General features: G+C 71.3%; 100 protein-coding genes and 13 pseudogenes (2 of these 113 only partly in view). 51 read left to right on the top strand and 62 right to left on the bottom strand.

Annotated features, from left to right (window positions below):
- Both ACZ5DS_RS21090 and ACZ5DS_RS21085 read right to left on the bottom strand, forming a co-directional pair.
- On the bottom strand, window positions 1-216 hold the 5' portion of the coding sequence (locus ACZ5DS_RS21090; RefSeq protein WP_468240671.1) for an IS3 family transposase. It extends 198 nt beyond the left edge of the window; the window shows 216 of its 414 coding nt (coding positions 1-216); it begins with the start codon at window positions 214-216; the stop codon falls past the left edge of the window.
- Entirely contained in the window at window positions 183-515 is a 333-nt protein-coding gene (locus tag ACZ5DS_RS21085; RefSeq protein ID WP_468240669.1) for a transposase, read from the bottom strand. The genes ACZ5DS_RS21090 and ACZ5DS_RS21085 overlap by 34 nt, the downstream gene beginning before the upstream one ends.
- 197 nt (window positions 516-712) lie before the next feature.
- Between ACZ5DS_RS21085 and ACZ5DS_RS21080 the strand changes: the two genes are divergently transcribed.
- Entirely contained in the window at window positions 713-1,456 is a 744-nt protein-coding gene (locus tag ACZ5DS_RS21080; RefSeq protein WP_468240667.1) for a transposase, read from the top strand.
- Window positions 1,457-1,899: 443 nt separating this feature from the next.
- Complete coding sequence (locus ACZ5DS_RS21075) at window positions 1,900-2,949, top strand: serine/threonine-protein kinase (protein WP_468240664.1); 1,050 nt, start codon at window positions 1,900-1,902, stop codon at window positions 2,947-2,949.
- A gap of 3 nt (window positions 2,950-2,952) precedes the next feature.
- Here ACZ5DS_RS21075 and ACZ5DS_RS21070 read toward each other — a convergent pair whose 3' ends face one another.
- From ACZ5DS_RS21070 to ACZ5DS_RS21045, 6 genes and pseudogenes are all read right to left on the bottom strand, one after another.
- A complete protein-coding gene (locus ACZ5DS_RS21070; protein WP_468240662.1) occupies window positions 2,953-3,519 on the bottom strand; it encodes an SMI1/KNR4 family protein in 567 nt (188 codons plus the stop codon).
- Window positions 3,516-3,818: a hypothetical protein gene (locus ACZ5DS_RS21065; protein ID WP_468241302.1), complete on the bottom strand. Its 303-nt coding sequence runs from the start codon at window positions 3,816-3,818 to the stop codon at window positions 3,516-3,518. The genes ACZ5DS_RS21070 and ACZ5DS_RS21065 overlap by 4 nt, the downstream gene beginning before the upstream one ends.
- Window position 3,819: 1 nt before the next feature.
- Window positions 3,820-3,951: pseudogene (locus tag ACZ5DS_RS21060) on the bottom strand (IS5/IS1182 family transposase); the annotation flags it as partial.
- A gap of 128 nt (window positions 3,952-4,079) precedes the next feature.
- Window positions 4,080-4,622, bottom strand: coding sequence for an RICIN domain-containing protein (locus ACZ5DS_RS21055; RefSeq protein WP_468240660.1), 543 nt, complete (start codon window positions 4,620-4,622; stop codon window positions 4,080-4,082).
- Between the two features lie 1,012 nt (window positions 4,623-5,634).
- Window positions 5,635-6,243, bottom strand: a pseudogene (locus tag ACZ5DS_RS21050) (transposase); the annotation flags it as partial.
- A gap of 68 nt (window positions 6,244-6,311) precedes the next feature.
- Complete coding sequence (locus ACZ5DS_RS21045; protein ID WP_468240657.1) at window positions 6,312-7,343, bottom strand: polypeptide N-acetylgalactosaminyltransferase; 1,032 nt, start codon at window positions 7,341-7,343, stop codon at window positions 6,312-6,314.
- Between the two features lie 44 nt (window positions 7,344-7,387).
- On the opposite strand from ACZ5DS_RS21045, the gene ACZ5DS_RS21040 reads away from it, so the two are divergent.
- Window positions 7,388-7,816 carry an NUDIX domain-containing protein gene (locus ACZ5DS_RS21040; RefSeq protein WP_468240655.1) on the top strand — a complete coding sequence of 143 codons (429 nt, stop codon included), beginning with the start codon at window positions 7,388-7,390 and terminating at the stop codon, window positions 7,814-7,816.
- On the opposite strand, the gene ACZ5DS_RS21035 is transcribed toward ACZ5DS_RS21040, so the two are convergent.
- Window positions 7,811-8,473 carry an SUMF1/EgtB/PvdO family nonheme iron enzyme gene (locus ACZ5DS_RS21035; protein WP_468240653.1) on the bottom strand — a complete coding sequence of 221 codons (663 nt, stop codon included), beginning with the start codon at window positions 8,471-8,473 and terminating at the stop codon, window positions 7,811-7,813. The two genes, ACZ5DS_RS21040 and ACZ5DS_RS21035, sit on opposite strands and share 6 nt — an antisense overlap.
- Window positions 8,458-9,585 (bottom strand): hypothetical protein, encoded by a 1,128-nt coding sequence (locus ACZ5DS_RS21030; RefSeq protein WP_468240650.1) that lies wholly within the window; start codon window positions 9,583-9,585, stop codon window positions 8,458-8,460. The genes ACZ5DS_RS21035 and ACZ5DS_RS21030 overlap by 16 nt, the downstream gene beginning before the upstream one ends.
- 683 nt (window positions 9,586-10,268) lie before the next feature.
- Between ACZ5DS_RS21030 and ACZ5DS_RS21025 the strand changes: the two genes are divergently transcribed.
- Together ACZ5DS_RS21025 and ACZ5DS_RS21020 are read left to right on the top strand one after the other, a co-directional pair.
- The gene (locus tag ACZ5DS_RS21025) at window positions 10,269-10,838 is read left to right on the top strand and encodes a transcriptional regulator (protein ID WP_468240648.1); all 570 of its coding nucleotides are present in this window, start codon (window positions 10,269-10,271) and stop codon (window positions 10,836-10,838) included.
- Between the two features lie 14 nt (window positions 10,839-10,852).
- Window positions 10,853-11,425, top strand: a complete 573-nt coding sequence (locus tag ACZ5DS_RS21020; protein WP_468240645.1) for an HD domain-containing protein — start codon at window positions 10,853-10,855, stop codon at window positions 11,423-11,425.
- 187 nt (window positions 11,426-11,612) lie between these two features.
- On the opposite strand, the gene ACZ5DS_RS21015 is transcribed toward ACZ5DS_RS21020, so the two are convergent.
- Complete coding sequence (locus tag ACZ5DS_RS21015) at window positions 11,613-13,016, bottom strand: InlB B-repeat-containing protein (RefSeq protein ID WP_468240643.1); 1,404 nt, start codon at window positions 13,014-13,016, stop codon at window positions 11,613-11,615.
- A 637-nt stretch (window positions 13,017-13,653) separates the two neighbouring features.
- On the opposite strand from ACZ5DS_RS21015, the pseudogene ACZ5DS_RS21010 reads away from it, so the two are divergent.
- The 4 genes and pseudogenes from ACZ5DS_RS21010 to ACZ5DS_RS20995 all read left to right on the top strand — a co-directional run bounded on the left by ACZ5DS_RS21010 (window position 13,654) and on the right by ACZ5DS_RS20995 (window position 17,102).
- Window positions 13,654-14,836, top strand: a pseudogene (locus ACZ5DS_RS21010) (helix-turn-helix domain-containing protein).
- A gap of 346 nt (window positions 14,837-15,182) precedes the next feature.
- Complete coding sequence (locus ACZ5DS_RS21005) at window positions 15,183-15,563, top strand: DUF6415 family natural product biosynthesis protein (protein ID WP_468240640.1); 381 nt, start codon at window positions 15,183-15,185, stop codon at window positions 15,561-15,563.
- Window positions 15,564-15,795: 232 nt separating this feature from the next.
- On the top strand, window positions 15,796-15,933 hold the full coding sequence (locus ACZ5DS_RS21000) for a hypothetical protein (protein ID WP_468240638.1): 138 nt from the start codon (window positions 15,796-15,798) through the stop codon (window positions 15,931-15,933).
- Window positions 15,933-17,102 (top strand): rRNA adenine N-6-methyltransferase family protein, encoded by a 1,170-nt coding sequence (locus tag ACZ5DS_RS20995; protein WP_468240635.1) that lies wholly within the window; start codon window positions 15,933-15,935, stop codon window positions 17,100-17,102. The genes ACZ5DS_RS21000 and ACZ5DS_RS20995 overlap by 1 nt, the downstream gene beginning before the upstream one ends.
- 543 nt (window positions 17,103-17,645) lie before the next feature.
- Here ACZ5DS_RS20995 and ACZ5DS_RS20990 read toward each other — a convergent pair.
- Together ACZ5DS_RS20990 and ACZ5DS_RS20985 are read right to left on the bottom strand one after the other, a co-directional pair.
- Window positions 17,646-18,211: pseudogene (locus ACZ5DS_RS20990) on the bottom strand (FAD-dependent oxidoreductase); the annotation flags it as partial.
- A 433-nt stretch (window positions 18,212-18,644) separates the two neighbouring features.
- Window positions 18,645-19,052, bottom strand: a complete 408-nt coding sequence (locus ACZ5DS_RS20985) for a metallophosphoesterase family protein (protein WP_468241301.1) — start codon at window positions 19,050-19,052, stop codon at window positions 18,645-18,647.
- Between the two features lie 227 nt (window positions 19,053-19,279).
- Between ACZ5DS_RS20985 and ACZ5DS_RS20980 the strand changes: the two genes are divergently transcribed.
- A complete protein-coding gene (locus tag ACZ5DS_RS20980; RefSeq protein ID WP_468241299.1) occupies window positions 19,280-19,450 on the top strand; it encodes a hypothetical protein in 171 nt (56 codons plus the stop codon).
- An 8-nt stretch (window positions 19,451-19,458) separates the two neighbouring features.
- On the opposite strand, the pseudogene ACZ5DS_RS20975 reads toward ACZ5DS_RS20980, so the two are convergent.
- Window positions 19,459-19,779 (bottom strand): annotated as a pseudogene (locus ACZ5DS_RS20975) (CBM96 family carbohydrate-binding protein); the annotation flags it as partial.
- A gap of 213 nt (window positions 19,780-19,992) precedes the next feature.
- Here ACZ5DS_RS20975 and ACZ5DS_RS20970 point away from each other — a divergent pair.
- Together ACZ5DS_RS20970 and ACZ5DS_RS20965 are read left to right on the top strand one after the other, a co-directional pair.
- Entirely contained in the window at window positions 19,993-21,327 is a 1,335-nt protein-coding gene (locus ACZ5DS_RS20970) for an MFS transporter (RefSeq protein WP_468240633.1), read from the top strand.
- A 162-nt stretch (window positions 21,328-21,489) separates the two neighbouring features.
- The gene (locus ACZ5DS_RS20965) at window positions 21,490-22,305 is read left to right on the top strand and encodes a TolB family protein (protein ID WP_468240630.1); all 816 of its coding nucleotides are present in this window, start codon (window positions 21,490-21,492) and stop codon (window positions 22,303-22,305) included.
- Between the two features lie 79 nt (window positions 22,306-22,384).
- Here the strand turns inward: ACZ5DS_RS20965 and aspS are convergent, their stop codons facing one another.
- Window positions 22,385-23,707, bottom strand: coding sequence for an aspartate--tRNA(Asn) ligase (gene aspS, locus ACZ5DS_RS20960; RefSeq protein ID WP_468240628.1), 1,323 nt, complete (start codon window positions 23,705-23,707; stop codon window positions 22,385-22,387).
- A gap of 363 nt (window positions 23,708-24,070) precedes the next feature.
- Here aspS and ACZ5DS_RS20955 point away from each other — a divergent pair, with 363 nt between their 5' ends.
- Complete coding sequence (locus tag ACZ5DS_RS20955) at window positions 24,071-24,418, top strand: hypothetical protein (protein ID WP_468240626.1); 348 nt, start codon at window positions 24,071-24,073, stop codon at window positions 24,416-24,418.
- A 723-nt stretch (window positions 24,419-25,141) separates the two neighbouring features.
- Here ACZ5DS_RS20955 and ACZ5DS_RS20950 read toward each other — a convergent pair.
- Window positions 25,142-25,315: a hypothetical protein gene (locus tag ACZ5DS_RS20950; RefSeq protein WP_468240624.1), complete on the bottom strand. Its 174-nt coding sequence runs from the start codon at window positions 25,313-25,315 to the stop codon at window positions 25,142-25,144.
- A gap of 400 nt (window positions 25,316-25,715) precedes the next feature.
- Complete coding sequence (locus ACZ5DS_RS20945; RefSeq protein ID WP_468240621.1) at window positions 25,716-26,150, bottom strand: hypothetical protein; 435 nt, start codon at window positions 26,148-26,150, stop codon at window positions 25,716-25,718.
- Window positions 26,151-26,535: 385 nt separating this feature from the next.
- Between ACZ5DS_RS20945 and ACZ5DS_RS20940 the strand changes: the two genes are divergently transcribed.
- Window positions 26,536-26,931 carry a hypothetical protein gene (locus ACZ5DS_RS20940; RefSeq protein ID WP_468240618.1) on the top strand — a complete coding sequence of 132 codons (396 nt, stop codon included), beginning with the start codon at window positions 26,536-26,538 and terminating at the stop codon, window positions 26,929-26,931.
- Window positions 26,932-27,514: 583 nt separating this feature from the next.
- A complete protein-coding gene (locus ACZ5DS_RS20935; protein WP_468240616.1) occupies window positions 27,515-27,952 on the top strand; it encodes a CHAT domain-containing protein in 438 nt (145 codons plus the stop codon).
- A 376-nt stretch (window positions 27,953-28,328) separates the two neighbouring features.
- On the opposite strand, the gene ACZ5DS_RS20930 is transcribed toward ACZ5DS_RS20935, so the two are convergent.
- Entirely contained in the window at window positions 28,329-30,053 is a 1,725-nt protein-coding gene (locus tag ACZ5DS_RS20930; protein WP_468240614.1) for an acyl-CoA dehydrogenase family protein, read from the bottom strand.
- A gap of 98 nt (window positions 30,054-30,151) precedes the next feature.
- Window positions 30,152-30,724 carry a PadR family transcriptional regulator gene (locus tag ACZ5DS_RS20925; RefSeq protein ID WP_468240611.1) on the bottom strand — a complete coding sequence of 191 codons (573 nt, stop codon included), beginning with the start codon at window positions 30,722-30,724 and terminating at the stop codon, window positions 30,152-30,154.
- Window positions 30,725-31,122: 398 nt separating this feature from the next.
- Here ACZ5DS_RS20925 and ACZ5DS_RS20920 point away from each other — a divergent pair, with 398 nt between their 5' ends.
- Window positions 31,123-32,016, top strand: a complete 894-nt coding sequence (locus ACZ5DS_RS20920; protein ID WP_468240609.1) for a S1 family peptidase — start codon at window positions 31,123-31,125, stop codon at window positions 32,014-32,016.
- A 95-nt stretch (window positions 32,017-32,111) separates the two neighbouring features.
- Here ACZ5DS_RS20920 and ACZ5DS_RS20915 read toward each other — a convergent pair whose 3' ends face one another.
- Window positions 32,112-33,371 (bottom strand): M64 family metallopeptidase, encoded by a 1,260-nt coding sequence (locus ACZ5DS_RS20915; RefSeq protein ID WP_468240607.1) that lies wholly within the window; start codon window positions 33,369-33,371, stop codon window positions 32,112-32,114.
- Window positions 33,372-33,457: 86 nt separating this feature from the next.
- Window positions 33,458-33,742: a hypothetical protein gene (locus ACZ5DS_RS20910; protein WP_468241268.1), complete on the bottom strand. Its 285-nt coding sequence runs from the start codon at window positions 33,740-33,742 to the stop codon at window positions 33,458-33,460.
- A gap of 113 nt (window positions 33,743-33,855) precedes the next feature.
- Here ACZ5DS_RS20910 and ACZ5DS_RS20905 point away from each other — a divergent pair.
- Window positions 33,856-34,413 (top strand): annotated as a pseudogene (locus ACZ5DS_RS20905) (MFS transporter); the annotation flags it as partial.
- 185 nt (window positions 34,414-34,598) lie between these two features.
- Here the strand turns inward: ACZ5DS_RS20905 and ACZ5DS_RS20900 are convergent.
- Window positions 34,599-35,750, bottom strand: a complete 1,152-nt coding sequence (locus ACZ5DS_RS20900) for a glutathione-independent formaldehyde dehydrogenase (RefSeq protein ID WP_468240605.1) — start codon at window positions 35,748-35,750, stop codon at window positions 34,599-34,601.
- 255 nt (window positions 35,751-36,005) lie between these two features.
- Window positions 36,006-36,212, bottom strand: a complete 207-nt coding sequence (locus tag ACZ5DS_RS20895; protein ID WP_468240602.1) for a hypothetical protein — start codon at window positions 36,210-36,212, stop codon at window positions 36,006-36,008.
- A gap of 219 nt (window positions 36,213-36,431) precedes the next feature.
- On the opposite strand from ACZ5DS_RS20895, the gene ACZ5DS_RS20890 reads away from it, so the two are divergent.
- Window positions 36,432-38,270, top strand: coding sequence for a glycoside hydrolase family 15 protein (locus ACZ5DS_RS20890; protein WP_468240600.1), 1,839 nt, complete (start codon window positions 36,432-36,434; stop codon window positions 38,268-38,270).
- A 24-nt stretch (window positions 38,271-38,294) separates the two neighbouring features.
- Here ACZ5DS_RS20890 and ACZ5DS_RS20885 read toward each other — a convergent pair whose 3' ends face one another.
- The 3 genes from ACZ5DS_RS20885 to ACZ5DS_RS20875 all read right to left on the bottom strand — a co-directional run bounded on the left by ACZ5DS_RS20885 (window position 38,295) and on the right by ACZ5DS_RS20875 (window position 45,027).
- On the bottom strand, window positions 38,295-39,632 hold the full coding sequence (locus ACZ5DS_RS20885) for a hypothetical protein (RefSeq protein ID WP_468240597.1): 1,338 nt from the start codon (window positions 39,630-39,632) through the stop codon (window positions 38,295-38,297).
- A 56-nt stretch (window positions 39,633-39,688) separates the two neighbouring features.
- Window positions 39,689-42,424, bottom strand: a complete 2,736-nt coding sequence (locus tag ACZ5DS_RS20880) for a SpoIIE family protein phosphatase (protein WP_468240595.1) — start codon at window positions 42,422-42,424, stop codon at window positions 39,689-39,691.
- Window positions 42,425-42,507: 83 nt separating this feature from the next.
- On the bottom strand, window positions 42,508-45,027 hold the full coding sequence (locus ACZ5DS_RS20875; protein WP_468240592.1) for a SpoIIE family protein phosphatase: 2,520 nt from the start codon (window positions 45,025-45,027) through the stop codon (window positions 42,508-42,510).
- A 237-nt stretch (window positions 45,028-45,264) separates the two neighbouring features.
- Between ACZ5DS_RS20875 and ACZ5DS_RS20870 the strand changes: the two genes are divergently transcribed.
- Window positions 45,265-46,425 (top strand): hypothetical protein, encoded by a 1,161-nt coding sequence (locus ACZ5DS_RS20870; RefSeq protein ID WP_468240590.1) that lies wholly within the window; start codon window positions 45,265-45,267, stop codon window positions 46,423-46,425.
- A gap of 1 nt (window position 46,426) precedes the next feature.
- Here the strand turns inward: ACZ5DS_RS20870 and ACZ5DS_RS20865 are convergent, their stop codons facing one another.
- From ACZ5DS_RS20865 to ACZ5DS_RS20855, 3 genes are read right to left on the bottom strand one after another with little or no spacing between them, the layout of a single operon-like run.
- Window positions 46,427-47,122, bottom strand: a complete 696-nt coding sequence (locus tag ACZ5DS_RS20865; RefSeq protein WP_468240587.1) for a 2-phosphosulfolactate phosphatase — start codon at window positions 47,120-47,122, stop codon at window positions 46,427-46,429.
- Window positions 47,123-47,162: 40 nt separating this feature from the next.
- Complete coding sequence (locus ACZ5DS_RS20860) at window positions 47,163-47,450, bottom strand: YkvA family protein (protein WP_468240584.1); 288 nt, start codon at window positions 47,448-47,450, stop codon at window positions 47,163-47,165.
- Window positions 47,451-47,472: 22 nt separating this feature from the next.
- Window positions 47,473-48,642, bottom strand: coding sequence for a hypothetical protein (locus ACZ5DS_RS20855; protein ID WP_468240582.1), 1,170 nt, complete (start codon window positions 48,640-48,642; stop codon window positions 47,473-47,475).
- Between the two features lie 326 nt (window positions 48,643-48,968).
- On the opposite strand from ACZ5DS_RS20855, the gene ACZ5DS_RS20850 reads away from it, so the two are divergent.
- Window positions 48,969-49,346 (top strand): PadR family transcriptional regulator, encoded by a 378-nt coding sequence (locus tag ACZ5DS_RS20850; RefSeq protein ID WP_468241267.1) that lies wholly within the window; start codon window positions 48,969-48,971, stop codon window positions 49,344-49,346.
- Window positions 49,343-50,359: a hypothetical protein gene (locus ACZ5DS_RS20845; protein ID WP_468240580.1), complete on the top strand. Its 1,017-nt coding sequence runs from the start codon at window positions 49,343-49,345 to the stop codon at window positions 50,357-50,359. Before ACZ5DS_RS20850 ends, ACZ5DS_RS20845 begins: the two co-directional genes overlap by 4 nt.
- Before the next feature lie 15 nt (window positions 50,360-50,374).
- Here ACZ5DS_RS20845 and ACZ5DS_RS20840 read toward each other — a convergent pair whose 3' ends face one another.
- Both ACZ5DS_RS20840 and ACZ5DS_RS20835 read right to left on the bottom strand, forming a co-directional pair.
- Complete coding sequence (locus ACZ5DS_RS20840) at window positions 50,375-51,340, bottom strand: DUF1152 domain-containing protein (protein ID WP_468240577.1); 966 nt, start codon at window positions 51,338-51,340, stop codon at window positions 50,375-50,377.
- Window positions 51,341-51,412: 72 nt separating this feature from the next.
- A complete protein-coding gene (locus ACZ5DS_RS20835) occupies window positions 51,413-52,777 on the bottom strand; it encodes an FAD-dependent oxidoreductase (protein WP_468240575.1) in 1,365 nt (454 codons plus the stop codon).
- Between the two features lie 149 nt (window positions 52,778-52,926).
- Between ACZ5DS_RS20835 and ACZ5DS_RS20830 the strand changes: the two genes are divergently transcribed.
- On the top strand, window positions 52,927-53,988 hold the full coding sequence (locus ACZ5DS_RS20830; protein ID WP_468240572.1) for an NAD-dependent epimerase/dehydratase family protein: 1,062 nt from the start codon (window positions 52,927-52,929) through the stop codon (window positions 53,986-53,988).
- A gap of 44 nt (window positions 53,989-54,032) precedes the next feature.
- Here the strand turns inward: ACZ5DS_RS20830 and ACZ5DS_RS20825 are convergent, their stop codons facing one another.
- A complete protein-coding gene (locus ACZ5DS_RS20825) occupies window positions 54,033-55,655 on the bottom strand; it encodes a C40 family peptidase (RefSeq protein ID WP_468240570.1) in 1,623 nt (540 codons plus the stop codon).
- Between the two features lie 456 nt (window positions 55,656-56,111).
- On the opposite strand from ACZ5DS_RS20825, the gene ACZ5DS_RS20820 reads away from it, so the two are divergent.
- Complete coding sequence (locus ACZ5DS_RS20820; protein ID WP_468241265.1) at window positions 56,112-58,121, top strand: DUF1996 domain-containing protein; 2,010 nt, start codon at window positions 56,112-56,114, stop codon at window positions 58,119-58,121.
- A gap of 67 nt (window positions 58,122-58,188) precedes the next feature.
- Here ACZ5DS_RS20820 and ACZ5DS_RS20815 read toward each other — a convergent pair whose 3' ends face one another.
- Window positions 58,189-58,881 carry a lipoprotein gene (locus tag ACZ5DS_RS20815; RefSeq protein WP_468240567.1) on the bottom strand — a complete coding sequence of 231 codons (693 nt, stop codon included), beginning with the start codon at window positions 58,879-58,881 and terminating at the stop codon, window positions 58,189-58,191.
- A gap of 76 nt (window positions 58,882-58,957) precedes the next feature.
- Window positions 58,958-59,599 carry a class I SAM-dependent methyltransferase gene (locus ACZ5DS_RS20810; RefSeq protein ID WP_468240565.1) on the bottom strand — a complete coding sequence of 214 codons (642 nt, stop codon included), beginning with the start codon at window positions 59,597-59,599 and terminating at the stop codon, window positions 58,958-58,960.
- Between the two features lie 122 nt (window positions 59,600-59,721).
- Here ACZ5DS_RS20810 and ACZ5DS_RS20805 point away from each other — a divergent pair, with 122 nt between their 5' ends.
- A complete protein-coding gene (locus ACZ5DS_RS20805) occupies window positions 59,722-60,180 on the top strand; it encodes a flavodoxin family protein (RefSeq protein ID WP_468240563.1) in 459 nt (152 codons plus the stop codon).
- Window positions 60,181-60,360: 180 nt separating this feature from the next.
- Here the strand turns inward: ACZ5DS_RS20805 and ACZ5DS_RS20800 are convergent, their stop codons facing one another.
- Window positions 60,361-60,780, bottom strand: a complete 420-nt coding sequence (locus ACZ5DS_RS20800) for a nuclear transport factor 2 family protein (protein WP_468240560.1) — start codon at window positions 60,778-60,780, stop codon at window positions 60,361-60,363.
- 154 nt (window positions 60,781-60,934) lie between these two features.
- Between ACZ5DS_RS20800 and ACZ5DS_RS20795 the strand changes: the two genes are divergently transcribed.
- On the top strand, window positions 60,935-61,207 hold the full coding sequence (locus ACZ5DS_RS20795) for a hypothetical protein (RefSeq protein WP_468240558.1): 273 nt from the start codon (window positions 60,935-60,937) through the stop codon (window positions 61,205-61,207).
- On the top strand, window positions 61,204-61,509 hold the full coding sequence (locus ACZ5DS_RS20790) for an acylphosphatase (RefSeq protein ID WP_468240556.1): 306 nt from the start codon (window positions 61,204-61,206) through the stop codon (window positions 61,507-61,509). Before ACZ5DS_RS20795 ends, ACZ5DS_RS20790 begins: the two co-directional genes overlap by 4 nt.
- A gap of 49 nt (window positions 61,510-61,558) precedes the next feature.
- Here ACZ5DS_RS20790 and ACZ5DS_RS20785 read toward each other — a convergent pair whose 3' ends face one another.
- The 3 genes from ACZ5DS_RS20785 to ACZ5DS_RS20775 all read right to left on the bottom strand — a co-directional run bounded on the left by ACZ5DS_RS20785 (window position 61,559) and on the right by ACZ5DS_RS20775 (window position 63,777).
- Window positions 61,559-62,101 carry a GNAT family N-acetyltransferase gene (locus tag ACZ5DS_RS20785; RefSeq protein WP_468240554.1) on the bottom strand — a complete coding sequence of 181 codons (543 nt, stop codon included), beginning with the start codon at window positions 62,099-62,101 and terminating at the stop codon, window positions 61,559-61,561.
- 86 nt (window positions 62,102-62,187) lie between these two features.
- On the bottom strand, window positions 62,188-62,844 hold the full coding sequence (locus ACZ5DS_RS20780) for a GNAT family N-acetyltransferase (RefSeq protein ID WP_468240551.1): 657 nt from the start codon (window positions 62,842-62,844) through the stop codon (window positions 62,188-62,190).
- A 456-nt stretch (window positions 62,845-63,300) separates the two neighbouring features.
- Window positions 63,301-63,777, bottom strand: a complete 477-nt coding sequence (locus ACZ5DS_RS20775; protein ID WP_468240549.1) for an ATP-binding protein — start codon at window positions 63,775-63,777, stop codon at window positions 63,301-63,303.
- Window positions 63,778-64,388: 611 nt separating this feature from the next.
- Here ACZ5DS_RS20775 and ACZ5DS_RS20770 point away from each other — a divergent pair.
- The 5 genes from ACZ5DS_RS20770 (at window position 64,389) to ACZ5DS_RS20750 (ending at window position 67,642) form a co-directional block, all read left to right on the top strand.
- The gene (locus tag ACZ5DS_RS20770; RefSeq protein ID WP_468240547.1) at window positions 64,389-65,264 is read left to right on the top strand and encodes a helix-turn-helix domain-containing protein; all 876 of its coding nucleotides are present in this window, start codon (window positions 64,389-64,391) and stop codon (window positions 65,262-65,264) included.
- Window positions 65,265-65,291: 27 nt separating this feature from the next.
- Window positions 65,292-65,504 carry a DUF397 domain-containing protein gene (locus ACZ5DS_RS20765; RefSeq protein WP_468240544.1) on the top strand — a complete coding sequence of 71 codons (213 nt, stop codon included), beginning with the start codon at window positions 65,292-65,294 and terminating at the stop codon, window positions 65,502-65,504.
- 57 nt (window positions 65,505-65,561) lie between these two features.
- Window positions 65,562-66,377 carry an SAM-dependent methyltransferase gene (locus tag ACZ5DS_RS20760; RefSeq protein ID WP_468240542.1) on the top strand — a complete coding sequence of 272 codons (816 nt, stop codon included), beginning with the start codon at window positions 65,562-65,564 and terminating at the stop codon, window positions 66,375-66,377.
- 99 nt (window positions 66,378-66,476) lie between these two features.
- Window positions 66,477-66,953, top strand: coding sequence for an SRPBCC domain-containing protein (locus ACZ5DS_RS20755; RefSeq protein WP_468240540.1), 477 nt, complete (start codon window positions 66,477-66,479; stop codon window positions 66,951-66,953).
- Window positions 66,954-67,141: 188 nt separating this feature from the next.
- Entirely contained in the window at window positions 67,142-67,642 is a 501-nt protein-coding gene (locus ACZ5DS_RS20750; RefSeq protein WP_468240537.1) for a hypothetical protein, read from the top strand.
- Between the two features lie 85 nt (window positions 67,643-67,727).
- Here ACZ5DS_RS20750 and ACZ5DS_RS20745 read toward each other — a convergent pair.
- A pseudogene (locus ACZ5DS_RS20745) lies at window positions 67,728-67,885 on the bottom strand (glycerophosphodiester phosphodiesterase); the annotation flags it as partial.
- 308 nt (window positions 67,886-68,193) lie between these two features.
- Here ACZ5DS_RS20745 and ACZ5DS_RS20740 point away from each other — a divergent pair.
- Window positions 68,194-68,451, top strand: coding sequence for a hypothetical protein (locus tag ACZ5DS_RS20740; protein ID WP_468240535.1), 258 nt, complete (start codon window positions 68,194-68,196; stop codon window positions 68,449-68,451).
- A 161-nt stretch (window positions 68,452-68,612) separates the two neighbouring features.
- Window positions 68,613-68,828, top strand: a pseudogene (locus tag ACZ5DS_RS20735) (ricin-type beta-trefoil lectin domain protein); the annotation flags it as partial.
- Between the two features lie 82 nt (window positions 68,829-68,910).
- On the opposite strand, the gene ACZ5DS_RS20730 reads toward ACZ5DS_RS20735, so the two are convergent.
- The 3 genes and pseudogenes from ACZ5DS_RS20730 to ACZ5DS_RS20720 form a co-directional block, all read right to left on the bottom strand.
- A complete protein-coding gene (locus ACZ5DS_RS20730) occupies window positions 68,911-70,035 on the bottom strand; it encodes a S8 family peptidase (protein WP_468240533.1) in 1,125 nt (374 codons plus the stop codon).
- Between the two features lie 121 nt (window positions 70,036-70,156).
- Window positions 70,157-70,296 (bottom strand): annotated as a pseudogene (locus ACZ5DS_RS20725) (IS5/IS1182 family transposase); the annotation flags it as partial.
- A complete protein-coding gene (locus tag ACZ5DS_RS20720; protein WP_468240531.1) occupies window positions 70,289-71,470 on the bottom strand; it encodes a PP2C family protein-serine/threonine phosphatase in 1,182 nt (393 codons plus the stop codon). The gene ACZ5DS_RS20720 and the pseudogene ACZ5DS_RS20725, both read right to left, overlap by 8 nt.
- Window positions 71,471-71,627: 157 nt before the next feature.
- On the opposite strand from ACZ5DS_RS20720, the gene ACZ5DS_RS20715 reads away from it, so the two are divergent.
- Window positions 71,628-71,948 (top strand): hypothetical protein, encoded by a 321-nt coding sequence (locus tag ACZ5DS_RS20715; RefSeq protein WP_468240529.1) that lies wholly within the window; start codon window positions 71,628-71,630, stop codon window positions 71,946-71,948.
- On the opposite strand, the gene fae is transcribed toward ACZ5DS_RS20715, so the two are convergent.
- Window positions 71,891-72,478, bottom strand: a complete 588-nt coding sequence (gene fae / locus ACZ5DS_RS20710) for a formaldehyde-activating enzyme (RefSeq protein ID WP_468240526.1) — start codon at window positions 72,476-72,478, stop codon at window positions 71,891-71,893. The two genes, ACZ5DS_RS20715 and fae, sit on opposite strands and share 58 nt — an antisense overlap.
- 173 nt (window positions 72,479-72,651) lie before the next feature.
- Here fae and ACZ5DS_RS20705 point away from each other — a divergent pair.
- Together ACZ5DS_RS20705 and ACZ5DS_RS20700 are read left to right on the top strand one after the other, a co-directional pair.
- Window positions 72,652-72,900, top strand: a pseudogene (locus tag ACZ5DS_RS20705) (aldehyde dehydrogenase family protein); the annotation flags it as partial.
- Window positions 72,901-72,985: 85 nt separating this feature from the next.
- Complete coding sequence (locus ACZ5DS_RS20700) at window positions 72,986-74,218, top strand: MFS transporter (protein ID WP_468241263.1); 1,233 nt, start codon at window positions 72,986-72,988, stop codon at window positions 74,216-74,218.
- 62 nt (window positions 74,219-74,280) lie between these two features.
- Here the strand turns inward: ACZ5DS_RS20700 and ACZ5DS_RS20695 are convergent, their stop codons facing one another.
- The 5 genes from ACZ5DS_RS20695 to ACZ5DS_RS20675 form a co-directional block, all read right to left on the bottom strand.
- Entirely contained in the window at window positions 74,281-75,270 is a 990-nt protein-coding gene (locus ACZ5DS_RS20695; protein WP_468240523.1) for an aldo/keto reductase, read from the bottom strand.
- 174 nt (window positions 75,271-75,444) lie between these two features.
- Window positions 75,445-76,692 carry a cytochrome P450 gene (locus ACZ5DS_RS20690; RefSeq protein ID WP_468240521.1) on the bottom strand — a complete coding sequence of 416 codons (1,248 nt, stop codon included), beginning with the start codon at window positions 76,690-76,692 and terminating at the stop codon, window positions 75,445-75,447.
- On the bottom strand, window positions 76,673-77,020 hold the full coding sequence (locus ACZ5DS_RS20685; RefSeq protein WP_468240520.1) for a DUF742 domain-containing protein: 348 nt from the start codon (window positions 77,018-77,020) through the stop codon (window positions 76,673-76,675). The genes ACZ5DS_RS20690 and ACZ5DS_RS20685 overlap by 20 nt, the downstream gene beginning before the upstream one ends.
- Window positions 77,017-77,424 carry a roadblock/LC7 domain-containing protein gene (locus ACZ5DS_RS20680; RefSeq protein ID WP_468240517.1) on the bottom strand — a complete coding sequence of 136 codons (408 nt, stop codon included), beginning with the start codon at window positions 77,422-77,424 and terminating at the stop codon, window positions 77,017-77,019. The genes ACZ5DS_RS20685 and ACZ5DS_RS20680 overlap by 4 nt, the downstream gene beginning before the upstream one ends.
- Window positions 77,421-79,628 carry a sensor histidine kinase gene (locus tag ACZ5DS_RS20675; protein WP_468240515.1) on the bottom strand — a complete coding sequence of 736 codons (2,208 nt, stop codon included), beginning with the start codon at window positions 79,626-79,628 and terminating at the stop codon, window positions 77,421-77,423. Before ACZ5DS_RS20675 ends, ACZ5DS_RS20680 begins: the two co-directional genes overlap by 4 nt.
- 489 nt (window positions 79,629-80,117) lie before the next feature.
- Between ACZ5DS_RS20675 and ACZ5DS_RS20670 the strand changes: the two genes are divergently transcribed.
- From ACZ5DS_RS20670 to ACZ5DS_RS20635, 8 genes are all read left to right on the top strand, one after another.
- Window positions 80,118-81,008, top strand: a complete 891-nt coding sequence (locus ACZ5DS_RS20670) for a hypothetical protein (RefSeq protein ID WP_468240512.1) — start codon at window positions 80,118-80,120, stop codon at window positions 81,006-81,008.
- Between the two features lie 148 nt (window positions 81,009-81,156).
- Complete coding sequence (locus ACZ5DS_RS20665) at window positions 81,157-82,077, top strand: LLM class flavin-dependent oxidoreductase (protein ID WP_468240511.1); 921 nt, start codon at window positions 81,157-81,159, stop codon at window positions 82,075-82,077.
- Window positions 82,074-82,592 carry a hypothetical protein gene (locus tag ACZ5DS_RS20660; RefSeq protein WP_468240509.1) on the top strand — a complete coding sequence of 173 codons (519 nt, stop codon included), beginning with the start codon at window positions 82,074-82,076 and terminating at the stop codon, window positions 82,590-82,592. The genes ACZ5DS_RS20665 and ACZ5DS_RS20660 overlap by 4 nt, the downstream gene beginning before the upstream one ends.
- Window positions 82,582-83,436: a hypothetical protein gene (locus tag ACZ5DS_RS20655; protein ID WP_468240506.1), complete on the top strand. Its 855-nt coding sequence runs from the start codon at window positions 82,582-82,584 to the stop codon at window positions 83,434-83,436. The genes ACZ5DS_RS20660 and ACZ5DS_RS20655 overlap by 11 nt, the downstream gene beginning before the upstream one ends.
- The gene (locus tag ACZ5DS_RS20650) at window positions 83,433-84,329 is read left to right on the top strand and encodes an ATP-grasp domain-containing protein (RefSeq protein WP_468240504.1); all 897 of its coding nucleotides are present in this window, start codon (window positions 83,433-83,435) and stop codon (window positions 84,327-84,329) included. Before ACZ5DS_RS20655 ends, ACZ5DS_RS20650 begins: the two co-directional genes overlap by 4 nt.
- Complete coding sequence (locus ACZ5DS_RS20645) at window positions 84,326-85,036, top strand: hypothetical protein (protein ID WP_468240501.1); 711 nt, start codon at window positions 84,326-84,328, stop codon at window positions 85,034-85,036. The genes ACZ5DS_RS20650 and ACZ5DS_RS20645 overlap by 4 nt, the downstream gene beginning before the upstream one ends.
- Before the next feature lie 22 nt (window positions 85,037-85,058).
- Complete coding sequence (locus tag ACZ5DS_RS20640; protein ID WP_468240499.1) at window positions 85,059-85,871, top strand: phytanoyl-CoA dioxygenase family protein; 813 nt, start codon at window positions 85,059-85,061, stop codon at window positions 85,869-85,871.
- A 151-nt stretch (window positions 85,872-86,022) separates the two neighbouring features.
- Window positions 86,023-89,397: a pyruvate carboxylase gene (locus ACZ5DS_RS20635; RefSeq protein ID WP_468240497.1), complete on the top strand. Its 3,375-nt coding sequence runs from the start codon at window positions 86,023-86,025 to the stop codon at window positions 89,395-89,397.
- 53 nt (window positions 89,398-89,450) lie between these two features.
- Here the strand turns inward: ACZ5DS_RS20635 and ACZ5DS_RS20630 are convergent, their stop codons facing one another.
- The 8 genes and pseudogenes from ACZ5DS_RS20630 to ACZ5DS_RS20595 form a co-directional block, all read right to left on the bottom strand.
- Window positions 89,451-90,431, bottom strand: coding sequence for an SMP-30/gluconolactonase/LRE family protein (locus ACZ5DS_RS20630; protein ID WP_468240495.1), 981 nt, complete (start codon window positions 90,429-90,431; stop codon window positions 89,451-89,453).
- Window positions 90,432-90,629: 198 nt separating this feature from the next.
- Window positions 90,630-91,088: a hypothetical protein gene (locus ACZ5DS_RS20625; protein ID WP_468240493.1), complete on the bottom strand. Its 459-nt coding sequence runs from the start codon at window positions 91,086-91,088 to the stop codon at window positions 90,630-90,632.
- A 95-nt stretch (window positions 91,089-91,183) separates the two neighbouring features.
- Window positions 91,184-91,960 (bottom strand): polysaccharide lyase family 7 protein, encoded by a 777-nt coding sequence (locus ACZ5DS_RS20620; protein ID WP_468240491.1) that lies wholly within the window; start codon window positions 91,958-91,960, stop codon window positions 91,184-91,186.
- 113 nt (window positions 91,961-92,073) lie between these two features.
- Window positions 92,074-93,281, bottom strand: a pseudogene (locus tag ACZ5DS_RS20615) (carbohydrate-binding protein).
- Window positions 93,282-93,396: 115 nt separating this feature from the next.
- Window positions 93,397-95,568, bottom strand: a complete 2,172-nt coding sequence (locus ACZ5DS_RS20610; RefSeq protein WP_468241261.1) for a glycoside hydrolase family 31 protein — start codon at window positions 95,566-95,568, stop codon at window positions 93,397-93,399.
- A gap of 683 nt (window positions 95,569-96,251) precedes the next feature.
- A complete protein-coding gene (locus ACZ5DS_RS20605; RefSeq protein ID WP_468240489.1) occupies window positions 96,252-96,467 on the bottom strand; it encodes a tautomerase family protein in 216 nt (71 codons plus the stop codon).
- A gap of 26 nt (window positions 96,468-96,493) precedes the next feature.
- The gene (locus ACZ5DS_RS20600; protein WP_468240487.1) at window positions 96,494-97,402 is read right to left on the bottom strand and encodes an SDR family oxidoreductase; all 909 of its coding nucleotides are present in this window, start codon (window positions 97,400-97,402) and stop codon (window positions 96,494-96,496) included.
- A gap of 33 nt (window positions 97,403-97,435) precedes the next feature.
- The gene (locus ACZ5DS_RS20595; RefSeq protein ID WP_468240485.1) at window positions 97,436-98,185 is read right to left on the bottom strand and encodes an SDR family oxidoreductase; all 750 of its coding nucleotides are present in this window, start codon (window positions 98,183-98,185) and stop codon (window positions 97,436-97,438) included.
- 140 nt (window positions 98,186-98,325) lie between these two features.
- Between ACZ5DS_RS20595 and ACZ5DS_RS20590 the strand changes: the two genes are divergently transcribed.
- The 3 genes from ACZ5DS_RS20590 to ACZ5DS_RS20580 all read left to right on the top strand — a co-directional run bounded on the left by ACZ5DS_RS20590 (window position 98,326) and on the right by ACZ5DS_RS20580 (window position 103,316).
- Window positions 98,326-99,198 carry a helix-turn-helix transcriptional regulator gene (locus tag ACZ5DS_RS20590; protein WP_468240482.1) on the top strand — a complete coding sequence of 291 codons (873 nt, stop codon included), beginning with the start codon at window positions 98,326-98,328 and terminating at the stop codon, window positions 99,196-99,198.
- Window positions 99,199-99,463: 265 nt separating this feature from the next.
- On the top strand, window positions 99,464-100,567 hold the full coding sequence (locus ACZ5DS_RS20585; protein WP_468240480.1) for a GNAT family N-acetyltransferase: 1,104 nt from the start codon (window positions 99,464-99,466) through the stop codon (window positions 100,565-100,567).
- 106 nt (window positions 100,568-100,673) lie between these two features.
- Window positions 100,674-103,316 (top strand): WD40/YVTN/BNR-like repeat-containing protein, encoded by a 2,643-nt coding sequence (locus ACZ5DS_RS20580; RefSeq protein ID WP_468241259.1) that lies wholly within the window; start codon window positions 100,674-100,676, stop codon window positions 103,314-103,316.
- A 45-nt stretch (window positions 103,317-103,361) separates the two neighbouring features.
- Here the strand turns inward: ACZ5DS_RS20580 and ACZ5DS_RS20575 are convergent, their stop codons facing one another.
- The 4 genes and pseudogenes from ACZ5DS_RS20575 to ACZ5DS_RS20560 form a co-directional block, all read right to left on the bottom strand.
- Window positions 103,362-103,619 (bottom strand): acetyl-CoA synthetase, encoded by a 258-nt coding sequence (locus ACZ5DS_RS20575; RefSeq protein ID WP_468240478.1) that lies wholly within the window; start codon window positions 103,617-103,619, stop codon window positions 103,362-103,364.
- Between the two features lie 314 nt (window positions 103,620-103,933).
- Window positions 103,934-104,706: pseudogene (locus tag ACZ5DS_RS20570) on the bottom strand (ABC transporter ATP-binding protein); the annotation flags it as partial.
- A 3-nt stretch (window positions 104,707-104,709) separates the two neighbouring features.
- Complete coding sequence (locus ACZ5DS_RS20565; RefSeq protein ID WP_468240475.1) at window positions 104,710-105,225, bottom strand: thiamine pyrophosphate-dependent enzyme; 516 nt, start codon at window positions 105,223-105,225, stop codon at window positions 104,710-104,712.
- 240 nt (window positions 105,226-105,465) lie between these two features.
- On the bottom strand, window positions 105,466-105,714 hold the full coding sequence (locus tag ACZ5DS_RS20560) for a hypothetical protein (RefSeq protein WP_468240473.1): 249 nt from the start codon (window positions 105,712-105,714) through the stop codon (window positions 105,466-105,468).
- On the opposite strand from ACZ5DS_RS20560, the gene ACZ5DS_RS20555 reads away from it, so the two are divergent.
- From ACZ5DS_RS20555 to ACZ5DS_RS20545, 3 genes are all read left to right on the top strand, one after another.
- Window positions 105,704-106,864: an FAD-dependent oxidoreductase gene (locus ACZ5DS_RS20555; RefSeq protein ID WP_468240471.1), complete on the top strand. Its 1,161-nt coding sequence runs from the start codon at window positions 105,704-105,706 to the stop codon at window positions 106,862-106,864. The two genes, ACZ5DS_RS20560 and ACZ5DS_RS20555, sit on opposite strands and share 11 nt — an antisense overlap.
- Before the next feature lie 113 nt (window positions 106,865-106,977).
- The gene (locus ACZ5DS_RS20550; RefSeq protein ID WP_468240468.1) at window positions 106,978-108,789 is read left to right on the top strand and encodes an RICIN domain-containing protein; all 1,812 of its coding nucleotides are present in this window, start codon (window positions 106,978-106,980) and stop codon (window positions 108,787-108,789) included.
- A gap of 48 nt (window positions 108,790-108,837) precedes the next feature.
- Window positions 108,838-109,653, top strand: coding sequence for an inositol monophosphatase family protein (locus ACZ5DS_RS20545; protein ID WP_468240466.1), 816 nt, complete (start codon window positions 108,838-108,840; stop codon window positions 109,651-109,653).
- Between the two features lie 63 nt (window positions 109,654-109,716).
- Here ACZ5DS_RS20545 and ACZ5DS_RS20540 read toward each other — a convergent pair whose 3' ends face one another.
- Window positions 109,717-109,866, bottom strand: coding sequence for a hypothetical protein (locus ACZ5DS_RS20540; RefSeq protein WP_468240464.1), 150 nt, complete (start codon window positions 109,864-109,866; stop codon window positions 109,717-109,719).
- 168 nt (window positions 109,867-110,034) lie between these two features.
- Here ACZ5DS_RS20540 and ACZ5DS_RS20535 point away from each other — a divergent pair.
- Window positions 110,035-110,217 (top strand): annotated as a pseudogene (locus ACZ5DS_RS20535) (coagulation factor 5/8 type domain-containing protein); the annotation flags it as partial.
- A gap of 17 nt (window positions 110,218-110,234) precedes the next feature.
- Here the strand turns inward: ACZ5DS_RS20535 and ACZ5DS_RS20530 are convergent.
- Window positions 110,235-110,983, bottom strand: the 3' portion of a protein-coding gene (locus tag ACZ5DS_RS20530; protein WP_468240462.1) for an acyltransferase family protein. Its footprint extends 451 nt past the window's final position; 749 of the gene's 1,200 nt are visible here — the last part of the coding sequence; the start codon falls outside the window, past its right edge; it ends in the stop codon at window positions 110,235-110,237.

Here is a 110,983-nt window from a genome sequence, read left to right as displayed (position 1 = left end):
CTCCTCGATCTCCTCGGCCAGCTGCTGCCGGCGCACCTCACGCGCGGTCGGCGCGTGGTCGCGCCACTTGTAAAACCACGACTCCGAAACCCCCAGCGCCCGGCAGGCGGTGCGGTACGGAATCTTCTGCTCGGCCGTGCAGTTGCTGATCACCCCGACCGCGACGGCCGGGTCCGCCTCAGCTACTTCACCCACAAGGCCACGAATCGCTTGCACACATCACGTTCCATCTCCAGCTCGCGGATGCGCTTGTCCTTCTCCCTGGCCTCGGCCCGCAGCCGCTCCAGCTCAGCGCGCTCACTCTTCCGCAGCCGACCCCCTGGCGATGGCTCGGCCACCGGCCGGTCCGACGACGGCGACCCGTTGCGCTGCGCTCGCGACACCCAGCTGTGCAGGGTCCCCGGGTGGATACCCAGATCCTCAGCCACTTCCGGAATCAGCTTCCCGGTCTCCGTCACGATCCGTACCGCCCCCTCGCGGAACTCAGCGTCGTAGATGCGCTTCCTGGATGCCATGACCCCCAACTATCCCTCCGGTCACGGTCTCCACAGTAGGAGGGGAACCTCAAGGATCTGGGCGGGCAGGGCCGCAAGCGAAGGATCACTGAGCTTCTTCAGCGTGGCCGCTGATCGGGTGACGGGCGGCGGGTCGTAACGGGCGAGGCCCTTGAGCGAGATGTCTCACGTCTCAACTCGCCGGCCAGGTTGCCTCGTTGGTGACCTATCCTTGCGCACTCGACCTGCCGCACGCACTCGTTGAGTGGGTGACCATGCTGATCGTCACCCGCGAGGGTGACCGCCGCTGCAAGCTCCGCCCCTCCCAGCGGGCCATGGTGGCCCTGGTGTATCTACGCGAGCACACCACCCTCGCCAAGATCGCCGCGGGCTTCCGCATCAGCGAAGCCACCGCCCACGCCTACGTACACAGCGTGACCGCACTCCTGGGGGACAAAGCCCCGTCTCTCACCCGCGCCCTGCGACGGGCCAAGCCGGAGTACGTGGACGGCACCATCGCCGAGTGCGACCGGGTCGGCGACGGCGAACGCGACTATTCCGGCAAGGCCCGACGGCATGGCGTGAACATCCAGGCCGTCACCGGCCCGACCGGCGAGCTGATCTGGTACTCGCCCGCACTGCCGGGCCGCACCGTGGACATCACCGCCGCCCGCACCCACCGCATCATCACCGTGTGTGAACGCCTGAAGATTCCCGTCCTCGCGGACAAAGCCTACGAAGGAGCCGGCGGAACCTTCTGCACACCCTTCAAACGGCACTGCGGCCGCGAGCTGACCACGCACCAGAAGGCCGTCAACCGCGCGCACGCCCGGCTCCGCAGCCCGGTCGAGCGAGCCTTCGCCCAACTCAAGTCCTGGCGGATCTTCCGCCATGCCCGCTGCAGCCCCAACCGCCTGACGTCAATCGCCGCAGCTGTCCTCACCCTGGAGAGGCACCGCTGAAGAGGCTCAGTGAGCAGGCCGTCCAGTTCCGGCAGACGCACGCCGCTGATGGCAGTTCTCTAGGGGGTCGAGGTGTCGCGATGCCGATGTTCTCGCGTTGATGCAGCTCAGCACTGATGCAGCTGAACCTATACAGCGCAACACGTGTGGCGCTATCGCTGGTTCGAGTGGTGGGCTGTGGCTCTTCCCCGTCCGCCACCCAGCGGCAGCCGACCCACGCCGCGTGAGATCGGCGTCCCAGCGCGGCAGGGCCGCCCGTGAGGCATCCAGTGCGCACGATCGAGGTTGCCCTCGGCGCCGACCAACCCGCAGCGTTGCGAAGACGTGCATCCTCACCCGATCAGCATCGCCCAGATGGCCCACCCTGAGCACAGCCGCAAGGCTGGACTGGTGAAAGAGCCACTCGGGCAATGCTGCCTCGTCGACTGAAGCGGAAGGTGAACATGCCGCGACCGGATGATCCCGTGGGCCGGGTAATCGCCGGGCGCTACCGACTGGTGCGCAGCGTGGGAGCCGGCGGTATGGGGCGTGTTTGGCTTGCCCACGACGAGGAATTGGCGTGCGATGTTGCGCTCAAGGAAATCGCCGTGCCGCCGGAGGTTTCGGAGCAGGAGCTGAATGCGCGCATCGCCCGAGCGCGAGGTGAAGCACGGCACTCCGCTCGCCTGCGGAGCAACCCCCACGTGGTGACGGTCTACGACACTGTCGTCGACGGTGGCCTGCCGTGGGTCGTCATGGAGTACGTGTCTGGAGCACAGGACCTTGAGGCCGTGGTCCGCGAAAGCGGAACCCTGTCACCAGATGACACAGCCGGACTCGGCCTGGCGCTGCTCGATGCACTGACTGCGGGCCACCAGATGGGCATCCTGCATCGGGACGTCAAACCCTCCAACGTCCTGCTGACCGCTCCAGAGCCGCAAGGCCCACATCCGGCCCGGGTCGAAAGGGTCCTGCTCACCGATTACGGCATCTCGCTTCAACAGGACGTCGGCGAACTACGGCTCACCACCGCTGCCGGAATCATCGGAACTCCTGGCTTCATGGCACCGGAACGAGCGCGCGGCTCCGAGCCAACGCCAGCATCAGACCTGTTCTCACTCGGTGCCACGCTGTACTTCGCGGTTGAAGGCCGCGGCCCCTTCGACCGGAGCTCCGCAGTAGAAACGCTCGCTGCGCTGCTCACCGAAGACCCCACCCCACCCAGCCGAGCTGGCAGCCTGGCCCCCTTCCTACTGAAACTACTCGCCAAAGACCCCGCGCACAGACTGCGCGCAGACGACGCAGCCCTCCTCCTCCGTCAGCTCACCAGCGAGCCCACCCAACCCCCGCCGCGGACTATCACCGACCTGCCGCGGCCCATCAAGCAACCCTCGACCCCACAACCTCCAACTCGGCCTCCACAGCCAAAACCTTCGCTACGCCCACCGTCACGCAAGAGCCTGGAACGCGTCTGGCCGTTCTGGAACCGTCCAAGAACCTCAGACCGCGTTTGAGATCTACTGGGATGCCAGCCATGCGGTGTACCAAGTGCCGAAGTCTGGTCCTGGGGTCAGACCACCCCAGGAGCGGTCGTCGAGCCACACTTGTCCGGCATTGCTTCCTGTTATGACCAGGCGGGAGAAGGTACCGCAGCCCATCTCGCCGAGGACCAGGGTCCCCGTGACCGAGTAGTCAGCGTCGCCTCCCCTGCCCGGCCCCGGCCAGTCCGTGGAGTGCGGGAACGGGGTGGCCAGGAAGCCCACGTGCAAACACTCGGCCCGAAGGTCGTGCAGGGCCTCTTCATCGTCTACTTCCTCTGCCAGGCCCAGGAGTCCGTAGTCCGGTCCCGCTCCGCCGCCGGCGACCGCGCTCAGGAAGCCTCGGTAGGAGGCGGGAAGGGTGACGCGGTGCAGCTGCTCGAACGAGCGGATCGCCTCCTCCGCCAGAGGCGGGTGAAGCCGGTACCGGTGGTGAGAGGCGCCGAAGCGGCGATGCTCGGGATCTTCCCGAGCCATCGCGGCAACACGCGAGCGCACCGAGGCGCCGTTCCAAGTTCCGCTCGGGGCGGCAGCGTCACTGGTCACGCCCGAACCGTACCCTCGTCCGGCCGCACCCGGACCAATGGCTTGGGGCCCGGCCGTGTGGCGGGACGGCCGCGGGTGAGTCGGCGGACCATGATGCCGATCACTGCCCATCGGATCATGGTCTCCGATCGGGCCGGGCTGGCCTCGTAATCCCGGGCCAGACGTCGGTGGGCGGTGAGCCATGAGAAGGTGAGTTCCACCGCCCACCGCTCCGACTGAACCTGGAAACCGCGCTGATCAGGGTCCTTCCGGACGATCTCCAACTCGCGACCGAGCGTGTGCGCGGTCCAGTCGACCACGCACCAGCAGTACCCGGTCCGCCAATGGCAGGCACCACGGACGGCCGCCCCCGGGGCCGTTCCCGCCCCGTTCCCGTACCACCCTCAGCAACCGTTCGAACTGCCGCATCCGCAGCCCTGTGAACGTCTCCACCTACACCGGCTCAGCCCTCAACATCCCACGCATACAAGGAAAATGCCCAGATCACAGCCTTCTGCAACACGCTTTAAGACTTGATCCGTAATTCACCAAAGGGTGAGCTGCGCCCCCACATGGACACCTCAGGCGGAGAACTCCAGCCACCTCTGGTAGTAGGTGTTGTTGCACTCGTGAGTGCGCAGACCGTAGTAGAACGAGTCGTCCATGCACTGCCGGGTCTTCTGGTTCCGGAAGGTGATCCACGGTTCCCCGTTGGGGAAGGTGCCCCGGGTCACGTACCAGCTTTCCTCTTCGGAGTTGTCACACCCGGCGTGCTCGATGATGCCGTCCTTGTTGTCGCTGGTCCACCACGTCTGCCGGATGCACAGATAGGTGCGCATGTTCTGGAAGCGGATCGTGCCGTCGTCGTAGTGGTGGATGATCCACCGCTGCCAGCCGCCGTCGCGGGAGTTCTGGTTGCAGCTGAAGGTGCGCAGCTGCTCCCAGTCGCTTCCGGAGGCATACGTCGAATCGTCCAGACACAGGTAGGTGTCGTCGTTGCGGAACGAGTACGGCCACTCGTCCCAGTATGCGGCGGCCGTGCCGGTTCCCATCACGCTGAAGGTGACGGCCGCGGCGGTGGTGGTGGCCAGGGCCGCGAGTCTGCGCGGTATCCGCATGAGCATGTCCCCCTCGTGGATGCGATGGGGCTCATCATGCCGGGGGCGGCCCAAGAGCACCACCCTCACAACACCCAGGTGCCGCGCCCCTGTTCACCGGCTTATTCGGCGTCGGCGTGACCACCGTGCACCGCATCATCCACCGCATGGCTCCGCTGTTCGCCGGGCCCCGGGATCGACTACGCGTAATTACGGAACATCCCTTAAGGGCTGTCCCGCAATGGCGTGGCAGCGATGGTGCGAGCCGTTGATCGGGTAGGCGGGTGAGGGGCCAGGGGCTGGCCGTTTACCCTCGTGTCGTGGAGAAGTCCTGGGAGTCGCCGAATAGCACCGATGCCCTGGTGAGTGCGTTTCCGTCCCGGCTTGCTGGTGACGTCCGGAGTGTTCTGGCAGTCGTACCGGACGGCAGGCTCTCATCCGCGGACCCGTTCCAGGTCGAGGTGTGGGGTGAGACCGTCACCATCCCCTCGCGGATCTACCACGATGAGCCGAACGCCGACGTGGTGCGTTCACTGCCCGGGATCCAGCAGGTGATCTTGCACTGCCTGTACTCCCGGCACTGCGATGGCAAGGTCCGTCAGCGTCACCTCGAACAGATTGTGAGGCTGGACGAGGCGTGGGTGGTCCCGTTCGTCGTGCAGCTGGCCGGTGAGTACGTGGTGGAGATCCTTGAGGCGATCTACCGAGGGCTGCCCGGACTCGGTGTCCCGGACTCGGTCCAGCGCGGACTCTATGGGGAGTTCATCGCTCGGAATCCTGCGTTTTTCGCCCGCACGGAACGACGTGTGGTGAGCTACTGGTCCTGCTACTACCGCTGGAAATACCCGGAATTCGGCACGTATCCGGGAAGCTCGCTGGCGGAAGCGTTTCGGGCCGCCGCCTCGGAACGGGCGGGCGCGCCATGGCCCCGCCACACACCTGCCCCACTGATGAACACAGGCGGACAGACGACCTGAGCCCTCCACCGTCTATCCGGTGAGGGCGAGGTTGTGCAGGCGCGCGATGCCGAGCATCGCGTGTCGCCGATCAATGTCTGTCCGGGCCGGGTGGCAAGGAGTTCCGGTTCGGCGTCGAGCAGGTCCAGCAGCGTGTCGCGCTCGTCGGTTTTCGCTCCGGTCAGGGCGAAGGCGACGGGCAGTCCCTGGAGCGTGCACACCAGGTGCAGGCGCAGGCCCCAAAAGAAGCGGCTGTGGCCGGCGCTGTAGCCGTACTCGGCCCATCCGGCCAGCTCGGAGCGTTTGACGGTCTCGCGGGAGCGCCCGCATTCCACGGGCGTGGAGTCCACGATCCATACGTCGTCGCTCCACACGAATGTGTCCGTGGCCAGCAGCCGGGTGATCCGGCGGAGCAGCTCGACGGCCTTGCGCAGGCGCTTGTTGTAGCCGGGCTGCTGGGGCAGGTACGAGAACAGATGCCGCAGATGAGCGCGGGCGTGGCGGAGCCACTTGGCCTCGGAGGTGAACCCGAGCATGGCCTGCATCACCGCGAGGGTGACCAGCTCGGCGTCGGTGAGTTTGGGGGTGATCCCGACAGTCGGTCGCCACGGCGCGAGATGCGGCGATGCCTTCAGCAGGTCGTCGGATTTCACGTACAGTGCGGTGGCGAGGGAGTCCAAGTCTGGCGTCACAACCGCACTTTGGGCTCCCTCATCTCATGCGCGCAGCCGATCCCTTGGAATCGATCATCTAGCCATGGTCAGCCTGTCCAGGGGTCGTAGGACCAGAAGTGGTCGTCGTTGTCGTTGCACCACCACAGGGTGATGCGGGCACCGTCGGGGGTGCCCAGGCCGTCGACGTCCAGGCAGAGCTGTGATTGCCTACTGCCGTACTCCAGCCGGCTCCCTGATAGGACGTGACGTGCGGCTGTGCTCACCCCGTACCGCTGTGGGGTGACCGCAGAGGGTGCTCTGGTCCGCCCAGCACGGAGCCTGTGGGCGCGGGCTCGGGGGCGCCGAGGTCGACCATAGGCGTGCTGCTGGTGACGACGTCGACGCGGTGGCGGCGAGCGTAGGCGGCCAGGGCGAGGAACAACCTCGGTTCCGTAGCGGTCCCTCGCGCGGCCGCCGAGCAGTCCCGGTGTCAGGCGGACGCGGCCCAGGAGCAGGCGGAGGTTGTCCGGTCCGTGGTCGGCGGCCAGTTGCTGGGTGTGGAGGGGATCGGGCTTCTCGACGAGTGCGGCCATGGCGCGGACGGGCCCGGTACCGGTGCAGATGATCACCCCGTGGCTGGTGGCGGACCGGATGTCGAACGGGCCGGCCAGGACGGCGGGGGTGTGAGGGGCGCCGGCGCCGACCAGTTCGCGCAGTGCGGTGTGGCTGGGGTCGACGTTGTCGGAGAAGAGCAGGCAGACGTCTGGGCTGCGCAGGTGCTGGGAGCCGTTGAGCGCGGAGGTGATGTCGGCGTAGCGGCCTCGCTGGGCGATTAAGTCCACCCGCAGGTCCTCGGTGGGCGGGTGGGGGCTGACAGGCTGTTGGGAGAGTTCCTGGTAGCGGGCCAGGGCGCCGGGGGCGAGGGTCTGGCGGGCCCAGTCGATGAACGGTGTGTAGTAGGGGTGGTGGACGACCACGGCATGCCGGATGCCGGTGGCGGCGGCTTCGGTCAGCACGTGGAGGAGACCGGGGTGTCCCCCGACCGGGCGGAATTCCTTGGGCAGGAATGGTGACCAGCCATTGACGCGGGTCCCCAGTCCTCCGGCCGCGATCACCACTCCTGCGGGTTGGGTCGTCACTGATCCGCCCTCCGGCTGGTGTCAGCCAGCGCTAGCGTTGCGGGATGCATACGCGTGTGACAGGTGTCGTCATCGAGGACGACGCGATTCTGCTGCTGGACCAGGACACCGAAGGGGCCCGGTCGTGGTCCCTGCCCGGAGGCAAGGTCGAGAACGGCGAGACCCTCGAGGAGGCTCTGGTCCGCGAGATGCGGGAGGAGACCGGCGTCGAGGTCGAGGTCGGCCGTCTGCTGTACGTCTGCGACGTGACGTCGGCTCATGTCGTTCACATCACCTTCGAGGCCCGCCGGGTCGGCGGGCAGGTCGGGGTCGTTACGGAGGGCGCGGATACGCGTCCGATCCGGCAGGTGGCGTTCGTGCCGCTCGACCGCCTGCCGGAGCTGGGGTTCAGCGAGAAGTTCACGAAGCTGTGCAGGGAGGGCTATCCCGGGGCTGGCTCCTACATGGGGCCGAAGTCCGCGATCGGACTATGACCCGAACGTGCTGATCAGGAGGCGGTCCAGCTCGCCCACGGGGCGGGCGGGGCCGTCGAGGGCGTCGATCCATCCGTTGAGGCGGTGCGCGAGTTCCCACGCCCCGAGTCCGGTGGACGCCGAGGTCCGCTCGTCGCGCACGGGGCGGATGCCGACTCCGCGCGAGGAGCCCAGCAGGTAGCGGGAGCGCACCGCCCCGATGGCGTCCTGGGTGCCCGGCGTGTTCCACGCCGCCCCGAACAGGTGCCGTTGAGCGGGCGCGTCCGGCGGAAGCGAAGGGCCGTCGCCGCACCAGGTCTGGACGTTGCCCACCAGGTGGTGGACGTCGGACGACGGGCGGCCGGGTTCCAGTACCGGGCAGGTATCGCCCACCGCGTAGTCGCAGTTGTAGGCGTGGGCGCCGGCGGTGGCCTCGGCTGCCTCGGCCCGGGTGGGCAGGCGGGCGCCGAGCCAGGCCGCCACGGTGGCCGCCCCGAGCCATGTCACCCAAGAGGCCGGGTGCGCCTCGTAGCCGGGGCTCACCCGCCACTGCCTCGTGCGCGCATCACGGTGCAGCCGCCCGCCACGCTCGTGCGGCATCGGGCAGACCAGCAGGTTCGTCCCCAGGTGCGTGTTCGGCAGCCCGGCCGCCTGGAGCAGGGTCAGAAGCTCTGCCATCTCCGCGTTGGTGACCAGTTGGTTCCGCCACGACGCCCCGCCCGGCAGCGGAAGGTAGACCGGAGCCGGGACAGGCCCGGCAGACGCCTGCGGCTGTGCGGGCGTCCGGCGGCGGACAGCAGGCCTGCGTACCTCGTACCGGTCGTCACCAGCCAGCCACTCGGCTGCGGTTGCCGTGACCTGCCCGTCCAGGAACGAGCGGGCGCCGGCCACCGTGGCGTCCACGGTGCTGCGGACCAGGTCCGCCGTTGCGGGGTCGACTTCAGCGACCAAGCCGTCCTTGCCGCCGGTGGTAACGAACGTCGGGTCCAGCACCGCGCCCGCACTATCGGGAGCCGACTGGGGTGTGCCGGAGGAGAGCGTGATGCCCAGATGCTGGGCCAGTTCGGCGAGCACTGTCTGCCGTCGCCTACGTGCTGCTCGTACGGCACCACGGCGATGTCCCTGCCCGAGGTGCTCAACGACTTGGCCAGTAGCAGGGCGTTGAGCGCGATGAGGCGGCCCAGCGCGACGGGGGCGGCGGGATCGTCCAGGGGGACCAGAGGTGCGAAGTCCCGCCAGCGCGGGGAGCGGGCACTCGCGGCCACCTGGGTGTACCGCTGGCCGTAGGCCCACCGCTCCCACAGCCGGCCGCGCTCGAAGGACGACGCGATGCCGATGGGGGCACGGGTGAGGACCACCACCGGGGAGTGGGGCAGCAGCCGCACAACGGTGTCCGTGGCGACGAACAGGTTCGTCTCCTTGACCAGGTGCCGGGGCTGGCCATACAGGTCGCTCAGCGCGCAGGCCAGATGGTGCCTGCCCAGTGCGCCGAGAGCGGTCCCGCTCAGGTCGGCCGGTGTGCGGTTGCACGGGGACAGCGGGTGTTCCCTTCCGAGTTGTTGCCGGAAGGGCTCGTTGTGCTGGGGCATCACCGGCCGCAGGGAGTCGGACAGCCAGTTCGAGCCGACCCGCTCGAACGTCCCCAGCGCCAGACACGGCGCCATCCGCGCGGCGTCCCGGCCGTACAGCCCGGCGACCTGTGCAGCGATCTCGTCGACGGTTCCCGGGCTGGTCGACGCCGAGGCGGCGGTTGGCGGCGGGGCGGACGTGGACGGGGTGGGAACCAGCATGGAGTCCTCCTCCTGGCAGGACGGCCGGGCCGAGGACGGCCATGACCACGGGGGCAGCGCTGGTCCGGCTGGGCTGGGGTGTGACGTCCCGCCCAGCCCAGCCGGGGTCTACAAGGGGTGGAGCAGGACGAGGACCAGGGCGAGGAGCGTGCCGCCGAGGCACTACGTCTGCCGCCAGGCCCACCACGGCGGTCCGCTGCGGCGGGGCCTGCGGCGATGCCGGGTCACGGTGCGGGCGGCCGGGCGGGCGGGATGCGTGCGCCGTCGCGGTCCGGGTGCTGCGCTGGCCGGTCGCGGTGTCCTCAACGTCCCGGCCGATCACGACATGAGGGCCGGGGCGCTGCTGGACCTGCGCCGGCGGCTGCCCGCGCTGGGGGCGGACGCGACACTCGTGCAGTGGCTGGACGCAGCAATGGACGCGGACCGGATCATTGCGGCCGGGCTTGCCGGCGATGTCGGCGGGCCCCATCCGCTGGCCGAGTGGGTGCACACCCGGGACACCGCGCACATGCTGGCCTGGGCGCTGAACGGCACCACCCCGTCCGCGCTCGCCGGCCGGTTACCCAGGCCCCGGCGGGGGCCGGTCGCCGTCGCACCGCAATTGGCGCCTGCCGAACGGACGGTCTTCTTCGATCACCTGCGAGCCACGACCGAGCACGAAGCCGCACAGGGGGAGCCGGGGGGTGCTGCTGCACCGCCAAGCGCTGTATCTGGCGTCGTACGATCACGGCCCGGATGCGGCCGCATGGACCGCGCACACCTTGCACCGCCGACGCGACGTCCTTGCCCGACGGGGCTGGTCCCCGCACTGGGCGGAGGCCCGCTCCACCGCCACGGCGCTCGCCCGGCTCGGCGACCCGCAGCCACTGCAGGACTTCATCGACCGCGCCCTGGCCGACGACGACACCGCCGAGGCCGCGAACCTCAACTCCTGGGCGCTGTGGCTCGGTGCGCTGCCGGTGCCGCAGGCCGACGATGCCTTCATGCGCAACCGGGACCTCACGGGCTGGGACCCGGTGACCCTGCTGCGCGGGCTGGCCCGCGGGCTGCACCTGGCGCCCGGCTTTGCCGACCTGTACGCGCACTCGCTGTGGTCGTTGCTGACCGCGTTCCCCTGGCTGCCGCAGGCGGCCGGACAGCTCGCCGGTCCGCTGCGCGAGCGGACCGCCCAGCTCCTGGACGGAGCAGCCATCTCGGCAAGATCGAGGCGCGAACTCGCCCACGTCCACTACGTTTTCGATCACAACCGCTGACGATGGAGGACCGCATGGCCGACGACACCACCAGGGGCACCGCGAGCTTCATCTCCGAGATGGGCGTGCTCAAGCGCGTCGCACGGACCGGCTGGTGGTTCACCGGCAACAAGGCCCCGGAGTCCGTCGCCGAACACTCCTTCCGGGTCGGGGTGATCGGCTCGGTGCTCGCCATGATGGAGGGTGCCGACCCGGCCCGAGTTGCACTGATGTGCCTGTTCCACGACAGCCAGGAGACCCGCGTCGGAGACATCCCGCACATCGGCCGGAAGTACATCAGGGCCGCGCCGAACGAGGAGGTGACCGCCGATCAGGTCGCCAACGCCCACCCGGCCGTCCGCGAGGGCGTGCAGGGTGCGGTCGACGAGTACGAGGCCGGTGAGACCCCGGAGGCGATCGTCGCCCACGACGCCGACAAGCTGGAGTGCCTCGTGCAGGCCGTCGAATACCGGGAACAGGGCTACAGCCTCACTCAGAACTGGATCGACACCAGCCTCGCCTCGCTCAAGACGCCCTCGGCGAAGGCCCTCGCCGACGCCGCGCTGTCAATGCCCTCGCTGGAGTGGCAGAAGAACTTCCTGCCCTGATCCCAGGTCCCGCACTCAGGTGAGGACCCCGGCGCGTGCCGGGGTCCTCTGCATTCTCACCTCTAATACGGCCCGCGACGCCGAGGGCAACATCTGGACCTTCGGAACGTACGGGCCCTGCGCTGACGGGTCGAAGTGGCGTCGCCGCACTCACGCCCCCTCCACGGGCGGTTCACCACCCGGTCGGTCAGGAGCGGACGAAGACGGCGGTCAGCTTGTGGGGGGAGTTCATGGTGACGTTGACCTGGCCGCCCAGTGTGTACTGCACCCCGTCGTAGATCCACCCCGCGTGCCGGTAGCCCGCCTGCGGATACGCGGTGACCGCGACGACGGTGCCCGGCGCATAGGGGCCGTAGACGGCCGGGCGGGCGCTTCCGCCCGCGGTGGAGTCGAGGGTCAGGGGGTAGCGGGTCCTGGCGATGGTCAGGTTGCGGTAGCCGGCCAGGACCGGCGCGGAAAGCCGGGCCAGGGCCGCGTTGTTGTTGTTCGCATCGCCCAAGGGCTGGCCGTTGATGGAGTTCTCGGTGTTGGAGTACTGGTTGACGGCCGTGCAGGGCATGCCGCATGCGCTGGAGTACGCCATCAGGGTGTGGAAGTTGTGTCGCGGGGTGACCCATCCGGTTGCGAACGGGGCGTTGAGCAACCGCTGCCAGGAGCCGTCCGGGCCCTGTTGGTTCAGGGTGGTGCGGTCGTGGAAGAGGCCGAGGTTGTGGCCGATCTCGTGTCCGAGGTTGTACCAGTCGGTCATCGAGCGGATGTCGACGACGGAGAACGCGTCGGAGGGGTTGAACCGGCCGCTCATCGGCAGGCTGCCCTGGCCGGAGGACTGGCCGGGAGCGACGCGGTTGACGACGGTGATCAGGTCCGCCCCGTAGCGGTCGCGCAGGCCGGCGGCGGTGGCCCCGAGTTCCGGGTCCCGGGGATCGGAGAGCTTTTTGAACATCGCGGAGGAGGTGTTGTCGCCGCCGTATCCGGTGCCGTAGGTCCCGATGATGTCGATACTCGCCGGGACGCCGCTGTCGGCGAGCGCCTCGTTCATCTTCCGCTCGGACCACCGGATGGTGTCGACGACCTGCTGCTCGCCTCCCGCCTGGGCCACGGCCTGCCGGGTGTACCCGGCAATCACGTCGATGACCACGGGGGCTGCGACTGTGGCCGGAGCCCTGCTCTCCAGGGACTTCCTGAGCCGGGAGGCTGGGGCGGAAGTCATGATGTCGTCGTCGGGTGCATGGGGCTCGCGGTGGCTGGGGTCTTCCTCGGTGATGCGGACCCGGGCAGGCCGACCGGGCATGGTCTCCATGCGGTAGACCCTCGTCCCGAGGTCCGCGACAGCTTCCAGCGCTGCGTCCGCGCCCGGACCTGCCGTGCACAGGCCGCGCATCGAGAGGACGACACTGTGCTCGGGGGCGCCCTTGGCGTGACCGCTCCAGGTGACAGTTCCCCCATCGCTGTCCAACCCGTCCTCGACCGCCGTGACGCGGACGTCGTCGAAGAAGTCGAAGCTGTGCTCCCGGGGCTCACCGAAGGGAGCAGCACTGCACAGGCCACGGAAGGGCTCGGTGTTAAGGGGGACGGTGCGCTCGCGCAGCACCTCCTTTCCCGACCCGGCTGGCGAGGGCTCAGCCGCGGCCAGTGGAGCAGCCGAGACACCGGCAGCCGCGGTGAGAGACGAGCCGGCCAGGGCGGCGGCCACGCACGCCGCGACCAGACGTGCGCGGCGTGAAGAACGGGAGGGCCGGGAGGGGCGAAGCGGGCTCATGGAGGGGTGCATGCGGGAGGCATGTCCTAGGGGAACGATTCGGCATTCCCGGCCGAGACCTTCAGTCACCCAAATGAGTAAGAGTGCGATCCGGCCGCGCCTGTGCCGTCACCGGGCCACGCTGGGGTCCAGGGGGTGCTAGCAGCAGCGGCATCCTTTACGACCTCAGCCCGAAGCGACATGGGCGAAGGCGGCTCGTAGCGGCGGTGCCGTCGGCGTTGTTCCGTTCGTCGCCCCACCGCCTCACCGGAGTCCTCCCGGTGCGGCTCTCCCGGGGGCGGTGACATGCCCCCTTACGCTCCCAGGCGGAAGAAGGGCGCAGCCCCTGCTCCTCGCAGAGCCAGCAGGGGCTTTCTTCTGCCCGCACGGCAACGGCCCTCGCCTGTAAGGGGTGAGGGCCGTTGGTCGGGTCCCCGGGCTCCGCTCCGGGGGGACCGTTCTGAGTGTCGAGTTCAGAACGGAGACCAGCATGCCCCCGCACTCTGAAGAGCACACAGGCGCACGCATCGCGCATGCACGCAAAGCCCGCCGTCTGACGCAGCGTGAGCTGGCGGACCTCTCGAACGTCTCGTACAGCACAATCACGAAGGTCGAACAGGGTGTCGTGCCAGGCAGCCTCGGTCATAGGTGCACTCGCCCACGCGCTGTCGGTGCCGGTCGCCGAACTCAACGGCCAGCCGTACCTGGAGTAGCTGCGACAGGACCAGCTCGACGGGCTGATCAACCCGATCCGTGAAGCCCTGAACGTGTACGACCTGGGGCCTGACCCGGACGTGACGCCGCGCTCGCTGGAGGAGCTGGAAGAGCACGCCTACGGGCTGTGCGCCATGGTCCGGGCCACGGACATCGAGCGGGTCGCCGCGGAGCTTCCGACGCTCTTGCACGAGGCGACGACGAACGCACACCTTCACCCAACGGACCGTTCCTGGCAGCTGCTCGCGGGTGTCTACCGCACCGCGTACGACGTGACGACGAAGCTCGGATTCCCCGACCTGTGCACGGTTGCGCTGGACCGCATGGACTGGGCGGCGCACCGGGCGTCGGACCCGGTGCTGGGCGGGATGCGGCAGTACCTGCGCGCCCTGGCCTACCTCAGGGCCAGCGACTACAAGACGGGCAAGCGGCTGATCGGCCTGGGCATGGCCACGCTCGAACAGGCGGAGCAGGGCCGGGTCCTCGATGTCGTCACCGGGCAGCTGTACCTGGGAGCTGCCGTACTGGCAGGCCGGGACAAGGACAAGGACACGGCGGAAGGGCACCTCCGTGAGGCTGCCCGGATCGCCAAGCGCACGGGCCCGGCCGAAAAGGTGCACTGGCTCAGTTTCGGACCGACCAACGTTCAGGTGCACCGGGTGAGCGTCATGGCTGAGTTGGACCTGTACCCGGAGGCCGTCCAGCAGGCGGAGGAGATCACCATTCCTGAAGGGTGGCCGCCGTCCCGCCTGGCTCATCACCACGCCGAGGTCGCACGCGCGCAGATGTGGACGGGCCGCACCGAGCCCGCCTTCAAGAGCCTCCAGCTGGCGCGGAAGCCGGCTCCGCAGCAGACCAGATACCACCCGACGGTGCGCGAGACGTACGCCGGGCTGGAAGCGGCCAAGCGTCGTATGCCGGACACCTTCAACAACTATGGTGCGTGGCTCGGGATGTGACTTAGCGTCAAGGCTTTGGCCCGGACTATCAATTAAGTTTGATAGTTCCGGCCTTCGCATGTCGGCACTCTGGGTGGCAGACAGGACCCCCGCGACCGCGCGAACGGTCCGGGGGCGTGGTCAACGCTGCTTGGAGCGTCAACATGAGGAACGGTACAGGCCCCGCCCGGGACCACTGCGCACCTTTGACCCACACGACCATCCGCGTGTATCAGGTGGACCGCTACGGGACGGTCACCTCGGACCGCGGCACGGTTCTGGTCCCGACGGTGATGGAGCTGAAGCAGTCCGACGCATGGCCGCCGTGTGAGTGCCCGCGTCACCGGGCCGGACAGGCGGTGCCCCAGTGAACGCCGCAGTCGAGCACGACAAGGACACCGCCCAGGTCGACATCGAGACGATGCGCGCCACCGCGGCCCTGCTGCTCGGGCCGGATGACGGGCCCGAGGCGCTTCCCCCGGTCTCTAAGGAGGTGGACACCCTCACCTTGATGCTGCGCGGCCACCTGGGGCTGCTGATCCCCGAGGTGGAGAAGAAGGCTGGCCAGCTGCCGAAGAACAGCATCCCTCGGTACTGCGCGATCGCCTGCGTCGGTGAGGCGCGCCGCAAGCTCACGGCCGAGCCCAGCCCCCGGTATGGGGGAGCCGCGGGCCACGCCCGCCGCCTGGCGCGTGTCCTGCGAGCGCTGTGCGACCACTACGAAAACGCGGGCAAGCCGTCGCCGTGAAGGCGATTGCTGGCCTGCTCGTATACGTGGCGACCGTGACAGGCCCGGTCCTCGCCGTGGTGCTGGCGCGGACAGCGCACTGACGCACCCCCAGGCGGCCCCTCCGGGTCAGAGCCGCACCCAACAAGCCCCCGCCGCACCGTGGACCGCAAGCCGCGGTGCGGCGGGTCCCTGCGCCCTTCCCGGAACACCCCGGGCGGGCAACCATGAGTGAAGAAGAGGGAGATACATCATGCTGCATCTGGTCCAGACGCACGGTGGCGGTGGCGGTGGCGGTGGCGGCGAGGGAGGCGACGGCCTGCCGGGTGAGCCCTGGCCCGGCCCGCAGGAGCCCCCGTCCCCCGACGGCGGACCGAGGGTCATCGGCTGATGAAACTGCCTGATCTGTCGGAGGAGCGGTCCGAACTGGGCCGCTCCCTCCTGGCCCGTGGGGCCATGACCCCAGACTGGAAGGACGCGTTCGAGGCAGTGCCGCGGTCCGCGTTCCTGCCGGAGGTGATGTGGCCGTACGACATGGAGTCGGGGACGCACGCCACCGTAGACCTGCGGGAAGAGCCGGGACTCTGGTTCCAGTACGCCGACGCCGACGTGCCGATCGTGACGCAGTGGGACGACGCTAAGCCGAGCGGCGAGGGTGTCCGCGTACCGACGTCGTCGGCGTCCATGCCGTCGGTCGTGTTCCGGATGCTCCGCGACCTGGACGTGCAGCCGGGGCACAAAGTGCTGGAGATCGGCACGGGCACCGGCTGGAACGCCGGTCTTCTGGCCCACCGGCTGGGAGTCGACAACGTGGTGAGCATCGAGATCGATCCCAACGTGGCAGACGCTGCCCGGGATCATCTCGCGGCCCACGAGTTGCTCGGCGTCGTCCTCACCCGGGACGGGGCGCTCGGCGACCCGGCGGGAGCCCCGTACGAGCGCGTCATCGCCACGGCCGGGATCCGCACGGTGCCCCCGGAGTGGATCGCGCAGACCCGTCCGGGCGGCTTCATTGTCGCCCCCTGTGGCACGCACTTCAGCAACGCCGACGCCATCGTCCGCCTCAGGGTCGATGCTTCGGAGGCGAGCGGGTATCTCACCGGGCCCGTGGAGTTCATGAAGCTGCGCAACCAGCGGCTGCCGTTCAAGGGCCACGATGCCTACCTCGAGGACGGCATGGCCGGCGCTGAGCGGTCCACGACGGACGTGACCGAGGGCGAGCTACTGGGGGAGGGCCGCTTCGATCCGCGGACCTTCGCGATCGGCCTGCGGGTCCGCGACTGCCACCGTGTCGTGGCGGAGAAGCGCGACGGCGCCCGGCCGGTGTGGTTCTACGGGCTCAAGGACCACTCGTGGGCCTGCGTCATGTTCCGCGACGGTCGCCTGGAGGCCGATGTGTGGCAGGACGGGCCGCGGCGGCTGTGGGACGAGGTACGTGAGGCTCTGGGCTGGTGGCACGAGGCCGACCAGCCTGACTTCGCGCGCTTCGGCCTGACCGCGGAGATGGACGGCACGCAGTACGTGTGGTTGGACTCGCCGGACAAGGCCTGGCTGGTCTGACCGGTCCCAGTGCGCCCCGTCCGTCCGCTTTCCCCGTAGCGGACGGGCGGGGCTCTCGTTCTTGCCGCTGATGAGGACCGAGCCGTCCTTGTGCGAGGCGGCGGCGATCCTCAGCAGGTCGCTGTAGCGGGGGTCCGTCTCACCGGATTCGATGCGCTGGAGATGGCCCCGGCTCAGGCCGGTGGTGGCGCACAAGTGCTTTTTCTGATGGCTCGCCAGGTGCGGCTTCTGGGGTGCGAAAGCGCCCGAACGGTCGGGTTTCGGAGTGGCCCGGCGGGACGGGCTCCCACCGCTGGATGCATCCGACCAGTGAAAGTCCGGGCCAATTCACACGGGGTGTCATCTGTTCACACGGGTTCGATACGGAATGGGGCTCCTGAATGAGCTATTCCGGTCTCAAACTTGTGGGCGTATCACATGGGCCCCGTCGCGCACTGAGGACCGGAAGCCTCCGCGCGGCGGTGCCGTTGTGCTTGTCGGCTGACACTGTGCAGGGCTATGAGCCCGGTAGGACCATCGCCGAAGTTCTAGTGATTGCTTGTTTTTCATCCCGATCACCCCCGCACCCACGATCACCACGGAGCGCGGCACCCGCTCCACCGAGAGCACGTCGTCCGAGTCCATGATCGTGCGCCCGTCGAACGCGACGCTGTCCGGGCGGGCCGGCCGGGTGCCGGTGGCGATCACGATGTGCTCGGCGCTCAGCAGCCGTTCGTTCCCGGTGGCCTCGTCGCGCAGGGCCACGGTGTGCGGGTCGGCGAACCGTCCCGTGCCGGAGTACAGGGCCACCTGGTTGCGGGACAGCTGGTTGCGGACGACGTCCACCTCCCGGCCGACCACGTGCCGGGTGCGCGCGGTCAGGTCGGCGACGGTGATGTCCTCCTTCAGCCGGTAGCTCTGCCCGTACAGGTCGCGCTGGGGCAGACCGGTCAGATAGAGCACGGCCTCGCGCAGGGTCTTGGAGGGGATGGTCCCGGTGTGCAGGGAGACCCCGCCGATCATGTCGGGGCGGTCGACGACGGCGACCCGGCGGCCGAGCTTGGCCGCGGCGATGGCGGCCTCTGCCCGCCGGGTCCGGATCCGATGACGAGCATGTCGAAGTCGGGCACGCACCGGAGTCTGTCAGCCACCGAGCGCCGCACGGAAGGCCCGCGGCAGCGCGGGGCGGGCAGGGTGCGGTCGATTGGAGTACGGGCTTTGCGCACCGGTGAGACGATCCACTCCGGGCACTTCCCAGGCAGTCTGCTGCAGGTGCGCCGCAGCGAGTTGACCCCCTCAACCGCCGCAGCATGAACCCCGCTGCCGACTCGCGGAGTCGGCGGATCGCAGTCCCCGACCCTGAGCGGAATCGACGCCCCGGTGCTCGGGAATCGCGGGCGGCAAGCCGGTAGGGCCGACCGGGGTCCCCAGCGAAGTCGACGGGGCGGTCCGGGGCTTCGCCGCGGATCGCCCCTGGCTGGTGCGAGAGGCGATCACTCAGTGGCAGCCGGTGGTGCCGCTGTCGCTGTAGGTCTTGCCCGCCTCGGGCACGAACTGCCAGTCCTAGCTGCTGGCGTGCAGGGTGAACTTGAGCACGCCGAAGGTGTCACTGTTGCGGGCTTCGCTGTTCGGCTGGATGGTGCCGAAGCTGTAGTGGCTGGCATCGCCCATGCCGGCGACGAATTCCCGGATGCCGCGGGTGGTGTCGAGCTGACCGCTTGGGTTCATGGGGGCGAACCGCTCGTACTGGTGGTTGTGACCGTTGACGATCACGTCGGCGTTGTTGTCGTAGAGCGCCTGGACGAGGGGTCCGGTCGAGAGGTCGGGTGCGTGGTTGGCGCCCGACGTGAACCGCGGCTTGTGCCAGTAGGCGAGGGTGCACGGCTTGGTGCTGGCGGCCAGGTCCGAGCGCAGCCACTGCTCCTGCGGGGAGCCGACGGCCATGTTGACCTCGGAGTTCAGCGAGACCACGCCAGTTGCCGAGGTGGTAGGAGTAGTAGCCCTGGCTGGACGGGCCGGCGTTGGCGCCGAAGTAGTTGTAGTAGCCGGTGGCGCCGGGGGTGTTGTAGTCGTGGTTGCCCGGTGCCGACCTGGTGCGGGCCTTGTGCCGGCCCCACGTCGGGTCGTAGTAGGTGGCGAACTCCGCGGCCGTGCCGCTGTCGTAGGCGTTGTCGCCGGCGGTGAACACGGTGCCGGGGATGCTGTCCAGCAGGTTGGCGGTCGCGGTGTCACCCGTGCCGGAGTTGGCGATGTCACCGGCGTCGACCAGCACGGGGTCACCCGACGGCGGCGGGGTGGTGGGCGGCGGGGTGGTGCCGGTGGTGATCACCAGCTGCGGGGCGTCGGCGCCGCTCTCCTTCGAGTCGTAGTAGGCGCCGTCATTGTTGGGGGAGGTCGCGCCGATGCTGAAGGTGCCGTTGCCGGTCACCAGCGAGGTCACGTCGATCTCGTACCAGGTGTCCTTGACGACCGAGCCGAGGGTGCCCAGGGTGGCGCCGTCGATGGCGGGCTTGTTGTTCCAGGTCGTGCCGGTCTCCGACCACGTGGTGTTGCTCATCGCCTTGAACGTGCCGCCGTTGCTGCTGCCGTTGTTGCCGCTGATCGTGCGGATCCGCAGCTTGGCGTTGGTCACCGGCTCGGTGAGGCCGCTGACGGTGAACTTCAGGAACGACTGGCGCACCGGCGAGTTGTCGACCACGAACTGGGTCGAGGTGCCGTAGTCGTGGCCGGGGTGCTGCCCTGTACGTAGGTGCCGGCCACCGGGGTGAACGTGTTCGTGGCCGCGGTGGCCGTGTCGGCGGTCGTGAGCAGGGCTGCGACGGCGGCGGTCGTCAGCCGGACTGCCCCTCCCGCCATCGCTGATCTCCGGAACGGACGATTTGCCTGGTTCACGCGCTGCGGGCCCCGCACGATGTCCGTCGTCATCGGCGGTCCCCCAGCCGCTCGTCCCGCGCAAGCCGCAGGAGGTGCGCAACCGCGTGTACCTGTCGACGGTCGGCTGGTCCAGGGGGCCGGCAAGGCGGACGAGCTCGGCAGACGCCGACTGTCCGCGATCAGCGCCAACGTCTTCGCTCTCGGCACCGTCAGCCTGGTCACCGACATCTCCGCGGAGATGGTCACCGCGGTCCTTCCCCTCTACCTGGCGCTCGGCCTGCAGCTGAGCCCGACGGCCTCCGGAGTGATCGACGGCGTCTACACCGGCGCCACGGCGCTGCTGCGGATCGTCGGCGGTTACGTCGCCGACCGGGTGCGCAGCCGCAAGGGGGTGGCGGGCGTCGGTTACGCGCTCTCGGCCGTGGCCAAGTTGGGCCTGCTCGCGGCAGGCCGGTCGGCGGCCACCCTCGGGCTGGTGATCGCCGTCGACCGGACCGGAAAAGGACTGCGGACGGCACCGCGGGACGCGCTGATCACGCTGTCGACACCGCCGGAAGCCCTCGGCCGGGCCTTCGGCATCCACCGGGCGATGGACAGCTTCGGTGCGTTCCTCGGCCCGATGACGGCATTGGCGGTCCTCGCCGCCGCCGGCCAGTCCTTCGACGCGGTCTTCGTCACCAGCTTCTGCGTCGCTGTCCTCGGCGTCGTGCTGCTCGTGCTGTTCGTACGCGACCGGCGCGACCCGCCGCCCGAGGCCGGGACCGTCTCACCGCGGGGCGCCATGTCGATGCTGCGGTCCGCGCCGGTCCGCCGCCTCGTATTTGCCGCTTGCCTGCTCGGTCTCGCCACCGTCGGAGACGGTTTCCTCCACCTGCTCCTGCAGCGACGCGAAGAGCTGAGCACAGGCTGGTTTCCGCTGCTTGCGGTCGGCACCAACCTCGGCTACCTGCTCCTCGCCGCCCCGATCGGCGCCCTGGCCGACCGGGTCGGCAGGCTGCCCGTCATGCTGGGCGGTTACACCGCGCTGATCGCCGTCTACCTGCTGCTGTTCGGGCCACTCGGCGGGCGGCCGCTGATCGTCCTGACGCTCGGCCTCTACGGCATCTTCTACGCCGCCACCGACGGTGTACTCATGGCGCTGGCAGGCCCGCTGCTGCCGGAACGGCTGCGCACCACCGGCATCGCCATCGTCCAGACCGGCCAGGCACTGGCCTACCTCGTCTCCTCGGTCCTGTTCGGGATGGCCTGGCAGGCATGGGGTCCGGTGACCGCCAGCAGGGTGGCAGCCGCGGGAGTCGTCGTGGCGATCACCGCTACCGCCGTGTTGCTCACGCGCCGGCCCGGTGCCGTCGTCCAGGAGGAATCCAGTTGAGCGCCCTGACCCAGCGGACCCGGATCGCCGTCGTCATCGCCACCGTCGCAGTGCTCGCCGCCGTCTCCATCGGCTACATCCGGATGGCTGCCGACCGAACGGCCACGGCCGACGCCGGAGCTGATCGGGTCACCACCACCGCGGGCCGGGCGACGCCTGCTGGTGGTCAGCGACCGCCATCTCGTCACTGTCTCTCGGGACGACCCGAGCGGCCCGAAGAGGGTCTCCCCGCTGGAGTGCGAGCGCGTCTATGCCGCGGCAGGCACCGGCGTCTGTATCCGCCCCGACTCCCCGTGGTCCTACCGCCTCGTCGTCCTCGACCAGAACCTCCATGAGAAGCGCGCGTTCCCGGTCCCCGGTCTGCCCAACCGGGCCCGGGTCTCGGCCAGCGGACGCATGGTCGCATGGACGACCTTCACCGGGGGCGACTCCTACAACAGCGGCGGCTTCTCCACCCGTGCCGGCATCCTCGACACCCGTACCGGCGCGCTCGTCAGCACACTGGAGAGGTTCGCGGTGACCAGAGAGGGCCGGCCCTACCAGGCCGCCGACGTCAACTTCTGGGGCGTCACCTTCGCCGCCGACGACAACCGGTTCTACGCGACGATGTCCACGGCCGGCCGCCGGTACCTCGTCGAGGGCGACTTCGCCGCGAGAACCGTGCGCACGCTCAAGGAGAACGTGGAGTGCCCGTCGTTGTCACCGGACGGCACCCGCATCGCGTTCAAGGAGGCCACCGGCGGCGATCCCACCCGCGGCTGGCGCCTGTCCGTGCTCGACAGCGCCTCGATGCGGGTGACGCCGCTGGCCGAGACCCGCAGCATCGACGACCAGGCAGCCTGGCTCGACAACGCCACGCTCGCCTACACGGTGCGAGACAGCAGCGGCGACCCCGATGTCTGGTCCGTGCCGGCTGACGGGTCCGGCGCACCTCGCCTGCTGGTACCCGACGCCGAAACCCCGACCGCACTGGGCTGACTCTGAGTCAGCCATCCTCTGGCATAGGGCACTTGGGCCATCACGGGAAACTCGTTGAACTCCGCCCTGACTCCCGCGCTCACGGGGTGAGGCGGTTCGGGCCGCGGAACAGGAACGCGGCCTCGCGGATCGAATCGAGCCCGAGCAACGCCATCAGGACCCGGCCCAGCCCCATGCCCAGGCCGCCATGGGGCGGGCAGCCGTAGCGGAAGACATTGAGATAGTCCCGCATCGGCTCGGGCCTGAGGCCCTTCTCCGCAGCCTGCTCCAGGAGCACGTCGTAGCGGTGCTCACGCTGCGCGCCGGTCGTGACCTCCAGCCCTTTCCACAGCAGATCGAAGCTCAGGGTCACGCCCGGATCGTCCGCCGGCCGCATGTGGTAGAAGGGCCGGACACCCGCCGGATAACGGGTGACGAACACCCAACCATGCCCGGTCCGCTGCTGGATGTACGTGGCGATACGACGCTCACCCTCGGGGTCCAGGTCCTGCCGTACACCGTCCGGATCCCAGCCCTGCGCCCGCAGGACCTGCTGCGCCTCGGCCATCGTGATCCGCGGAAACGGCACCGTCGGCACCGTGACCTCGATGCCGAGCGTCTCCCGGATCGCCTCCCCGTGCGCGTCGGCGACCTTGGTGAGGGCGTGCGCGAGTATCCGCTCCTCGAACGCCATGACGTCCTCGACCCCGTCGATCCAGGCGAGCTCCACATCCACGCCGGTGAACTCGGTGGCGTGCCGGGAGGTGAACGACGGCTCGGCGCGGAAGACCGGACCGACCTCGAACACCTTGTCGATGCCGGCCGCGATCGCCATCTGCTTGAAGAACTGCGGCGACTGCGCCAGGTAGGCGGAGCGGTCGAAGTAGCCGAGCTCGAACACCTCGGCTCCGGATTCCGAGGGGGTGCCCATCAGCTTCGGCGTGTGCATTTCGGTGCAGCCCTGTCCGTAGGCGTACTCGCGCATGCCCTGCTCCAGCGTGGTCTGCACGACGAACAGCAGGTGCGCGGCCGGGCGGCGCCGGACGTCCAGAAACCTCCAGTCCAGGCGGTGTTCCAGGCCGGTGTGCTCGTCGATCGGCAGCGGCGTCTCGGCCCGGTTCAGGACCTCAACCCTCTTCGGGATGATCTCCAGGCCGTGCAGCTTCACGATCGGGTTCTCGGCGACGCGGCCGGTGATCCGGACCGCGGACTCCGGAGTGAGCTGCTGAAGGGCGGCCTCGATCTCGTCGCCTGGGCCGCCGCGCTGGTGAGTTACCTGCACCATGCCGGTGTGGTCGCGTACCACGACGAACTGCACCTTGCCCAGCAGCCGGAGTGTGTGTACCCAGCCCGACACGGAAACGGTCCGGCCCACGTGCTCGCGCAGCTCGGACACCAGTACACGATCGGTCGTATGGATCATCGCAGCCCTCCAGGGCGTCATGGTGATCCCTTAGGGGCGCGGGCGAGAAGGGGACTCGCGGTTCGCCTTCACCACCACTCGACAGCGGCGGCCTCATTCATGGGCCCGTAACGGGGGCCAGCGGCGCGGCCCCGGTTCTCTTCCGCGGTCGAGCCCTCCACATTCAGGCCCTCATACCTGCGGCGTACGACGGCCAGGCGCTCCGCCGTCAACGCCGAGGGGCCGTACCCCACACGATCAGCGGACACGTGCGCTCTCTATCGGTCCACTTCGTCGAGTTCCGCACATGAGTTTCCGTCCGTGACCGCTATGGATGTCGCAGAGACGGCTCATGAGAGCCCGTACGTCGAAAGGGAGACATCTATGCGAGGCAAGCGAGTCCTAGGCGCAGCAGTGCTGTTCCTGGCGGTGTCCGCCGGATTCGGCGGTTCCGCCCAGGCCGCCGCCGAACCGGTCCCGTCGGGCACGGCGGTGCCGCTCATCGGGGACCTGCCCGGTCACGAGGCCGTGACGCAGGACGGCACCGCCAACGGCCGATTCATCACCGCTCACTGCCCGGTCGGCATGTCGGTCACCGGTGGCGGTGTCCACACCGTGGGCAAGGCCGAGGGTCTCGACTCGCACGCCGCGCCGGACGGGTCGGGTTGGACCGGGCGGGCTCGCGCGAGCGACACCAAGACCCCCGTGACCGTGTGGGCCATCTGCGCCTAGGACAGGTCCGGCCGGCCGTGTGACTACTCGGCGCCCGGGTCGTCGATGGGGACATCGGGCGGGGCGATCTGAGGGAAACGTCTGCTCCAGGGCCACCACCAGGTAGGCCGGCAGGCCGATCGCGACGATCAGCCCGACGATGTACTCGGCCCTCACAGGGACCTCGTATGTCTCACGGCAGGGACGGGAGCGCCTCCGGGCAAGGGCTGGGCCGTCGCTCGCCCGGAGGCGGATCGGGGGTGCGGGGGCAGAGATCCACTGCGGTTATAGGACGAAGGTTGCACCGGAGGGGCTGCAGGAGCTGAGCCAAGCACTGGAGACGCGCAGCGATCTGACGGACCTCGCTGAAGTCCACCCTGCCCTGGCCCATCAGTTTCTGCAGCTGCGCCAGCAGCTCGACGATCACGCCAGTTCGACAGGCCCCGCCGAAACACACAGCCAAGGACATGATCTCGGGGCGCAGCAGGAGCGTGTGGTGCGAGACCGCCGACTGCTGGTCGAGAACCTCACTGCCCTTCTGGCCGAGATCCGAAGCCTGGAGGGTTTCTCAAGCTTCGTTCTCCCGCCCGCCACGGATGAACTGCTTGCCAGGCATCCGAAGGCCCGGTGGTGGTCTTCACTGAGCCTCCGCCAACTTGAAGTCGCAGGTCAAAGGGCTGGTGTGAGAGTCTTCCGGGGTGCTCACACCGGCCGTGGGCGGTAGTCTGCGGAGTAGATCGTCCGTCAGCGGTTGACTTCGAGGTTCGTCAGAACGAGCAGGGCGCGCAGGAGCTGGGTGGCGCGGGCGGGGTCGGTGCGGAGTTTGGTGAGGATCCGCCTGTTCTTGAGGTGGGCGAAGCCGTGTTCGACCGGGGCGCGCCCGGTGGCGAGGACTCGGTTGCAGGACCACCTCCCCACCCTGCTTGGCGACCTTCTTCAGGGCGCGGTCCAGGCGTGGTGCCTGCGTGGCGAGCAGGGTGATCAGCTCGTCGCGCCAGCGGCGGACGGTGGACTCGGACACGTCGTTGCCGCCAGCCATGTCGGCCAGGCGCTGGTCGTGGCGCAGCACGGCCAGGACGATCACCGCGATCCTTCCGGGCGGCAGGATCCGCCACCTGGACCGTATCGCCTTCAGATGCCGTCGTAGCAGGTCGGCGAGGTGGTTGACGGTGTCCGTGGACATCGGCAGACGGCACTGGTAGACAAGCGGGCAGGTGCCTTCGGCTCGTTCTTTGGTTTTCGTCACACAAATCCAACGACCGCCGGGGACACCCCGGTTACGCCCACGCTGCACCGCTGTGGACGGTGGCGGAGCAGGTCACAGGAGGGTGGTGAACCGGCCATCGGGCAGTTTCCGCAGCCAGCCGCGGTCGACGAGTCTGACCAGCTTGGCCCGCACGCTGACGTCCACTCCCAGCATCTCGCCGACCTGGCGGGCCATGACCGGTCCGGCGGCCTGCCGCACGGCGGCGAGGATGCGCCGGTAATCCGGCGGGAGCATGGACTCCTCCACGTCCCGCGTGCGGTGCGGGATCAGCATCAGCGCCCGTCCGCCCACCTGCCCGGGCACCGGCGCGGCCGAAACGCGCTCGCCAGCGAGCTGCTCGCTCACCCTCTCAAGGACTCGTTCGGCGACAGCGAGTTCGTCCCGCTCGGCCCGTACCTCCGTCAACTGCTTGGCCAGCTGTTCTTCGAGTTCGTCCAGTTCCGCGCGCCGCGCGGTGATCCATTCCAGCAGCTCGGGATCCAGCATGCACCGGATCGTAGAGGGCCGCCGAACCGTAGCGGGCAAGAACTGGACGGTCAGCTTCCAGCCTTGCTTCCCCGGCTAGCACTCCTTGGCAGTACGGCTCCTCGTGCCGTGACCGGACAACGTGCCGTTGATCGCGGACGAGCGGGACGTACCCCTCGTGGTGCTTTCTGCGATGACACATGAGCGGGGCCCGCAGACCGCCTTCACCTCCTGTGATGGGAGGGGCTCATGAGGCCCATGTGATGCTACGGGCAGCTCAAAGGGCTGCTCGTGAGGGTCTGCGGGTTTATCGTCGCGGCACTTCAGGCAGCGTGACCTCTGTGACGCATATGTCTGCTGAAACTGGTGTTTCGGCACAGACAACTGGATGATTAACGTTCGGTTCATGCCAAACCGCAGCGCCAGATTACGCACGTTCGCTATGGTCGCCGCTCTCGGTGCCGTCCTCGGCTGTTCCACCGTCGCCCATGCCACCGAGTCGCCTGCACCCCGCTCCGACGACTCTGCTCACACCTACTATTGGGATCGGTTCGACAAGAAGTGGTACCTCAATGGGGGGTATCCGTGCGAGCTGGCCTGGGAGCACGACTATCGGAATCCAAGCTGGCCCATCGACCTGATCAACACCACCAATTGCCACACACAGGTGTGGCTGTACGCCAATCTCGACAAGTCCGGTAAGAAGCAGTGCATCCCGCCGGGCTCCGCGCGGAAGATCGCGGACCACGATCTCAAGATGGCAATGATCCTGCACATCGGCCCGAAGGGGAGGTGTCCGTAGACGTCACAATCGATGGATGGTCCCGAGTTGTCCGAGTGGACGGTTCGGGACCGCTTCCAATGGGCGAACCGTGAATGTCACGACTCGGCACGTAAAGGGATCAACGAACAAAGCCGCCCACTCCCCTGACCTACCGCCCTGTTGGAACGTTCCTTGAACTGTGACAAAGTAGACCCGATCGGGCCTGGACCAAGTCTGAGGACCGTGGAGCCATTGGGTTGCCGCGTGATGTGTCGTGACAACCATCAGGACGTTGCGCGGTTCCTGCTCCCCCCATTCGGCAGCCCACTCCAACACCGCTTCCCCGACCCGGTCCAATAACTGTGCGTCCATGCGGTTGACGGTACAGGGCGTTGCGCATCGCCGGAGCTTGGCGACAGCCGCAACACGACCATCCTTGCAGCCCGCGAGTCGGTGCCCTCCCCACGTGCGCAGACACCTTCCGCAAGGCAAACGAGGCCAACCTGCCGCAGTAAGCACGGAGATGCCCACTCCGGGCCGTTGGCGCCAGCAAACCACGAAGTGATCGAACAGGGCATTGCCTTCCGCCGGGCGCAGCGACTCGCGGTATCCGGGGGAAGACATGTCGGAGTGCATCAAAGCGCAGTCCACCCTTGTTGAGGTGCTTCAGTGGCTATGGGATGTAGCTGCCGGCCCGGTGCTGGACGCCCTGGGGTATCACGATCGGCCCGCACTGAAAGACGCGCAAGGTGAGGAGCGTTGGCCACATGTGTGGTGGGTGCCAGGCGGCCCCCTGAGCGTTCTGCCCCTGCACGCTGCCGGCTATCACACGGAGGTGAGTGACGATCCCCCACGCACGGTGATAGACCGGGTGGTCTCCTCGTACACCCCCACACTGCGTGCGTTCCGGCACGCATGCGAGCAGACCCCGGTCCCGCGCCGCGGGGACGCCTGCAGCCATGCGCAGCCTGATTGTCGCCATGCCGTCAACACCAGAACTGCCCGACCGTGGCAAGCTGAACTTCGTCGATGCCGCAATGCTGCAAGGCCGTCTGCCTGATCCCGTGCTGCTACGGGAGCCCGATACACCCGCGGAGTCTGCAACCCGGCTTACCCGGCTGAACCGACCCCGCCGACCCCTCGAGAAGCCGGCTGCTCTTGCACGACGTCCCTCTTACGGCCACCCTGCAGGACAATCCGACGCGTTCCGGCTTCGACCAGCCGGCCTTCGCTCTGCACCAGGCTTTGAGGAAGCTCCGCGACGGCCATGACCTGCAGATTCCTGCCAACAGGAGGAGGGCGACCTTAGTGTGGGCCGGCTATCTGCATTCCGGAGCATGACCACGCCTTTTCCAGGTCCCGCACGCGGAGCCGAACCCTGACCGACCGGTGGCCCGGCCCACGCGGCCGGGCCACCGGTGATGCGTACGGCGTGCCTACGGGGCCATCTCGTACGCGCCGGACAGCGCCTCGACCCGCTGCCAGACTCGCTCCGTGCGCGCCTCGTCGACGACCGGCCGCCGGACCGAACCCAGCGCCCACTCCTGCTGCTGTTCGGTCGCCGAGTCCTTGCCGTGCAGTTCGACGGCGTGGCCGGAGAAGTCCCGCACGAGGACGGCGAAGAGTTCGTCGAGCACGTCCTCGTCGAGTCCGGTCAGGGCGGCCTGCTCCAGGACGAGCTGCCCGTGCACGACGAGCGCGAAGAGCTGACCGACCGCGAGGACGAGGTCGAGGTCGCGGCTCTGCTCCGCGTCGGGGGCTGCCGTGGCGACGAAACTGCAGAGCGCGTCGGCCTGTTCGCGCAAGCGAGCGACGTTGGGAAGGTGCGCGTACGCCTCGAAGGCCGGGCGCCAGTCGTGGAAGCGCACCGAGCCGAGGCCGCGGGCCGGCCCCTGCCGGAACAGGAAGTCGTCGTCGGCCGCGTCGAGGCGGGTCGGCACGCCGGGGTAGTCGACCGGGTCCAGGAGGTGGCTGCGCATGAACTTCAGGATCAGCGCCAGGTTGACGTGGACCGTGCCCTCCAGCTTCGGCAGGCCGCGGATCTCCACGGCCGCCTGGCCGAAGTAGTTGTCCTTCTCGAAGCCCTTGGCGGCGATGACGTCCCACATCAGGTCGATGACCTTCTCACCCTCCGTGGTCACCTTCATCTTCGTCATCGGGTTGAAGAGCAGGTAGCGGCGGTCGTCGGGGCCGGCGGAGCGGAAGTAGTCGACAGCCCGGTCGCTGAACAGCTTCATGCCGACGAGCCTGACGTACGCGTCGGTCAGCTCGCGCCGCACGTGCGGGAAGGCGGTGACGGGGCGGCCGTAGAGGATGCGATGGTGGGCGTGGGTGACGGCCTCGTACATCGCGTGTTCGCAGATGCCGATCGACGCGGTGCACAGGTTGAACTTGCCGACGTTGACCGTGTTGAGGGCGGCGTCGAAGGCGGCGCGGCCGGTGTGCAGGACGTCCTCGGCCGTTACGGGATAGTCCTCCAGGCGGAACTCGCTGACGAACTTCGACGAGTCGACGACGTTCTTGACCAGGTGGTAGGCCGGGTGACGGCTGTCGGCGGCGAAGAACACGTAGCCGTCGGGGCCCTCGACGTCGGTACGGCGGCCGAAGACGGAGACGAGTCCGGCGGCGTTGCCGTTGCCGATGTAGTACTTGGAGCCGGTCGCGCGGAAGCCGCCGTTGCCGTCGGGCTCGAGCAGCATGTCGGTGGAGTAGATGTCGGCACCGTGGGTCTTCTCGGACAGGCCGAACGCGAACACCTCTCCCTGGGTGAGGAGTTCCGCGGCGCGGGCGCGGGCGGCGGCGTTGTCGCTCTGCCAGAACGGGCCGAGGCCGAGGATGGTGACCTGCCAGGCGTACCAGTAGTCCAGGCCGTAGAAGCCGAGGATCTCGTTGAGCGCGGCGATACGGGCGGTGTCCCACCGCTTGTCCGGCTCCCCCTCACCCGCGGCGGACGACGGGGTCAGGAAGGTGGCGAACAGGTTCTCCTTCGCGGCGAAGGCGAGGAAGTCACCGAGCCACGCGCGGGTCCGGTAGTCCTCGATCAGCCGCCGCTTCCCGCGCTCCTCGAACCAGTCGACGGTGGCACGCAGCAAGCGGCGCGTCTCGGAGTCGAAGTGCGCGGGGTCGTAGGTGCGCGGGTTGAAGAGCAGTTGGTCAGCCATGGTGAGGCGGCCTTTCGGCTGGTGGACGGATGGGAATCGGGAGGTCTGGCGGCTGGAGGAGCCGGACGGGGAGGATCGGCCGGCGGGTGCGGCGGCGATCAGCTGCCTGGGCCGAACCGGGCCAGCGTGGCGAGCACGTCGTCGAGCCAGTCGATCATCATCCGCTCGTAGGCGATGCCGCCGCGCAGTACGACGTGCTGGAGCTCGCGCTCCGCGTCGAGCGGCGCTTCCGACGCGGCCGCGCTTGCCTCGGGCCCGGTGAAGTCCCGCTCCTCGCCCGCGAGATAGTGCGCCAGCCGGTCCCGGTGCGCCTGCCGGTGCCGCTCCACCTCGCGGATCAGGCCGGCCGGGTCGTCGAAGGCGGCACCCCGGATCTTCACCGCCAGGTCGTGGCGGACGCTCTCCGGCTCGATCGGATCGTGCAACCACGACGACAGCGCGGCCCGGCCGAGGGCGGCGACGGAGTACTCCTTCTTGTCCGGCCGGCCCTGTTGCGGGACGTCCCGGGCTTCGACCCAACCGTCGCTCTCCATGCGCTTGAGCACGCGATAGATCTGCTGGTGGGTAGCGGTCCAGAAGTAGCCGATGGACCGCTCGAAACGCCGGGCCAGCTCATAGCCGGACCCCGGCTTCTCCAGGAGCGACACCATGATCGCGTGTTCGAGCGCCATGCCGCCGATCCTGCTATGCAACTCGTTGCATAGCAAGTCCCACCCGCTCCGATGCGACGCGGCTCACCCCCGGACGGCCCCTGCCGGCTCGATCCGCCACCGCAGTAGACAACTGCACGCTGATCAACTGCTCAGTGCAGGTAGATGCGGCCTCGCCCCGGGAGGTTCCGGCCGACGGGGCATACCTTCGCGGCGCTGCGCGTCAGTGGTGGCATCGACCTGTATCCGAGCAGCGTGGGCGTTGCCCCTGCTGGTCAGCAGTCGGGAACCTCCCTGTGCAAGATCCCATCTCACAGGGCGGCATGCCACCGCCGATGGGTGAGTCCCGCGTCGCTCGGCCCGGTTGAGCGCCTCGGGTGTCCGTCGTGGTGGCCCCTCGGAGATTGGAGACACCCCCCATGCGTCTTTCCACCGCCCACAGAACCGCGCCCCGGCGGATCGCCTCCGTGGCGATCGCTGCCGGCGCGGTGCTCGGAGTCGTCGGTGCGTCCACCGGGACGGCCGACGCGGCGACACCGACGCACCCCGCCCGCCCGAGCAGTCCCATCATCGGCGGCACCGAGAAGCCCGTCGGCTCCTATCCGTTCATGGCGGCGCTGCTGACCAAGGGCCGGGGCAACCCGCACGACCGGCAGTTCTGCGGCGGCAGCCTGCTGGACCCGTACGTCGTCATGACGGCCGCGCACTGCGTCGTCGGAGAGCAGCCCAAGCAGCTCGAAACGGTCGTCGGCCGCACCGTGCTGTCCAAGAAGAACCAGGGCCACCTGCGCAATGTCACCGACATCGTCGTCCACCCCCGCTACGCCCGGGGCCAGGAGGCGTACGACATCGCGTTCCTGATGCTGGACAAGCCCGTCAGCGGTACCGCGCCGGTCAACCTGCCGACCGCGGGCACGGACGCACTCATCCGCCCGGGCGCCAAGGCCACGGTCATCGGCTGGGGCAACACCGACACGGAAGTGCCGAACTATCCGGACCGGCTGCGAGCGGTGGACGTCCCGATCGTGTCGCACATCGAGTGCAAGGCGTCCTACTCGAGCTACGACAAGAAGGTCAACGTCTGCGCGGGCGTCGAGGGCAAGGACTCCTGCCAGGGTGACAGCGGCGGACCGATGTTCCGGAAGCTTCCGGGCCGCCGCGGGGTCTACCAGGTGGGCATCGTGTCGTACGGCGACGGCTGCGCCGCTCAGGGGGCTCCGGGCGTGTACACGTACACCGGTTCGGCCAAGCTGTGGGACACGCTGGGCGAGTCCGCGGCGGGCAGGAAGGTGAAGCAACTGCTCGGCCGCTGATCCGGTGAAAGGATGCCCTGTTCCCGAGTGCTCGGGTGAACAGGGCATCCGCTGGAGCCGGGGGCCACACGCACGCCCCGTCTCCGATCACTGTGTCACCGCACCGTCCACGTCAGTGAGGTGGTCGCCTGTGCTCGGACCGCGGGATCCCGCAGGGCCGCCGTGTGGTCGGTGACGGTCGCCGTAACCTCGTGTCCGTGGCCTCGAACGCCCAGTTCACGTGGCGTCACCGACGGATCGCCCGTCGCTGACGGGACCTGCCGGCCGTCGACGTACCAGGTCAGCTCGAGATCGGCGAGCCCGGTCAGCGACGCGAGCCGTACCGTGATCCGGCGTCCCTCCCCGATGGGCCGGGATGTGGGGAGGGAGCTGGTCATCGCGTCCGCGTCGGCGTAGAAGCCGGCGATCATCGCCTCACGGCCGACGACGTTGAACTCGGTCGAGGCCAGGGAGCGCATGATGGACGTCTCGGTCGGACGGTAGACGCCTGCATCGTAGTATCCCCCGCCTTCGTACGCGCCCACGACTGAACCGGACGGGTCCTGGACCCCGAGCCAGCGGTACCACTTCGTCGTGCCCAGGTCGCGGCGGAGGGTGAGGTTGGCGGCGGCCGGTTCCTCGGCCGAGGGGTAGGTGCCCGAGCCCGGGTACTGGTACTCGTCGGCCAACTTGCCTATGGAGTGGCCCAGTTCGTGGGCGCCTATGAGGTACGACCTGTCGTTGTCGGACGACATCGTCGCCACCCCGCCGAAGGTCGAGCCCGACGGCAGGTCGGCGGCGGAGTAGCCCGCGCCGCCGTACTTGGCGGAGTTGGCCACGACGAAGACGATGTCGGCGTCCGGGGCCAGGTCGGCGTAGTGCGCGACCTGATCGGTGTCGACGCACAGCAGGCGCTCGATGCCGTCGCAGAAGAAGGACGAGTGCAGCGCGGTGTCCTTCACGACATCGGCGCTCGGGTCGCCGGAGACGCCGGACTCGTTGGAGACGGTGTCGACCAACCAGATGTTGAACAGGCCGCGGTAGCTCCGGTACGGCTCGACAGTGAAGATCGCGTCCAGCTTCTGCTCGGCGTCGGCGGCGAACTCTCGCTGTTCGTCGGCGGTGTAGCCGTCGCCCATCACCACCAGGTCGAGCCGCCCGGACACCGGTCCGGTGCGCTGGAGTGCCTTCACCGCCGGGGTGGTGGCGGCCGGGGTCGGCATGTGGCGGCCGATCCGGCCGGGGGCGCCCGCCGGGACGGTCACCTGGCGGGGCTCGCTCCGGGGTCCGGGGAAGTACTCGACGTGCTGATGGCGGACCGGGGGGACGGCCGCCACGGCCGGCCCTGAGTTCACTCCGCCGACCAGCGCGGCCATGGCGGCAAGGACAGCCCCGGCAGCGGTGATCCAGCGCATACGCGGTCTTGCGCAGTGCGGCACGACAACCTCGCTTAATTATTCAGTTAAGTACACTTAATGTCGCGCTTAATGTAGGGGTTCGGACCGCAACCGGCAAGGAAGGACGCAGAGTTGACGGACTGTCTGGATACGACATCGGACCAGCCACGGCCCCTACTACCGTCGTGCAGCCTGCTGGTCGGCACGTACGCCTGCTGATAGGGGAAGTGAGGTGCCAGGGCGTCGGCGTCGGCGTAGCGGATGGTGCCGTACTCGGCCGGCACGGCGGCGGCCTTCGCCCCCACGCCGGGCAGCTCCCGGATGGGGCGCGGCCGCAGGAACGCGGCGATCGCGTCGGGGGAGGAGCCACGGCGGGTGGGGGTGGCTTCTGCAACAGCACTGGCTGACCCGACTGCATCACCTCGGTTCGGCGAGGCGAAGTGGTTACGACAGGCCGAAAACCGTGCCGCACTGCTCCTTCTCGCCCTTCACCGCGCAGACCTGGACGACGATCGGCGTGCCGCTCAACGCCGGTGCCGGCCAGTTGGGCGCCCTGCGCGCGGTGGGGCAGGCGCCGGTCCTGCTGCTGTCGCTCTTCGCCGGCGCGTGGGTGGACAGGTGGCGGCCGTGTTCTACGACGTGCCATACCAGGCGTCGTTGATAGGGCTGGTGAAGCGCGATCAGTTGGTGCGGGGCAACAGCGCGCTCAAGGGCAGTCGGTCCGCTGCGCAGATCGGCGGTCCCGCCCTCGGCGGTGCGTTGGTGTCTGTGCTGTCGGCCCCGATCGCCGCCGCCTCCCGCGCAGTGTTTTTCGCGCTGTCGTTCCTGTCGATCCGACGGATCGGTCGCCGCGAATCCATCCCGGAACGCTCGGAACGTCCTCCTCGGGTCTGGGGGCGGATCCATGAGGGCCTCCGCTTTCGGCGCCATGCTCGTGTCCGCGGCAGCACTCGGCGACGGCGTGTTCCTGTTCGTGCCTGCACTGCACGGCACCTCGGTGGTGACGGTTCCCGCGCTCCTCTGTCGCCGCGAAGAGCCGACACAACTCCCTCAGCGGTCGTAGTCAGCGCCGAGCATGCGAAGGAGGGCACGTTCCGGAGTCTGTCGGTCACCAGGCGTCATGCAGCAGGCCCGCGCCGTCGGTGCGCGAGCACGACGGCAGCGGGCCAAGAGGTCCGGGCGCCCGTGCGCGCCCGGACCCGTACCTCACGCGGCCAGCGCGTGACCGGGGTGGAGTACCACCTTGGTGTAGCCCTCGATCCGCTTGTCGAACTTCTCGTAGGCCAGCGGCGCCTCCTCCAGCGGCAGCTCGTGGGAGACCACGAAGCTGGGCTTGGCCCGCCCGGCGATGATCAGGTCGCGCAGCTGGCGGTTGTACCGCTTGACGTTGCACTGGCCGGTGCCCATCTGCTGGCCCTTCTCGAACATCTTGCCGATGGAGACCAGCAGCTGGCCGTGCTTGGCGTTCTCGTCGGGGCCGCCGGGGTCGGCGGGCACGTACAGCCCCGGCACGCCGAGCATGCCGGTGGGGCGTACCGTCATGACGAGCTCGTTGAGGACGATGGCGGGTTCCTCATGGCTGGCGTCGTGTGCCTGGGCCTGGTACCCGACGGCGTCGACGCCCTTGTCGGTTCCTTCTCCGTTCGTCTGTTCCTTGATCTGCTCGGCCGGGTCGCCCTTGGTGAAGTCGATGGGGATCGCCCCGATCTCCGCCGCCTTGGCGAGCCGCTCGGGCACCCGGTCCACGGAGAACACCTTCGACGCACCGCGCAGCAGCGCGGAGTAGGCGGCCATCAGACCCACAGGTCCGGCGCCGAAGACGGCCACGCTCTCGCCGGGGGAGACCTGGGCGAGTTCGCATCCGTGGTATCCGGTCGGGAAGATGTCGGCGAGCAGCACGAAGTCGGTCTCGAATTCGTTGCCCGCCGGCAGCTTCAGACAGTTGAAGTCGGCGAACGGCACCCGCAGCAGCTCGGCCTGGCCGCCCTTGTACGGGCCCATGGCCACATAGCCGTAGGCTCCGCCGGCGAAGCCCGGGTTGACCGTCAGACAGAAGCCGGTCTTCCCGGCCAGGCAGTTCTTGCAGAATCCGCATGCGACATTGAACGGCATGACGACGCGGTCTCCCTTGGACAGGGAGGTGACACCGGCGCCGACCTCCTCGACGATGCCGAGGTTCTCGTGCCCGAACACGATGCCCGCCTCGGCCGCCGTGCGGCCCTCGTACATGTGCAGGTCGGAGCCGCATATCGCGGTCGACGTGACCCGTACCAGGACATCGTTCGGATGCTGGATCTTCGGGTCGTCGACGTCCCTCACCGTCACGCTGAAAGGCTTCTCGTAGACGACGGCTTTCACCTGGATCACCTCCGCGTCGAGCGCTGGACGACGGCGGCGAGGCGGAGCCGCTTCCGGGGGTCGCACACAAGAACGCGGGACCTCGGCCTGTGCCGTGGCCCCCATGCGCTCGCTTCACCGCCGGTACTTCCAGGGAACGCCCGCACGAAAGGGGCCGCAACCCCGCGCGGGCAGGACCGGACGCCGGGCGGGCACGCCCCACACGCGCCTGGCCCGGCGTCTCCCCGTTGGTGTCTCGGCGCTCCCCGGACCGCCCTAGGGCAGCAGCCTCTCGATGGCCTTCTGGCCCTCGGTCTCCAGCTTGCGGCGCGCCCAGTCGAGGGTCGCCGGAGTGACGTCCCTGCCCGTCGCCATCACCAGGTCCTCCGGGGTGACGTTCCTCGACGGAGCGGAGTGGAGCAGGGCGTCCGGGGTGCAGTGGTCGTCGGACGACCGGGACTCTTCGGGTGTGGATGTCGACATGATGCCTCCTCCTCGGTCCGGATGACCGCATCCGTGCCGGTGCCGCCGAACGGGGCACACTCTCACCATTGCCCGCCTCGGCGCACCCTGCATCCGGAAGGCGCCGCAGGGCCGGGTACCGAGCGTCTGCCCATGCCGCGGCGACGCACTCGCCCGTAAGCTGGAAAACCGCCTCTAACCTGGAAAACAGCAGCACACCGCACTGGGGAGGCCTGAGCGATGGCCGAGATGCCCTTCCAGCAGGACGTGTCCGGGAGCCCCCGCTACCTGCCGATCGCCGAGCACGGCCTCATCGGCGACCTGCGCAGTGTCGCCCTGGTCGGCACCAACGGCACGATCGACTGGTACTGCTGCCCCTCCTTCGACTCCCCGAGCGTCTTCGCGGCGATCCTCGACGCCGAGCGGGGTGGCCGATTCGAGCTGGCGGCCGCCGTACCGGCACGCACCAAGCAGTTCTACTTCCCCGATACGAACGTGCTGATCACCCGCTTCTTCACCGAGGAAGGCGTCGGCGAGGTGCAGGATTTCATGCCCGTCTGCTGCGACGAGTCGCACGAGGTGCGCCGGCACCGGCTGATCCGGCGCGTGGTGTGTGTCCGCGGCACTGTGCCGTTCCGGGCCCTGATCGCCCCGCGCTTCAACTACGGCGCCGACCCGCACATCCTGCGCGACGTCGACGGCATGGTCTTCTTCGAGTCCCCGGAGCGGTCTCTGGCGCTCACCTCCACCGTGGCGGTGGAGTGCGACGGCCGCGACGCATGGGCCGACTTCAAACTGATCGAGGGCGAGACGGCGGTGTTCGCCCTCGACCAGCTCGGCGAAGAGGTCATGCCCCGCGGCTGCGCCCACGCGGAGGCGGAGCACGAGTTCAACGCCACCGTCGCCTACTGGCGGAGCTGGCTGCACCAGTCCCGCTACCGCGGCCGCTGGCGCGAGATGGTGCACCGCTCGGCGCTGACCCTGAAGCTGCTCACCTACGCCCCCACCGGCGCCATCGTCGCCGCGCCCACCACCAGCCTGCCCGAGCAGCTCGGCGGCGAGCGCAACTGGGACTACCGCTATGTGTGGGTCCGCGACGCCGCCTTCGCGGTCTACGCACTGCTCCGGCTCGGCTTCAGCGGCGAGGCCGCGGCCTTCATGAAGTTCCTGACCACGCACATCAGCCCCGGCGACGGCGCCGCCTCCGGACCGCTGCAGATCATGTACGGCATCGACGGCCGCGCCGACCTGCCGGAACGCGAGCTGCGCCACCTGGAGGGGTACCTGGGCTCCGCGCCGGTCCGGGTCGGCAACGCCGCCGCCGACCAGCTCCAGCTGGACATCTACGGCGCCCTGATCGACTCCATCTACCTCTACGACAAGTGGGCGCAGCCCATCTCCAGCGGGCAGTGGGACGATCTGTGCCAGTTGGTCGACTGGGTGTGCGACCACTGGGACCAGCCCGACGAGGGCGTGTGGGAGACGCGCGGCGGCCGCAAGAACTTCCTGTACTCGCGGCTGATGTGCTGGGTGGCGATCGAGCGGGCCATCCGCCTCGCCACCCACCGGGGGCTGCCCGCCGACCATCGCCGCTGGCGCCAGGCCCGGGACACCATCTACCGGAGGATCATGGACCACGGCTGGTCGGAGCGCCGGGGCGCCTTCGTGCAGTACGAGGACGCCGACGTCCTCGACGCCTCGGTGCTGATGATGCCGCTGGCGAAGTTCATCGCGCCCACCGACCCGAAGTGGCTGTCCACCCTGGACGCCCTCACCGAGGACCTGGTCTCCGACTCCCTGGTCTACCGCTACGACCCGCAGGCCAGCCCCGACGGGCTGCGCGGCGACGAGGGCACCTTCTCCATCTGCTCCTTCTGGTACGTGGAGGCGCTGGTCCGGGCCGGCCGGGTCGACGAGGCCCGGCTGGCCTTCGAGAAGATGCTCACCTACGCCAACCATCTCGGCCTGTACGCCGAGGAGATCGGCCGCACCGGCGAGCAACAGGGCAACTTCCCGCAGGCGTTCACCCACCTGTCCCTGATCAGCGCCGCGTTCAACCTGGACCGGGCCCTCGGCTGAGACCCCGGCCCCGCGGCTCCTCGTTCAGGCGAACCGGGAGCTGGGGACCGGCCCGGCGGACGAGAGCCGGGCGCGCTCGCCGTTCAGCCAGGTGCCCCGCACGGCCGAGGCGAACGCGGCGAACGCCTCGTCGGGATCCGCCGAGCCCTCGCCGTCGCCGTCGCTGTCGTCGGTGGCCAGGCTCGCATGCGTGATCCCGGCGGCGACACCGGCGGCGATCTCCGCCTCCGGACGGTCGTCCGCCGGACCCTCCTCGACCCCGCCGTCCGCGCCCTGGCGCAGCTGCCCGGCCCAGGGCGCCACCACCGACTGGTGCAGCAGGCCGACGCTGTCCGCGGTGACCGCGGGCGCGTCCGTCCAGCAGCTCGCGTGCTCGTGCAGCACCTGCCCGGGCACGCGCTCGAGGAGCTGTCCGAGGACCTCCGGGCCGTCCTCGTGGGCCGCCAGGCCGTTCAGGTCGTACGCCACGACGACGGTGTCCTCGCGGCCGGGTGCGAACGGCCTGGCCGGCAGGTCCAGCACCTCGGCCGCGGCCAGGCCCAGAATCCGTGAGTCGCGGTCGGGCAGCAGGGACACCGACCGCGGCCGCACCTCGGCCGCCGCCAGCAGCGTCCGCAGCCGCAGCAGGCCCCGCAGGCACAGCTGCGGGCCGTCCTGCAGCCAGGCGTACCGGCCGGTCATCCCCGCCTCGAAGCCGAACGGGGAGAGCGTGCCGAGGACCGTGCCGCCGATCACGTACTGCCAGCCGCGCAGATCGGTCGCATCCAGTCCGCCCGCCCGCTCGGTGTCCACCGCACGCGCGAGCATGCGGCTCTGCCGGTCGCGGGCGGGCTGCCACCGGGCGTCCTCCGGGTCGGACAGCAGCGCGTGCTCGCGCCGGGCCACGGCCAGATCGCCCGCCATGATCGCGTTGAACACCAGCAGATAGCGGTCCGGCCAGTCCTCCAACCCGCCCTCGAACCCGGTCAGTTCGGCCATCGCCTCGCGGTGGCGGCCCTCGTCCTCGTACGCCGACACCAGCTCGCGCAGCACCGCATGCGCGCCCGGACTGCGCCGCAGGGTCTCCCGCAGGGCGGGGATCGCCAGATACGAGGCCCCGCGCTCGATGCACGCGTACCCGAAGTCGAAGAGCGCGCGCGGCCGGCCGGGGTCCGCGGCGAGCGCGGTCGCCGCCCGGGCGAGGTCGTCGAAGCCCGCCGACGCGGCGGCCCGCCCCACCACCAGCGCCACCTCGCCGAGCGGCTGGTCCTCCCCGGCCGCCCGCAACTGCCGCAGCGCTCCGGGGACATCGCCGGAATCCAGGGCTTCCCAGGCCGTGAGGAGTTCGGGGGACTTCGGTCGGCGATTCCTGCGCGAGAACATGACGGAGATCCTCACAGGGCGCCTGATGGGTCCTCAACACATTTCCGTGCGGGCGCTCAGGGCAGTGGCTGCTCCGCCCAGATGATCTTGCCGTCGGACGTGTAGCGGGTGCCCCAGCGGTCCGCGAGCTGGGCGACCAGGAACAGGCCCCGGCCGCCCTCGTCGGTGGTCGCCGCGTACCGCAGATGCGGCGAGGTCGTACTGCGGTCGGAGACCTCGCAGATCAGCGTCCGCTCGCGCAGCAGCCGTACGCCGATCGGGCCGCGCCCGTAGCGGATCGCGTTGGTGACCAGCTCGCTCAGGATCAGCTCCGTCGTGAACGCCGCCTCGTCCAGGCCCCATTCGGCCAGCTTCCGGGTGACCGAGGACCGTACCTCCGAGACGGCCGCCGGATCGGACGGCACCTGCCACTCGGCGACCCGGTCGGCGCCCAGGACGCGGGTGCGGGCCACGATCAGCGCGACGTCGTCGCTGGGCCGGTTCGGCAGGCGGTCCAGCACCGTGCGGCAGGTGTCCTCGGGCGAGGCGCCGGGCGTGCGGCCGAGGGCGTCGCGCAGCATCTCCAGGCCGGCGTCGATGTCCCGGTCCCGGTCCTCCACCAGACCGTCGGTGTAGAGCACCAGCCGGCTGCCCTCCGCCAGTTCCAGATCGGCCGTCTCGAACGGCAGCCCGCCGACGCCCAGCGGGGGACCGGCGGGCACGTCCGTGAACTCCACGCTCCCGTCCGGATGCACCAGCGCGGGCGGCGGATGGCCGGCCCGGGCGATCGTGCACCGCCGGGACACCGGGTCGTACACCGCGTACAGACAGGTCGCGCCGGTGACCGCGGCGCCGTCGTCCTGGGTTTCGTCCTGGTCGATGCGGCTCACCAACTCGTCCAGCAGGCCGAGGAGTTCGTCGGGCGGCAGATCGAGCGCGGAGAAATTGTGCACCGCCGTGCGCAGCCGGCCCATCGTCGCCGCCGCGTGCAGCCCGTGCCCCACCACATCGCCCACGACCATGGCCACCCGGGCACCGGACAGCGGCAGCACGTCGAACCAGTCGCCGCCCACCCCCGCCTGCGCCGGCAGATAGCGGTAGGCGATGTCCAGGGCGCCCTGCTCGGGCAGGGAGCGCGGCAGCAGGCTGCGCTGGAGCGTCACCGCCATGCTGTGCTCACGGGTGTAGCGGCGGGCGTTGTCGATGGACACGGCGGCCCGCGCGACCAGTTCCTCGGCGAGGGCCAGCTCCTCGGCGTCGAACGGCTGCGGCTTCTCCGAGCGCCAGAAGGTGGCCAGGCCGAGGACCAGACTGCCGGCCCGCAGCGGCACGGTGATCAGCGAGTGGACGCCGTACGCCACGACCTGCTCGGTGCGCTCCAGATCCTGCGCCATCCAGCCCGGCGCCTCGCGCAGCACGGGCTCGACGACGGACTGCCCGGTCGTCAGGCTCCGGGCCTGCGGCGAGGTCGCCACGAACCGGATGTGCTCGCCCACCGGATACAGCGGGGCGTCCGTGCGGATGCCGCTGCACGCCGCCCGGCGCAGTGCGGTCCCGGGCCTCGGCTCCTCTCCGCGCAGCACGGCGTCGAACAGGTCCACCGTGACGAAGTCCGCGAACCGGGGCACGGTCAGCCGGGCCAGCTCATCCGCCGTGCGGGACACGTCCAGGCTGGTGCCGATGCCCACCCCGGCGTCGTACAGCATGTTCAGCCGCTCGCGTGCCACCTCGGCGCGGCCGGAGAGGGCGCGCAGCTCGGTGGAGTCGCGCAGCGTGGTGACGCTGCCGGGCGGGCCGCCGCGCAGGTCGGTGGGGCGCTGGTTGACGGCCAGCAGCCGGTCCTTGACCAGATGCACCTCGTCCGTGGCGACCCGCCCGGAGGCGAGCAGCCCGGCCGTCTCGTCGTCCAGACCCAGCTCCAGGACATGCCGCTGCTCGGCGTCCTCGGGCAGGTCCAGCAGTCGCTGGGCCTCGTCGTTGGCGAGCAGCAGCCGGCCGTCGCCGCCGACGATGAGCACGCCCTCGCGGACGGCGTGCAGCACCGCGTCGTGGTGCTCGTACATCCGCGTCATCTCGGACGGGCCGAGCCCGTGCGTCTGCCGCAGCAGCCGTCTGCTGACCAGGGCCGTGCCCGCGGTGGCCAGCGCGAGCGCGGCGGCGGCCGCCGCGAGCAGCAGGGGCAGTTGCTGCTCGGCGGCCCCGCCCACGTGCGCGGTGGTGATCCCGGCCGACACCAGGCCCACCACCTGGCCGCCGGAGTCCTTCACCGGCACCACGACCTGCACCAGCTCGCCGATCGTCCCGTGGACCTCCTCGACGACCGTGCCCCCGGCCAGGGCCGGCCCGATGGTCCCGACGAACTTCTTGCCGATGCGGTCCGGCTTGGGGTGCGTATAGCGGATGCCGTCGGTGTTCATCACGACGATGAAGTCCACGCCGGACGCCTTGCGGGCGGCCTCGGCCTCCGGCTGGAGGACGGCCGTCGGGTCCGGGGCGCGCAGCGCGGCCGCCGTGCCGGGCGCGTGGGCGAACGTCTCCGCGACGGCGAGGGAGCGGTTGCGGGCCTCCTGGCTGCTGTCGTGCCGCACCTGGAGCACCTGCGCCACCACGGCCGCCACGACCAGCACCAGCACGATCACCACTTGGAGGACGAACACCTGTCCGGCGACGCTGCGCCCGGTCAGCGCCGACCGCAGGAACCCCGGGCGGCCCCCGCGCGCCCCCCGTGCGTCCGGCCGCGGGCCCTGCGCCGCGCGCGGGAGCCCGAACGGACGGGGTGGCCGCGTCGCGGGCCGGCCGGGCAGTCGGACCATGAGCCCATGTCTACACTGCCCGGCCCCGTCAGGCGAGGGCGTTGCCCGAGGCGACGGCCGGAGTTTTGGGCGGCGTGCTCCGGTCATCTGCGGTGCGCGGGGCGGCGGGTGGCGAGGAGCAGCGCCACGTCGTCCGGGCGGTCGGTGGCGTGCCGGGCGGTGGCGGTGAGCCGGTCGGCGACCCCGGCCAGGGACCGCCCGCCGCGCCGTCCGGCGACGGCGCCCGCCTTCGCCAGCGCCAGGCGCAGCGCGGTGATGCCGTCGTCGATGTCGGCGCCGGGCCGCTCCACGAGCCCGTCGGTGTACAGGGCGAGGATCGCGTCCGGCTCCAACCGCAGCTCGGCCACCGGGTACTGGGCGTGCGGATCCACCCCGAGGACGACACCGCCGGGGATGTCCAGGATCCGGGTACGGCCGTCGGGGCAGCGCAGCAGCGGCGGCGGATGCCCGGCCCGGGCGACCCGGGCGTGCCCCGTGGCCGGGTCGAGGCGGAGGTAGCAGCAGCTGGCGAACTGGCCCGGGTCGAGGCCGATGAGCAGGTGGTTCGTGCCGCTCATCACCTCGTCGGGCGGCCGGTCGCCGAGCGCGAAGGCACGCACGGCGCTGCGCAGCTGGCCCATCGTGGCCGCCGCCTGCACCCCGTGCCCCTGCACATCGCCGATGACCAGTGCCAGCCCGTCGCCGGCCTCGACGACGTCGTACCAGTCCCCGCCCACGTCCATACCCTGGGTGCCCGGCAGATACCGGCCCGCCGTCTCCACCTGGGGATGCGTGGACAATCGCCGGGGCAGCAGGGCCTGCTGGAGGCCGCGGGCGAGCGCGGCCTCGCTGTCGTAGCGCTGCGCCTTCTCCATCGCGTGCGCGATCAGCCCGGCGAGCGCGGTGAGGACCGTACGCTCCTCCGTGCTGAAGCTGCGCGACCGGTCGAAGCCGAGGATGCAGGAGCCGACCGGCCGCCCGGAGGCGATGAGCGGAAGGAAGGCGCGGGCCCCCTCCTCGGCGTCCATCGGGATCCCCGGATAGGTGGCCGCCAGCTGCTGCATCGACTCGAAGAAGATCGGACGGCCGGTGGTGAGGGTCTCCACGCCGGGCAGGTGCGCGTCGAGGCCGACGCCGTCGAAGGGGGCGAGGAAGCCCTGCGGGAAGCCGGTCTCCCAGGCCAGGTACAGGTGCCGCTCCTGGAGCAGGTAGATGGCCAGGCGGCGGCCGCCGAACGCGGGCAGCAGCTCCTGCATGACGACCGCCGACACCTGCCGGGCCGTCACCGCGTCCGTCAGCGCGATGGCGAGGGCGATCGGCCGGTACAGCGGCGTCAGCGAGGCATCGCCGGCCGACGCGTCCCGGGGAGCGTGCAGGCCGGCCACGGTGAGGGCGTCGGGGGCGGGCTCCGCGGGGGCGTCCACGCGGCTGGCCGGGACGAGCGTGCAGGTGAGGATGTCGGCACCGGGGTGGACCGACAGGGCGAGCCAGTCGCCCGTTCCGGGCCCCGCCTGGGCGCAGGCCGGTCGCCGTACGTGGACGTGCACCGGTTCGTGTGACAGCAGCACGCTGCGCAGATGGTCGTCGTACGGCGGCCCGGCGAGCCACGGCATCGCGTCCCACAGCGCACGGCCGAGCAGCCAGACCCGCTCCCGGCCGGCCATGCGTGCCGCGGCCGGGTTGATGTACACGATCCGGCCGAGCCGGTCCAGGCAGAACACCCCCTGCGGCAACAGGTCGGCCGCGCCGTCCGCCGAGGCGCCGGGGCCGGGGTCGAGGACGATTCCGGAGACCGGGGACGCCGTGCCGGGCTCCGGCGCCGGGCTCAGGTCCAGCAGCCGTGGGGAGCCTGCCGACGACCGCATGGTCAGGGGCGCGGGGGGCGGTTTTCCGGCGGCTGTCTCGTGCAGCGCGGCCAGGATCCGGTGGGCGTCGGCGGGGGAGAGGGCGTCCGCGAGCGCCGGGCCGGTGCTCTCGAACTCGCCCGGATCCAGCCCGAGCAGCGTGTGCAGCCGGTCGTCCGCGCACACCGCCGAGGTCGTCGGATCCCAGGTGAACCGCCCCACGCGGGCCTCGGCCGGCCGGCTGGTGGGCGGCTCCACGCACAGCGGCTCCGCGTCCCAGGCGACCGCCGCCTCGTCCCCGTCGGCGAGGCCGAGCAGCTCGGCGCCCAGCCCCTCGGCCAGGCGCACGAGCAGCTCCCGGTCCAGCAGTTCGTCCACGGTGTCCGACGTCGAGGGGCGCAGCACCGTGAGCACGCCCAGGGGCTCGGCGATGCCCGGCACGGGCACGTACACCGACCCGAAGGGGAAGGGCAGACCGGCCGCGAACTGGGGATAGCGGCGCGCCGTCTCCGAGGCGTTCGGCAGTGCCACCTGCACGCCGAGCCGGTAGGCGTCGGCCACCGGGAAGGGGCGGCCGAGGTGCAGCCGCCACCAGGGCCGGAACAGCTGGCCGGGCAACCCCACGAGCACCGCGAGGCGCAGCAGTCCGGGGGTGCTGGAGCGCAGGTACACACCGGCCACGCGCCCGCCGGCCGCGCCGAGCGCGCCGGTCGTGGCGTCGACCAGCAGCGCAGCCAGCCGGGCCCGTGTGCGGACCGTCTGCTCCCGGATCCCAGCCATGGGCCCTTCCTCGTCCCGTGCCGCCGGGTGGATGACACAAGAATGCGCCACGACGGTGGCGAAACGCACGTGGGCGGGAGAAGAGGGCCGGGCTGCGGCTCCGCCTCACACCTCTGCCTCACCGGGGTGGCGGGACCCCGGAGGCGCTCCTAGTAATGGACATGGTTATGGACGTGGTAACGCTGCGAGCCGCACGCGGGGGCGCCGGTGCGGCCGCACCCCTCTCCTGGAGGCCAGATGACGACCCGTTCTTCGTCCCCCCGGCCCGACGACGCCTGCGTCATACGGCCCGCACCGGCCGCCACCGGCTTCGCCGCACTGTCCCCGGACCTCACCTGGCCCGAGCCGTCCCCGCCGAAGATCCCCGAGGCCCCGATCGCGCAGGCCCCGCGCGAGGAGCCCTTGCCCATGCAGGACCTCCACGGCGACCCGCTGCGCGCCTTGGTCCGTACGGCGGTGGCCGACCGTCCCGTGGAGGACGTCGTCCGGCTCATCACCCTGCTGGAACGCGCGCCCGAGCACGCCCGGACCGCCGAGGAGGCGCTGCGCGCGGTCGGTGTCGACCGGTCCGTCGAGGATGTCGCCCGTCTGGTCGCCCTCCTCGCCTGTCCGCCCCGGGACACCGGCAGCGCGGACGCGGCGATCCGCGCCGCCGCCGAGTGCCGCCCCCTGGACGAGGTCACCCGGCTGATGGAGCTGCTCCACCGCTCTCCCGTCGAGCCCCACTGCGGGCAGGCCGTGGTCGAGGCGGCGGCCGTCGGGCGCCCCGTCGAGGAACTCGTCGAGCTGATCGCCCGCCTCGCCGACGACCGGGCCGGGCGCGGGGCGACGCTGCCCGAGCCGGCCGTGCTGGAACCCGCACCGGCGCCGCCCCCGCCCGTGGCGCCGACACCGGACCAGGCCGCCCCCTGCGCTGCCGGCCGTGGCCCGACGGCGCTGTGCGAGGCCGCCCCGAAGCCCCGGCAGACCGCCGAGAACGGCCCGGACGCCGGGTCCCCCAAGGCCCCCCTGTGGCTCGCCCGCGCCGCCGCCCTGCTGGCGCTCCTCTGCGCTGCCGCCCACGCCCCGCGCTACTGGACCGTCCTGCCGCACGACGTGCTGCAGGCGACCCTGCTCGCCTCGGGACTCTGCGTCCTGCCCGCCCTCGCCCTGCCCGCACGGGCCGTGCCGACCCGGCTGGCGGCGGCCGTCGTGGCGCTCCTGGTCACGGGGGTCCTCGCCGCGGGGCAGGCGCTCGGCATCCGGCTCGGCCTGCCGGACCCGGAACACCTCCAAGGGCTGATCCTGGCCCCGCCGTGGCTCGCCGGCACGGCGGCAGCGGCGGCCGCGCTCGCGGCCCTGGCGGTGCTGCTCGCCGGCCTCGGGACGCCGAACGCCCGCCACGCCAACGGCCGTTGAGTCAGACCGCCGTGGCCACACCCACGGGGCGCAGCACCAGGTGACCGTCCGCGCGGGCGGCCGTCATCGCGAACGGGAAGGCGTCCGCCTCCAGGCACATCGGCACGTCCTCGGGGTGGACACCCGCCCAGCCGAGCCGTACGCCTTCGGCAAGCCGGGCGGCGGCGTCGGAGTGCCGGGCCCGCTCCAGGTACGGCCCGGGATCGGTGGTGGCCGAGGCGGCACGGGCCGCGATGTACTGGGCGCAGGCCAGGTCCTCCTCGGCCCGCCCGCCGTCCCCCGTGACGACGAAGGTCACCGCTTCCGGCCGGGCGCGCCGCAGCATCTCGGCGGTCGCCCCGGCCACCAGGAAGCTCGCGCACAGCAGCAGCCGAGCGTCCGCGACCGCCAGCGCCCCGGCCGTCCCGGCGGTGGTCTTCTGCACGACCGTACGGCCCCGCACATCGAGCGCGCGGAGCCGGGCGGGTGAATTGGCCAGGTCGAAGCCCGGCACCGGCGGACCGTCCTGGAAGGCCAGCCAACCCGGGTGACGGGCCTTCAGATCCAGGGCCTCCTCCTGCGTACCGGCGAAGACGATCTTCTCCGCGCCGCGCCGGAACGCCCAGGCGGCCACGGTGAACGCGCGCATCACATCGACGACCACGGCGACATCAGGGGCGGTCGGCAGGTCGGGGATCCCGGTGAACGTGGGCTGCATCGCTCCATGGTGCGGCAACCTGCGCGCACGCGGGGGAGGTTCAGGACTCCGTGGACCCGGGCGGCAGGGTGCGGGCGGTGCGCAGGCTGCGCAGTGCGAGCAGGAGGACGGCGATGTCGTCCAGGTAGACCGGGTCGGGCAGCAGGTCCGTGGGCAGGACCAGATACAGGACCGCGCCCCAGAACACCCAGCGGGGTCCCGTGGGCAGACCGGCCCGCTGCAGGACGCGCCGGGCGCGCACCAGCCGCACCAGCAGGCCGACGGCGACGGCGAGCAGCAGCGCCGCGACGACGGCGGCGATCACCAGCAGGGTGGTGGTGGAATCCATGCGGCCGCCTTTCCTCCAGGGCTCACGCCGGGTTCGTGGTGTCCGGGCCGTCGCCGCCGGGCGGGGTGTCCGGGCGCGCACCCTTGGGGGTGAACTTCAGCCGTTCGAAGGTCCGTGTCAACTGCTGCAGCGGAGAGGACGTCCGGGTGCCGGGCTGCTGCTGCCGGCGCGGCAGGGCGGGCGGAGCGGGCGTGTCGCGGTAGGCGGCCAGGGCCTGGTGGGCCTGCTCGGCGGCGTCCCGGTACAGGTCCCGGGACGTCGTCATGGCCTCCAGCGCCTCGGCGTACATGGCGACGAGCCGCCGCTCGCGCTCCAGCTCCTCCTGGAGGGTCATGAGGGTCCAGTTCTCGCGCAGGTCCGTCAGCGCCTCCTGGGCGCCCTGCGGCAGCGGGCGCGGCAGGGCGGCGAAGTGCCGCAGGGCCGCGACGAGTTCGGCCGGCTCGGAGCCGTCCAGGAAGACGGAGCGCACGCTGTGCTCCCGGCCGTCGTAGCCGTCCGGCGCCGGGTCCGGGGGCAGCAGGACGGCGCCGCCGCGCGGCACCTCGACGTCGAGGACCTTCAGCGCCCAGTTGACGGCGCGCAGCTGCTGCGGCGCGGCCCGGTGCTCCACCACGCGGTGCCGCAGCCCCGGCGGCAGCAGCTGTGCCAGCGGCAGCCGCCCGCGCTCGTCCGGGGTCATCGCCTCATGGACGACGACGTGGACGCACCAGGCCTCGCGGGCCGCGTCCCGCAGCCGGCGCCGCATCTCCTTGTCGTCCTCGGGCAGCGCGTTCACCTGCCGGAACCGCAGGCCGGCGATGGTCGGGTGATGGTCCCAGGCGCCGTCGGCGCCCTCCGCCGGTCCGGCCTCGGGCCAGAACAGCGTCGCCGGGGACGGCCAGGCCTCGTCCCACGGGTGTTCCGCCTCCGCGACGAGCCTCCACTCGTGCCCCTCCGGCCGCACCTGCCGAGGGACGAGGGTGAGCCGGGCCCGCACGGTCACCGTGCCGCCTGCCCGCCAGCGCGCCTCGAAGATCCGTTCTAGAGAATCCTCGGGTGCGGGCGGCTCGGCGAAGTCGTCGATGTCGCCGCTCTCCTTGTGCCGGCGCAGAGTGCGGCGGACGACGTCCTCGGCGGCGGGACCGGTGTGGCGGCCGCGGGCCGCCCAGAGGGTCTGCGGGATCGTGGCGCGGTCGGTGGCGGAGTTCGACATGGGCCAATCTGCTGATGGGGACGGGTGTGCCCTTCAGTATCCCCGCCAGGTGACATTCCATGTCGGCCGGGGCTCCGGGCGGTGCGGCGCGGTGGGCTCGCGCCCCGCGCACGGGATGTGCGCCCCACACCCGGGGTGTGCGTCGCGCGCATCGCGCGACCGCTGTTCACTCGTCCCCGGGCCGTCACCCGGTGCCGACAATGGTCCGTCGAACGGGGCCCGCCCGACCATCCGCCAGGGGCAGGCCCCGTTCGTCGTGCCTGCAGCCCCGTCCACTCGATATATATCGGAAGCCGATATATTCTGGCTGCATGGTATCGAGGAGCATGACCCGTGCGGCGTTCTTCGTCCTCACGGCACTCGCCGACCAGCCGCGGCACGGCTACGGCATCCTGCGCGAGGTCGAGGAACTGTCCGACGGAGAGGTACAGATGAGAGTCGGCACCCTGTACGGCGTGCTGGACCGGCTGACCGCCGACGGGCTGATCGTGCTGGACCGGGAGGAGGTGCAGCAGGGCCGCCTGCGGCGCTACTACCGGCTCACCGACGAGGGAGTGGCCGCCCTCGACGCGGAGGCCGAGCGCATGGCCGCCGGCGCCGGCGCCGCCAAGCGGCGCATCGCCCAGGGGCGCCGGGCCGCCGCCCCGGCCGGCACCGCCCCCGAACCCCCGACGGCACCCGGACTCGCGGGAGGCTTCGCATGACCACCTTGCTGGAATCCCGCTACCGCGCCGTTCTCCGCCTGCTCCCCGCCTACTACCGGCGCGAGCGGGAGGAGGAGATGGTCGAGACGTACCTGTGGGACGTCGACCGCGACACACAGGACCAGAGCCGGCCCACGCTCGGCGAGGTGGCGAGCATCGCCGCCCTCGCCGTGCGCAGCCGACTGGGAGCGCCCGGGGCGCCGCGCCGCTACGTCCTCCTCGGCTCGACCGTCCGGCTCTTCGCGCTGTTCGCCGTCCTGGTCCAGGCGGCCGCCGCGGTCGTCGACCTCGTCATCGAAGTGACCTGGGCGGCGAGCCGGGGCGGCACGGGGCGGCACCTGTTCCTGTCGCAGTTCACCGATCAGGGACTGCTCACCACGGTGGTCACGGCCGCCCAGTGGATCCTTCCGCTGCTGTGGACCGTCGCGTACTTCGCGCTCCTCCATGACCGCCGCGCCCTCGCCCGGGTGTCCGCGCTGCTCGCCGCGCTGCCCACCCTGTGGCCGCTGCTCGGCCCGCTGACGGGCGCGATGGTCCCAGCCGACCCGGCGTTCGCCACCGCCTTCGGGCTCCTGGCCTGGCTGCCGGCCCTCGCGCTCTGCGCCGCCCACCACCGGGACGCACCGCCGGCCCGGCTGCCCGTCGGCTCACCGGGGCTGGCCTTCATGACCGGCTGTGTGGTGATGGGCGCGTCCATCGTGCTGCTGCCCGCCATCCCCGACCTGGCCTGGGCGCCCGCGAGCTGCTACGTCGTGGGCGCGCTCGGCTGGCTCCTGTGGCAGGCCCGGGGCGGTGACCGTACGACGCCCGGCGGCGCGCTCGCCCTGGCCGCCCTCGGCCTGCTGCTCCTGGTCGTGCGGGTCGTGGTCCTCTACCCCTGGCTTCACCTGCCCGTGCCCGCTGCCTACATCGGCGCCGGTCTCGTACAGACCGCCGCGCTCGCCCTGCTGACCGTGGCGCTGGCGGTGGTCGGCCGCAGGGACCTCGTCGCGGCCGAGCCGGGCCTGTCGTGACCGGCCCGCCCCGGGTCAGTGCGGGAACGCCCGGGGCGCCCGCTGGCGCGGCAGCTCCTCACGGAACCCGGCGATCAACGAGCTGATCTGCCGCATCAGCATCGTGCCCGCCAGCCGGTCGAGGTAGAGGTTCGCACGGGCCAGCGCGGGCAGGTCCACACAGAAGTAGAGGGACATCAGCGGGTTGACGAACAGCTCGCTGTCCCGGGTGCGTTCGGTGAACCGCACGTCACCGAAGTCCCCGCGCACGGCGGCAGCGACCGAGCCGTGGACGATGCTGGGATAGCTCTCGTGGCACTGCTGAGCATGCGCCACCGCGTCGAGATACAGCGCGCCCTCCTGACTCTCCCGGGGGAGCGAGAACGCCCCCAGATAGGCCCCCTCGCGGTCCAGGGCGGCCAGGTTCTCCAGGAACAGGGAGTGGTTGACGCCGTGGTAGGCGTCCACCCCGAAGCCCAGGCAGGCCACCAGCCGGTGCGGGACCTCGTCGAGACCGGCGACGGCGGCCAGGCTCGCCATGTCCTCCTCCGGGGTGCCGAGCCCGTGCTCGTCCCCGCGCATCAGGATGTCGGTACCGCCGTCCACCAGCACGACGGCGTCCACGCCCCCCAGATGATCGAGGAGCGCCCGGTAGGCGGCGCGCAGCGGTTCGACACCCGTACGGGGAAAGGCGTACACGGTGTCGGGCAGCCCCTGTCCCGCGAGCCAGCGGGCGAGCGCGCGCTCGGGGAAGTAGTCGCCGCGCAGCGGGGTGTCCGGCCGGACCGCGGCGACGTCCTCCGCCACCCAGCTGTCCAGGTCCAGGCCGTAGAGGTCGGAGAAGGACAGGTTGGCCAGCTGGACCTGCGCACCGGCCGACCGCAGTGCGAACGCCAGGGGCAGTCCGGCGTAGACGTCGAAACCGCCGCCCGCACCGGCGACGAGCACCCGGCGCGCTTCGCGCAGACGGGTGAAGAAAGGGGGCTCACGCAGGGAGAACACCTCAGGACCCTAACAGGGGCCCTGGGCGGCCTCGTTGGACTCGCTCCGAAGCCTCCCAGGCGCTCCCGTGAATCAGGCCCCGCTCTCCCGCAGCATGTCCTCACGCTCGACGATCTTCACGCGCTCACGGCCCTGCGGCTCGCCCAGCGCCCGCTCGGCGGCGTCCAGCTTGTACCAGCCCTCCCAGGTGGTGAAGCGGATACCGCGCTCGGCGAGGAAGGAGTCCACGGCCTCCGGCGCGGGCGAGTCCGGCGCGTGCAGACGGCCGTTCGCGAAGTCGTCCAGCAGGTTGGCCACGGTCTCGTTGGCATCGCCCTTGGTGTGGCCGATCAGGCCGACCGGGCCGCGCCGGATCCAGCCGGTGACGTACGTCGACCGGAGGTGCTCGCCGCCCTCCTCGATGACCCGGCCGCCCTCGTCCGGGACCGTGCCGGACTCGATGTCCCACGGCAGCTTGGGCAGCTTCTCGGAGAGGTAGCCGACGGCGCGGTAGATCGCGGTGACGTCCCAGTCCTTGAACTCGCCGGTGCCCTTGACGTTGCCGGTGCCGTCGAGGGCGGTGCGCTCGGTGCGCAGGCCGACGACCTTGCCGTCCTCGCCGAGGACCTCCGAGGGCGACTCGAAGAAGTGCAGGAACAGCTTGTGCGGCCGGTCGCCGACGTCGCGGATCGCCCAGTTCTCCAGGGTCTTGGCGACCATGTCGGCCTGCTTGTTGCCGCGCCGGGTCTCGATCGAGCCCTCGTCGTAGTCGATGTCCTCGGGGTCGACGATGACCTCGATGTTCGGGGAGTGGTCCAGCTCGCGCAGCTCCATCGGGCTGAACTTGGCCTGCGCCGGGCCGCGGCGGCCGAAGACGTGGATCTCCAGCGCCTTGTTGGCCTTCAGGCCGTCGTAGACGTTCGCGGGTATCTCGGTCGGCAGCAGCTCGTCCGCCGTCTTGGCGAGGATCCGGGCCACGTCGAGCGCCACGTTGCCGACACCCAGCACCGCGACCTTCTCGGCCTCGAGCGGCCAGGTGCGCGGGACGTCGGGGTGGCCGTCGTACCAGGACACGAAGTCGGCGGCGCCGTACGAGCCGTCCAGGTCGATGCCGGGGATCGGCAGCTCGCGGTCGGCCATGGCGCCGGTGGAGAAGATCACCGCGTCGTAGAAGGCACGCAGGTCGTCCAGGCTGATGTCGGTCGGGTAGTCGACGTTGCCGAACAGACGGATCTGGGGCTTGTCGAGCACCTGGTGCAGGGCGGTGATGATGCCCTTGATGCGCGGGTGGTCGGGGGCGACGCCGTATCGGATCAGGCCGAACGGGGCGGGCATCCGCTCGAAGAGGTCGATGGACACGCCGGGTTCGGCGGCCACCTCGGACTTGAGCAGGGCGTCGGCGGCGTAGATCCCGGCGGGGCCGGCTCCGACGATGGCTACCCGCAGGGGGCGCGGCATGATCAGTTCCCTTCGAGCGTGATCAGGTACTCGATCGGGAAGCCTAGACTAAGGCAGACCTAAGTTAGTACGCGGGTCCGGTCTATGACCCCATAAGCGGACCTTATGACCTGCCCAGGTGGCTCTTATGGAGCGAGGGGTGAGCGCGCGTGGGCGGACGTGGGGAGACGACCGTCGTGGTGACCGGCGGCAGCGGCTTCGTCGGCAGCCATCTCGTACGGCGGCTGCTGGAGCGGGGCCATCGGGTCCGCACCACCGTACGCCGCACCGCGAACGCGGCGAAGGTCCGGCCCCTGTGGGAGATGCAGGAGGAGTTCCCCGGCCTGCTCACGCTGTTCGAGGCGGACCTGCTGAAGGAGGGCTCGTTCGACGAGGCGTTCCGCGGCTGCCCGGTCGTCTTCCACGTGGCCTCGCCCTTCCTCATGCCCGAGCGGATCAGGGACGCCCGACGGGACGTGGTGGACCCGGCGCTGCTCGGCACCCGCGACGTGCTGGCGAGCATCGAGCGGACCCCCGAGGTCCGGACGCTGGTGTTCACCTCCACCGTCGGCGCGGTCTTCGGCGACTACGCGGACGTCCTGCGCATGGACGGCAAGCTGCTGTCCGAGCGGTACTTCAACACCACCAGCACGGCGGAGAACAACCCCTACCACCACGCCAAGACCCTCGCGGAGCGCGCCGCCTGGGAGGCCGAGGCGGCACAGGACCGCTGGCGCCTGGTGTCCGTGAACCCCGGCCTGGTCCTGGGCCCGTCCCTCACCCCCGCGTCCGAGTCCGGCAGCCTCTTCCTCCTCGACGAACTCTTCAAGGGCTACTTCTGCTACGGCGCCCCCGACTTCAGCTTCACCACGGCCGACGTACGGGACGTGGCCGACGCGCACATCGCGGCCGCCGAGAACCCCGGGGCCAAGGGCCGCTACATCGTCGCGGCGGAGACGATGACCTCGTTCCTCGAGATGTCCCGCATCATCCGCGCCCGCCACCCCTACGACCCGCGCCTGCCGCGCACCGCGCTCCCGCACTGGCCGGTGCGCATCCTGGGCCCGTCCTTCGGCCTCACCCAGGACTACATCCGCAAACACCTCGGCATCCGCTTCCGCGTCGACAACAGCCGCAGCATCCATGAACTGGGCCTCACCTACCGGCCGGTGGAGGAGACTCTGCTGGACCACTACGAAAGCTGGCGCACGCGGCGACGGCATCACAGCTGAGGCGGCCGGCTGCCGGGGGAGAACCCCCGGTCAGGCCCGGTCCGTCACGCGGGCCGTATCACCCGGTGGATCGCCGCCTCCCCGGCACCGTAGATCGACTCCTCGCGGATGTACGACCCCGGGCCCGGCGCGTGGATCATCATGCCGCTGCCGACATACAGGCCCACATGCCGGTCGTCGTCGAAGAAGAGGACGAGGTCGCCGGGTTCGAGGCCGGTGAGCGTGACCGGGGTGCCGGCGAGCGCCAGCTGGTGCGCGGCACGCGGCAGCGTGACACCGGCCGCCTTCCACGCCGCCCCGACGAGGCTGGAGCAGTCGTACGAGTCCGGCCCGGTGGCACCCCACACACACGGCTTCCCGATCTGTGCCCGAGCGAACGCGATGGCCTTGGCGGCCCGCACCGTGTGGGGGGATCGGGGGGCACTGCCGGGGAGGGGGAAAGAGCCGGTGTCTGCGACGGGGAGGGGGAGGGAGCTGGTGTCCGTGAGGGGATTGCCGGTGGGCGCTGCGAAGACCCCGGTGTTGTTAGGTGCGTTGGTGGTCAGCGGTGCGAAGGAGCCTGTGTCGGTGAGCGGGTCGGCAGTCAGCGGTGTGAAGGAGCCTGTGTCGGTGAGCGGGTCGACGGTCAGAGGTGTGAAGGAGCCTGTGTCGGTGAGCGGGTCGGCAGTCAGCGGTGTGAAGGAGCCTGTGTCGGTGAGCGGGTCGACGGTCAGCGGTGCGAGAGAGCCCGTGTCGGTCACCGGAGTGGTCGTCGTGAGCGGGGTGGCCGTACTCGGGGTCGGCACCTCGACCGGCGTCGTCCACTGCGGCTGCTGCCACTGTCCGGTGTCGAGCTGAGCCGGCTGCTCCAGTTGTCCTGCCTGCTCCGACACCTGCTGTGCCCCGGTGTTCCAGGCGCCCCGTGCGGAGGGGAGGGCGGCGGGCGTGGCGAGCCGGGCGGCGTACCGGAACAGCACGTCCCCGGCCGCGGCCAGCTTGCGCCGGTTGTTCGCCTTGAAGTGCGCGGGGGAGGGGCGTAGGGGCGCGGCCGCGGAGCCCGGAAGCTCCTTGGGCACCCGAACCGGGATGTCCGCTGCGGCGGGCAGGACAGCTGTGCCTGCGCCCGTCAGCTCCGGCATGCCCCGGCCCGGCGTCTGCGCCGGACCCGTCCCGGTCGAGCCCGGCAACTCCACGGCGTGTCTGGGGAGTTCCATGGGGAGAGCACCGCCCGGGGTGCCGGTGGTCCCCGCTTCCAACGCAAGCCGGGGACGGCCGCTCGGGTCCGTCGACGAGCCGGGCGGCAGCGCGGGCATCGCGCGATCGGCGGGCCGGCCGGACGAACCGGGGCCCAGTTCCGGCAGTCCGATGTTCAGGGCCTCTTGCATGCCGCCCTCCCCCCGGTCCCGGGAGCGGGCCGGCGCCGCCGGGCGGGCGGGTCGGCGGTCGGCGGGGAGCGCCGCGGGAACCGTCGGCCCGAGCTTGGCGCGCGCCACGTCGAACCACTGGCGGGCCACTGCGTCGAGGGCGGGATCCTGTTGCCCGCCGGACCTCTTGGCCAGCGGGACCCCTCTCCTGCGTGTCGCCGCCGACATGGCCCGGGTCGCGTTGTAGTTCCCCGTCGCGTTCTCGGCCTGGTCGTAGAGGGAGTTGATCCGCTGCAGGACCTCGTCGCGGCTCTCCGGCGCCATGGAAGACGTGCTCCTTCCTTGCCCCACAGGGCAGTTGGGCCGATCCCGGAGTCGGTCGAACCCCGGCCCCGGACGCCACGGCGGATTCGCTGGGGGCAGCCGGGCGGCCTGGCGTCAACCTAGCCAACTTGTGTCACTCGTGTGAAGGTTGAAGGGCGGAATGTCCGATACATATTTGTGATGTTCGCCGTGGCATTCGAGCGGGAAAGCGAGCGGCCCCTCCGATGGGTTCGGTCCCGAGGGTGCATGGCCTTACCCGACCGGCGGTGCCCTGGTCTCGGTTTCCTGTGAGGTCCCTGTTAATTTCCGATCCGGTTGAACACAGGGGTGCGGTCATCCGTATGGGGCGTGGGAACTCCATGCCCGCCCGCTCCACGCAAGGGGAAGACCTTGGTACGCAACAGGCGCAGACGCCCGACCGGCGCACGACGCGCGACCTTCGCAGCAGTCGCCCTCATGCTGGGCGGCGGTGCGCTGGTCGCCGCGAACGTCTATGCCTCCGCCTCCGAGGGCGGCTGGGGCGGGGACAGTGGCTCCGACGCGACCGGCCAGGTCAAGTCCGCGGGCATGGCGACGATCGACTGCCCGGACGTGGGCAGCCGGCTGACGTCGGTGCCGGACGGCGCCCGCGAGGATGTCTTCCGTGAACTCGCCCAGCTGGACCAGCAGATCGCGGCCGCCTACCAGCAGCTCCAGGCCGCGGCGCAGGCCGTCCGACAGGACCCCGGTGCCGCGGACGACTCGATCATGAACCCGCTGAAGGAGAAGCGGACGGCGACGATCGAGCGGATCGCCGTCGCCGTCGACCGGGTCGGGGACCGGCCGGAAGGACTGGAGTCCCTGGCCGCCTGCACCCTGCGCCCCGGCCAGGACACCACGGGCGGCGACGCGGGCAGCGCCGGCCAGAGCACCGCCACCCCGGGCGACGGCGGTCAACAGAACAACGGTGGCCAACAGACCGGCGGCCAGGGCCAGAACGGCGCCGGCCAGGGCGGCAACGGACCCGTCGCCTCCGACTACGCGGACATCACCTCCGTACAGCCCAATGTGCCGAACCCGCCCCAGCAGGCCGACGCCTCGCGCGGCACCTTCACGTCCGAGTGCGGTGTCAATGCGGGCGGCCTGTTCAACTCGGACAACGTGATCGTCGCCCCCGGCGTCTCCAACGGCGCCCACCACTTCCACGACTACATCGGCAACCAGTCCAACAACGCCTTCGCCGGCGACGACGACCTGGCCGATGCCAAGACCAGCTGTGTGGACCAGGGCGACAAGTCCACGTACTACTGGCCGGTGCTGCGTCTGCAGAACGGCAAGCAGGAACGGGACGCCGGTGCGCCGGGTGGCGGCACCGAGGGCAACGCGGGGCAGATCGTCACGGCCAAGCAGGTCACGCTGACGTTCGTGGGCAACCCGCGCGCAAAGGTCACCGAGATGCCGCGCCTGCTGCGCATCATCACCGGTGACGCCAAGGCCTTCGTCAACGGCCCCGCCAACGCCAACGCCTCGTGGAGCTGCACTGGTTTCGAGGACCGTCAGCTGAAGGACAAGTACCCGCTCTGCCCGTCCGGCAGCGACGTGGTGCGCACCTTCCGCTTCCAGAGCTGCTGGGACGGCCGCAACATCGACAGCGCCAACCACCGCACCCACGTGGCCTTCGCCGGCCCCGACGGCTCCTGTCCCCAGGGCTTCCAGGCGATCCCGCAGCTGGTGCAGCGCATCGTGTACCACGTCGACGCGCCGAGCCTGAACGACGGCGGGCGGACGGTGCCGCTCTTCGCGGTGGACTCGTTCCCCGAGCAGCTGCACAAGCCGGTCACCGACCACGGCGACTTCATCAACGTCTTCGACGAGGACCTGATGCGCGAGATGGTCGACTGCATCAACTCCGGCCGGACCTGCGGGCCTCGGGGCGACGACGACTCCGGAACCGGCACGACGCCCAGCCCTGGTGGTGACACCGGCGCGACGGCCGACCCGGGGACGGGCGGTGGCGCGGACCCGGGTACGGGCGGTGGCGCGGACCCGGGTACGGGCGGTGGCGCGGCGGACCCCGGCGCGAGTGACCCGGCAGCCCCTGCTCCGGCCTCCTCCGGCCCGGCACAGGAGCCGAGGACCTACACGTCGACGGCGCCGGCGAACACCACCAAGCACGACAAGCCCGCGCAGCAGCACAAGCAGTCCGAGCCGGCAGGCCGGACCAAGCAGACCGATCCCGCCAAGGCCGACCAGGCCGACAAGAACACCTCCGCCGCACCGTCCGACGCGGGCGGCGGCGAGGTCGGCCGGCCCACGCAGACCGCCGCCGGCAGCCAGAGCCCGCCCCCGGTCGCGCAGACGGAACCCCAGGCGGTCCAGGGCGGCCTCGCCGAGACCGGAGCGCACCTGTGGCCCGCGGCCATCGGCACGCTGCTCGCCCTGTCCGGCCTGATCATGCTGCTCCGGGCCAAGCGCCTGCGCTACTGACCGCGTCTCACGGACCCCCGGACGGCGGCCGCACCGCACCGGCGAGGCGGCCGCCGTAGCGTGTCCGTCAGCGGATCCGCAGGGTCCGCTTGGCGAGTTCGTACGCCGGGAGCATCGCATTGTGCTCCTCGGTGTCCATCCCGCCGAGGTGCAGCACGACCGGACCGTCGGGCGTGGAGACCGCCAAGGCCCGCTCCTTCTTGGTCTCCTCCAGGAGCTTGCTCGTGTAGAGGTACTCCACCTCCACGCCGGAGACACCGCCTGCCGTCCTGAAGGAGCGGTACTGCTCCTTGCTGGTGTTGTCCTCGGCGGCGACGAACTGCCGCAGGACCGTGCGTGCGTCGGCGTTGCCCGGCTTGCCGGTCCACACCCGCAGGAAGCCGATGTTCCCGGCGGGCTTGGCGTCGATCTCGCAGGCGGTGGTGACCGGGCCCTGGCGGAGGAAGGCGTCGGCGAAGGCGCCCGACACGTCGCCGCCCGACCCCTGCGACGACTTCGACAGCTCCTTCTCGGCGTCGATCCCCTTGGCCTTCCAGAGCTTGGCGATATCGAAGCTCACCGGCAGCTCGCAGGCCGAGCCGGACGCGCCGATCGTGCCCCCGCTCGCCGCGGCCGCGCTCTTCGCTCCCGTGCTCTCGGCCGACGGGCTCCCCGACGCCTTCGCCCCGGCGTCGGTCGACTGGGCGCACCCTCCCAGCACGGCCGCAAGCATCACCGCCTGGATCACTCGACCCCGCACGGACCCCACCCTGACCTGCACCGTCGTCTCCCCTCCTGATCAAGGCCGCCACTCTAACCGAGGGCACCGACAGCGCCGTACGCAATAAAGGGGGAGCTCAGTCCTCGTCGCGCCGGCAGTGCAGGAACAGGTGCGGCTCGGGTACGGCCCCGGGGTGGGCCGGCTCGAACGTGGCGTGCTCCTCGGACAGGACCGTCAGGCCCGCCCCGGTCACCATCTCCTTGAAGTCCCCGGCGGCGAAGCTAGTCACCCGCACCGGCTGCCCCATGAACACCGCCTCGACGGCCTCCACGTCGAGCGGTACGGTGGCCAGGGCGGCGAGCCCGCCGGGCCGCAGCGCACGCGCCAGCCGGCCCACGACGGCCGACTGCTCGGCACGGGACATCTGGAGCAGCGAGAAGTAGGCGCACACCGCGTCGAACGAGCCCTCGGCGAGCGGCAGTTCACGGATGTCGGCGAGCCGGAACTCGGCTCCGGGCACCTGCCGGGAGGCGAGGTCGACCATGACCGGGGAGACGTCGACGCCCAGCACGCGGTGCCCGGCCTCCGTGAGGGTCTGTGCCGTCGGCCGTCCCGTCCCGCTGCCCACGTCCAGCACCCGGCTGCCGGGCTCCAGCCGGTCCACCAGCCACTGGAGCGAGGCCCGGTGCGCCTCGGACGACGCGAACGCCTTCTCGTAGTCGAGCCCCAGCGCGTCGAACACCACGGCGGCCGGTGCCCGCTGACCGTCCTCGCCCAAGACTGTTCCTCCCGTGTCCGGTCCAGGTGCCCGGCATCGTCGCACCCCCGGTCCGGCGGCCACAATGCCGCGCGCCGGGCGGCGTTTGCGGGTCGCGGCACCGGCAGGGCAGGGTTCGGGACGTGCCTACCTTGCTGATCGTTCACCACACCCCCTCGCCCAACTGCCAGGGCCTGTTCGAGGCCGTCGTCTCGGGCGCGACCACACCGGAGATCGAGGGCGTCCGGGTCGTGCGGCGGGCGGCCCTGTCCGCCACCGCCTCCGACGTCCTCGAGGCCGACGGCTATCTCCTCGGCACCCCGGCGAACCTCGGCTACATGTCCGGCGCCCTCAAGCACTTCTTCGACCAGGTCTACTACCCCTGCCTGGACGAGACCCGGGGCCGGCCCTTCGGCTACTGGGTCCACGGCGGCAACGACGTCACGGGCGCCGTCCGCGCCATCGAGGCCATCACCACCGGCCTCGGCTGGCGCCGTACGGCCGAGGCGGTGACCGTCACCGGCGAACCCGGCAAGGCCGACGTGCAGGCCTGCTGGGAGCTGGGCGCCACGGTCGCGGCCGGGCTCATGTCCGACGCCTGAGCGCCCGGGCCACGGCCGGCCCGACGACGAGCATGAGCAGATGGGCGCTCCACAGCGGAAGGCCGGCCGCGACGGTGTCGGGGAGCAGAGCGCCTCTAGGGCCTGTCTGACAATTCGCGTCGGATCAGGCCGGGCGGGCCGGACCCGACGGGAAGGGGCAGATGGGCCCCAGGACGGACCCTACGGCCGGGCCGTCCCGTCCGGCACCGGGGTGGCCTGGTGGTAGTAGAGCCGGAACTCCCCGGCGGCGTCGCGGCGCCAGATCGACGAACGGCGGGCGTGCCGGTCCTCGATGCGGGTCTCGTAGGTGAGGTGGACGATCCCGGAGGCGAGGACCGTGCCCTCGAAGTGCTCTGCGGTGATGGGGGTGCTGTTCTCGGCGCCGCCGTGGAGCGTGGGCAGGGCGGCGACCATCTCCGCGTGCGTCCACCGCCGGCCGGAGGCGCCAACCTCGATGAAATCGGGGTCGAAGAGGGCTTCGGCGAGGGGGCCGGAGAGGCGGACGGAGGGGTCGTGGAGGCGTCGCTCCCGGACAATCGCCTCGGTGACGTCTGGATGCTGCGGGAGCGCCTCGGGCGCGTGCCGGTCGTTCTGGATCACGGCGACATGATGCCCGGACGGGCTCGTCCCCGCACCTGACCGCTGACGGTTCATCAGCAGCGTTCGCACATCCGGGTGGTAGCTGTCGCCGTCCTGGGCCCAACGAGTTGTCGCAGCCCGGAACCGCCGCACTCGGCCCGGATAATCACCGGTCATGCAGCTCCTGACAGCACGTGTCCCGGCGGCCGCCACCGGACCGAGACCGGTCAAACCGGGCGGAGCAGGCAGGGACGCCGCACGGGCGGGCCCGCGCGCCGGGCGGTCCACCGCGTCCGCCGCCCCGGGCGTCGAGGGACTTCCCGCGGCCTCCTCCTGCCAGGTGCCCGACCTCGACCGGGGAGCCGTGCTCGGGCACCGGCTCAGCCGCCGTCCGGACCGGTGCCGGATCATCGCACGCCGACAGGAGAACGGAGAGCCGCAGGAATGACCGTCCGCCAGCACGTGCACGTCCGTGGCCGCGTCCAGGGCGTGTTCTACCGCGACACCTGCCGTCGGCTCGCCGAGCAACGGGGCGTGGCCGGGTGGGTGCGCAATCTGTACAACGGCGACGTGGAAGCCGTCTTCGAAGGGGACCCCGACGACGTCGCCGGCATGGTCCGCTGGGCGGCCGAGGGCCCGCCGGCGGCCCAGGTGGTCCGCTGTACCGGTGTCGCCGAGGAGCCCGAAGGCTGTGCCGGGTTCCGCGTCCTGCCCGACGCCGCGCCCGGTGACGAGCCGCTCGACGGGTAGTGTTCCTCGGCGCGGGGCCGCCTGCGCCCGCGACGACCTGGCGTCGGCCTCACCTCACCCGCTCGGCCGCCGCCCAGGTGAGGTGGCGCCGGGGCGCGGCGGTGTCGGTCCGCCCGGCATCGGCGGCGGCGTCTACGAGAGGCCGTACGAAGAGGCTGACCGTGGCCTTCTCCGTGAAGCCGTTGCGGCGCATCAGCTCGGCCGAGGCGGTGTTGCGCCGTTCCACGTCCGTGACCACGCACACCGCCCCGGCCGCCGCGAGCCGCGCACAGCACTCCTTCACCAGCCGCGAGGCCACCCCGCGGCCCTGGTACGCGGGGTCGACGGCGATCCACTCCAGATAACCCCAGTCGGCACGCTGCTCGAACGACAGCGACCCGAGGACGAAACCGGCGACCCGGTCACCGTCCAGCATCACCAGACAGGCGGAGTCCGGCGCGTCCAGGTGCCCGGCGACCGCCGACAGCGACCAGCCGGTGTAGGGCATGGCGTCCGTGTCGTAGACCCGGTGACCGAGGTCGAGGACGGCGGTGAGGTGCTCGAAGCCGAGCGGGCACAGGGTCAACTCGGAGGTCGGCGCGGCGTCGGCCATGGGTACTCCCTTGTCGGTGCGGCATTTCGCAGCATATGTCCGAACCGGGGGGCCCGGCACCGTCGGCGATGGACACCGGCGGACGGTCAGGCGCAGTGCGAGGCGGCCGTGGCCTCGTGCCGGAGCCAGACGGAGTCGACCACGCGCCCGTCGGGCAGGGTGTGCCGGGGCGGCCCCTCGTCCGGGACGAAACCCGCCCGCGCCAGGGCCCGTCGGCTCGCGGTGTTCCCTCTCTCCGCACCCGCCCGGACCCGCGTCATCCCGAAGTGCGAGTGCGCGAGCAGCGCCCCGGCCCCGAACAGCTCCGCTCCCAGGCCCTGACCGCGGCAGCGCGGCGCCAGCCAGCCTCCGATCTCGCCCGCGCGGCGCTCCAGTTGGAGCCCTCCGGCATAGCTGAGATCGGCCCTGCGCACACAGACCAGGAACACCTGATCGTCGTCATCGGGCGTGATGGGCCGCGCCAGCGTGCGCGGGACGCGACGGCCGTCGTCGCCGGCGGGCCGCCGTTCCAGCAGGGCGCGCCGCGTACCCGGGTCGGGCGCGACCCGGTCGGCATGGTTCCCGAGCCACCGCTGGGCCTCGGCGTCCGCACAGGCGGCGAGCGCCGCCGCCACGTCGAGATGCGTCCGGGGCGTGAACAGCAGCAGCCGCTCGGTGGCGAGGACGTGCCTGCCGGGCTCGCACCGGCCGGGAGAGGGCAGCCGCGCCCCCGATCTGCTCCGGCGGAACAGCGACCAGACCATCGGACCCCCCGGGTGGAACCGCCACGCGGCGGAGGCCCGGGCCCGTACGGGCTCCGGAACCGCCGACGGATGCGAACGGCTCGCATCGGGCCGAATGTACCGGGGAATCCGCGGGGGCCGCTTCCCGTGCCTTGGGCGGGCACGGTCGCCTGTTCCGGGTAGGCGCAGTCCGTCGTTCCGGGAAGGCGCGGTCGCCTGTTCCGGGGAGGTGCGGTCCGTCGTTCCGGCGAGGCGCGGTCGGTCGGTCCGGGGAGGCGCGGTCCGTCGTTCCGGGAAGGCGCGGTCCGTCGTTCCGGGAAGGCGCGGTCGGTCGGTCCGGGGAGGTGCCGCCACCGTCCGCGCCTCGCCCGCGCAGCCCCGCGGTCGCGTCAGCCGGCCGATGGCCGATGGGCCTCGGCCGGACCGCCCGCACCCGGCTTCGGGCGGGTGCGGGTCCAGGACGGGTCGGCGGGCGGGTCAGGGGCGGGGAGGGGACGGGGCATGGGGCGTGACTCCTTCGGACGAGTGGGGGACGGTCCGGGGGAGGGCGGCGGGCGGTGCGGGGTCGGCCGGTTCCGGGGTGCGGGGTGTAGTCGTCAGGTCCGCCCAGACGACGCGCGCGGGCCGGTCGGGTGCGAGGGTCACGCCCCAGTCGGCGCTCAGCGCGTCGACCAGGAAGAGCCCGCGCCCGTTCTGATCGTCGGGTCCGGACTGCCGCTGGACCGGGCGGGCGGGGCCCCGGTTCTGGTCCTCGACCTCGAGGCGCACCCGGTCCGCGCTGCTGCGCACCCGGCACACGATCCGTTCGCCGGCCGCGTGCACCAGGGCGTTGGTGACCAGCTCCGAGGCCACGAGGACCGCGTCGTCCCGGGTGGGCTCGTCGACGCCCCAGGCGGCCAGCAGGTCGCGCAGCACCCGGCGGGCCGTGCCGACCGCCGCCGGCAAGGCAGGCACCTCGAAAGCGGCTGCGGGGCCGGGAGATGCGACCCGTGGAGATACGGCCCCGGAGGCGAGCGGGTCGGGGCCGTGTGGCCCGGGGAGTCGACCCGGCAGCTCGCCTCCGGGTGGTCTCGGGACGCCGGCGGCCTCGGCCGGCCCAGGGACGGGCGTCTGCGCCTCGGGGATGCGGACCGGAAGGCCCACCGGTGGCAGTGACAGCCGCGGCGGAGGCGGGGACAGCGCCGGACGGCCGGCGATCCGGTCCCCGGGCAGTCGGTCCAGTGGTCGGGGGAGGGAGGGCGGAGCCATCGCCGTACGCCTTTCGTCCGGCCTCGTGTCGTGGGGGGTGTCGTGTCGGAGGGCCGGCCGCTCGGGGAGGCGGACGACACACGCCTCCCACGAGGCCGTGGTGCAGCCCGGTCTCCCCCAACTGGACTGCGCCGCCCGCTCCTTCGGTCAGCCGGAGCAGTGAGTCCACTGTGACACCCGCCGACAAGGCCTCGCAACTGGCAAGTTGAAAATTGCAAAAGGCCAAGTGCATGCTGCTTCCGGCAAGAAGTGATCGCAGGGGTTCGTGACGGCGATCGCGTGCGAGGGTGACCCTGATACCGGGTGAGGGGGTGGGCATGACCGCGGAGACCGACTGGGGCGGCGCCCCCTCCGTCCTGCGCATGATCCTCGGCCGGCAGTTGGAGGAACTGCGGACCCGGGCCGGCCTGACCTACGAGCAGGCGGGCGCGGCCATCGGCGTCAGCCACTCCACCATCCGCCGCATGGAGGCCGCAAAAGTCGCCCGGCTGCGCCTCGCGGACGCCGAGAAACTCCTCCACGTCTACGGCGTGACCGACCGGCAGGAGATCGACACCTTCCTGCAGTCGGTGCGCGAGGCCAACAAGCGCGGCTGGTGGCACACCTACCGCGACGTCATGCCCGACTGGTTCGCCGCCTACCTCAGCCTGGAGCAAGCGGCCCTGCAGATCCGGGCGTACGAGAACCAGTTCGTGCACGGACTGCTGCAGACCGAGGACTACGCACGCGCCCTGCTCGGCGTCGGCAATCCGCACGCCCCGGCCGAGGCGACCGAGCGCCGGGTCGCGCTGCGCATGCGCCGCCAGGAACTGCTCGTCCGGGACGCGCCGCCGCGGCTGTGGGTCGTCATGGACGAGACCGTGCTGCGCTGGCCGGTCGGCGGGCCCGAGGTGATGCGCGCGCAGATCGACCATCTCATCGAGCTGAACCGGCTGCCCCATGTGACCGTACAGCTCATGCCGTTCGCAGGCGGCCCGCACCCGGCGCTGCGGGCAGGCGCGTACCACCTCTTCCGGTTCCGGGCCCGTGAACTGCCCGACATCGTCTACCTCAACGGCCTCGTCGGCGCCGTCTACCTCGACAAGGGCGACGACGTCGTGGTGTACCGCGAGGCCCTGGACCGGCTGGCCGCCCAGGCGGCGCCCGCGAGGAAGACCGAGTCCGTGCTCGCCGCGATCCGCAAGGAGCTGTAGACGTGCACCATCCGATACGCGGGCGGCATGCCGGCCCGGCAACCGGGCGCCCGCGGCTGGGCCAAGCCGTGGAGCGACGACGCCGGCGGCGCCTGCGTGGAGGTGAAGAGGCTCGCCGACGGCCGGGTGGCCGTACGCCGGTCTACCGGCCCCGATGGTCCGGCGCTGGTGTTCACGCCGCACGGGATGAAAAGCTTCCTGGCGGGTGTGAAGGAGGGCGACGCCGACTTCCTGCTGTGACCGTGCCTGATTTTTGACGCAAATGGCCCACCCCCCGACCCGAATGGAGACACGGCGTTGCCCGACAACGGATGGCCGGCCGACCGCATCGACACCGAGAACGCCCACTCCGCCCGCATCTACGACTACATCCTCGGCGGCAAGGACTACTACCCCGCCGACCGGGAGGCGGGCGACGCCATGTCCCGGGAGTGGCCCGCCCTCCCGGTGCACATGCGCGCCAACCGCGACTTCATGAACCGCGCCGTGCGCTGGCTCGCCGAGGAGGCGGGCATGCGCCAGTTCCTGGACATCGGCACGGGCATCCCGACCTCGCCCAACCTGCACGAGATCGCCCAGGCGGTGGCCCCCGAGTCCCGGGTCGTCTACGTCGACAACGACCCGATCGTCCTCACCCTCTCCCAGGGCCTGCTGGCCAGCGCGCCCGAGGGCCGGACGTCGTACATCGAGGCCGACTTCCGCGACCCGGCGGCCATCCTCGACGCCCCGGAACTGCGCGAGACCCTCGACCTGAACAAGCCGGTCGCCCTCACGGTCATCGCGATCGTCCACTTCATGCTGGACGCGGACGACGCCGTGGGTGTCGTCCGCCGGCTGCTGGAGCCCCTGCCGTCGGGCAGCCATCTGGCGATGTCCATCGGCACCGCGGAGTTCGCGCCCGAGGAGGTGGGCCGGGTCGCCCGCGAGTACGCGGCCCGCAACATGCCGATGCGGCTGCGCACCCTCGACGAGGCCCACGAGTTCTTCGAGGGCCTGGAACTGGCCGAACCCGGCATCGTCCAGGTGCACAAGTGGCACCCCGACGGCACCGGCGAGAAGGACATCCGCGACGAGGACATCGCGATGTACGGCGCGGTCGCCCGCAAGCCGTGAACCGACCCGGGGCCGGGGTCCGACCCACCTCCCGGACCCCGGCCCCGCCCTGTCGTACGACGACGGGACGGGCCGCGCCCCGGCCGGTAGCGTGAGGCCATGTACGCCACGCGAGTCACCCGGCGTGTGCAGGCGCCCGCTGCGGCCGTCTACCGGGCCCTGGTCGATCCGGTCGCCCTCGCCGCCTGGCGGGTCCCCGAGAACATGACCGCCCACGTCCACTCCTTCGAGGCCCGCGAGGGCGGCACCTTCCGCATCTCCCTCAGCTACGACGACCCGGGCGGCGCAGGCAAGTCCGGCGGGCGCACGGACACCTACCAGGGGCACTTCGCGAGACTCGTCCCGGGCTCCCAGGTCGTCGAGGTGTTCGCGTTCGAGACGGACGACGATGCCGTGGGCGGCACCATGACCATGACGACGACGCTCACCGAGACGGACGAGGGCGCCACGGACGTCGAGATCCTCCACGAGGGCATCCCGGACGCCATCCCGCGTGAGGACAACGAGCGGGGCACCCGTATGGCCCTCGACCACCTCGCCCGGCTGGTCGAAGAACGGAACCCGTACACGTCCTGAGCGGATCTGGCCGAAAAGGCGGGGATCAGGTCCGGAATTCGGCACAACCGTGGGCGTGGTGATCGGTGCCGGGAATTGCGGGGAAAGAAAGCGGAGAGAAGCGGAACCGGGCGGAGGGAAATACGGTCTTAAGGTCCGTCGACGGCCGGGATCGGACCGGTCGCGAAGAAACCGGGGGAAAGAGAAAGATGTCCGTCCGCAGTCGTAAGACCCTTTTCACCGCAGTCGCCCTGACCGCCGGCCTCACTCTGGCCGCCGTCACGCCCGCCCTCGCCGGCACCGGCGTGCGCCACGCCCCGCGTGCCGCCGCCGTGTCCTCCACCCAGGGCGACCCGCGCAACGTCAGCCAGCGTGTGGCCGACTTCTACGGCGCCTACATCGACTCCGTCTGGGACACCGAGGACCCGGCGGCCGCCGCCAACGCCAAGGCGCTGCGCGCCTTCTACCTGTCCTCCGCGGCCCAGAAGAAGGTCGCCGCGTACGAGAAGAAGAACCACGCCGACGGCATCCTGTTCGCGCAGAACGTCCCGGTGAAGTGGAAGGTCGTCTACACCGGCTCCGGCGCGGGCCACGCCACCAGCCGGGTCACCCTCACCTGGAGCGACGGCGCCGGCGCCGAGGTCAGCAAGATCGACGTCCAGTCCGACCTGAAGACCCTGAAGATCACCGACCTCAAGCCGGCCCGCTGACCGGCTGACGGGCGCGCAGTCCCGCCCCGCCCCCACTCGGGGCGGGGCTCGCGGCCGCCCGGAGCGGTCAGGCCCGGCCGTGCGGGTCCTTCAACTCGACCGTCCGGAAGCCCTTGACGACCTCCTGCTCCGGGAATCGGGGCAGTTGCCGGTACCGCAGTCCAGCGTCCTGATCTGAGTGAGCGTCAGGTCCTTGATGTGCTTGCCGACGTACGGGTACATCGGGTCGGCGGGCGTCCGGGGCGCCGACGCCCGTGGGCGGCCTGTGATTAACCTGTGCGACGTGAAACAGACGTTCGAGCGCATACGGCGCCTCCTGCTCCCCGCGGCCGAGTCGGCCGGTGTGGCCAGGGCGTCCGTCACCGACGTGCTGAGCGCGCGCACCGGCCGCCCGTCCCTGTGCCACGGCACCGGCCTCGACGGCGCGCTGAAGTACGACGGGTTCTGCTGGGACGACGCCGACGACCGGACCGGTTACACGGACAAGGACAGCACGGGCAAGCTCATCGGCGGATGGATGCCGCAGGGCTTCTCCGGTTTCGCTGCCGCTGGTGGCGCGCTACACCACCAAGCCGGGCGTCACCCCGGACACCGACGCCCAGCCGTTCCCGAACGACAACCCGCGCAGCTGCGGACCCACCAACGGGGTGCTGTGCCTGAGCAGCCTGAGCATCGGCCGGTCGACGGCCACGCCGTCTCTGGTCTCGGTGGAGAACCGGGGCGGGCCCGGGGCCCGGATCGTCCGCTGGCCGCTGTCCCAGCTCGGTGCGAGCCTGCCGACCAAGGTGTCGTCGTACAGCACCGGCTAGATCCGAACGCCCATCGGCTGTGGGGCCTCAACGAGGCACTGGAGGACTCCGCGGGCCCGCACCGCGTGGTGTACTCGATCGTTCCGGATGCCGGCCAGGAGGTCGACGGCTGGGGTTGGATGTCCAACTTCAACTAACCGGGCTTCGTCTGTGCGACACCCCAGGGCGACGGCACCGCCAACGGCACCGTCGTCACGGTGTGGCACTGCACCGGGGCCGAGAGCCAGCGCTGGGCCTTTCAGGACGGCCCCCTGGTCAACGCGAGCGGCAAGTGCCTGACCCCGCAGGGCGACGCCGAGGGCACCGACGGCACCTGGCTGACCCTGTGGACCAACAACCGCACCAATGTTCAGGAGTGGAGCGTCAAGGGCTTCTGAGGCGTGTCCGATGGGTCGTGTCGGCGCACGCCCGTCACACACAAGGGGAGGCCACCGGCCTCCCCTTCGTACAACCCCGAGGTCAGATGCCGCCGGTGTTGAGCAGCCGGTTGGGAGTGTCGGAGCGGACGCCGCGCAGGACACCGCGGGTGGCCGTGCGGTCGAGCCAGACGTGGACCTCGTTGGCCGTGGCGTGGGGGTGTGCCGACAGGTACAGCGCGATCACGCCGGTCGCATGCGGCGCGGCCCAGGACGTCGCGCCGTCGTTCTCCGTGGTCGTACCGCCGCCGGCGAGCGCGGCGGTCACCTTCTGGCCGGGGGCGTACAGGTCCACGCACCGTCCGTAGCCCGATCCGTAGGAGTCGTAGTCGCTCCACGGGCGGTCGTTCGAGGTGGAGGCCGCCACGACGATCGTGCCGGGGACGCCGGCCGGCGAGTGCTTGCAGGCGTCGTCATGGAAGTTGCCGGCCGACACCACCGTCGGGATCCCCGCGTCGACCATCTTCTTCACGGCGGACTCCACGGCCGCCGACCGGTGGTCGAAGTTGAGCGACATGTTCACCACCGCAGGCTTCTGCGCGTGCGCAGTGACCCACTTGACCGACTTCACCACGGCCGCCTCGGCCGCCGCCGGGGAGCCGCCGCCCTCGCTCTCGCACAGGATGCCCTGGACCCGTACGAGCTCGGCCTTGGGCGCCACCCCGTACTTCGCCCCGCCGATGATGCCCGCGACGAACGTGCCGTGGCCCATCCCCTCCTCGCTGAAGCAGTCACCGGAGTCCTTCGGGCCCACGAAGTCGGCGCCGAGGTGGGCGCGTCCGCCGAACTCCTTGTGGGCGATGTCCATCCCGGTGTCGATCACGTAGACGTGAACGCCCTTGCCCGTGGCGGTGGTGGTGAGCGTCCCGTTCAGCGGCCGCGACCGCTGGTCCAGAATGTCCAGGTTCCACGGCACGTGCCGGGTGATGGACGACGCCCCGGTCTGCGCGATCCCGGACAACTTCCCCACGGTGCCGGAAGACGTCGGCGCCGAGCCCGAAGACGCCCCGTCCCCGGAGGCCGCCACGGACTCCACCTTCCCGTGCGCGGGAAGCTTCCCGCCGCTCCGCCCGGCCGCCGCGCCGGCTTCCCCGCCGCAGGCCGAGGCCCCGAGCACCGTCGCCATGGCCACCACCATGAGACCGGCCTTCGTCACGTTCCGCGTCACAACGTCCCCCACATCCCCGCTTCGTACACAGTCAGCGCACAAGACGACCACAGGGGGCGGGCGGTTGCAGCGGGGCGTGCGGTGGGTCGGTTCACGCGGTGGATTTTGGTGGTAAGTCCGCCGCGTGGGCGGCAGTGGACTCCACGCTCACCGTGCTCCAGCCGATCCGTCCCTCCGCGTCAGCGTCGGACTGAACAGCCCGAAGGCTCCGCTCCGCTCCGCTGTGCCGTCCGCCGGCCAACGCCGGTGGCGGTCATGCACCGGGCTGCCGGGAGTCGTGGGTCAGGAGCCGTGCGCCTTCGGCGGCGGCTCCGCGTCCGTGGTGGCGGCGGCGTTCGGACGGCGTGCGGTGCAGGGCGATGAGCGCGGCGTCGTCGTTCAGCTGGCCGCCCACGTGGGCGAGCAGATCGCGCCGCACATGGTGCATCAGCGCCTCCGGACTCTCGTCGGTCCAGCGTGCGACCCGCTCCGCCAGCGGATAGAACCGGCCGCGCGTGTCCCGGGCCTCGACGACACCGTCGGTGTACAGCAGCAGCGTGTCACCGGGCTCGAAGGAGAACACGTCCAGCGTGTGTTCGGTGGACCCGTGCACACCGAGGGGCGGCGACGGGTGCAGGCTCGGGACCGAGACCGCGTGCCCCGGGCTGAGCAGCAGCGGCGGGGGATGACCGCAGCTGGTCATCCGGGTGATCGGATCCCGGTCCGGGATCTCCACCAGCAGCGCGGTGGCGAAGCGCTCGCCCGCCTCCTCCTCCGTCTCCAGCTCGGTGGCGTAGCGGCTGATGCTCTGGTCGAGACCGGAGGCCAGGTCCGCCAGCGCGACGTGCCGGTGCGCGCTCTCCCGGAACGCGCCGAGCAGCAGGGCCGCCTCCCCGATGGCCGGCAGCCCTTTGCCGCGTACGTCGCCGATCAGCACCCGCACCGCGTCCTCGCTCCGGGTCGCCGCGTACAGGTCGCCGCCGATTTGCGCCTCGTCCTCCGCGGCCAGGTAGAGGGAGGCGATCCGCAGCGGGCCGATGTGCTCGGGCAGTGGCCACATGAGCACGTGCTGCGCGGCCTCGGCGACCGTGCGGACCTGGGCCAGCTGTGCCTGGCGGCGCTCCCGTACGGCGCTGTAGACCACGCACATCACCGTGAGTACGCCGAGGGTGACGAGCTGCACGACGTGGTTCGTGGTGGAGATCCCGCCGTGGAGGAAAGCGATCAGCGTCTGGGCGGCCAGCGCCAGCGCGCCGACGAGCCCCGTGGTGCGTGGTCCGGCGAACGAGGGTGTGAGCGCCGGGGCGATGACCAGCGCCGGACCCAGGTGGATGCTCTCGGGGGAGCGGATGTCGATCACCGTGATCACCACGATGAGCGCGATCGGAAGCAGCAGCAGCGCATGCGACGACTGCCAGGGCGGTCGCAGACCCGCACCCCTCAGCCGGGGCCTCATGCATATAAGAGTGCGCCTGGACCCGGCGCACGTCATTTCGCGGCATTCGGCACTTCCGCACGGCCATGACGTTGCGATCTCCCGCACTGGTCGTCGGGGACTGACCCGGGAAGCCGCCGAGCCGGGGGCAGCGTGCTTCGATGGGGATGTGGGGAGCATGGCGCAGCGGATCCTGACCAAGGGGTTCGGCCGGCCCAGCGGGCTGCTCGGCCGGCTCGGCGGCCGGCTGATGGCCCACGGGAACGCCGCCACCGAGCGCCAGGTCGTCGCCCTGGCCGCACCCGCCGAACAGGACGCCCTCGTCGGTGTGGACCCGCACGATCGTGGCGTCGAAGCGGTGGCGCGGCTCCGGGTCCCAGGCCGCGCGGAACGGCGGGTCCAGCTCCAGCCGCAGCCGGTCCAGCGTGATGTCGGTGATGTTCAACGCGCAACCGCCCCGGGCGCGGAGGCGGCGAGCACATCGGGGGTGGGCGTGTAGAACGGGTTCGCCGGGCCCTCCTTCGCGGCGGCCAGGGCGTCGGACACCGAAGGCGTTCCCGTCACGGCGGCGCGGATCGCGCCGTACGCGGCGGCCCGCTGGTGGGTGAAGCAGGCGTCGAGATCATGGACCGCAGGGTCGACCCACACGGCGGCGATGATCAGCACGTCGTCGGCCTCCTCGGCCGGGACGAGGCCCTCGGCGACGGCGTCCAGGACGCCCTGCGCCAGGCCCGCCTGCGCGCTGCCCCAAATGGCGCGCTCGTGCAGATCACTCCCGGCGGCGGCCTTGGTCACGAACAGCGTCAGCGGTTTCACCGGCACCGACGGCCGTACGACGGTCACGAACGGCACGTGCCCCGCGCTCGGCGTGGCCAGTGCGGTCGCCCAGGCCGACTCGACCGGGCCGCCCTTGCGGCCGATCACGACGTTGGTGTGCGCGGCGTTCGCGCCGGCACCGACGAAGGACTCGCCGATCAGCGCGTGCACGGCGAAGCGGGATGGGCGGGAGGGAGAAACCGCGGAGGACATCGGAACTCCTGGACCTCGGGGATCGGGGGACGACGGACCCGGGGACGAACCTGGCATTACGGAGCAGTTCGTCCGGCCCGATGGGGCGAATCTAGGTCCGGTGCCCGGGGTGGGCAAGGCGCGCCCGCGGGAATCGAAACGCCGGTTGCTCTTCCGGCAACTCCCCGGCTGACCTCGCCCGCGCCAACGCCACCGCCCACGGCCTCGCCGCCTACGTCTACTCCCGGGACGTCGCCCGCGCACTGCGCCTCGCCGAACGCCTGGAGGCCGGCATGGTCGGGCTCAACCGGGGCCTGCTGTCGGACCCGGCCGCCCCCTTCGGGGGCGTCAAGCAGTCCGGCCTCGGCCGGGAGGGCGGCCGCGAGGGCATCGAGGCGTTCCTCGAGACGCAGTACATCGCCCTGGACTGGCCCACCGGCTGATTCCTCGCCCGCCCTCGATCCGCCCCTCCCCCGATCCGCCCGTCCCCAGACAAGGACCGCTCATGGCAACGACGCCGACGGCTACATCATCGGCGGCATCGGCATGGCAATGGCCGCCCTCACCACCGACCTGCACCTGTCCACGGTGATGGAGGGCCTGGTCGGCGCCTCGCCGCTGATCGGCATCTTCGTCGGCGGCCCGCTCTTCGGCCGGCTCGCCGACCGCTACGGCAGGCGCCCGGTGTTCCTCGTGGACATGCCGATCTTCCTGATCGGCTCGGTGCTCCAGTTCTTCGTCACCGACGGCCTGCAGCTGTTCCTCATCCGCCTGGTGATGGGTATCGCGATCGGCGGCGAGTACGCCATCGGCGCCCCGCTGCTGTCCGAGTACGCACCCCGCCAGGGCCGCGGCCGCCTGCTCGCCAGCCTCGAGATCAGCTGGTACGTCGGCTACGCCCTCGCCACCGTCGTCGGCGCCGTCTTCGCCGACGTGCAGGGCGGCTGGCGCTGGACCCTGTCCAGCAGCGCGGTCATCGCCGTGGTCTGCGTGGCCCTGCGCGGCGGCGTCCCCGAGTCGGCGCGCTGGCTGCTGAGCAAGGGCCGCCGCGAGGAGGCCGAGGCACTCATCGCCAAGTACGGCATCGAGATCGACGTCCGGGCCGAACTGGACGAGACCGCCCAGCCCCAACGCGCCGGTTTCCGCGCCCTGTTCAGCCGCCGGCAGCTGCGCAGCACGGTCTTCGCGAGCGTGTTCTGGGCCGCCCTGGTGCTGCCGTACTTCGCCATCGGCACCTTCTGGACCCAGGTCTTCGACGCCCTGAACCTGGGCGACAACGCGGTCGCGGCGCTGCTCGTCTACTCCTTCACCGCCGTCGCCGGCGTCACCGTGGGCTGTCTGGTCGTGGACCGCATCGGCCGCCGCAAACTGCTGATCCCGCCCTTCTGGATCACGGCGGGCTGCCTCGCCCTGGTCGCGGTGTGGCCGTCGTCCACGCCCGTCATCGTCGGCGGCTTCCTGTTCTTCATCTTCCTCAACGCCGCCTCCAGCGCGCTGACCGCGGTCTACCCGCTGGAGGTCTTCCCGACCTCCCTGCGCGCCACCGGCGTCGGTTTCGCCACCGCGATGAGCCGGGTCGGCGCCGCCATCGGCACCTTCCTGCTGCCGATGGGCCTGGACCTCTACGGCGCCCGCTTCGTGCTCTTCGTCGGCGCCGCCGTCCTCGCCGTCGGCGCACTGGTCTCCCAGTTCCTCGCCCCGGAGACCACCGACCTGGACCTGGCGACGGCGGCCCGCACGGCCCGCGAACCGGCGGCCTGACCGGCCCTACGCCCTGTGGGGTCCCCTGCTCACCGGCCAGGGGACCCCACAGGTTGGTGCGGTCAGCGGTTCACCGTGCGCATCCCGGCCTCGTCGTAGCGCTCGCCCGACACGTCCGGCAGCTCGGCGTCGATGCGGGCGAGGTCCTCCTTGGTCAGCTCGATGTCGACCGCGGCCGCGTTCTGCTCCAGGTAGGTACGGCGCTTGGTGCCCGGGATCGGGACCAGGTCCTCGCCCTGCGCCAGCACCCAGGCGATCGCCAGCTGGGCCGGGGTCACGTCCTTCTCCGCGGCGATCTCCTTCACCTTCGCCGCCAGCCGGAGGTTCGCTTCGATGTTGGCGTCGGTGAAGCGGGGGCTGGTGCGGCGGTAGTCGTTCTCGTCCAGCTCCTCGGGGGAGGAGAAGCGCCCGGCGAGGAAACCGCGGCCGAGCGGCGAGTACGGGACGAAGCCGATGCCCAGCTCCCGGCAGGCGGGCAGCACCTCGGCCTCCACGTCCCGCGACCACAGCGAGTACTCGCTCTGTACCGCGGTGATCGGGTGAACGGCGTGGGCGCGCCGGATGGTCTCCGCGCTCGCCTCGCTCAGCCCGATGTACCGCACCTTGCCCTCGGCGACCAGCTCCGCCAGGGCACCCACCGTCTCCTCGATGGGCACGTCGGGGTCGACCCGGTGCTGGTAGTAGAGGTCGATGTGGTCGGTGCCGAGCCGTTCCAGCGAGCCGTGGACGGAGCTGCGCACATGCTCGGCGGAGCCGTCCTGCCGGCCCACCGTGCTCATGTCGCCCGGCACGGCGTCGTCCATCCGGTAGTTGAATTTGGTGGCGATCACGTATTCGTCGTGGTGTCCCCGGATCGCCTCGCCGACCAGCGACTCGTTGGTGAGCGGGCCGTAGAGCTGCGCGGTGTCGAGGAAGGTGACGCCGAGCTCCAGGGCACGCCGGATCGTCGCGATGCCCTCGCCCTGGTCCGCGGTGCCGTAGAAGGCGGACATGCCCATGCACCCGAGGCCGATGGCCGACACCTGGAGGTCCCGCAGACTGCGCTGTCGCATGTGATGTCCCAGCCTTTCCTGCATGCTTGATGGTCATGCCCGACGGCACGAAGTCCCTCGTCCATCTAGCGACGGATTCCGTCACCCGGCATCCCGTGGGGGATTCCGGGTGACCTGGCCTTCATGCGCCGGGACGTCTGCGACGCTATGACTTGGAGCGCACTCGAAGTCAACTCACCCGTCCAGGCGGACGGCAGGTACGGGCGTGAACCGTACGGGCAGCCGGGTCAGTCCCCTCAGCCAAGGCGAGGCGCGGTGGGCGAGGGAGTCGGCCGGCGCGGCCAGGTCGACGTCCGGCAGCCGGTCCAGGACGACCTCGACGGCGGTCCGCGCGATCACCTCGGCGATCTCCTGCGCGGGGAACGGGCACCGGTGCTCGCCGTGCCCGAACGAGAAGTGCGCGCTGTTGCCCCCGGTCAGCGCGGAGGCGTCGGCATGCACCAGCGGATCGGAGTTGGCGCCCTGCAGACCGAGCAGCAGCAGGTCGCCGGCGCGGATGCCGCGGCCGCCGAGGTGGGTGTCGCGGGCCGCCCAGCGGCCGGCCACGTTCTGCGTGGGCGTGTCCTCCCACAGCACCTCGTTCATCGCCTCGGCGACACTGCTGCGGCCGCCGAACAGGGAGGCGGCGAACCGGTCGTCGGTGAGCATCAGCCTGAGCGAGGTGCCGATCCAGTCCGCGGTCGGCTGGTGCCCCACCGCCAGCATCACCGTCAAGTCCTGCACGATCTCCTCGTCCGTGAACCCGCCGCCGTCGGCGAGCATCCGGGAGACCACGTCCTGCGCCGGCGCCCTTCTGCGCTCGGTCACCAACTCCCCTAGGAAGGCAGCCAGATGGGACTGCCCCACGAGCGCACGCTCCCGTCCGTCGATCATGTCGTTGAGGGCGGTGACCAGACCGGGACCGTCCTCGTCCGGGAAGCCGTACAGCCGGGCGAGGACCCGCACCGGCAGCAGCCTCGCGTAGTGCGCGACCAGATCGGTCTCGCCCACTGCGCAGACCGCGTCGATCAGCTCGTCCGCGAACCGCTCGGCGTGGCCCCGCAGTTCGCAGGGGTCCACCGCCTCCAGCGCGTTACTGATCATCGCGGCGCGCCGCCGGTGCCGTTCGCCGACGGTGTGGAGGATCGACGGCTGCCCGCGGCCGATCATCGGCAGCAGCGGCCAGTCGGCGGGGATGTTCTCCCACTGGTTCCACAGCTCGGAGTCCCGGCTGAACAGCACCGGATCGCCGGTCACCTGGTGCAGCTCGCGGTAGCCCAGCACCAGCCAGGCCGGGACGTCACCGTCGAGCAGCACCGGGACCACGGCGCCGTGGTCGCGCCGCAACTCCTGGTACAGCCGGGCGGGTTCGGTCCAAAACCGTGGTCCGGACAACGGGACGGCACCCGACCGGGTGCGCGTGTCAGAGGCTCCGGAGTCCAAGGATCACCTGTTCCAGGATGTCGGGATCGGTGACGGCCGGCGGACGCGGATGACGGGCGCTGACGCGGCCCGCCGCCAGGAGGTCGCACAGCAGCCCCTTGGTGATGCCGACGGGCAGGCGCAGCGCGGCGGCGATCTCGACCACCGAGGCGGGGAACCGGGCCATCCGCAGGATCGCCGCGTGCTCCGACTGCATGCCGGTCACCGGCTCCGACTCGGCGACGACCAGCGTGACCAGGTCGAAGGGGTTGTCAGGGCCGGTCCGGGTGCGGCCCTGGGTGAGGGTGTAGAGACGGTCGGGCGCGTCGTCCCTGCCCGGACGGCTCATGAGGTACGGGGCAGTGCGGTCAGATGCTCGCCGAGTTGCACGACCAGCTCGCTCATGGTGTGCCCGACGACCCCGGCGTCCGCGTCCTCCGCCGTCACCACGGCCAGGTGGGCGCCCGCGCCCGCCTCGACGATGAACAGCACACCCCCGGAGAACTCCGTCATCGCCGAGTGCACGCCTCCGCTGCCGTCGCCGAACTCGACCGACGCCCCGCGCGACAGCGACTGGATCCCGGCGGCGAGCGCGGCGAGCTGGTCGGCCCGGTCCACGCTCAACTCCGGGGACCGGCACAGCCGCAGCCCGTCCCGGGACAGCACGAGCGCGTGCCGCGCCCCCGGAGTCCTCTCCAACAGGCCCTCCAGGAGCCAGGTGAGCGTCTCGTCGGCGGTACTCGGGCCGGTCATGGCGTGGCGTCCCCTTCCGGGTGCGCGTGCGGGTGGGAGGGAGAGGAGGCGGGAGAGCAGTGCTCGGGCTCGGCGGCGTTGTGCGGGGGTGTGGCTGGGCGGTTGGCCGGGGGTACGGCTGGGCGGTGGACTGGTGTGGCGTTGCGCGGGGATGCGGCGGGTCGGTGGTCGGGTGTGGCGTTGCGCGGGGATGCGGCGGGTCGGTGGTCGGGTGTGGCGTTGCGCGGGGATGCGGCGGGTCGGTGGTCGGGTGTGGCGCCGCGCGGAGACACGACTGGGCGGTTGTCTGGAGTCGTGTCGCGCGCGGAGGTGGCCGGGTGGCCGGCGGAGGCGCCGTCGTGCGGCGAGTCGGCCGAGTGGCTGTCGTGGGGGGTGTTGTGGGTGGGGGACGTCGAGTGGCTGTCGTGGGGGGTGTTGTGGGTGGACGGCGTCGAGTGGCTGTCGTGGGGGGTGTTGTGGGCGGAGGACGTCGAGCGACTGTCCTGCGGAGTGCCGTGGGCGGAAGGCGTCGAGTGACTGTCCGGCACGGTCTCGTGGGTGGAGGTGGCTGCCTGGTTGTTCGGCAGGATGCCCTGGGCGGCGCATGCCGATGCGTGGGGCTTCGGCGGGGCGTCCCCCGGAGGTGTGGCCTGGCCCGGTCCCGCCGTGCGGTCGGGCGGGGTGGACGCGGGGGAGGGCCGGACGGACTGGCGGAAGGTGTGGAAGCGGGCGACGCGGGCCGCGGCCTCGACGGTGCCCGGTGTGGGCCGCTGCTCGGTGGCCCGGGGTGCCGGCCGGGACCGTTCGGCCTCGGCGAGCGTACGGCCACGACGCCGCCTGGGCAGCCCTGCCAAGCCCTCACCGACGGGCGGCACGGGGGACTCGTGGACCGGACCGTGGCCCGCGCGAGCGGTCGGCTCGGCGGGAACGGCCGACTCTGCCGGAGCGGTCGGTCCGGCGGTAGCGGCCGGTTCGGCGGGAGCGGTCGGCTCGGTGGTAGCCGTCGACTCTGCCGGAGCGGTCGGCTCGGCGGTAGCGGCCGGTTCGGCGGGAGCGGCCGGCCCGGTGGGCCATGCCATCGCCGCCGTAGGCCGAGGCTCGGCGATGCCGGTGAGGACCTCCTGCGGGATGAGCATCAGCACGCCCGTGCCGCCGCGCGCCGACGGACGGAAGGACACCTTCAGCCCGTGCTTGCGGGCGAGCCGGCCGACCACGGCGAGCCCGAGCCGGGTGCCGGTCAGTCCGCCCACCTCGGTGACGTCACCGGCCACGGCCCGCTCGGCGCGGCGCAGTTGTACGTCCCCCATCACCAGCCCGCTGTCCTCCACGGACACGATGACCCCGGCCGGCACGTCCTCGACGTAGACATGCACCTCGGCCGTCGGGGGCGAGAAGTTCGCCGCGTTGTCGAGGAGTTCGGCGAGCGCGTGCATCACGCCCTCGGCCGCGTGCCCGGCGACGGCGGCTTCGCCGGCCGAGTGGATCCGCACCCGCCGGTACCCGGCGATCCGGCCCATCGCGCCGCGCAGCACGGACTCCATCCCGATGGGCCGCGCCCACCGGCGTCCCGAACGCGCCCCGGTCAGTACGGCGACGGAGTCGGCGAGCCGGCCGGCCTGGGCCGTGCGATGGTCCAGGTGGAGGAGGTCGTCGAGGACATCCTCGTCGGTGTGCCGGTCCTCCATCGCGCGCAGATCGGCGAGGGTCGCGGTGGCGAGGGCCTGCAGCCGGGCGGCGGTGGTGGAGGTTGCCGCAAGCACCGCGTCCCGCTCGCGCCGGGCCCGCTCCAACTCCTCGGCCAGCCCGTCGCGCTCGCCCCGCAACCGGCCCAGCTCCTGCGCGCCCGCCTCGGCGAGCCGGGCCTGTTCGGCCGCGAACTCCGCCCGCTGTTCGGCCAGTTCGTCGATGAACCGCTGCTGTTCCCGGCGCGCCTCCTCGGTCGCATCGGCCTGCTGCTGGAGGAGCCGGCCGATGTCCCGTGTCGCGCTCTGCAGTCTGCGCCGCCTGTCGCGTGCCGTGCGTCCCGCGTGGGCCGCCGCGGTCACGGCCGCACAGAGCACCACCGCCGCCGTACCCCCGCCCCAGGCCAGCGGCGCTCGCACGGCGTCCGGCGCGGCGGACACGGCCGAGAAGACAACCAGTGCCGACAGCACACCGGACACGGCGAGGGCGGAAGCGAGCGTGCGGAGGGACGGTCGGTCGCCGGGATGCGTGGGCACGGTCATCGGTCCGGTCTGGTCCTCGCGACAGGGGGTCGAGCAGGGGCGCGTGCGCGGTCGAGTGACTATCGAGAGTGAACTGCCGGTCACTATACGAGAGTTGGTGATCGAATCTGAGAGGTTCCGGTGTCATTCCATCGAGTGGACGCTCGAACCTGTGTGTTGGTCGCGAATGGGGCGCCGCAGGATCCTCTGTCCCACCTCGGATGCGACGGGGCGACGCTTCCGAAGCGGGGCAGGTTGCCTCCGGTGCGCCCGATTCTTGTCACGGCGCCGCAGGTCGAATCGATCTTGACGCCCGGCCCCTGGCTCGCTGAACTGTGAGCGCAGGGTGGGGGCGGCCCGCGCGGAAGGGGTGGAACCGTACATCTGTACGATGACGGCTTAAACGGGTGGAAGACCAGCAAACACCTCGCACGGCCGGCACGCCGGGAGCGGGGCAGAGGGGGCGATGCACGTGTCGGGGGACCGGGCGGCGACGGGCCGCCGTGCCTCATGAGCGCTGAGGGGAGCGCCGTCGGGCGCACGGACCAGGTCCGTGCCGCACTCGCGCGCCTTGTCCGGTTCACCGGGCGGACACTGCGGGCGGAGTGGTACGGCATCGTCGTCGACCCGGTGCGACGGCTCGCGCGGCGCGGACTGTCCGGGCTGCTGCTGGCGTTCGTCGCCGCCTTCGGCGTCATCTTCTTCCACGACCTCGCCCAGCACCCGACCGGAGCACTGTGGGTGAAGAGGCTCGGCGGCGTCTACGCCGACCTGCCGCTGTGGGAGTCCCTGCTGCGCACCCCGGTGTCGCTGTACGTCCCGGCGCTCGACCTGCCGGTGTGGGCGGGCATCACCCAGCTGTTCCTCGCCTTCGCCCTCGCCGAACTGGCCCTCGGCAGGCGCCGGACGCTGGCGATCGCCTACATCACCACCCTGGCCGGCACCCTCACCGCCCGCCTGATGATCGCGCTCGGCCCCGGCTGGTGGGGGTTCGGGCTGCCGCCCGAGTGCGGCAAGGTGCTCGACACCGGACCCTCGGCGGCCGTCGTGGGCCTGTTCACCTATCTCGCGGTCGTCCGGCGTGCCCCCGTGGTGTTCACGCTGACCGGCGGCTCGATGGTGTGGGAGTCCATCGCGGTCCCTAACCTCGCCGGCCGGGAGCACCTGATCGCGGTGGGCACCGCGATCGTCCTGGGACTGCTGCGCGGCCGCCGGGAGCGCGTACGGGCCGCCGTACGGTCCCTGCTGCCGAGGCGGGTCGTGCAGTCCCTGCTGTCACGGCCCGGGAACGCGGACCCCGCTCCGGCGGAGGTCGTACCGCTCCCCCTACCCGTACCGGAGCCCGCCGCCCCTCCCGGAAATTCCGCCCGCGAAGTTTCCCTGCCGTTTGTCGAACGCTAGTCCAGCCCGGCAGAATCAGCCTTCCCAGGAATCGTCAGAAACCTATCTCGGAAATGTCGCCCACTTCCGGGCATGGCGATCTCCGATCCCCCGCTGCTACGCTCGCGCCGTTGCCAGCGGTGACCCAATGTGTGGCTCGGGGGGGTCCATGAAGGTCGGCGTCACTCTGCCCTTGGCGGAATTCCCCGCCAAACAGCCCTCCTACGAGGAGATAAGAGCCCTCGCCCGACAGGCCGAAGCAGCCGGGTTCGACTCGCTCTGGTGCTTCGACCACCTGCTCTTCCGTGACGGGAGGGAACCGGCCGAGGGAATCTGGGAATGCTGGACCACCCTCAGCGCACTCGCCGAGGCCACCTCGCGCATTCAGCTCGGCACCCTCGTCCTGTGCACGGCTTTCCGGAATCCGGCCGTCCTCGCCAAAATGGCGGTCACGCTCGACTCCCTGAGCAACGGCCGACTCATTCTCGGTCTCGGGGCCGGCTGGCACCGCCCGGAATTCGACGCGTTCGGTCTCGATTTCGACCACCGCGTGGCCCGTTTCGAGGAGGCGCTGCAGATCATCGGGTCACTGCTGCGCACCGGAAAGGCGGAATTCAACGGCCGTTACTCCTGGGTCCGGGGCGGCGAACTCCGCCCCCGCGGGGTACGCCCCGAAGGCCCGCCCCTCCTGGTCGGCGGCTCCGGACCCCGCATGCTGCGGGCGACCGCCCGTTACGCCGACCTGTGGAACGGCTGCTGGTTCGGCGCCCCGGACACCTTCGAGACGGCACTGCACACCGTGCGGACCGCCTGCGCCGACGCCGGCCGCGACCCGTCGAGCCTGCGCATCACCGTCGGCGTGAACGTCGTACCCGCCGACCAGGCCGACGGCCGCGACCCCCGCGCCCCGGTCCTCACGGGCACCCCCGCCGAGCTGGCCGACGGGTTCGCCGGCTACCGGGACCTCGGCGTCGACCACCTCATCTGCAATCTGAACCCGCACCACGCGAGAGCACAGCGCGCACTGGCCGAAGCCCTGCGGCGCCACCGCGCCCAGCCCGACCCGACCGAGGAGGGGCCCCGCTCATGACATGGACGATCGACGAGGCCAGGGTGATGCCGTTCCTGAAGGCGGCCCACCGCCGCGACCTGCTCGCCGGACTGTGGCGACCGACGCCCCCGGAGACCGCCGCCACCGAACCCGGGCCGGACGTCCCCGAGGCGGAGGCGGACGGGTTACCGGACCCCCAGGCCAAGAGCTTCAAGGACTTCAAGGACGGCAAAGACTTCAAGGACGGCAAGGAGTTCAAGGACTACAAGGACCGCAAGGACTTCAAGGACTACAAAGACCTGAAGGACCTCAAGGACAGGAAGGACGGGAAGGACCGCAAGGACACCAAGGACGGCAAGGACTTCAAGGATTCCAAGGACGTGACGGACGGCGCCTGGACGCCGACGGAGCACACCGTGCCGCTCGCCGCACGGCCTGCGGAGTCGGGGGAAGGGATGCACGCCCGGCCGGCCGACGAAGCCGATGACGTCCTGGCCGTCCTGCGCGCCTCCCGGGCGAGCCGGTTCCTGCGGGAGCGCGGCCTTGTCATCTGAGCCGAAGACCTCATCCGAGCCGCAGACGCCCTCCGGACCGACGACCGGGGCCGCCGCCCCGGCCGACCTGATCGTGGTGGCCGATCCCCAGGACCCCGTCGCCGTGGAGATGGCCGACTACGTGCGGGAACACGGCCGTTCGGTGGCCGTCCTCGACGTCTTCGACGCGGCGCAGCTGTTCACCGTCGCGACCCGCGCGGGCACGGCCACGGTCGACCCCGTCGTTCCGCTGGTCCTCCTGCTGCCGCCACCGCCCGGGCGCCGGATCGGCTTCGACGCGGAGTTCCACGTGGGGGAGTGCCTCGCCCAGCTCTGGGCGGTCGCGGCACTCACGCCCGCTCCCGTGGTCAACCGCCCCTCGTCCGCGCTGGTGGCCGGCCGCACCATGCGCTCCGCCGCGGTGACCGAGCACCGCGCGGGCGAGGTGGGCAACAGCGAACTGTTCTCCCTCGACTATCCGCGGCCGGGCAGCCCCGAGGGCGAGGCCTTCTGGGTCGAGGACCTGGGCACGCTCCGCACCCGCCGCTGGCCCGAGCGGCCACCCGGCACCGGCCCCTACCGCGCCCGCTGGTCGGACACCGCCCCCGCCACGGAGACGGTCGTCGTCCTCGGCGAGGGGGCCTGGCGCTGCACCACCGCCGACCTCGACCACCTCGCCCTCGAATCCCGCAGCGTCGCCGCGGCGGCCGCCCTGGAACTGGACCTCGCCGCGCTCGTCTGGCGGGTCACGGACGGAGTCGCGACGGCCCGCCTGGTGCACGTCGAGCCGTTCCCCGCCCTGGAGCAGCTGCGCATGGTCTGGCTCGGTCTCGGGCCCCGCCTCATGGAGGTGTTGTTCCCGTGATCTACGCGGTCGGGATCGCCACGGACGGCACCCTCGCCCACTTCACGGCCGAGGCCGCCGACCGGTCCGCCCCGGTCACCCTCGTCGACCTCGGGGACCTGGTGCACGACGGGGCCTGGCGCCTCGCGCTGCCCCACGACGGGGACAGCTGGATCGTGATCGGCGACCAGCGCTACGACCTCGACCCGGCGGACGGCTACTACTGCCGGCTGGCGGACCTGTCCGCCTTCGAGGACGACGTCGCCCGTACGGTGCGCTGGCGCAGCCTGATGGCATCGCTCACCGCCTGGCTCGACCAGGTGCCCGGCGTCGTCGCCAACCGTCCCGGTGCGGCCGGCGACAACGGCTCCAAGCCGCTGCACGAAGTCACCCTGGCCCGCCACGGCTTCGCCGTACCGGAGAGCCTGACCACCTCCGACCCCGGCAGACTGCGTGCGTTCGCCGGCGGCGGACCCGCCATCGTGAAGGCACTGTCCGGAGTGCGGGCCGACAGCAGGCTCGTGGTCCCCGCGGAGTTCGACGACTTCATACCCCGGCAGGGACCGGTGCACCTCCAGCGCTACGTGGTGGGCAGCGACGTCCGCGTGCACGTCCTCGGCGACGAACTGCACGCCGAGGAAGCGGTGTCCTCGGCCGTCGACTACCGCACCGCACCCCCGGACGAGGTCGAGTTCCGGCCCCACGACCTGCCCCCCGCCCTGGCCACCCGGATCACCGCCTGCACCCGCGCCCTCGGGCTCGCCTTCGCCGGCTGGGACTTCAAACGGGACGCTGACGGCACGTACTGGTGCCTGGAGGCCAACCCGATGCCCGGGTACGACTGGTACGACCGCAGGCTCGACGGCGCCATCACCACCTCGCTGCTCCGCCTGCTGACCGGAGGCACCACGTGATCACGGACCTTCCGCTGCTCACCGCCGAGGGCAGCGACGACGTACGGGAGCGCGTGTACGCCCTGCGGGAGCACTGGATCGCGCGCGGCGGCGAACCGCCCTCGTTCCTCACCCTCGGCACACCGAGCTACCTCGACGTGGCCGAACGTCCTGAGACCGGCCACTACCAGCGCCACGGCGTGGGCTCACGGGCGCTGCTGCGGACCCACTTCGGGGATCTGTACGACCTCGTGGGCAAGGCCCTCACCGACCACCTCGACGCACCGGTCCACTACCTGGAGCACCTGGCCCTGCCCGGCTTCCACATCTGGCTGGAGGCCGCCGTCTTCACCAGGCCCCAGGCACCGGTGCACTTCGACCTCCAGTACCAGGCGTTCGACTGGCCGCCGGGCACCGACACCGACCGCCTGCTGTCGTTCACCCTGCCGCTGCGGGTGCCCGCGGCCGGAGGCGGACTGAACCTGTGGGAGGTGACGTACCAGGACTTCCGCCGCTCCCTGGCGCGCGGCTGGGTGGAGAGCGCGGCGGACCTGCAACGCTTCCACACCCTGCGGTACGTCCCCTACACACCCGGCCACCTGTACGTCCACTCCGGGCACGTGCTGCACCAGGTCGCCCCCAGCAGCGCCGTACAGCCGGGCGACGAACGCCTCACCCTCCAGGGGCACGGCGTGTGGTGCGACGGCCGCTGGCTTCTCTACTGGTGACGCGAGGACCACTGGTGACGCGATGACCGTCCTCACCGGCACCGACCTGGCGGACTTCACCGAGCGCGGCTACTGCGTGCTCCGCGGCGCGTTCGACGAGCGGCGCGCGGCCGCGGCCCGTGCGGCCGTGTGGCGCCGCATGCGCGAGAAGGCGGGCATCGACCAGGCCGACCCGGGCACCTGGCCGCCCGCGTACGACATCGAGGAACGTCTTGACGACGCCGCCGTACGGGCCTGCTTCCCGGACGTGCTCGCAAGGGCCGTAGAGGAACTGGTGGGCCGGGGCCGCTGGCGCGGGGACCGGGACTGGGGGTTCTGGCCGGTGAACTTCGCCCACGGAGCGGCCCTTCCGCCAGGGAGCCTGCCCGTGGAGGGCTGGCACATCGACGGGAACTGGTTCCGCCACACCCTCGACGCACCCCACCAGGGCCTGCTCCTCATCGGCCTGTTCTCCGACATCGCACCCTCGGGCGGCGGCACCCTGGTCGCCGAGGGCAGCCACCGCCGTACCGCCCACGTCCTCGCCCGGCACCCCGAAGGCCTCGGCCACCGGGAGCTGTTCGACCTCGTCCTGGCCGAACCGCTGGGCAACGTCACCGAGCTGACCGGCCGCGCCGGCGACGTCGTCCTCGCCCACCCCTTCCTCTTTCACACCCGGGGCTTCAAACACACCGGGCCGCCCCGCTTCATCAGCAACACCGAGGCGGGCCTCACCGCGCCCCTGCGCCTGCACCGCACCGACGGCTCGCCCTACTCGGTCCTGGAGGAATCGATCCGCGCCGCCCTCGCCGCCCCGCCACCGGTCTTCGACCCCCCGCTGCACTGCCGCTTCTGACCGCCCGGCACCGGCACCGCCCGACCACGTCAATGTGACTCTTTTCGCACTTCGACACGTGCGGGCACCCCCTAATGTTGCCGCGACGTACGACAGTGCATGGCTGACACCATGGTGTTCGTCGCCGCCGGGCAGCTGAAGGGAATCCAGGATGTTCCGCAAGGTGCTGGTCGCCAACCGTGGAGAGATCGCGATTCGCGCGTTCCGGGCGGGCTACGAACTCGGCGCGCGCACGGTCGCCGTGTTCCCGCACGAGGACCGCAACTCGCTGCACCGGCTGAAGGCCGACGAGGCGTACGAGATCGGCGAACCGGGACATCCGGTGCGCGCCTACCTCTCCGTCGAGGAGATCGTCGGCGCCGCCCGCCGGGCCGGCGCCGACGCCGTCTACCCGGGCTACGGCTTCCTGTCCGAGAACCCCGAACTCGCCCGCGCCTGCGAGGAGGCGGGCATCACCTTCGTCGGACCCAGCGCCCATACCCTGGAGCTGACCGGCAACAAGGCCCGCGCGGTCGCCGCGGCCCGCGCGGCGGGCGTGCCCGTGCTGGGCTCCTCCGCGCCCTCCAACGACGTCGACGAACTCGTCCGCGCCGCCGAGGAGATCGGCTTCCCCGTCTTCGTCAAGGCGGTCGCGGGCGGCGGCGGGCGCGGCATGCGCCGCGTGGAGGACCCCGCCCAGCTGCGCGAGTCCATCGAGGCAGCCTCCCGCGAGGCCGCGTCCGCGTTCGGCGACCCGACCGTCTTCCTGGAGAAGGCCGTCGTGGACCCGCGCCACATCGAGGTGCAGATCCTCGCCGACGGCGAGGGCAACGTCATCCACCTCTTCGAGCGGGACTGCTCGGTCCAGCGCCGCCACCAGAAGGTCATCGAGCTGGCGCCCGCACCCGATCTCGACCCGGATCTGCGGGACCGGATCTGCTCCGACGCCGTGCGCTTCGCCCGCGAGATCGGCTACCGCAACGCCGGCACCGTCGAGTTCCTCCTCGACCGCGACGGCAACCACGTCTTCATCGAGATGAACCCGCGCATCCAGGTCGAGCACACGGTCACCGAGGAGGTCACCGACGTCGACCTGGTCCAGGCCCAGCTGCGCATCGCCTCCGGCGAGACCCTCGCCGACCTCGGCCTGTCCCAGGACACGGTCACCCTGCGCGGTGCCGCCCTCCAGTGCCGTATCACCACCGAGGACCCGGCCAACGGCTTCCGCCCGGACACCGGCCGCATCAGCGCCTACCGCTCACCCGGCGGCTCCGGCATCCGCCTCGACGGCGGCACCACCCACGCCGGTACGGAGATCAGCGCCCACTTCGACTCGATGCTGGTCAAGCTCACCTGCCGGGGCCGGGACTTCGGGGCCGCCATCGGTCGCGCCCGGCGTGCGGTCGCCGAGTTCCGCATCCGTGGCGTGGCCACCAACATCCCCTTCCTGCAGGCCGTCCTGGACGACCCCGACTTCCAGGCGGGCCGGGTCACCACCTCCTTCATCGAGCAGCGCCCGCACCTGCTCACCGCCCGGCACTCCGCCGACCGCGGCACCAAGCTGCTGACCTACCTCGCCGACGTGACGGTCAACAAGCCGCACGGCGGGCGCCCGGACCTGCTCGACCCGGTCACCAAGCTGCCGGCGCTCCCGGCCGGGGACCCCCCGGCCGGCTCCCGGCAGCGGCTGATCGACCTCGGACCCGAAGGCTTCGCCCGGCACCTGCGCGAATCGCCGACCATCGGCGTCACCGACACCACCTTCCGCGACGCCCACCAGTCGCTCCTCGCCACCAGGGTCCGCACCAAGGACCTCCTCGCCGTGGCCCCGGTCGTCGCCCGCACCCTGCCCGAGCTGCTCTCCCTGGAGTGCTGGGGCGGCGCGACCTACGACGTCGCCCTGCGCTTCCTCGCCGAGGACCCGTGGGAGCGGCTGGCCGCCCTGCGCGAGGCCGTACCGAACATCTGCCTCCAGATGCTGCTGCGCGGCCGCAACACCGTCGGCTACACCCCGTACCCGACCGAGGTCACCGACGCCTTCGTGCAGGAGGCCGCCGCCACCGGCATCGACATCTTCCGCATCTTCGACGCCCTCAACGACGCCGGCCAGATGCGCCCCGCCATCGACGCCGTACGCGAGACCGGCACGGCGATCGCCGAGGTCGCCCTCTGCTACACCGCCGACCTCAACGACCCGAACGAGCGGCTGTACACCCTCGACTACTACCTGCGCCTGGCCGAGCAGATCGTGGAGGCCGGCGCCCATGTCCTCGCCGTGAAGGACATGGCCGGACTGCTGCGCGCCCCGGCCGCCGCGAAGCTCGTCTCCGCGCTGCGCCGCGAGTTCGACCTGCCGGTGCATCTGCACACGCACGACACGGCCGGCGGCCAGCTCGCCACCTACCTCGCCGCGATCCAGGCGGGCGCCGACGCCGTGGACGGTGCGGTCGCCTCCATGGCCGGTACGACCTCGCAGCCGTCGCTGTCGGCGCTGGTCGCCGCCACCGACCACTCCGAGCGGCCCACCGGTCTCGACCTCCAGGCCGTCGGCGACCTGGAGCCGTACTGGGAGGGCGTCCGCAGGATCTACGCCCCCTTCGAGGCGGGCCTCGCCTCCCCGACCGGACGCGTCTACCACCACGAGATCCCCGGCGGCCAGCTGTCCAACCTGCGCACCCAGGCCGTCGCCCTCGGCCTCGGCGACCGCTTCGAGGACATCGAGGCCATGTACGCCGCGGCCGACCGCATCCTCGGCCGCCTGGTGAAGGTCACCCCGTCCTCCAAGGTGGTCGGCGACCTCGCCCTGCACCTGGTCGGCGCCGGCGTGTCGCCGGACGACTTCGAGGCGACCCCCGACCGGTTCGACATCCCCGACTCGGTCATCGGCTTCCTGCGCGGCGAACTGGGCACCCCGCCCGGCGGCTGGCCCGAGCCGTTCCGCACCAAGGCGCTCCAGGGCCGCGCCGAGCCCAAGCCCGCTCCCGAGCTGTCCGCAGAGGACCGTGAAGGGCTGGCGAAGGACACGCGGGCCACGCTCAACCGGCTGCTGTTCCCCGGCCCGACCCGCGAGTTCGACACACACCGGCAGAGCTTCGGCGACACCAGCGTGCTGGACAGCAAGGCCTTCTTCTACGGCCTGCGACCCGCCAAGGAGTACGCCGTCGACCTGGAGCCGGGCGTCCGGCTGCTGATCGAACTTCAGGCCGTCGGCGAGGCGGACGAGCGCGGCATGCGCACCGTGATGTCCTCGCTCAACGGACAGCTCAGGCCCATCCAGGTCCGGGACCGGGCGGCGGCCTCGGACGTGCCGGTGACGGAGAAGGCCGACCGTGCCAACCCGGGCCATGTGGCGGCGCCGTTCGCCGGTGTGGTGACCCTCGCGGTCGCCGAGGGCGACGAGGTGGAGGCGGGCGCGACCGTGGCCACCATCGAGGCCATGAAGATGGAGGCCACGATCACCGCGCCGAAGGCGGGCCGGGTCTCCCGGCTGGCCATCAACCGGATCCAGCAGGTGGAGGGCGGCGACCTGCTGGTCGAGATCGCCTGAGACGACTGCTCTCCGCGACCGGAGGGAACCGGTCGCGGAGAGCAGCCGGCCGGCTAGAGGCGGCCGAACGGGTAGCGCAGGCGGGCGAGGATCAGGTTCGGGTCCAGCCGGGTGACGGACGCGGCACTGGGCAGGTAGAGCGTCCGGCCGAGTACGGCCACCGAGGTCGGGTTGGACAGCCCGTCCTGCCGGGTCAGCACGACCGTGCGGGTGCCGTCCCGGCGCACCAGCACGATCTGGCTGGAGTCGTTCAGCGCGGCCAGCACGCTGCTCCCGTGCCCGGGGAAGGTGAAGTCGTCGATGTCGGCCAGTCCGGTGGCCCGTGTCTCGACGGGGCCCGCGGAGCCGTCGGGGCCGACTGCGAAGCGCAGCAGCGTCCCGCGGTCGGAGTTGGTCACCCACACCGCGTCGCGGTGGACCTTGATGCCGTTGGCGCCGTAGCCGGAGCCGGGCGGCACGGAGAGCGGCTGGAGTGCCGTGTCCTGCGCCCAGGCCGTGGCCTTGCCGCCGGACACCGCGACGCGCCAGACGGTGCCGAGCGCGGAGTCGGCGGCGTAGAGCATGCCGTTGCGCTCGTCGAGGGCCAGGCCGTTGGGCAGTCCCTTCGGCGACAGCTCGGCGATCTGCGTCGGTGTGCCGCCGGCACCGGGGATGCGCCAGATGCCGGTCTCGCGCGTGCCGGTCGCGTAGTTGACGTACAGCGTGCCGTCGTGGGCGCGGACGATGCCGGTGACGGCGGCGCTGTGCACGACGGGTGTGTCCGGCTTCGCCACGGCCGGCAGGGTCGCGAGGATCCGGGTCTTCCCGTCGGGGGTGACGTGGGCGACCTGCCGGGCGAGGGAGAAGGTGAGGTCGGCGGAGCCGTCGCCTTCGACGGCGATGTTCTCGGGCGTCTGCCCGGCGGCCAGGCCGAAGTGGGCGACGATGCGCGATTCCGTGACGAGCGGATCGTGGCCGACGGCGGGCGCCGCCGCGATCAGGCCGAGCGCGAGCGCGGCAGCTGCGGCACCGGCCAGGCGGGGGAGTCGGGGCATGTGACCTCTCTTCGTACGGCGCACGGGGCGCCGGCGTTGCAGGGCCACACAAAGATGACGGCGTGCCGGTCACCGGGCGGGGGAGCAGGGCCGCGGGGTCGCCCGCGCGGCCCACGACATGCCGCCGCACGCGGCACGCCCGGGTGACGGGCGGGTCGCGTGCGGTCCTAAAGGGTCACTCCCGGAGCCCGGGCGCGGTCAGTCCCAGAGCGGGTAGGTCATGACCTGCTTGAAGCCCTCCGGGCGGGCGCCGTGGTAGGTCAGGGTCATGCGGTTGTAGCGCTGGACGTCCGGGTGCTTCTTCCACGGCTGCGGGCGGTCCAGACGCACGGTCACCCGGTACGAGTGGAAGGTGCCCGCCGCGCAGTACGGCTTGCAGTCGTTGACCGCGTTCACGCCCACGGCGGTCGCCGCCTCCGGACCCCACTGCGACCAGTGGAGTCCGAGGAGGCGGCTGTTGCCGTCGCCGCAGGCCAGGATGAAGTCGGCCGGGCGGACGTCGCGGTTCCACAGACAGTCGACGAGCACGGGCTCCGGAGGATCGGCCTTCGGGATCGGGGTCGGGGTCGGCGGACTGGCCGCGGCCGTGGTCATCGCCGCCGTGAGCAGGGCTCCTGCCCCGAGGGTGACTACCGTTCCCACCAGTGATCCGCGCATGGCCGCTCCCACCCGTCGTGCCGTGTCCGACCGCGTGCACCTCGACGCTACGACCGTCCGCCCGGTTGCACCAGTCGCGCAGGTCGCACGGCGTGTCAGCCGTGCTTCACGGTCAGTCCGTAAAAGGCGACACGGGCGCCGTTCGTGGTGCTGTTCGAGGAGGACTGGTTGTAGGAGCCCGCCTTGAAATACTGCTTGTACGGAAAGAAGGACGACGGGATGCCGTAGCGGGTGGTGGTGCCGTTGACGGTCAGCTCGATGGTGTTCCCGCCGGACACGGCGATGGTGTAGCTCCATGTCCTGCCGACCGGCACATGTCCCACGGCGTGCGGGGTCTGGCCGCCGGACGGCGAGTTCTCGGTGCCGAGCACGATGTCGCCGTTCGCGTGGTAGTACAGCTCCAGCAGCGGCTTGGTGGAGGAGCCGCCGGAGCCGAGGTGGATCTGGCCCACGCACACGTTCTTGGTCACGGACACGACCCGCAGGGTCGCGCTCATCCGGTGGAAGCCGCCGAGCGACCAGTCGGCGGCGCTGCCGCCCCGGTTCATCTCCCGCAGTTCGGAGCGGGCGTAGTTCGAGTTCGGCGTGGTCACGCCCTTCTCGGGCGCCCAGAAGGTCATCGCGCCGTCGCGGGTGTCGGTGTAGAAGTACGCGTCCTGGTAGCCGTTCGCACCCTGGAGCCGGGAGGAGGGGATGGTGGTCGGGGAGCCGGGCGACCCGACCGGCTCCTGGAGCTGCCATATCGACAGGTCGAAGTTGCCGCCGGGCGCGACATGAGGGTCGGCCGCGTCGGCGCTGCCGCCGGTGAGGGCGGTGAGAGTGAGCGCGAGGACCGTGGCGGTCGTCGCCGCGAGGAGTCGGTGGCGGGTCATGTGGGGGTCCCTTCGTCGGACCAAGGATGCGTTCAGCATGATGAACGCCGAACGCATCCTTGGTCACTGGTGACCCGTGAAGCTAAAGGTCTGAACCAGACACGTCAAGAGGTTCAGCAGGCGCCCTCGTCCTGCCACGGACCCCACTCCGAGGCGCCGGGCACCTCGTTCTGGGTCCACCACTTCGCCTTCCAGTTGTGCTTGTTGTACGAGACCTCGTTCCCGGCCGTGTACACCGCCGTCGAACTCCAGGCGGTCTTGCAGGACGTCGGGGTCGGCGTGGGGGTGGGCGTGGGCGTGGAGGTCGGCGGGGTGACCCCGGCGAACTTCACCGAGTACGTCGCGAAGTCCCAGGAGTTCTGGGTCACGCTGGAGCAGGTCCCGGACGTACGCCCGCCGTTGTCGGCCGGGGTGCACTGGCGGTCGCGGTTCAGCGACCAGAACGTGAACCGGTCCATGTGGTGGCTGGTCGCGTAGTCCAGCACGGTCTGGAAGTCGGCCTGCGTGAAGTACTCGCCGGTGTCGCTGCGGCCGTTCATGCCGGAGAAGCCCTCGTGGGCGTAGGCGGTCGCCTGGTCCCAGCCGAACGTGGACTGCAGGATCGAGTTGAAGTTGGTCAGCGCGCTGGTCTGGCTCGCCCGCCGTTGAAGCCGCCGTCGAACGGCATGATGGAGAAGTTGTTCGGGGTGAACCCCTGCGACTTGGCCTCCAGCAGCATCTGCTTGCCGAACCAGCCGGTGCCGTCGGCCGTGCCGGCGGTGGTCACGGACACGTACAGACCCGGGTTGTTCTGCTGCAGGATCTTCGCGGCGCCGATCTCGTTCTTGATGGCGGCGCTGTTCTCGTACTCCGGCTCCTCCAGGTCGAAGTCGATGGCGTGCAGCCCGTACTTGGTGATGACCTGCTGGTACGCGGCCGCCGTGGCGGCGGCGTCCGAGCAGGTCTGGCCGAGCTTCGTGCCGCCGTACCCGCCGATGGAGACGGAGACGTCTCCCCCCTTGGCGCGGATGGTGTTGATGACCGACTGGACCGCCGTGTCGGAGGAGACCGCGGCCGTGCCGCCCCAGGTCGGGGAGCAGCCGCCGCCGTTGGGGGCCAGGATGAAGGCCAGCTGGAAGGCCCTGAGGCCGGTGGCGTCCATGATGGCGGACGCGTCCGGCGGGTCGTTGTCCAGCGGCATCAGGTACGGGGCTGCGGCGTACCACCGGTTGCTCAGTGCGGTGGTCGCGCCCGAGGCGTTGCCCGCGACGAGTGCGGTCGTGCCTGCGGCGGCCAGCGTCACGGCCGCCGCCGCGCTCAGACATGCGTGAAGACGTCTCACTGCGTGCCTCCAGAGGGTGGGGTGGGGAGGAGCCCCACCCTCCGGGAGCTGTTGCGGTCACGTCAACGAGTTGGACTAGACCAACTTCCTCTTTGGACTAGACCATACGACTTCTTTACCTCCCGCCGACCAGGCGCACGGTGAATCCCTGGCCGAGCGACAGGCTCGGTGTGCTGATCGTCGTCACCTGGGTGACCGCGTCGTACGACCAGGCGGAGTCCGGCAGTTGACGCCCGTCGAGGAGTACGCGCGCCGGTGCCGAGCCGCCGTGCACGGTGAACCGGTACGTCCGCGCGTCCACCTTGCCCGCGTAGTCGCCCTGGCTCGCACCGACCGAGACCGTCGTCCCCTCGGTGCCGGCCTGCACCGACACCCGCTGGGCGGCAGCCGCGCCCTTCGCGAAGTCACGGGTCACACCGTCGTCCTCGTAGAGCGTGTAGCGGCTGGTGCCGTGGGCGGACGGGTACAGGTCCCAGTCCAGCTCGTGCCGGTCACGGGTCTGCCAGCTCGTCGTGCCCTCGGGCCACATGGGAACGATCGCACCCTCGCGCACGAACAGCGGGAGCGTGTCCAGCGGAGCGTGGTAGCCGTTCAGGGTGGTCGGACCCTGATAGGTACGGCCGGTCCAGTAGTCGGTCCAGGTGCCCTTGGGCAGATAGATGCCGTCGCGCGTGTCGGAGTCCTGGTAGACCGGGGCGACCAGGAAGTCGGAGCCGGACAGGAACTCGTACTTCGCCTGCGCGCCGAGCGTGTCCGGGTCGTCCGGGTGCTCCAGCCACAGCGGACGCACCGCGCCGACCCCGGTCTTCGCCGCCTCTGCGGACAGGGTGTACATGTACGGCAGCAGCCGTTCCTTCAGCTGGAGGTACTTGCGGTTGACGGAGGTGTACGGCTCCCCGTCCCGCCACGGCTGCTGGTCGGCGGGCTTGCCCGTGGTGATGTCGCCGGCCCAGCCGTCCATGGTCATGATGGCCGGCAGGAACGCCTTCCACTGCAGGTCGCGCGCGTACATCTTGGCGTCGTGGCGGTAGATGCTGCCCACGTCACCGGTGTTGTACGCGATGCCGGACAGGGTCGCCCCGGCGTACGTCGGGATCTGCCAGCGGATGTAGTCCCACGACAGCTTCTGGTCACCGCTCCACAGCACCCCGCACCGCTGGGCACCCGCCCAGGAGACGGGCAGCCACACGAAGCCGCGCGCGTCGCTGTTGCCCTCGATCCCCGCCTTGGCCGCGTCGCACGCGTCGAGCGCGAACTTGTAGCCGTTGCCGACCCAGGCCACGTCCAGCTTGGCCACCCGCTGGCCGGCCTTGACCTGGTCGGCGAGCTTGTCGATGCCGTCCTGGGTCCACAGGCCGAGCTGGGCGTGGTGGTCCTGCAGGCCCTTCGCGGTCTGCTCCAGGTTCTCGTACCCGCAGCCGTAGCCGTCGTTGACCAGCATCCAGCCGAGTGGCATCTGGTGCTCGGTGTAGCCGTCGGCGATCTTCAGGGCGTCCAGGGTGTGCCGCTCGCCCCGGTTGGCGTTGTGCAGATAGCAGTCGGAGTCGCCGGGTTCGAGGCCGTACACCGGCGGCATGAAGGGCTTGCCCACCAACTGCGTGTACTTTCCGATGACGTGTTTGGCGTCGCCCAGGAAGTAGTAGGCGTCCAGGCGCCGTTCCTGCTGCCCGGTCGTGACGGGTGAGCCGAAGGTGTACACGCCCGGCGCGAACGTGTTGCGGAAGACGCCGTAGCCCGCGCTGGAGAGGTAGAACGGCTGGGAGTTGTTGTAGCCGCCCTCGTTCCAGTCGAAGCTGTTGGCCACGTACATGGTCTGCCCGCGGTGCGAGAAGCTGCCGTTCTGCTCGCCGCCGCCGAAGAACTGCTCGTCCGGGCCGCGCTGCAGACTCTGCCGCATCCCGCCGGTGGACCAGCGCAGCGGCTTGTCCTCCTGCCAGATCCGGGTGCGGTTGTCGGGCTTGTACAGCCCGAACCGCAGCGGCTTCTTGTACACGCGCAGGACGGCTTCGGGGCTGCGGATGCCGTAGTAGTCACCCGCGTCGAAGGACGAGGTGTGCCGCTGGGGGGCGGGCTGCCTGCGCACGATGGCCGTGCCCGCCGGATCGCTCAGCGAGCCCGACGGGTCGGCCTGGAGGCGGAGTTGACCTCCTGTCAGGAAGTCCGCGCGGGCCGTGAGCGCGCCCGCCCCGATCGTGTAGCTGCCGTCGCCGCCCGAGAAGGAGGTGAGATCCCCCGCGTCGGTGGTCGCGGGCAGATACGCGGTGCCCGTGAAGGAGTTGTCGTGCACGTCGTACGGCACGACGACGACGTGGTACGTCCCCGACGCCCGCGGGATCACCGTGGCCTCGGGGTCGGCGGTGCCGGCGCTGGACGCCACCTGCTTGCCGTGGTCGTCCAGGACGTACAGGTCGAAGTCGTCGGAGGGCTTCTCCCACTTGATCGACAGCGGCACCCCGCCCTCGGGGTTGTCGTCCCAGTAGCCGTCGGGCACCGAGACGGTCAGGTCGAAGCGGTCGCAGACCTTGTTGTCGGGGTCGGTCGCGGCATCGGGACAGCTCTCGGTGCCGCCGCCGGTGCCCTTGGCGTACACGGGACTCTGCCAGGTGACGCTGCTGTGGGCGGAGTCGAGCACGGCGCCGGCCGCTGTCGCGGCGGCCGCTGCGGGCGCCGGGACGGCGAGCGCGGTCCCGGCCAGGGCGGTCGCCAGCCCCAGCGGAACCCAGGCCGGCCAGGGCACACGGTGTCGGAGTCTTCGCACGGCGGAACAGCTCCCATCGCACCATCGCGGACTGACTGTTCTTGCGCTGTCTGCGCATAAGCGCTCGAAATGAGCTTCAATCGAGCAACTTCACGCACGAAGCCTCGGGGTTGACGCAGGTTCATGTCAATACGGCGGTGCTTCCTGAGCGCGACTGGGTCTGCGTGGTCCGTCCGACCAGCCGGTCCCGGTCGAAGGGCGGGGTGCGCCAGTCAGTCCTCGGACGGTTCCTGGATCATGGCCAGGGTCAGCACATGGTCCCCGATGCCCCAGCCGCCGTCGGCGACCTCCTCGACCAGGACCAGCGTGGTGGCGCGGGCGCGCTCGCCGTAGATCTCGGCGTACAGCTGGGTGGTGCGGGTGACGATCAGCTCCTTCTGCTTCTCGTCCAGGCTTCCGGCAGGGACCTTGAAGTTCGCGAACGGCATGATGGATCTCCTGAGGTGAAGGGGTGTCAGAGAGCGCTGCCCGCGGTGAGCAGATCCTCGAGTCCGGCGCGGCGGAAGAAGTCGGCGCGGATGCGGTCGGCGACCGCGGAGACGACCTCGCTGCCGTCGCGGGTGGGGTCGACATGGGTGCGCAGCGGCCGGCTGCCCGCCGGCAGGCCCACCAGGCGTACGACCGCCTCGGCGACCTCGGCCACGTCCGCGTCCGGCGGCACGAGCGCTGCGAGCCGCTTGTCCAGGCCCGCCAGCAGGGCGCCGTAACGCTCGTCGTAGGCCGCGGCCCGGTCGGTGTCGGCCGGGGTGCCCGCGTGCGCGAAGTGGTTCGTGCCGGACGTGAACGCACCGGGGACGACGATTGCGGTGTCGATGCCGAACCGGACCAGCTCGCCGGCGTAGCTGACCGCCAGCGCGTCCATCGCGGCCTTCGCGGCGAAGTACGGCGCCAGGAACGGCGGGCAGCCGCCCCGGGTGCTGGAGCTGCCGATCCACACCAGCAGCCCCTCGCCCCGCTCCCGCAGGTGGGGCAGCACGGCCCGGTTCAGGCGCTGGGCGCCGAGCACGTTGACGTCGTACAGGTCGGCGAGCTGCTCGGGCGTGAAGGCCTCGGCGGGCCCGGTGACCATGTGGCCCGCGTTGTGGACCAGCACGTCCAGGCGGCCCTCGCCGGCCAGGACCCGGGAGACGGCCGCGTCGGCCGAGTCCTGGGAGGTGACGTCCAGCTCGACCGCGTGCAGGGCCACGCGGTGCTCGGTGGCGTGCCGGTCGAGGTCGGCCACGGCGGGCGCGTTGCGGGTGGCCGTCTGCCGGATGCCCGCGTAGACGGTGTGACCGGCGTCGGCGAGCGCGCGCACGGTCAGCGCGCCGAAACCGCTGGAGGCGCCGGTGACCAGGACGGTCCGGGGAGTGTCGGTAGTCATGAATTCCTCGCTGATGTCGGGGAGTTGGGGGTGTCAGACGATGCCGCCGTTGGCGCGCACGATCTGGCCGTTGACCCAGTGGCCGGCCGGGGAGGCGAGGAAGGCCACCACCTCGGCGATGTCGGCGGGCGTGCCGAGACGCTCCAGCGGCGGCTGGGCGGCCAGCTCGGCGACGGTCTCCTCGTCCTTGCCCTCGAGGAACAGATCGGTGGCCGTGGGCCCGGGCGCGACGGTGTTCACCGTGACGTCCCGGCCGCGCAGCTCACGCGCCAGGACCAGGGTCAGCGCCTCGACCGCGCCCTTGCTGGCGCTGTAGGCGCCGTAGGCGGGGAAGGCCAGGCCCACCACGGAGGTGGAGAAGGCGATGAACGAGCCGCCCCGGCGCAGCGTCCGGGCCGCCTGCCGGGCGACCACGAAGGTGCCCCGGATGTTCGTGCGGTGCATCGCGTCCAGCTGTGCCAGGTCCAGCTCGGCGATCGGCGCGAGGTACATCCGGCCGGCGGCGTGCACCACCACGTCGACTCCGCCGAACTCGCGGGCGGCCGCCTGGAACAACTCGGCGACCTGCCCTTCGTCGGCGACGTCGGCGCGGACGGCGACCGCCCGGCCGCCGGCCGCGGTGACCTCCTTGACAGCGGCCTCGGCCAGCTCGCGATTGCCCGCGTACCCGACCACCACGGCGTATCCGTCGGCGGCGAGCCGGGTCACCGTCTCCCGGCCGATGCCGCGGGAACCTCCCGTGACGATGGCGACGCGGGGTGCTGCGGTTTCCTGCGTGGACATGGGAACTCCTGAGCGCTGGAGGGACTGGTGGCGGATTGGGTCTCCAGCCTGGGCCGCCATCCGGAGGCCAGCCACGGCTCCGCTCACCCTGGGGCCGGCAACCCCTGGCTCCGCACCGTCGCAGGAGTGACCATGGGAACGTGAACCACTCCGAGCTGGCCGCCTTCCTGAAGTCCCGCCGCGACCGGGTGCGCCCCGCCGACGTCGGCCTGCCCGTCGGGCCCCGCCGCCGGGTCCCGGGGCTGCGGCGCGAGGAGGTCGCCCAGCTGGCCGGGCTCTCCGCCGACTACTACACCGAGCTGGAACGCGGTCGCGGGGCCCAGCCCTCCGCACAGGTCCTGGCCGCGCTCGCCCGCGCACTCCGGCTGAGCGGCGACGAACGCGACCATCTCTTCCACCTCGCCGACCGCCCCGTGCCGGCCGTCCACACCACCGCGGCCCATGCCCAGCCCGCGCTGCTCGGCCTGCTGGACCGGCTCACCACCACCCCCGCCCAGATCATCAACGACCTGCACGAAACCCTCGCCCAGAACCCGCTCGCCGTGGCACTGCTCGGCCCGCCACCGGCCATCCGGGGCCCCGAGGCGAGCTTCGTCCACCGCTGGTTCACCGACCCCGGCGCCCGCGCCCTCTATCCCGCCGAGGACCACCCGCACCACTCCCGGGTCTTCGTCGCCGACCTCCAGGCGGTCGCCGCCCGGCGCGCCAAGGACGCCGACGTCACCCGGATGGTCGCTGCGCTGCGCCGCCGCAGCGAGGAGTTCGCCGCGCTCTGGGAGCTGCGGGACGTGGCGCTGCGCCGCACCGACCACAAGCGGATCGTCCATCCCACGCTCGGTGTCATCGAGTTGGACTGCCACAACCTGTTCAGCGAGGACGGCCGCCAGCGGCTGCTGTGGTTCAGCGCCCCGCCCGGCACCGAGGGCGCCGCGCAGCTGGAACTGCTGTCGGTCATCGGCACGCAGGACATGACGACGGACCGGGACGGCTCGGGGCACCGGCAGGGGGCGTGAAGTTCGGGCCGTCCACCCCGATTCATCGCGGATGTCCGCGGACCCGTGGCGGACCATCCGTCGCCTGAGGCACCCTTGACAGCGTGCGTACGGTTTCGCGACGTTTGAGCATTAACGCACAGCAGAAGACTTGGCAGGACGCGCCCGGCGCGTCATGGGGGGAGCGGTCGCCATGCGATCCATGAGCCATGATCCACACGCTTCACCGGCCTGTGCCGCACGCGCCACGTCATGCGTGGAGCCGGCGGAAGGGCGGTCGAGCTGAGTGGAGATCACCATCCTCAGACCCGGTGACCTGACCGCCGCGCTGCGCGGGGCCTGGCACCGGGCGATGGACGAATCGCCCGAGTACGCCAACCCGTTCCTGGCACCCGAGTTCACCCTCGGAGTCGGCCGCCACCGGCGCGGGGTGAGGGTGGCGGTCCTGACGGAGGGCCGGGAGACGGTCGGCTTCCTCCCGTACGAGCGCGCCCCGCTCGGCACCGGCCGGGCCATCGGACTCGGCCTGTCCGACTGCCAGGCCCTGGTGCACCGGCCCGGTGTCACCTGGGACACCGCGGAACTGCTGCGCGCCTGCGGGCTGAGCATCTTCGAGTTCGACCATCTCGTCCAGGAACAGCGGCCGTTCGCCCCGCACGTCACCGGCACCTTCGCCTCACCGGTGATCGACGTGAAGCCGGGGGACGGCACCTACGCGCAGTGGCTGCGCGGCGCCTACCCGGGGCTGGCCAAGACGACGCTGAAGAAGGAACGCCGGCTCGGGCGGGACATCGGCGAGGTGCGGTTCGAGTTCGACGAACGGGACCCGCGGCTGCTGCGCACGCTCATGGACTGGAAGTCCGCCCAGTACCGCCGGACCGGCCGCATGGACCGGTTCGCGCGCCCCTGGATCGTGGAGCTCGTGAACCACCTCTTCCACGTGCGCGAGGAGCACTTCACCGGCGTGCTGTCCGTGCTCTACGCCGGTGACCGTCCGGTCGCCGCCCACTTCGGACCGCGCTCCAGCACCGTGCTGGCGGCCTGGTTCACCGCGTACGACCCCGAACTGCACTACTACTCGCCCGGGTTGATGATGCACCTGAGGACCGCCGAGGCGGCCGCACGGCACGGGGTGACCCTGGTCGACCTGGGGCGCGGCGACAAGGAGTACAAGGACTGGCTCAAGACCCGTGAACTGCGGGTCGGTGAGGGCTTCGCCGCCCGGCCGCACCCCGTGGCCGTGGCGCAACGGCTGTGGCGCAGACCGGTGCGCGGCCTGCGGAACACGGTCCTGGCCCATCCCCGGCTGCGCGAGCCCGCCGACCGCCTGCTGAAGACGGCGGGTCGGCTGCGCACCCAGAGCGGGAGGTTTTCCGGGTCGGGCGCGTAGTTACTGGCAGGTTCTCGTCAAAAATTTGGCCAAGTGGCGGACGATTGCCCGTCCGCGTGATCGGGTCTCCTGCGTTGCAGTGTCGATGCACGTCTGGGAGGTCCTGGTGTCCCTGCCCACCCGCAGAAGACGGTGGTTCACCGTCTGTGCGCTCACGGCGTCCGCCGCGCTCGTCGCGATACCCCCGTCCGCCGCCTCCGGACGCGGCGGCGCCAGCCCCTTCGGAGTCCGAGCGCTCGGCCAACTCGCCAAGGAGCGGGAGCAGTCGGTGGGCGCCATGTCCCCGCATCTGGCGGCCGAAGGCGACGACGGCGGCGAGGCGGACGAGATCGCCGAGGGCGCGGACCAGTACGCCGAGGCCCGCACCTCACCCGGTGTCGTGGCCCCGGGCGCGTACGGCGCCGCCTGGCGCAGCCTCCAGAACCTCCCGGAGACGGACGGCAGGTGGCGCAGCGTCACCTACCTGCCGTACAACTCCGACGACCAGCGCTACCGCGACATCGACTCCAACTCCAGCGGCGGAGCGGGCAACGTCACCGGCCGGATGGCCGCCGTCGCGGCCGACGACGACGGCTACGTCTACGCGGGCAGCGCCGGCGGCGGAGTCTGGCGCTCGCGCAGCGGCGGCGGCCACTGGCAGCCCATCAGCGACCGGCTGCCCGCGCAGTCCACCGGCGCCCTGGCCCTCGACGGAGCGGACCGGCTGTGGCTGGGCACCGGCGAGGCCACCACCAACGCGGACGCCTACCTCGGCAGCGGCGTCTACGTCCTGGCCCACCCGCACCACGGCACCTTCTCGCCGCGCCGCCGGGTCGGCGGGGACGAGCTGGAGAGCACCACCATCCACCAGCTGCGCTTCGGCGGCGGCAAGGTGTGGGCGGCCACCAGCACGGGCGTGTGGAGCCACTCCACGAAGCAGCTGAGCGGCCCCTGGAAGCAGGAGTTCGCACCCAACCCCGACTATCTGCCGGGCGGTTCGAAGGCCGACGACCCGAGCGCCCCCTACAAGAACATCGCCAACGACATCGCCATCGACCCCACGGACCCGTCCAAGGTGGTCCTGGCCGTCGGCTGGCGCAGCGGCGACGACTACAACGGCTTCTACACCCGGTCCGGCGGCACCTGGACGCGGATCACCAGCGGTCTCGGCGACCTGCCCGGCGACGCGGACAACGTCGGCGACGTCACCTTCGCCCGCTCCGCCGACGGCTCCCGCTACTACGCCATCGAGCAGTCGCCGGAGCAGCTCGCCACCAACCCGGACAGCGGCCTCGAGGGCATCTTCGTCTCCAAGTCCGGCTCGCCGACCGGCCCCTGGACGAAGATCGCCGACTACAAGGCTCTCGCCGCCGACGGCTCGGCGCTGACCTCGCCGGGTTACATGCCGGGCGTCCAGGCCTGGTACAACCAGTTCCTCACCGTCGACCCGAGCGACCCGCAGCACGTGTACGCCGGGCTCGAGGAGGTCCACGAGACCAAGGACGGCGGCAGCACCTGGTCCGCTGTCGGCCCGTACTGGAACTTCGGCTTCTCCTGCTGGAGCATCGACCCCGCCAAGCAGACCGGCGACTGCAACCAGAGCACCCACCCCGACCAGCACGGCGTCGCCATCGGCCGCTACCACGGCAAGAGCTGGGTGTACGTCGGCAACGACGGCGGCGTCTACAAGCGCCCGGTCAACGGCTCCCAGGACGCCTCCGGCCACGCCACCGACTGGACGTCCCTCAACGACGGCACCATCGACACCCTCCAGTACTACTCCGTCGGCATCGGCAAGGACCTCGACCACGGCGGCCTCTCGGTCACCGGCGGCCTGCAGGACAACGGCCAGTCCGTCCTGCGCAGCAACGACACGGTGATGGGCTCCAACTTCGGCGGCGACGGCGGCGACACCCTCACCGACCCCGCCAACGGCTGCAACATCGCAGAGGAGTACGTCTACCTCGCCATCCAGGTCACACAGAACTGCGCGGTCAACGACGGAAGTTGGACCACGGACCCGAGCAAGGCCACGTCGTACAACGTCGCCCCGGCCGACAACGCCACCAGCGAGGCCCGCTTCATCGCCCCGCTCGCGGCCGACCTGAAGAACGCCTCCACCTGGATCGCCGGCGGCCGCCACATCTGGGTGCAGAGCCACGGCTACGCCATCCGCAGCGGCTCGGAGTGGACCGCGGTGCACGACTTCGGCAAGGGCCGCGTCGCGACCGCCGTCGCGGCCTCGGGCGGGAAGATCTACGCCGCCTGGTGCGGACCCTGCAACAACCAGGGCTTCGCCCGCGGCATCGCCGTGGGCAACGCGGACGGCACCGGCTGGCACGACATCACCCTGCCGGTGGACGGCACCGTACCCAACCGCTACCTGAGCGGCTTCGCCATCGACCCGAAGAACGCCGACCACGTCTTCCTCGCGGTCAACGGCTTCTCCCGGCACTGGACCGAGGGCCCGGGCGCGGGCGTCGGCCATGTCTTCGAGTCCACGGACGGCGGCACCACCTGGCAGGACGTCTCGGCGAACCTCCCCGACGTGCCGACCGACTCCGCGCTGGTGACGGCGGACGGCGGCCTCGTCGTGGCCACCGACCTCGGCGTCGTCTACCGCGCACCGGGCCGTACGACGTGGCAGCGCGTCGGTGACCTGCCGGCCGTCGCCGTCCTCCAGCTCAAGACGAGCCCCGACGGCGGCACCCTGTATGCGGCCACCCACGGCCGGGGCATCTCCACCATCAGGCTCCGCGACCTCGACTGAGCAGCGCGGACGCGTGAGGAACGGGTGATCCCGCTGGCTGCGGGGTCACCCGTTCTGCGGGTACGGCACCACGTGCACGTCCAGCGTGAAGACGCCCCGCGCGGCACCCGCCACGTCCGGCGCCTTCGCGGAGACGGTGACCCGGGCGGTACCGCCCCGGGTGCCCGCGCAGCGCAGGGTGGCGTGCGCGGTGCCGTCCGCGTCCACCTGCCAGCCGGCGGGCAGGACGAGGGCGGGCGCGGAACTCCGCACGGCGGTCCAGCGCTTGTCGTCCAGCCGTGGCCGCAGCAGGAGCGTCACCACGGCGCCGGGCCGTACGCACAGTTGCCGGACCCGGTCACCGGGGGAGACGGTGACCTGTACGTGCCCGGCGGCACAGCTTCCGGCCGACGCGGGAGGAGAAGCGGACGTGGGCGTGGCCGCGCCGCCGGACGGTTCGGAGGCCTGCGCCGGGGACGACGGCCGCGGTGAGCGACTCGCGCCCCCGCCCGTCGGTGCCCCGCACCCCGCCAGCACGACGACCGCGGCCACCACGCACCCACCGGCCCACCACCGCATGCCCACACCTCCCGGCCTCCCGGTACGCCTCCCAGGATGCCCCGGCGTCGGTCTCCGTGCCGTACCGCCCGGCCCACCTCCGTGCGCAGGGCCACGAAGCCGGGCAGGCTCCGCGTGGTGATCTGATCGCGCTTGCCGGGCAGGTCGACCGGCAGGTCCCGGACGACGCGGGAGCCCGGGCCGGCGGAGAGGACGACGACCCGGTCGCCGACGTACACGCTCTCGTCGATGTCGTGGGTGACGAAGACGATGGTCGTGCCGTCGGCGCGGTGCACCTCGAGGAGCAGGTCCTCCAGGTCCTCGCGGGTCTGGGCGTCCAGGGAGCCGAACGGCTCGTCCATGAGCGGCAGGGAGGGGCGGCACACCAGCGCGCGGGCGATGGCGACGCTCCCCCAGTGCCTCAAGGGCCTGGGGGCACCCCCGGCTGCATACCGCCGGAGAGCTGCCGCGGATGCCGGCGGGCCACCCCGTGCAGTCCGACGCGCTCCAGGATGGCCTCGGCCTCGGCGTGCCGGGCTGCCCGGCCGAGGCCCCGGCGCCGCAGCGGCAGGGCCACGTTGTCGCGGACGGTGAGCCACGGCAGCAGCGAGCGGCCGTAGTCCTGGAACACGACCGCGAGCCGGTCGGGCACGCCGGTCACCGGTGCGCCGTCGATCGTGATCGTGCCCTCGTTCACGGGCAGCAGCCCGGCGACGGTGCGCAGCAGGGTGGACTTCCCGCAGCCGGACGGCCCGACCACGCACAGCAGCTGGCCGTCGGGCACGGTGAGGTCGATGCGGTCCAGCACGAGGTGATCGCCGTAGCGCCGGCTGACGGAGTCGAGGCGCAGCATCCGTCACCCGGCCCATGGTTCGTACAGGGTGCCCGTGCTGCCGGTCACCCGCAGATGGAGCAGGAACGGGCCCGCGTCGTCGCCCCGGCCCAGGGCGTGGTCCAGGGCGGTCGGCAGCTCGTCGGGGTGTTCGGCGCGGGCCGCCGGGCAGCCGAAGGACTCCGCGAGGGCCGTGTAGTCGATGCCGCCGATGTCCGTACCGGGGACGGGCTGGACACCGATCCGGCGGCCCAGCGCGCCGACCGCCGCGTATCCGCCGTTGTCGAGGAGGACGTAGGTGACCGGCGCCGCGTACCGGGCCGCGCTCCACAGTGCCTGCACGGAGTAGAGCGCCGAGCCGTCGCCGACCACGCACACCAGCCGGCGTCCGTCGGCGAGCGCGCGGCCGGCCGCCAGCGGCAGACCCCAGCCGAGCGCTCCGCTGCCCGTAGTGAGGAAGCCGCCGGTCATCTCGACGGGCACGCGCGCGTGCAGCGCGGGCAGCGCCTGGACGCTCTGCTGCACGGGCCGGATGCGCACCTCCAGGCCCTCCTTGGCGAACAGGTCCCCGGTCCCGGGCGGGATAGAGGGCCGCCGAGTCGGTGAGCGGCAGAGCCGCCACGGTCAGCACCTGCCGCCCGCCGCCGGAGGAGGATCCCCCGCTCTCACAGCCCGCGAGGATGAGTGCCACGGCGGCGATGACCGCCGCGAACCTGGTTCGTCCCGATCGTGATCGACGTAACGCCGTACGGCCATGCGCACCCGTGATTGTCATGATCGCTACATGTGGGGGCGCGGTTTTCGTCGGCTGGTGTATGTCCGGGGAGCCGGGAAGGTGACATCGCGGTGGCCGCCCTGGACGGCATCGAGTCCGGAGCCCACGAGGTGCTCGGCGACGAGGTCAGGCCCCGTCCCGGACGCGACCGGATGTGGATCCTCGGTCTTGCCCGCCCCGCCGTTCATGCCGTACCTCTGCCACCGGTCGAGGTACCGGAACGGGACGGTGGGGGTGGATCCGATGGCACGCATCCTGGTGATCGGCGGCGGCATCGCGGGCACGGCGGCCGCGCTGGGCCTGCACAAGGCCGGACACGACGTCGCCGTGTTCGAGGCGCACCCCGACACCGCCGAGGACATAGGCGCCTTCCTGACCCTGGCGACCAACGGCATGCGCGCCCTGGCCCAGCTCGACGCCACGGACGCCGTCACGGCCGTCGGTTTTCCGCTGACTTCCCTGCGCCTGCTCGACAGCCAGGGCGCCGAGGTCACGCAGGCACAGCTCGCCGGTGCCCACGACCCCGCCCTGCGCTACCGCTGTCTGCGCCGCGGCGAGCTGAACGCGGCCCTGCAGGCGGAGGCGGTCCGGCGCGGCGTACCCCTGCGCCACGGCGCCCGCCTGGTGTCCGTGGACGACGGCCCCGACGGCGTCACCGCGCACTTCGCCGACGGCAGCACGGCCACCGGAGACCTGCTGATCGGCGCGGACGGCCTCAGCTCGGCCGTGCGCCGGCTCGCCGTCACGCCCGCGGCGCAGCCCCGGTACGCGGGCCAGCGCGTCTTCTACGGCTACACGGACGGCGACCTCGCGGGCGACGGCACCGGCGCCATCACCATGGTGCGCTGCACCGAAGCCGCCTTCGGGTACGCCGTCTCGCCGACGGGGGAGACGTACTGGTTCGCCCGCGTCGCCGGTGACCCGCTGCCCGTCGGCCGACCGGATCACAGCACGGCCGCCGAACGGCGCGACGAACTGCTCCCGCTCCTGCGCAAGGACACCACGCCCGCCGCGGACATCGTCGCGGCCTGCGCCGACCGCATCATGGTCACCAACGCCACCGAGATGCCGCTCGGCGCCCCCTGGCACACGGGCCGCGCCCTCCTCATCGGCGACGCGGCCCACGCGGCCTCCCCGGCCACCGGCCAGGGCGCCTCGATGGCGCTCGAGGACGCCGTCGTCCTCGCCAAGGCCCTGCGCGACACCCCCGATCCGCAGACCGCGTTCGCCCTCTACGCACACCACCGCCGCCCGCGCGTCGAGCACAACATCACCGTCAGCGGCGGCATATCCCGCGGCACCCACACCCCGTCACGCACCGGTTCCGCCGCCCCCGGCGCCGCGCGCGAGGACGACGCACTGATCCGCCAACTGGCCTGGGAGGCACCGCTTCTGGCCGACTGAACGGCGCGCCGCTGCGAAAGTGCAAGAGGCGGAGCATGGGAGTCCATTGCCGGGGCAACCACCGGGACCGGATCGTTCCGGTGCAACCGGCCCTTCGGCAACAAGGAGCACCCGTGCGACTCTTGAGCAGAGCAGGCGGCGCCCTGGCCGCGGCCGCCGCCCTGGCCCTGGGCGGCGGCACACCGGCCCCCGCGTCCGCCACGCCCCCGGCCGCCGACACGACGTACACCGTGACCGTCGGGACACCGGTGCCGTTCGCCCACCCCACGGACACCCCCGCCACCCCGTACACCGACGAGGACGGCACCTTCCACTACCAGCAGTCCGCCGCCCTCTACGGCGCCAAGGACCCGCGCACCTGGGACTTCTACACCGGCAAGGACTTCGACACCGCCACCTTCGACAAGACGCTGAGCAAGGCGGTCAACCCGGCCAACGCCCAGGACCGCAACGACGACACCACCTGGCGGTGCAACAACAGCCCGACCGGCCGCGAGGCGACGTACGCCCCGAGCGGCTCGGGCTACGCCCAGAAGAACTACTGCGACCTGTCCGGGGTCTGGGTCGACCCCGACACCGGCGACTGGTACGGCCTGGTGCACAACGAGTTCACCCCGCAGCCCTTCGGCGACGGACTGCACTACGACGCCATCGACTACGCCGTCTCCACCGACCAGGGCCGCACCTGGACCGTCGAAGACCACGTGATCACGTCCCCGTACAGCACCGAGCGCGGTGACACGACGGCCTTCCCGCACCAGACGTACTCCTACGGCGACGGCGACCAGCGGCTCTTCGTCGACACCGCCTCCGGCTACTTCTACGTCTATTACGGCTCCCGGATCATCGACAAGAGCGGCGGCTGGAAGGCCTTCTACGAGCACGTGGCCCGCGCCCCGATCTCCGCGAAGATGGCACCCGACTCCTGGCGCAAGTGGTACGACGGCGCCTGGTCCCAGCCCGGCACCGGCGGCGAGGAGAGCAACATCGTGCCCGTCGACGCCGGCCATCCCACCGGCTACACCCCCGTCTCCGGCGAGTACGACCCGGCCAACACCGGCACCGCCGCCGAGCAGATCGCGGCCGGCACGATGCCCCCGACCTCGCCGCTGTTCGTCATGAACATCGCCTACGACGCCCACCTCGGCCTCTACATCGGCGAACCGCAGGCCGTCGACCAGAGCGGCACCTCACCGCAGTACCTCTACGCCACCGACGACCTGGCCTCCCAGAAGTGGCGCCTCATCGGCGACACCGGCCGCTACACGAACGCGTCCTGGTACCGCTGGTTCCTGGACCCGGCCAACCGGACCAGTTCGACCATCGTCGGCAGGACCTTCCGCTCGTACTGCGCCTTCGGCTGCTCCCACGACGCCTCCGGCGAGTACGTCGACGTCACCGTCGACGCCGACCGGCCCGCCGCCCCGCCCGTGGACACCACCCGCAGCTACCGCATCGCCGCCGGCACGGGCCGGGTCCTCGCACAGAGTTCCGGCGGCTCGACCACGACGTCCGTCGCATCCCCGACCGGCTCGTCCCGGGAGTCGTGGACCTTCACGCCCACGGGCGACGGCGCGTTCACCATCGCCAACGCGGCGAGCGCCCGTCTGCTGGGCGTCAACTCCGGCTCCACCACGGGCCGCGCCTGGGGCGCCAGGCCGACCGTCACCGCGGCACCGGCCGGCGGGCCGGCCGTCGGCCAGCAGTGGTTCCTGATCCGCAGCGCCTCCGGCGACGGCACCTACCGCCTCGTCAACCGCTACAGCGGCCTCGTCCTCGCCCTCTCCGGCACCTCCGGCCGGCGTGCCGAGACCACTCCGGTACGCAACTGGACGGACACGAGCGGCAGTTCCGTCGGCGGCGGCCGCACCGCTGCCGAACAGACCCTGTCCCTCACCCCGACCGGACAGGCCCACAAGCGGTGATCGACTCCGGGCCCGCCGCCCCGGCGGGCCCGGACCTATGCTGTGCGCATGCTGATCACCAACGGGGAGTCCGACGCCCAACTGGCCCTGGCCGCCGCCCAGGCGGGCGCGGACGTGGTGCACGCGATGTACGGGGAATCCCTCGCCCGCTTCGAGAAGTCCGCCGGAGACTTCGCGACGGCGGCCGACCTCGCTGCCGAGAAAGCCGTCCTGGAGGTGCTGCGCGACGCGCGGCCCGACGACGCGGTGACGGGGGAGGAGAGCGGCAGCACCGGATCCGATGCGTCCCGGCGCCGCTGGCTGGTCGACCCGCTGTGCGGCACCCTCAACTACGCGGTGCGGAACATGCTGGTGGGGGTGAACGTGGCCCTGCGGGTGGGCGACGAGATCACGGCGGCCGCGACGGCCGACCCCTTCAACGGCGAGGTGTTCTGGACGGACGGGCATCAGACCTGGCTGCGACGCGACGGCAAGGACGAGTCGGCGGAGCCCTCGCCGCACTCCCGGCTTGTCGACGTCAACCTCGATCCGCCGTTCCCCAACGCCCCCGGCTTCCAGGCGGTCAGGCTGCTGGCCCACCCGGACTTCGCGCAGCGGTTCCGGCCCCGGGTGGTCTCCACGACCCTCGCGGTCGCCTGGGTCGCCGCCGGCCGCCGGGCCGCGTACGTCACCGACGGCGACCTGCGCGACAGCGTCCACTTCGCCGCCGGGATCGCCCTGTGCCGGGCCGCCGGCTGCACGGTCACCGGCATCGACGGCCGCCCCGTGCACACTGGCGCGGGCGGGCTGATCGCGGCGGCCGACGCGGAGACGCATGCGGCGCTGCTGGCGATGGCCAAGGACCAGACACGGCAGCAGGTCTAGGGCGGCTCTTCTGGATCACCTGCGCGGCGTCCGCCCGAGGCTGCCGACGGGCTGCCAGGGAGGTCAGTTCGTGCAGCCGGAGGTGGTGTTCTCCGGGGCGCAGTTGTCCGGTTGGTTGTTGCGCACCCTGGAGCCGTTCAGCTGCACCGTGCCGGTGCCGTTGAAGATACCGCCGCCGCTGCCCGGTCCGCCGTTGGCGGTGTTGCGCGTCACCGTGGCGGTTCAGAGTGGTCGAGCCGCCGCCGTCGTTCACGATGCCGCCGCCGGTGGTCGCCGCGGTGTTGCCGCGCCCCGTGGAATGGTCCAGTGTCGCCGTGCCGCCGGAGCAGTTGAAGATGGCGCCGGTGCCGCCGGTCGAGTTGTTGCTCACCGTGGTGCGACGCACCGTCAGTCACCACCCACGAGGCCTGGGGTCTGGGCAGCTAATGCAACTACACGGCCGATCCCATGATCGTCCAGGCGCACGGCTTCCAGGTCCCGGCCACGTCGGGCATCTCGATGCACGACCTGCTGGTGATCTCCCTCGGCGGCAAGGGCCAGTACGCCCACGTCGTCAACGACACGCCCGAACGGCGTACGGCTCAGTCGCGTGCCGCGGCCGGAGTCTCGCGGCGGGACGGGACCGAGTCCCGAGGCGAGGCCGATCTGCCGCGGGTGCGGCGGCCGCGCAGCAGCAGGCGTCTGGCCGGGCGCTCCACCGCCTCGTACAAGAGCCACGACAGCGCGAGGGAGACGGCGAACGCGACGGCGGTGACCGCGAGGCCTGCCACCACCCCGAACTGCGGCTTCGTCCCCAGCAGGTGCTCGCCGGCGCGCAGGACCAGCAGGTGGATCATGTAGAAGGCGAACGACAGTTCCCCCAGCCGCACCAGCCGCCTGCGCCGCCACAGCGACGGCAGCCCGTGCAGATCCGCGACGGCCGCCGCCGGAATGAGCAACGCGAACCCGGTGAGGGTGCAGACCGTGGCGGAGTAGCCGGGCGTGACCTGCGGGACCAGGAAGTACCCGATGATCGCCAGGGCCAGCGAGGCCTCCAGACCGGGCCCGCGCCAGCGGCCGAGCAGCACCAGCCGGGCCGTGACCGTACCGAGGACGAACTCGGGGAGGCGGGCGGCGGGCAGGGAGTAGATCGACTCCCTCATCCAGTGGTGCGCGTCCGCCCAGGCCAGGACCAGCACCGCCACGACCGACAGCCCGCCCAGCGCCGTCGCGCCCCGGGCGCCGAGCCGGCGCAGCAGCAGGAACAGCAGCGGGAAGGCGGCGTAGAAGAACGCCTCGCAGGCCAGCGACCAGCTGACCGGGTTCAGCGTCTGCCACCAGGGTTGCCACC

Source organism: Streptomyces sp. NPDC031100 (assembly GCF_055570785.1).
This window is presented reverse-complemented; position numbering and strand designations above follow the sequence as displayed.

What these genes read in the sequence shown, in the direction of transcription:
- ACZ5DS_RS20860 (WP_468240584.1), bottom strand. Translation starts at nt 47,450, where the DNA reads ATGGATTCCACCACCACCCTGCTGGTGATCGCCGCCGTCGTCGCGGCG.
- ACZ5DS_RS20945 (WP_468240621.1), bottom strand. Translation starts at nt 26,150, where the DNA reads ATGCTGGATCCCGAGCTGCTGGAATGGATCACCGCGCGGCGCGCGGAA.
- ACZ5DS_RS20750 (WP_468240537.1), top strand. Translation starts at nt 67,142, where the DNA reads ATGTCCGTCCGCAGTCGTAAGACCCTTTTCACCGCAGTCGCCCTGACC.
- ACZ5DS_RS20625 (WP_468240493.1), bottom strand. Translation starts at nt 91,088, where the DNA reads ATGCGCGGATCACTGGTGGGAACGGTAGTCACCCTCGGGGCAGGAGCC.
- ACZ5DS_RS20895 (WP_468240602.1), bottom strand. Translation starts at nt 36,212, where the DNA reads ATGTCGACATCCACACCCGAAGAGTCCCGGTCGTCCGACGACCACTGC.
- ACZ5DS_RS20970 (WP_468240633.1), top strand. Translation starts at nt 19,993, where the DNA reads ATGTCCGTCGTCATCGGCGGTCCCCCAGCCGCTCGTCCCGCGCAAGCC.
- ACZ5DS_RS20915 (WP_468240607.1), bottom strand. Translation starts at nt 33,371, where the DNA reads ATGGCCGCGCTGGTCGGCGGAGTGAACTCAGGGCCGGCCGTGGCGGCC.
- ACZ5DS_RS20790 (WP_468240556.1), top strand. Translation starts at nt 61,204, where the DNA reads ATGACCGTCCGCCAGCACGTGCACGTCCGTGGCCGCGTCCAGGGCGTG.
- ACZ5DS_RS20795 (WP_468240558.1), top strand. Translation starts at nt 60,935, where the DNA reads ATGCAGCTCCTGACAGCACGTGTCCCGGCGGCCGCCACCGGACCGAGA.
- ACZ5DS_RS20640 (WP_468240499.1), top strand. Translation starts at nt 85,059, where the DNA reads ATGACCGTCCTCACCGGCACCGACCTGGCGGACTTCACCGAGCGCGGC.
- ACZ5DS_RS20600 (WP_468240487.1), bottom strand. Translation starts at nt 97,402, where the DNA reads ATGACTACCGACACTCCCCGGACCGTCCTGGTCACCGGCGCCTCCAGC.
- ACZ5DS_RS20630 (WP_468240495.1), bottom strand. Translation starts at nt 90,431, where the DNA reads ATGCCCCGACTCCCCCGCCTGGCCGGTGCCGCAGCTGCCGCGCTCGCG.
- ACZ5DS_RS20935 (WP_468240616.1), top strand. Translation starts at nt 27,515, where the DNA reads ATGTCGGAGTGCATCAAAGCGCAGTCCACCCTTGTTGAGGTGCTTCAG.
- ACZ5DS_RS20555 (WP_468240471.1), top strand. Translation starts at nt 105,704, where the DNA reads ATGGCACGCATCCTGGTGATCGGCGGCGGCATCGCGGGCACGGCGGCC.
- ACZ5DS_RS20855 (WP_468240582.1), bottom strand. Translation starts at nt 48,642, where the DNA reads ATGTCGAACTCCGCCACCGACCGCGCCACGATCCCGCAGACCCTCTGG.
- ACZ5DS_RS20665 (WP_468240511.1), top strand. Translation starts at nt 81,157, where the DNA reads ATGAAGGTCGGCGTCACTCTGCCCTTGGCGGAATTCCCCGCCAAACAG.
- ACZ5DS_RS20940 (WP_468240618.1), top strand. Translation starts at nt 26,536, where the DNA reads ATGCCAAACCGCAGCGCCAGATTACGCACGTTCGCTATGGTCGCCGCT.
- ACZ5DS_RS20715 (WP_468240529.1), top strand. Translation starts at nt 71,628, where the DNA reads ATGGCGCAGCGGATCCTGACCAAGGGGTTCGGCCGGCCCAGCGGGCTG.
- ACZ5DS_RS20865 (WP_468240587.1), bottom strand. Translation starts at nt 47,122, where the DNA reads ATGCAGCCCACGTTCACCGGGATCCCCGACCTGCCGACCGCCCCTGAT.
- ACZ5DS_RS20695 (WP_468240523.1), bottom strand. Translation starts at nt 75,270, where the DNA reads ATGCGACAGCGCAGTCTGCGGGACCTCCAGGTGTCGGCCATCGGCCTC.
- ACZ5DS_RS21020 (WP_468240645.1), top strand. Translation starts at nt 10,853, where the DNA reads ATGGCCGACGACACCACCAGGGGCACCGCGAGCTTCATCTCCGAGATG.
- ACZ5DS_RS20560 (WP_468240473.1), bottom strand. Translation starts at nt 105,714, where the DNA reads ATGCGTGCCATCGGATCCACCCCCACCGTCCCGTTCCGGTACCTCGAC.
- ACZ5DS_RS20890 (WP_468240600.1), top strand. Translation starts at nt 36,432, where the DNA reads ATGGCCGAGATGCCCTTCCAGCAGGACGTGTCCGGGAGCCCCCGCTAC.
- ACZ5DS_RS20635 (WP_468240497.1), top strand. Translation starts at nt 86,023, where the DNA reads ATGTTCCGCAAGGTGCTGGTCGCCAACCGTGGAGAGATCGCGATTCGC.
- ACZ5DS_RS21040 (WP_468240655.1), top strand. Translation starts at nt 7,388, where the DNA reads ATGCATACGCGTGTGACAGGTGTCGTCATCGAGGACGACGCGATTCTG.
- ACZ5DS_RS20930 (WP_468240614.1), bottom strand. Translation starts at nt 30,053, where the DNA reads ATGGCTGACCAACTGCTCTTCAACCCGCGCACCTACGACCCCGCGCAC.
- ACZ5DS_RS20785 (WP_468240554.1), bottom strand. Translation starts at nt 62,101, where the DNA reads ATGGCCGACGCCGCGCCGACCTCCGAGTTGACCCTGTGCCCGCTCGGC.
- ACZ5DS_RS20620 (WP_468240491.1), bottom strand. Translation starts at nt 91,960, where the DNA reads ATGACCCGCCACCGACTCCTCGCGGCGACGACCGCCACGGTCCTCGCG.
- ACZ5DS_RS20685 (WP_468240520.1), bottom strand. Translation starts at nt 77,020, where the DNA reads ATGAGCCGTCCGGGCAGGGACGACGCGCCCGACCGTCTCTACACCCTC.
- ACZ5DS_RS21085 (WP_468240669.1), bottom strand. Translation starts at nt 515, where the DNA reads ATGGCATCCAGGAAGCGCATCTACGACGCTGAGTTCCGCGAGGGGGCG.
- ACZ5DS_RS20680 (WP_468240517.1), bottom strand. Translation starts at nt 77,424, where the DNA reads ATGACCGGCCCGAGTACCGCCGACGAGACGCTCACCTGGCTCCTGGAG.
- aspS (WP_468240628.1), bottom strand. Translation starts at nt 23,707, where the DNA reads ATGATCCATACGACCGATCGTGTACTGGTGTCCGAGCTGCGCGAGCAC.
- ACZ5DS_RS21055 (WP_468240660.1), bottom strand. Translation starts at nt 4,622, where the DNA reads ATGCTCATGCGGATACCGCGCAGACTCGCGGCCCTGGCCACCACCACC.
- fae (WP_468240526.1), bottom strand. Translation starts at nt 72,478, where the DNA reads ATGTCCTCCGCGGTTTCTCCCTCCCGCCCATCCCGCTTCGCCGTGCAC.
- ACZ5DS_RS20835 (WP_468240575.1), bottom strand. Translation starts at nt 52,777, where the DNA reads ATGCCGCGCCCCCTGCGGGTAGCCATCGTCGGAGCCGGCCCCGCCGGG.
- ACZ5DS_RS20850 (WP_468241267.1), top strand. Translation starts at nt 48,969, where the DNA reads ATGACCCGTGCGGCGTTCTTCGTCCTCACGGCACTCGCCGACCAGCCG.
- ACZ5DS_RS20925 (WP_468240611.1), bottom strand. Translation starts at nt 30,724, where the DNA reads ATGGCGCTCGAACACGCGATCATGGTGTCGCTCCTGGAGAAGCCGGGG.
- ACZ5DS_RS20595 (WP_468240485.1), bottom strand. Translation starts at nt 98,185, where the DNA reads ATGTCCACGCAGGAAACCGCAGCACCCCGCGTCGCCATCGTCACGGGA.
- ACZ5DS_RS20720 (WP_468240531.1), bottom strand. Translation starts at nt 71,470, where the DNA reads ATGAGGCCCCGGCTGAGGGGTGCGGGTCTGCGACCGCCCTGGCAGTCG.
- ACZ5DS_RS20765 (WP_468240544.1), top strand. Translation starts at nt 65,292, where the DNA reads ATGCCGGCCCGGCAACCGGGCGCCCGCGGCTGGGCCAAGCCGTGGAGC.
- ACZ5DS_RS20545 (WP_468240466.1), top strand. Translation starts at nt 108,838, where the DNA reads ATGCTGATCACCAACGGGGAGTCCGACGCCCAACTGGCCCTGGCCGCC.
- ACZ5DS_RS20675 (WP_468240515.1), bottom strand. Translation starts at nt 79,628, where the DNA reads ATGACCGTGCCCACGCATCCCGGCGACCGACCGTCCCTCCGCACGCTC.
- ACZ5DS_RS20605 (WP_468240489.1), bottom strand. Translation starts at nt 96,467, where the DNA reads ATGCCGTTCGCGAACTTCAAGGTCCCTGCCGGAAGCCTGGACGAGAAG.
- ACZ5DS_RS20755 (WP_468240540.1), top strand. Translation starts at nt 66,477, where the DNA reads ATGTACGCCACGCGAGTCACCCGGCGTGTGCAGGCGCCCGCTGCGGCC.
- ACZ5DS_RS20980 (WP_468241299.1), top strand. Translation starts at nt 19,280, where the DNA reads ATGCTGTCCAGCAGGTTGGCGGTCGCGGTGTCACCCGTGCCGGAGTTG.
- ACZ5DS_RS20780 (WP_468240551.1), bottom strand. Translation starts at nt 62,844, where the DNA reads ATGGTCTGGTCGCTGTTCCGCCGGAGCAGATCGGGGGCGCGGCTGCCC.
- ACZ5DS_RS20995 (WP_468240635.1), top strand. Translation starts at nt 15,933, where the DNA reads ATGAAACTGCCTGATCTGTCGGAGGAGCGGTCCGAACTGGGCCGCTCC.
- ACZ5DS_RS21000 (WP_468240638.1), top strand. Translation starts at nt 15,796, where the DNA reads ATGCTGCATCTGGTCCAGACGCACGGTGGCGGTGGCGGTGGCGGTGGC.
- ACZ5DS_RS20820 (WP_468241265.1), top strand. Translation starts at nt 56,112, where the DNA reads ATGCTGGGCGGCGGTGCGCTGGTCGCCGCGAACGTCTATGCCTCCGCC.
- ACZ5DS_RS21030 (WP_468240650.1), bottom strand. Translation starts at nt 9,585, where the DNA reads ATGCTGGTTCCCACCCCGTCCACGTCCGCCCCGCCGCCAACCGCCGCC.
- ACZ5DS_RS21035 (WP_468240653.1), bottom strand. Translation starts at nt 8,473, where the DNA reads ATGGCAGAGCTTCTGACCCTGCTCCAGGCGGCCGGGCTGCCGAACACG.
- ACZ5DS_RS20875 (WP_468240592.1), bottom strand. Translation starts at nt 45,027, where the DNA reads ATGGCTGGGATCCGGGAGCAGACGGTCCGCACACGGGCCCGGCTGGCT.
- ACZ5DS_RS20870 (WP_468240590.1), top strand. Translation starts at nt 45,265, where the DNA reads ATGACGACCCGTTCTTCGTCCCCCCGGCCCGACGACGCCTGCGTCATA.
- ACZ5DS_RS20660 (WP_468240509.1), top strand. Translation starts at nt 82,074, where the DNA reads ATGACATGGACGATCGACGAGGCCAGGGTGATGCCGTTCCTGAAGGCG.
- ACZ5DS_RS20955 (WP_468240626.1), top strand. Translation starts at nt 24,071, where the DNA reads ATGCGAGGCAAGCGAGTCCTAGGCGCAGCAGTGCTGTTCCTGGCGGTG.
- ACZ5DS_RS20845 (WP_468240580.1), top strand. Translation starts at nt 49,343, where the DNA reads ATGACCACCTTGCTGGAATCCCGCTACCGCGCCGTTCTCCGCCTGCTC.
- ACZ5DS_RS21075 (WP_468240664.1), top strand. Translation starts at nt 1,900, where the DNA reads ATGCCGCGACCGGATGATCCCGTGGGCCGGGTAATCGCCGGGCGCTAC.
- ACZ5DS_RS20885 (WP_468240597.1), bottom strand. Translation starts at nt 39,632, where the DNA reads ATGTTCTCGCGCAGGAATCGCCGACCGAAGTCCCCCGAACTCCTCACG.
- ACZ5DS_RS20825 (WP_468240570.1), bottom strand. Translation starts at nt 55,655, where the DNA reads ATGGCGCCGGAGAGCCGCGACGAGGTCCTGCAGCGGATCAACTCCCTC.
- ACZ5DS_RS20920 (WP_468240609.1), top strand. Translation starts at nt 31,123, where the DNA reads ATGCGTCTTTCCACCGCCCACAGAACCGCGCCCCGGCGGATCGCCTCC.
- ACZ5DS_RS20670 (WP_468240512.1), top strand. Translation starts at nt 80,118, where the DNA reads ATGAGCGCTGAGGGGAGCGCCGTCGGGCGCACGGACCAGGTCCGTGCC.
- ACZ5DS_RS20770 (WP_468240547.1), top strand. Translation starts at nt 64,389, where the DNA reads ATGACCGCGGAGACCGACTGGGGCGGCGCCCCCTCCGTCCTGCGCATG.
- ACZ5DS_RS20880 (WP_468240595.1), bottom strand. Translation starts at nt 42,424, where the DNA reads ATGGTCCGACTGCCCGGCCGGCCCGCGACGCGGCCACCCCGTCCGTTC.